Here is a 110,139-nt window from a genome sequence, read left to right as displayed (position 1 = left end):
CCAGGGAACGCTGCGTTCGCAGACTGTTGGGAGAACCGTCCCTGCAAAGACGATGGCCGTCCAAGACAAATCCGGCATGGATCGATGCCGAAATTGGATCGGTCCCGCGTTAAGGCTCCTCCCCGAGGATGATCGCGAGGGCCCGCGCGGAGGCCGGATTCTCGTTGTCGCGCCGCCAGACGGCGCCGAGTTCGGCGGTCTCGCCGGCCTGTGCGATCTCGCGATAGGCCACGCCCTCGAAATGGAGCTGGCGCGCCGCCTCCGGCACAAGCGCGACCCCGAGCCCGATCCTGACCAGCGCCAGCACCGAATGGATCTGGCTGACATGCTGGGCGATCGTCGGCTGGGCGCCTGCGGCCGAGAACAGCCTGAGCGTGAGGTCGTGGAAGTAGCGCGCCTCGAAGGGCGAATAGCTGATCAGCGGATCGCCGCCGAGTTCGGCGAGGTCGACGGCGTCGCGGTCCGCCAGCCGATGGTCCGGCGGCAGCGCCACGATCATCGGCTCGCGCAGAACGATGCGGAACTCGAGCCCGGCATGGCGCACCGGCGGGCGCACCAGCCCGATGTCGATGCGGCCGTTCGCCAATGCGTCCAGCTGGGCCGAGGTGACGGCCTCCCTGAGCGCCACGTCGACGCCGGGCAGGCGCCGCTTCAGCCGCTGGAACACGTCCGGCAGGAATCCGTAGCCGGAGGCCGCGGTGAAGCCGATCGTCACCGCGCCGGCGTCGCCCTCCGAGACGCGCCGGATCGACATGGCCGCGCCCTCGGCGAGCGACAGCAGACGGCGCGCTTCGGGAAGGAAGGTGCGCCCCGACGACGTCAGGGCCACGCGGCGGTGGGAGCGCTCGAACAGCCGCGCCTCGAGCAGATGCTCGAGCAGTTGGATCTGCCGGCTCAGCGGCGGCTGCGTCATGTTCAGCCGACGAGCCGCGCGGCCGAAATGCAGCTCCTCGGCCACCGCCACGAAGCAGCGCAGGTGGGTGAATTCGAACATGCGCCCGCTCGATACCCAATGAGCATCGATCGATGCCTCTTATAGCTTAGACCGGAATGACGACGCCGACTAGCGTCGCTCGCGTGAGGCCGATGCGGCGTGAAGACCGTGCGGCCCATGAGGAAACCGCGCCCGGGAGAGGCACATCATGATGCGCATCATCAGGTTACTGGCGGTGGCGGCGTCCGCGCTCGCCCTCGTCGCGCCGCACGTCGCGGCGGCGACCGACTACCCGATACGGAACATCACGATGATCGTGCCGTTCCCGCCCGGCGGCGCGTCCGACACGGCGGCGCGCATCGTCAGCCAGCAGCTCGAGAAGCAGTTGGGCAAGAACATCATCGTGGAGAACAAGCCCGGCGCGACCGGCAACACCGGCGCCCGGCTCGCCGCGAGCGCCGCGCCGGATGGCTACACGCTGCTGTGCGCCGCGCTGTCGGTCTGGTCGATCAACGCGGCGCTGTTCCGGGACCTGCCCTACGATCCGGCCAAGGATTTCGACCACCTCACAGTCGCGGTGCGCACGCCGAACGTGCTCGTGGTGCGCAAGGAGTTCCCGGCGAAGGACTACAAGGAGTTCGTCGAATACCTGAAGGCGCATCCGGGCGAAGTGACGTTCGCGAGCTCCGGCAGCGGTTCGTCGGACCATCTGACCGCCGAACTCTGGTGGCAGAAGACCGATACGAAGGCGGTGCACGTGCCCTACAAGGGCGGCGGACCGGCCATCGCCGACCTGATCGGCGGCCACGCCGACGCCTCGTTCGCGAATCTCGGCAACATCTATCCGCAGGTGAACCTCGGCAAGGTCCGCGCGCTCGCCATCACCTCGGAGAAGCGCGATCCGCTGCTGCCGGACGTCCCGACGCTCGCCGAGCTCGGCCTCCAAGGCGGCGAGGTCTACTCCTGGCAGGCCTTCGGCGGCCCCAAGGGCATGCCCGAAGACGTGCGGACGAAGCTCGCGACCGAGATGATCAAGGCGCTGCACGAGCCGCACGTCAAGGAAGCCTTCGCCAAGACCGGCTTCGAGATCGTGGCCAACACGCCGGAGGAGTTCCGCGACTTCCAGGCCGGCGAGATCGCCCGCTGGAAGGAGGTCGTGGCCAAGGGGAACATCCCGTCGCCGTAAGACCAGACGCGACGCTTCACCTCGCCCGGCCGGGAGAGGTGAAGACCTCCGCCCTTCGCCGTCCTTCCGGAGCCCCTCCCGTGACCACCCTCGCAGACGACGTCCAGCGGCAATCCTCGGTCCGCGCCGCGACCCCCGTGGTGACCGACCTCAAGGTCGTCCCCGTCGCCGGCCACGACTCCATGCTGATGAACCTGAGCGGCGCCCACGGCCCGTTCTTCACCCGCAACCTCGTGATCCTGACCGACAGCGCCGGCCACGTCGGCCTCGGCGAGGTGCCGGGCGGCGAGAAGATTCGCCAGACGCTGGAGGACGCCCGGGAGCTGATCGTCGGCCGACCGATCGGCGCCTGGAACGCGGTCCTGAACGAGATGCGCTCCGCCTTCGCCGACCGCGACAGCGGCGGGCGCGGTCTCCAGACCTTCGATCTGCGCATTACCATCCATGCGGTGACGGCGGTCGAGAGCGCCTTCCTCGACCTGCTCGGCCAGCACCTCGACGTCCCCGTCGCGGCCCTTCTCGGCGAAGGCGTGCAGCGGCCGGCGGTCGAGATGCTCGGCTACCTGTTCTATGTCGGCCCGCGCACTAAGACCGACCTGCCCTACCGCGCCCCGATGGCCGCGGACGGCTGGCTCAGGCTTCGCGACGAGGAGGCGATGACGCCCGAGACCGTCGCGCGGCTCGCCGAAGCCGCGAAGGAGCGCTACGGCTTCAACGACTTCAAGCTCAAGGGCGGCGTGCTCCGGGGCGAAGAGGAGATCGCGGCCGTCACCGCGATCAAGGACCGCTTTCCGGACGCCCGCGTCACGCTCGACCCGAACGGCGCCTGGTCGCTCGACGAGGCGATCCGGCTCTGCAAGGGCCAGGGCCACGTGCTCGCCTACGCCGAAGACCCGTGCGGCGCCGAGCAGGGTTTTTCCGGCCGCGAGATCATGGCGGAGTTCCGCCGCGCGACGGGCCTTCCGACCGCCACCAACATGATCGCGACCGACTGGCGCCAGATGCGCCATGCGATCCAGCTCGGCTCGGTCGACATCCCGCTCGCCGATCCGCATTTCTGGACGCTCGCAGGCGCCGTCCGGGTCGCTCAGCTCACACGCGACCACGGCCTCACCTGGGGTTCGCATTCGAACAACCACTTCGACGTCTCGCTCGCCATGTTCACCCACGCGGCGGCGGCGGCGCCGGGCAAGGTGACCGCGATCGACACCCACTGGATCTGGCAGGACGGCGAGCGCCTGATCAAGGAGCCGCTTCAGATCAAGGGCGGACTCGTCGCGCTGCCCGAGCGGCCGGGCCTCGGCGTCGAGATCGACTGGGCGCACGTCGAGAAGGCCCACGAGCTTTACAAGCGCCATGGCCTCGGGGCGCGCGACGACGCGGCCGCCATGCAGTTCCTGATTCCGAACTGGACCTTCGACAACAAGCGCCCGGCGATGGTGCGCTGAGACGAGACGACGCCCCCTCCGTCATACCCGCCTTCGCCGGGCATGACGCCGATTGACGGCCCGACCAAGAGAAGAGCGACGCGCCATGGACATGCCGAAAAACACCTTCAAGGCCGCGATCTCGTCCGGCCGCCAGCAGATCGGCCTGTGGTCGAGCCTCGCGAGCAACATCTCCACCGAGGTGATCGCGGGCTCAGGCTTCGACTGGATCCTGCTCGACATGGAGCATTCGCCGAACGACCTTGGCGACATCTACGTCCAGCTCCAGGCCATGATGGAGAACGCGACGCAGGCGGTGATCCGCATGCCGAGCGACGATCCGATCGCGATCAAGCGCATCCTCGACGCCGGCGCGCAGTCGCTGATGATCCCGAACGTCGAGGACGCCGGACAGGCGGCCCGCGTGGTGGCGGCGACGCGCTATGCGCCCCGCGGCGTGCGCGGCTTCAGCCAGGCGCCCCGCGCCGCCCGCTTCGGGCGCGTGCCGAACTACCACGCCACCTGCGAGGCCGAGATCTGCGTGATCGTGCAGATCGAGAGCCAGAAGGCGCTCGACAACATCGAGGAGATCGCGGGCGTGGAGGGCGTCGACGCCCTGTTCGTCGGCCCGGGCGACCTGTCGACCAGCCTCGGCTACATCGGCCGCCAAGGCCACGCCGACGTCGTCGCCGCGATCGAGAAGACCATCGCACGCATCACGGCGACGGGACGCGCCTGCGGGATCCTCACCGGCGACGAGACGCTCGCGCGCCGTTACATGGCCGCCGGCACGATCTTCACCGCGGTCGGCTCCGATATGACGCTGCTCGCCCGGACGACCGAAGCGCTCGCGGCCCGGTTCAAAGGCTGACGGGGGAGTACGGCTTCCCTCGCCCACCGTCTCTCAACAGCTTTTCCACAGCCTTACCCACAGACGGGAGACCATCATGAACGTCGGTTTCGTCGGCCTCGGCATCATGGGCAAGCCCATGGCGGGCCATCTCATCGCGGGCGGCCACACGCTCTTCCTCAAGACCCGCCGCGAGGTTCCGGCCGAGCTGGTCGCCGCCGGAGGGACGGCCTGCGCGACCGCGAAAGAGGTCGCCGAAAAGTCCGACGTCGTCATCACCATGGTGCCGGACACGCCGGACGTCGAAGCCGTGCTGTTCGGCGAGGACGGAATCGCCGAGGGTCTGTCGGCCGGCAAGACCGTCGTCGACATGAGCTCGATCTCGCCGATCGCCACCAAGGCCTTCGCCGAGAAGATCGCGGCCAGGGGGGCCGCCTATCTCGACGCGCCGGTCTCCGGCGGCGAGGTCGGCGCGAAGAACGCCTCGCTCACCATCATGGTCGGCGGCGACGAGGCGACCTTCGACAAGGTGAAGCCGCTGTTCGAGCTGATGGGCAAGAACGTCACGCTCGTCGGCCCCACCGGCGCGGGCCAGTCCACCAAGGTCGCGAACCAGATCATCGTGGCGCTCACCATCGGGGCGGTCGCCGAAGGGCTGCTGTTCGCGTCCAAGGCAGGCGCCGATCCGGCCAAGGTCCGGCAGGCTCTGACCGGCGGGCTCGCGACCTCGCGCATCCTCGAGCTTCACGGCGAGCGGATGATCAGGCGCACCTTCGATCCGGGCTTCCGGATCGAGCTTCACCAGAAGGACCTGAACCTCGCGCTCGAAGGCGCGAAGTCGCTCGGCCTCGCGCTGCCCGCGACCGCGGTCGCGCAGCAGCTGTTCTCGGTCTGCGTCGCGAACGGCGGCAAGGCCTGGGACCATTCGGGCCTCGCCCGCGCGCTCGAGATCATGTCGAACCACGAGATCGCCGACGCCTCGTGACCTGAGGGCCCGCGACGGGGCGCGCGACGTCGCGCGTCCCGCCCGCCTTCGGCGCGGACCAAGGCCCGGCGCCGCGCGTGTGATTCGACAGTTCGCCGCATTTACGCCACATATGTGTCAAGCCCCCGCCAGGGCGGCATGTACAGGGCGTAGATCATGATATCGAACAGGATCATGGGCCTGCTGGCCCTCGGTTTCGGGCTCGCCTTCGCGGCGCCCGCGCAGGCCACCGTGGTGGCGCAGATCAGCCTCTCGCAGCAGCGCATGGACGTGATGGTGGACGGCGTCCGGGCCTATTCCTGGCCGGTTTCCACCGCGCGTCGCGGCTACGTCACGCCGACCGGCAGCTACCGGCCGTTCCGCACGGAAAAGATGTGGCGTTCCCGGAAATACGACATGTCGCCGATGCCCTATTCGGTGTTCTTCCGCGGCGGCTACGCCGTGCACGGCACCACCTATGTGCGCTCGCTCGGACGGCCCGCGAGCCACGGCTGCGTGCGCCTGCAGACCGCGAACGCGGCGACGCTCTACGCGCTGGTGCAGAAGAAGGGCATGGCGCGCTCGCGCATCGTCATCACGCGCTGAACGCCATGCTTCGCGCGGCGCTCAGGCCGCGACGGGCGTCGCCCGCGTGACGATGCGCTCGCCCTCCACCTCGGCCTCGATCGTCACCTCCATGTTCGCGGCCTTGGCCACGAGGCCGGCGTAGAACGGCTGGATGACGTGGGCGTCGACGCGGTCTTCCGGCGCGCGGCCGGCGATCAGATCGACCACGTTTGCGGGCACGCGCGCGGTCGGTCCGGTCGCGACGATGCGGAAGGCGGTCGCGTCGCCCTCGCCCTCGGCGGAGACGGCGATGACGCCGCCGCGCGGGATGGTCGTGGTCGCGACCAGCACGAGGTTGAGCAGCAGCTTGACCTTGTTCTTCAGCAGAAGCTGGCGGTTCGCCTCCCAGACCAGCTTGGTCTTCTGGTCCTCGATGAAGCCGCGCGCCACCTGCTCGGCGTCGCCGAGGTCGAGCACGGCCGCGGCCGATCCCGCCGCGCCGAAGGCGATGCGGCAGAACTGCAGGCGCGCGGAGGCCTGCGCCGCGCTCTTCTTGATCAGGTCGAAGGCGAAGCCGCGCATGCCCTCGTCCTTCTCGTCCTCGAGGATCTCGAGGCCGTTGACGATGGCGCCGACCGGGCTGATCACGTCATGGCAGACGCGGCTCGCGATCAGCGCCGCGAGGTCGAGGCCGTCGAGCGTGATGATCTGCGAGGGCGGCGAGGCGTCGGAGGTTGACATGGGAGCTCCTGCCGAGGCTTGGAGAGGACCTGAACGCCGAGCCGACTCAAAGCTGTCCACGAACGGCTTGGAGCCTGATACACGCTACGTTGCGCGCCCTCAAGGCGACGCCGTCCCCTCCCCCCCGGAGCCCGATCGATGTCCCAGCCCGCCTTCGACGCGCGCCTGCTCGCGGCCCTGTCCGGACTGTGCTCCGAGGCCGGCCGCGCGATCCTCGACGTCTATGACGCCGAGGCGGTGGCCGTGCGCGAGAAGGACGACCGCAGCCCCGTCACCGACGCAGACGAGAAGGCGGAGGCCATCCTGCATGCCGGCCTCGCCAGGCTGCTGCCGGGCGTCGCCGTCATCGCCGAGGAGGCCGCGTCGCGCGACGGCGTGCCGGCCGCGGCCCCCGACTCCTTCCTGCTGGTCGATCCGCTCGACGGCACCCGCGAGTTCCTGTCGCGCAACGGGGAGTTCACCGTGAATGTCGGGCTGGTGGTCGACGGCCGGCCGGTCGGCGGCTGCGTGCACGCGCCCGCGCTCGGCGCGACCTGGATCGGCGCCGAGGGGCTCGGCGCCCGCAAAGCGGTCGCCGCGATCCGCGAAACGCCCGCCGAGGCCGAGTTCTACGACGTCTCGGTCCGGCAGGCGGCGACCGGCGCGCTCTGCGCGGTGGCGAGCCGCAGCCATTCCGACGCCGAGACGGAAGCGTTCCTCGAACGGCTCGGCGTCACCGAGCGCCGCTCGGCCGGCTCATCGCTGAAGTTCTGCCTGGTGGCGGAGGGCGCGGCCGACGTCTATCCCCGCTTCGGCCCGACCATGGAATGGGACACCGCCGCGGGCCACGCCGTGCTCGCGGCCGCGGGCGGCGCCGTGACGGCCCCCGACGGCTCGCCGTTCCGCTACGGCAAGTCCGAGGCCGGCTTCCGCAACGGCGGCTTCGTCGCCTGGGGACGCCGGGGCTGAGCGCTCAGCGCGCGAGCTGGGCCTCGACGCGCGGCCAGGCCTTCTCGGCGGGGCGCGGATCGCGGAAGGCGTCGCGCTCGTCGGGCGTGCGGAACAGATAGAGCCGCTCGCCGCGCACGGCGAAGATCAGCGGATGGCCGGCCGCGGGCGCGCCGTTCGCGACCGCCGCAGGATCGTAGCCGCCGAAGCGCGGGGCGTAGACCTCGGGAGCGGACAGGAAGGCCGCCATGTTCGCGGCGCTCGCGAAGCGCCACGCGGCGCCGTTCCACTCGGCCTCGTGCTCGCGCTGTCCCGGCACGGCGCGGCCGTCGGTGAAGTAGGCGACCGGATCGTAGCCGTAGAGCGCGATGCCATTCGCGGGGTCGGACACGTAGCGCTCGTCGACGCCGGGCGTCGCCGCGGCGGGAACGATCCCGCCGAGACCTGCGATCGCCAAGGCTGCGAGAACGCTGCGCACGTCGCCGGACCTCCCCCGCCGCGCCGTCGCGGCCTCCCCGTCTCCGCTCCTTCTACATCCGCGCCGTTCACCTTTGAGTAAACCCGATCGCTCAAATTCGACGCATCGGCGCGTCTTCCGTGATTCGCACGGCATCGAGCGCGCCCACGGACGAGAAGGATGAACGCGATGTCGTGGAACGCGATCGTCGCCGCCGCAGCGCTCGTGGCCGGCATGACCCTCCCGCACGCCGCCTCGGCGCAGTACGCCGGACCCGAGCCCACCCGCGCCGCCTATTCCGACGGCGAGTACGGCGGGGCGCGACCGACCTATTCGAGCCAGGAGATCCTGGACAAGGGCCACGCCTTCTTCGGCTCGATGTCGCGCGGCCTCGCGGGCATCGTCGAGAAGGCCACCAGCCAGTGGGGCGAGCCCAACGGCTACATCCTCGGCGAGGAAGCCGCCGGCGCCTTCGTCGGCGGCCTGCGCTACGGCGAGGGCAAGCTGTTCACCCGCGACGGCCAGGAGCAGCGCGTCTACTGGCAGGGCCCCTCGCTCGGCTTCGACTTCGGCGGCGACGGCGCCCGGACCATGATCCTGGTCTACAACCTGCCGGCGAACGAGGCGATCTTCAGCCGCTTCGCCGGCGTCAACGGCTCGGCCTATCTGGTCGGCGGCCTCGGCATGACGGCGCTGAAGGACTACAACACCGTGCTGGTGCCGATCCGCACCGGCCTCGGCGTCCGGCTTGGCGTCAACGTCGGCTACCTCAAGGTCACGCCGCACTCGACCTGGAACCCATTCTGATCCGCGCCCGGCGCTCCCCCGGCTTGGCCTCGGGGGGCGCCTGTGCCATGCTCCAGCGACGAACGCCACCGGCGCTCGCCGGGGCGGCGGCGCTCGCGCGGAGGCCCCGCATCGCATTCCGCGAGCACGCCTGAATGGTCGAGCCAGCCCTGTACGCCGCCTTCGGCGCCTGCGTCGCGACGCTGATCCTGCTGCTGTTCCTGCCGCTGTTCTGGAACCGCGCGGTGCGCCTCACCACGCGCCGGCTCGCGGGCCGGCTGCCCGTCTCCGTCTCCGAGATCGTCGCCGCGCAGGACCGGCTGCGCGCCGAGCACGCCGTCTCCCTGCGCGCGACCGAGCGGCGGGCGGAGACGATGCTGGCGGAGGCGGCGCGCGAGCGGGTGGAGGCCGGCGCGCTGCGCGCCGGGCAGCTCGCGCTCAAGGCCGAGGCGGCGGACCTGCGCGAGACGGTGAAGCGGCTCGAGACTCAGAACGCGCTGCATCGCGGCGATCTCGACCGCACCAGCGCCGAGTTCGCCGACGCCCTCAAGGCGCTCGACGCCGCCAAATCGGACGCGCGCGCCGCGAACCGCGGCCGCGACGTGGCCCGCAAGGAGGCGCTCGCGGCCCAGACCGCGGCGGAGGGGCTGCGCGTCGACCTCGCCGCCGCCGAAGCCGCGCTCGTCTCGGCCCGCGCAAGCCTCGCCGAGACCGAGGCGCGGCTCGCCCGCACCCAGAACGCGCTGACGCTGATCGAAGCCGAGGCCGCCTCGAAAACCGCGCTGCTCGCGGAAGCGCAGGCACAGCGGCTCGCGGCGGAGAAGCGCCTCGTCGAGGAGACCGCGGCGCTGGTCGCGGCCCGGGCGACAAGCGCGCGCGGCGCGGCCCCGTCGCCCGCCTCCGACGACGACCTCATGCTCGAACTGCGCACAAAGCTCGACGAACTCGCCGACGCGATCGTGCGGGCCGAAGACGGCCGGCCGGTCGAGCCTGCGCGCGCGAAGCCCCAGCCGCCGGCGGCGGCTTCCGGCGTAACCGGGCTGCTGCCGAGCCACGCCTGAGGCGGGCCGTCAGCGTGGCGCGCGAACCCCGCCGAAGCCCAGCCCCAGCGCGAGGCAGGCCGCCAGCGAGGCGGCCGCCACGACCCCGAAGCCGGCGGTGAAGCCGAAGGCGTCGCCGAGCGCGCTGACGAGCCACCAGCCGACCACCGCCACGATGGCGTCCATGCTCTGGAACAGGGTGAAGTCCACGCCGGCCTGATCGGGCGAGGCGCGTCCCATCAGCTCCGAATAGACCGCGACGAAGCCGAGCGAGAGCGTGCCCGCCGAGACGAAGGCGATGGCTGAGAGCAGCGCCGGGGAATGGATCTCGGCGTAGGCGCACAGCGCGAAACCCACGGTCGCCGCGGCCTGGGCCGCGAGCGCGGCGGCCATGACGCCGAAGGCGCCGTAGCGGCGCACCAGCGCGCCGCCGCCGGCCGCGCCGGCGAGCCCGACGACCGTGACGCCGACGCCCTGGAGAACGCCGAGCAGCGTCAGGCTCAGGCCGGCGTCGATCAGGAACGGGCCGATCAGCACCGAGGCCCATTTCTGGCCGAGCGCGTAGAACGCGATCAGCGCGAGGCCGGACCGCATCTCCGGGCGCTTCAGCGCCGCCATGATCGATTGCGGCGGCCGGTCCGGCCGGGCCGCGCGCGCCCCATCGGGCGCCAGCAGGAACGGCAGCGCGAGCCCGACCAGGATCGCGACCATGACCAGCGTCGACGGCGTCCAGCCGAGATGGTCGATCAGCACGAGGAACAGGCCGCCGCCGATCGCCGCACCGAGATAGGCGCCGCCGACCTGGACCGCGTTGCCCCAGCCGCGGTCCTTCTCCGCGAGGCTTTCGACCGCATGGCCGTCGCAGGCGATGTCGACGGTCGCCGAGCAGAACGAGGCGATCACCATCGCGACCATCAGCGGCAGCAGCGCCGAGGTTCCGATCAGCGCGCAGGCGGCGATCGCGCCGGCGCCGAAGGCGCCGACCACGCCCACGACCAGCCGCGACCGCCGCGGCCCCACATGCGGCGAGCGGAACCGCTCTACCGCCGGCGACCAGAGGAACTTGAACGACCACGGCAGCACCGTGATCAGCACGAGCGCGATGTCGTTCAGCGACCCCCCGCTCTGGCGCATCACGGCGGGGAGGCCCGTGAAGATCACCCCGCCGATCACGCTCTGCGCGGTGTAGAGCCCGCCGAGCCCGACCAGAAGCCGGACCGGCGATGCGCTCCCGCTCCGCGGGCCGTTCGCCAGATTCACCAGCGGTACTTCAGGCTGGCGATGACCTTGCGGCCCTCATCGAAGTAGCAGTAGTTCGACGAGCAGACCTGTTCGACCTTGTCGAGCAGGTTGGTGGCGTTCACCTGCAGCTTCAGCCCTTTCAGCTTGGGATTCAGGTTCTCGAGCTCGTAAGACGCCTTGGCGTCGACGAAGGCGCGGGCCTTGTTGGCGATGACCGAGCGGTTCGCGTTGTCGCCGAAGTTGCGCCCCGTGTAGCGGACGCCGGCGCCGAGGCTCAGCCCCTTCGCCGCGCCGTCCGGCACGTCATAGCCGCCCCAGAGCGAGAACGAGTGCTTGGGAATGCTGGTGAGGTTCTTGCCCTTGATGCTGTCAGGCTTGCCGATCTTGGTGTCGACATAGGCGTAGGAGGCCAGCAGGTTGACGCCGTTCACGAGCGTCGCCGCAGCCTCGATCTCGAAGCCGCGCGACCGGAAGTCGAGCTGGGTCTGCCGGTTGCTTGAGCCGGACGAGTCCGTGACCACCGCGTAGACGATGCCGTCGTCCTGCTTCAGGTTAAAGACGGAGGCGTTGATGGTCGCGTTGACGTCCGGGAATTTGTACTTGACGCCCGCCTCGACCTGCTCGCCCACGGTCGGCTTCGTCACGGTCCCGTCGATGACGGTGCCCGGATTCGGGACGAAGGACGTGCCGTAGCCGACATAAGGCGTGAGACCGAACTCTGTGACGTAGCTCAGGCCGACGCGGCCGGTGAACTTGCCGTCGTTCTGCTTCTGCGTTCCCCTCGTCGTCGCATAACCCGTAAGATTACCGAGTTCGTCGTAGACGCCAGCCACTTGACTGGACTTGTACGTGCTGTCGAACCAGTCGTAGCGGCCGTTGAGCGTCAGACGCCAGGCGTCCATCTTCAGCTCGTCTTGCGCATAGACGCCGACCAAGCTCTGATCCTGCTTGGACCTGAACGGCGTCGCCGCATCCGATCCGAAATCCGGGACTTGGATGTCGTCGGGATCGGAATAGTAACTCAACGCATATTTCGACGAGTACTTCAGCAGGCTGACGTCCACGCCTGTCAGCAGCGTGTGCGAGACCGGACCCGTCTGAAGCTCGGTCTTCAGATAGGTGTCCGCCGCCAGAGCGACGAACTGCTCCTTGACCAGACCGGCGCCGCCCGCCTCCGAGAGTTCGCTGTACCGGCCATTGTATTCCTCGCGCTGGGTCAGCGCCGACCCGCGAACGTTCTGGTGGAGGCTGACCGTGTCGCTGAAGCTGTGCTTGAACTCGTAGCCGACCCGGCCCTGATCCTGCGTGAAGTTGTTGAACTTGCCGTTGGCGAGCTGCGTCTTCACCGCACCGATCGAGTTAAAGTCGGCGTCGTAATGGTTCACATAGGCGGCCGATCCGCCGGTCCGGCCATGCATGAACTCGGTCAGGATGGTGAGCTCGGTGTCGTCGCTCGGCCGGAAGGTGACGGCCGGCGCGATGAAGTAGCGGTCGTCCGGCACGTATCTCATCTCTGTGTTCGCGTCCCGCGCGAGGCCGGTCAGCCGGTAGAGCACCGTGCCCTGCTCGTTCAGCGGCCCGCCGATGTCGAAGCTGACCTGCTTGCGCGCGTGAGAGCCCGTCTGGACCTCGACCTCGCCGAACTTGTAGTCGGTCGGACGCTTCGAGATCAGGTCGATGACGCCGACAGAGGCTCCGGCGCCGTACAGGGCGGAGGACGGCCCCTTGAGCACCGTGACCGACTCGAGTCCGTAGGGCTCCAGCCGGAAGAGGCCGCTTGGGCTGCTGAACTGGCGCAGGCCGTCGCGGAACACGCCGGTGTAGGTGACGTCAACCCCGCGGATGAAGAAGCTGTCGAAGCGCGGGTCGGCGCCGTAGGCGCCCGTGCGAACGCCAGGCGTGTAGTTCAGGGCTTCCTGAAGATTCTGCGGCCGGCGGTCGTCGAGCTGCTTCTGGGTGACGGTGTTGATCGTCGCCGGGACCTCGTTCACCGGCGTGTCGGTCTTGGTGGCCGAGCGCGTGGTCTTGGCGACGTAGCCGTCATTGGTGGCGACGCCCGGCGCGCCGTCGACGCGAGCGCCCGCCGCCTGCCCCTCGACCGAGATCTCCTCGAGCACCGTCGTCCCGCCGGCCGCGCCTTGAGCCTGCGCGCCCTGCGGCAGCGACAGAACGGCGAGCGAGGCGCTCGCAAGCAGAGCGTGCGACATACGGGACATGAAACGGAACTCCGGCGTGAAACGAATGCCGCCCGTACAGGAGACTCCGCAGCACACTCAAGAGCTCGCGAAAATATTCGAATTCGAACAATTCAAATCTATGGCGAATTCATCCGCCATCCATGGAAATATGCCGGGCATATCAGGGATTAGGAGGTTATTTTATTGTCTTCCCGTGGCGACGCGACAAGATCATCGCCGCCTCGCCGAATGATGTCGCCGCGCGACATCACGGAGCCGTGATTCGCGAACGGCCTGCGCGAAAGACGAGGCCGCGGCGACGACCGGGCCGAGGCGTCGCGCGCCGCCGATGGCATTTGGCATAACTTGGAGACCTGCCCATGAACCCCGAGTCACTTTTCGGCCACAGAGCGGCGGCGATCGTCCGCGGCGGCGCCGGCGCGCTCGCCGCGGCGGCCGTCGTCGCGCTCTCGCCCGCCCCGGTGGCCGCGGGCGAGGCCGTGGTGCGCGTCGCCCGCCAGCCCGGCGTCGACACGCTGGCGTTCCGCTCCGCGCGCGAGCGGGACGCGGCGTTCGCCGCGCTGTCGCGGCATCTCGCCCGGCTGGCCGAAACCCGGCTACCCGCGGGCCAGTCGGTCACGATCGAGCTGATCGATCTGCGGCCCGCCGGCCAGTTCGAGCCGTGGCGGACGAACTTCCAGGACGTGCGGGTGCTGCGCGACGTCACGCCGCCGCGGGTGACGCTGTCCTACGTCCTCAAGGAGCGCGGCCGCACGCTCGCCCGCGGGCGAGAGACCCTGAGCGACATGAACTATCTCGCGAACCCGTCGGCGCGCTCGTCGCTGTCGAGCTGGCCTTACGAGAAGGAGCTGCTGTCCGACTGGTTCCGGTCGCGGCTGGTGCTGCGCCGCCCGGCGCCCTGACCGTCTGCGGCCTTACGCCGTTCGGAGGGCGTTTCCAGCGGCCGCGGATGCGTGTAAGGCGATATTGCAGTGCGGTCACATCATCAGCGGACGGGCGGGCGATGGCGCTTTCCAATTCCACGGCGACAGCGGTTCAGGCCCCCCTCAAGGCGCTCTGGACGCGCATGGAGGCGCGGCGCGTCTACGCGCAGCCGTTCATGGACCTGATCCTGCAGGCGCAGACCGTGCATCGCCGCCATTTCCCGGCGAACGAAGTGCAGATGAGCCAGCTTCTGTCGATCAAGACCGGCGGCTGCCCGGAGGACTGCGGCTATTGCAGCCAGTCCGCCCGCATGCCGGGCGAGAAGCTGTCCGCCTCCAAGCTGATGGAGGTCGAGCGGGTGCTCGCCGAGGCGCGGAAGGCGAAGGACGGCGGCGCCACGCGCTACTGCATGGGCGCCGCGTGGCGCTCGCCGAAGGAGCGCGACATGGAGATGGTCGTCGCCATGGTCGAGGGCGTGAAGGCGCTTGGGCTGGAGACCTGCATGACGCTCGGCATGCTGTCGCCGGCGCAGGCGATCCGTCTCAAGGACGCAGGCCTCGACTACTACAACCACAACATCGACACCTCGGAGCGCTACTATTCCGAGATCATCACCACCCGCTCCTTCGCCGACCGGCTCGAGACGCTCGACAACGTCCGCCAGGCCGGCATGAAGGTCTGCGCCGGCGGCATCCTCGGCATGGGCGAGACCGAGGACGACCGCATCGACATGCTGGTGACGCTCGCGAACCTGCCCGAGGCGCCGGAGAGCGTGCCGATCAACATGCTGATCCCGATCCCCGGCACGAAGCTCGAGAACGCCGCGCCGATCGACCCGATCGACTTCGTCCGCACAATCGCGCTCGCTCGCGTCATGATGCCGACGAGCCATGTGCGGCTCTCCGCCGGCCGCACCGAGATGTCGGACGAGACCCAGGCGCTGTGCTTCCTCGCCGGCGCCAACTCGATCTTCGTCGGCGAGACCCTGCTCACCGCCGACAACCCCGGCGAGGACCACGACGCGGGCCTGTTCCGCCGCCTCGGGATCAAGCCGGAGGCTCCGGGCGCCGCGGGATGACCGCCGCGGGCCTGGCGCGCTACGCCTCCGCGCTCGACGGGCTGGAGCGCCGCAGCCGCCGCCGCGCGCTGATCCCGCGCGCAGGCGTCGACTTCGCCTCGAACGACTATCTCGGCCTGAGCGCGTCGCCGCGCCTCGCCAACGCCGTGCGCGACGCGCTCGCGCGCGGGGTCGCCGTCGGCGCGGCCGGCTCGCGCCTGCTGCGCGGCAACGATCCCGAACACGAGGCGCTGGAGGCCGAGGCGGCGGTCTTCTTCGGGGCCGAGCGCGCGCTGTTCCTCGGCTCGGGCTACGCCGCCAACGTCGCGCTGGTCGCGGCGCTGCCGCAGCGCGGCGACCTCGTGGTCCACGACGCGCTGGTCCACGCCAGCGTGCATGACGGCCTCAGGCAGACCAAGGCCGACGTCGCGAGCGCGCCCCACAACGACGCGCAAGGCTTCGACGACGCGATCCGCGCCTGGCGCGCGACCGGTGGGCGCGGGACCCCGTTCATCGCGGCCGAAAGCATCTATTCCATGGAGGGCGACGCGGCCCCGGTCGCGGACCTGCTCGCCGTGGCCGAAGCCCATGACGGCTTCCTGCTGCTGGACGAGGCCCACGCCACCGGCGTGTTCGGCGCGGGCGGGCGCGGCCTCGGCGAGGCGTTCGAGGGCCGCTCCTCGCTGATCGCGGTCCACACCTGCGGCAAGGCGCTCTGCGCCTCGGGCGCGCTCGTCACCGGGCCTGCGCCGATCGTCGACTTCCTCGTCAACCGCGCCCGGCCCTTCATCTACGCCACCGCGCCCTCCCCGCTGATGGCGGCGGCGGTGCGCGAAGCGCTGAGGATCGTCGCCGACGAGCCCGAACGGCGCGCGGCGCTGACGCGGCTGGTCGAACTCGCCGGCCGCAGGCTGGGCGTTCTCGGCGTGACGCCGACGGGCACGCAGATCCAGCCCGTGATCCTCGGCCTCAACGCCCGCGCCACGTCGATCGCGCGGCGGCTGCAGGCCGCGGGCTACGACTGCCGCGCCATCCGCCCGCCGACCGTGCCCGAGGGCACGGCCCGGCTCCGGATCTCGCTCACGCTGAACGCGGACGAGGCGGCCGTGACCGGCTTGACCGACGCCATCGCGGAGGCCCTGACGGCGGCCGCGGCATGACCCCGATCGTGGTGACAGGCACCGACACCGGCGTCGGCAAGACGGTGGTCGCGGCGGCGCTCGCGGCGGCGCTCGGCGCGCATTACTGGAAGCCGGTGCAGGCCGGTCTCGACGAGGCCACCGACAGCGAGGCCGCCGCGGCGCTCGCCGGTCTCGCGCCCGAACGCGTTTTGCCCGAGGCCTACCGGCTCAGGACACCGGCCTCGCCGCACCTCGCGGCCGAGCTCAACGGCGTCGCGATCGACGTCGATCGCCTCGAACCGCCTGCCGTCGACGGCCCACTCGTGATCGAGGGCGCCGGCGGGCTGCTCGTCCCGTTGACGCGCGACGTCCTCACCATCGACCTGTTCGCGCGCTGGGGTTTTCCGGTGGTCCTCGTCGCCCGCACCGCGCTCGGCGGCATCAACCACGCGCTGCTGTCGCTGGAGGCCCTGAAGGCGCGCCGCATCCCGATCGCCGGCCTCGCCTTCGTGGGCGACGACAATCCCGACACGATCGCGACCATCGCCGCCTTCTCCGGCGTCAAGGTCCTGGGACGCCTGCAGCGGCTCGACCCGCTGACGCCCGAAACGCTGAAGGCGGCCTTCGCGGCGGCGTTCGACATCCGTCCGCTCCGATGACGTCCCCCTCCCCCGTCTGGCGTCCCTTCTTCCAGCACGCGCTCGAACCGGACCCGCCGACCGTCGTCCGCGCGCAGGGCGCGTATCTGCACACCTCGGACGGGCGTGCGCTGCTCGACGCCATTTCGTCGTGGTGGGTCACGACCCACGGCCACGGCCATCCCCGCATCGTCGCGGCGATCCGGGAGGCGGCGGAGAGCCTCGACCAGGTGATCTTCGCGAGCGTGACCCACGAGCCGGCCGAGCGGCTGGCGCGCGAGCTCGTGGCTCTCGCGCCGGCCGGCCTGACGCATGTGTTCTATTCCGACTCCGGCTCGACCGCGGTCGAGGTCGCGCTCAAGATGGCGCTCGGAGCGTTCTCCAACCGCGGGGTAGCGCGGACCAAGATCGTCGCGATGGAAGGCGCCTATCACGGCGACACGATCGGGACGATGAGCGTGGGCGAGCGCGGCGTGTTCAACGCGCCCTACGCCCCGCTGCTGTTCGAGGTCGGCCGCATCCCCTTCCCCGCCGCGGGCCGGGAGCAGGCGACGCTCGACGCCTTCGAGGCGCTGGCGCGCGCGGGCGACGTCGCGGCGCTGATCGTAGAGCCGCTGGTGCTGGGCGCGGGCGGAATGCGTATCTACACGCCTCAGGTTCTGGCGGAGCTGAAACGCATCGCCGAAAAGCACGGCGCGTGCTTCATCGCCGACGAGGTGATGACGGGATGGGGCCGGACCGGAACGCTGTTCGCCTGCGAGCAGGCCGGCGTCGCGCCGGACATCCTGTGCGCGTCGAAGGGGCTCACCGGCGGCGCCGTCCCGCTCGCCGCGACGCTCGCGAGCGGGGAAATCTTCGCCGCGCACCATTCGAGCGACCGCGCCAAGACCTTTTTCCACTCCTCCTCCTACACCGCGAACCCGATCGCCTGCGCCGCGGCGGTCGCCAATCTGGAGATCTGGCGCGATGAGCCGATCGCCGAGCGGATCGCGGCGCTGGCGCGGGCGCAAGCCGCGCGCGTCCGCCGCTTCGAGAGCGATCCACGCTTCCGCGACCCGCGCGCCTGCGGCACGATCGCGGCCGTCGACCTCGCGGTGCCCGATCCCGGCTATCTCGCGGAGGTCGGGCTGAAGCTGCGCCGGTTCTTCCTCGAGCGCGGCCTGCTGCTGCGGCCGCTCGGGGACACGCTCTACGCCATGCCGCCCTATTGCGTCACCGAAGCCGAGCTCGACCGCGTGTTCGACGCCTTCGAGGAGGCCGCGGACGTGGCGGGGCTTGCGCGATGAGATCGCCCGGCGTCCGGCTCGCGGGGCTCGGCTGGGCCGCGCCCGAGCGGCGCGTGACGAGCGCGGAGATCGAGGCCGATCTCGGGCTGGAGCCCGGCTGGATCGAGCGCCGCACCGGCATACGCGAGCGGCGCTGGGCCTCCGACGGCGACACGCTGTCGGGCCTCGCCGCGGTCGCCGGCGAGCGCGCGCTGGCGAGCGCCCGGATCGACCGCGGCGCGATCGGCCTCACCCTGCTCGCGACCTCGACCCCCGATCACCTGCTGCCGCCGAGCGGCCCGCTGGTCGCCCATCGCCTCGGACTCGAACGCTCCGGCGCGGTCGATCTCGCGGGCGCCTGCGCGGGCTTCCTCTACGCGCTCAGCCTCGCCGACGCCCATGTCCGGGCGCGCGGCCAGGCGGTTCTGGTGATCGCGGCGAACCTGCTCAGCCGCCGCATCAATCCGGCCGAACGCGGCAGTTCGGTGCTGTTCGCGGACGCCGCCGGCGCGGCCGTGCTCGCGCCCGACGCCGACCCGACCCGCGGCGCGGTCGCGGTCTCGCTCGCCTCCGACGGCGCGGGCTACGGCCTCGTCGGCATACCGGCCGGCGGCAGCGCGCGCCCGTTCGTGGCGGACACGCCGATCGAGGACACCCGCATGACCATCGCCGACGGCCGCGGCCTGTTCGCGGACGCGGTGAAGCTGATGACCGCCTGCTCGCGCGAGGTTCTCGACGAGGCCGGCGTCGCGGCGGAGGCGGTCGACCGCTTCGTCCCCCACCAGGCCAACGCCCGCATCTTCTCGGCCGTCGGCGCGAGGCTCGGCGTGCGCGACGAGGCCATGGTCTCGTCGATCGCCGAGTTCGGCAACTCCTCCGCCGCCACCATCCCGCTCTCGCTCGCGCTCAGCGCCGAGGCGCGGCCGATCGCGCCGGGCGAGAGGCTGCTGCTCGCCGCCGCCGGCGCGGGGCTGACCGGCGGAGCCATGCTGCTCAGGGCGTGAGAGGTGGGGATGACGGCGGGTAAGCGCCGGCCTGCGCCTCGTCCTGCGCCTTCGCGCCATGGTAGGGATCGGCGTCCGCCATCCGGCTCGAAGAAGGCTCCATGACCGAAGTCCGCGATACCGCCCCCGCGCGCGTGACGCCGATGATGGAGCAGTACGTCGAGATCAAGACCGCCAATCCCGACAGCCTGCTGTTCTACCGGATGGGCGACTTCTACGAGCTGTTCTTCGAGGACGCGGAAATCGCGAGCCGCACGCTCGGCATCACGCTGACGAAGCGCGGCAAGCATCTCGGCGAGGACATTCCGATGTGCGGCGTGCCGGTGGAGCGCGCCGACGACTACCTGCAGCGCCTGATCGCGGCCGGCCACCGCGTCGCGGTCTGCGAGCAGACCGAGGACCCTAAGGAGGCGAAGAAGCGCGGCGGAAAGTCGGTCGTGCGACGCGACGTGGTCCGCCTCGTGACCCCCGGCACGCTGACCGAGGACGCGCTGCTGGAGCCCCGACGCGCCAACCTGCTGGTCGCGGTGGCGCGCGCCCGCGCCGAGACCGGCGGCTTCGCCTTCGGGCTCGCGCATGTGGACGTCTCGACCGGAGCCTTCGCGGTCGGCGAGACGGCGGCGGAGACGCTCGGCGCGGCGCTCGCCCGGCTCGATCCGGCGGAGATCCTGGTTCCCGAGGCGCTTCTCGCCGAGCTTCAGCCCGCGACGGCCGAGACCCGCGCGGCGGTGACGCCGGTCGCCCGCGACCTGACGGACCCCGCCCGCGCCGACGCCCGGCTCGCCGGCCATTTCGGCGTCGCGACGGCGGACGCCTTCGGCGCGCTCACCCGCGCGGAGCTCGCCGCCGCCGCGACCGTCGTCGGCTATCTCGAACGCACCCAGCTCGCGAGCCGGCCGCCGCTCGCGCGGCCCGTGCGGGAGGGGCGCGGCGCGACCATGGAGATCGACGCCGCCACCCGCGCCAATCTGGAGCTCACCCGCACGCTCGGCGGCGATCGCGAGGGCAGCCTGCTCAGCGTGATCGACGCCTGCGTCACCGCCGGCGGCTCGCGGCTGCTGGCGAGCCGCCTCGCAGGACCGCTCACCGACGTCGCGGCCATCGCCCGCCGGCACGACGCGGTCGAAGCCTTCGTGGAGGCGCCGGACCGTCGCCGCGCGGTGCGGGCCGCCTTGCGCGCCGCGCCCGATCTCGCGCGCGCCGCCCAGCGCATCGCCTTCGGGCGCGGCGGCCCCCGCGACCTCGCCGCCATCCGCGACGCGCTGAAAGCGGCGGAACAGCTCGCCGCCCGCATCGACGGCCTCGCCGAGGAAGGCGCGGAGATCGCAGGCGTCGCCTCCACGCTCGCCCGCGCCGACCATGCGCTGGCGCGCGATCTCGAGGCCGCGCTCGCCGACGACCTGCCGCTGCTGAAGCGCGACGGCGGCTTCGTGCGGCCGGGCGCCTCGCGGGAGCTGGACGAAGCCCGGAGCTTGCGGGACGAGAGCCGCAAGGTGATCGCCCAGCTTCAGGCCGGATACGCCGACGCGACCGACGTCCGCACGCTCCGCATCAAGCACAACAACGTGCTGGGCTATTTCATCGAGGTCCCCCAGCAGCATGGCGAGCGCCTGCTCAAAGCCCCCCATGCCGAGACCTTCGTGCACCGCCAGACCATGGCCGGGGCCATGCGCTTCACCACCACCGAGCTCGGCGATCTCGAACGCCGGATCGGCGAGGCCGGCGACACCGCGCTGAAGCTGGAGCTCGAGCTGTTCGAGACGCTCGCCGCGCGCGTCTCCGCCGGCTGGGACGGGCTCGCCGCCTGCGCCGGGGCGCTCGCCGTGCTGGACGTCACCGCAGGCCTCGCCGAGGTCGCGGTCGACTGCGGCCATGCGCGCCCGCATATGGACGCCTCGCTCGATTTCCGGCTCGAAAGCGCGCGCCATCCCGTCGTCGAGCGGGCCTTGAAGAGCGCCGGCAAGCCGTTCGTGCCAAACGACGTCGCGCTGTCGGAGCCGGAGGCGGACGCCGGCCTCGTCCAGCTCGTCACCGGACCGAACATGGGCGGCAAGTCGACCTATCTCCGGCAGGCGGCGTTGTGCGCGGTGCTGGCGCAGGCCGGCGCCTTCGTCCCGGCGAAGGCCGCCCATATCGGGGTGGTGGACCGGCTCTACAGCCGCGTCGGCGCGGCCGACGATCTCGCCCGCGGCCGCTCCACCTTCATGGTTGAGATGGTCGAGACCGCCGCCATCCTGAACACCGCAGGTCCCCGCTCGCTGGTGATCCTCGACGAGATCGGCCGCGGCACCGCCACCTTCGACGGCCTGTCGATCGCCTGGGCCGCGATCGAGCACCTGCACGAGGTCAACCGCTGCCGCTCGCTGTTCGCGACCCACTTCCACGAGCTGACGGCGCTCGCCCGCCGCCTGAGCCGGCTGCGCAACGCGACCGTGCGGGTGAAGGAGTGGAAGGGCGAGGTGGTGTTCCTGCACGAGGTCGCCCCCGGCGTCGCCGACCGCTCCTACGGCATCCAGGTGGCGAAGCTCGCCGGCCTGCCGCCTTCCGTCGTGCGCCGCGCCAAGGCGGTGCTGGACGAGCTGGAGGCCGCCGACCGCGCCTCGCCGGTGGAACGCATGATCGACGACCTGCCGCTGTTCGCCGCGACCCGGCCGAAGCCCGAGGCCGGCCCCGACCCGCTCGCAGAAGCGCTCGACGCCATCGACCCCGACGAGCTGACCCCGAAGGGCGCGCTGGAGGCGCTCTACAGGCTGAAGGCGCTGCGGAAGGAATGATGGGCGCGGCGCAGTTTCGGAAACCGCCGCGATGAAGATCGGCGATCTGATGAAGGTCTCGATCCTCCCCGCAATACTGCCCGCGGACAGCCGCGCGATCTTTCACCTCTGCGTCGGCCGGGTGTTTCCGATCGTCGGCAGGCAGGGCGACCTCTACGAACTCGAGGTCGGCGAAGTCGTCGGGCTCGCTCCTGCGATGCACTCGATCTGGCTGGAGCCGGAGCATCTCGTTCCGCAAGATTCGGCTGCGTCCTGATCAGCCGGGTTTGGGGCTTTCTTCGCGTTCAACCCTCGCTGGAGGTCCCACGCATGGCGCTTTAACGCCTGTCCCCTTATGTTCCGCGCCCGAACCGACCGATCGTCCGCTTCGACGCCTGCGAGTCCTCCGATGTCCACCGTCCGTCAACGCCTGCGCGCCGCGCGCGACGCCCGCGAGCTCTGCGACGCCAAGGCGCTCGCGGCCGATTTCGCGGCGATCGCCGCGAAACGGAAGGGCGACGGCCAGACGCGCCACAACGAGGTCGTGGCCCGGGTGAAGGAAGCGCTCGCGAGCGGGCGCGCCACCGCGCGCAAATGGCTCGAGGAGGACGCAGCCGGCATGCTGTGCGCCCAGCGCCTGTCCGGCCTGATGGACGCGGTGTTGCGCGCCCTGTTCCAACACGCGACCGAGGACCTCTATCCCCGCCAGAACCCCTCCTCCGGCGAGCGGCTCTGCGTCGCGGCCGTCGGCGGCTACGGCCGCGGCGCGATGGCGCCGGGCTCCGACGTCGACCTGCTGTTCCTGCTGCCCTACAAGCAGACCGCCTGGGGCGAGAGCGTGGTCGAGGCCATGCTCTACGTGCTGTGGGACGCCGGCCTCAAGGTCGGCCACGCCACCCGCTCGATCGACGAATGCGTGCGGCTGTCGCGCGCCGACATGACGATCCGCACCGCGGTGCTCGAGGCCCGCTACCTCTGCGGCGACGAGGAGATCTTCGCCGAGAAGATGCGCCGCTTCGACGCCGAGGTGGTGGAGGGCACCGGCGCCGAGTTCGCCGCCGCCAAGCTCGCCGAGCGCGACGACCGGCTCGGCAAGTCCGGCGGCTCGCGCTACCTCGTGGAGCCGAACGTCAAGGAGGGCAAGGGCGGCCTCCGCGACCTCAACACGCTGTTCTGGATCGCGAAATACGTCTACCGCGTCCACGACGTGGAGGAGCTTGTCGGCGTCGGGCTGTTCTCGGCCGCCGAGCTGAAGCTGTTCCACAAGTGCGAGGACTTCCTCTGGGCGGTGCGCTGCCACCTGCACTTCATCACGGGGCGGCCCGAGGACCGGCTGTCGTTCGACCTGCAGCGCGAGATCGCGATCGCGCTCGGCTACACCGAGCATCCCGGCCTGCGTGACGTCGAGCGCTTCATGAAGCACTACTTCCTCGTGGCGAAGGACGTCGGCGACCTGACCGCGATCCTCTGCTACGCGCTGGAGGAGCGCGAGGCCAAGCCCAAGGCCAGGCTCGACCGCTTCCTGACCCGGCTGAAGCCGCGCCGCAAGCTGAAGCCGCTCGGCGACTTCGTCGTGGAGCACGAGCGGCTGAACGTGGCCGACGACCAGGCCTTCGCGCGCGATCCCGTCAACCTGATCCGCTTCTTCCAGCTCGCCGACGCCCACGGTCTCGCGCTGCATCCGGCGGCGGTCCGGCTCGTCACCCGCTCGCTCAAGCTGATCGACGGCGGCTTGCGCGACGACGCCGAGGCCAACCGGCTGTTCCTGGAGATCCTGACGTCGCGGCGCTCGCCGGAGGTGACGCTCAGGCGGATGAACGAGGCCGGCGTGCTCGGCCGCTTCATCCCCGACTTCGGCAAGATCGTCGCGATGATGCAGTTCAACATGTACCACCACTACACGGTGGACGAGCATCTGCTGCGCTCGATCGGCATCCTGTCGGAGATCGAGCGCGGCGAGGCCGGCGACCAGCACCCGCTGGCGAACGAGCTGATCGCTCTGGTGCGCGACCGCGTCGTGCTGCATGTCGCGCTGTTCCTGCACGACATCGCCAAGGGCCGGCCGGAGGACCACTCCGTCGCCGGAGCGCGCATCGCCCGCAGGCTGTGCCCGCGGCTCGGCCTCACCGCGGCGCAGACCGAGACGGTCGCCTGGCTGATCGAGCAGCATCTCACCATGTCGATCGTGGCGCAGTCGCGCGACCTGTCGGACCGGCGCACCATCGCCGACTTCGCCAAGATCGTGCAGAGCCCGGAGCGGCTGAAGCTGCTGCTGATCCTGACGATCTGCGACATCAAGGCGGTCGGGCCGGGCGTGTGGAACGGCTGGAAGGGCCAGCTGCTGCGCACGCTCTACTGGGAGACCGAGAACGCGCTCACCGGCGGCCGCGAGATCGGCGACCGCAACAGCCAGGTCGAGCAGGCGCGCCGCGAGCTCCGGGCCGCCCTGCCGGACTGGACCGACAAGGCCTTCGCGGCCTACGCGCTGCGGCACTACCCGCCCTACTGGCTCAAGGTGGAGCCCCAGCGCGCCGTCGCCCACGCCCGCTTCCTGAAGGAGGCCTGCGCCGACGGCTGCAAGCTCGCGACCGAGGTGAAGACCGACGCCTTCCGCGGCGTGACCGAGCTGACCGTGCTCGCGCCCGACCATCCGCGCCTGCTGTCGATCATCGCCGGCGCCTGCGCGGCCGGCGGCGCGAACATCATGGACGCGCACATCCACACCACCACCGACGGCTTCGCGCTCGACTCGATCTTCATCGGCCGCGCCTTCCCGCAGGACGAGGACGAGCTGCGCCGCGCCCGCCGCATCGCCGAGAGCGTGGAGCAGGCGCTGACCGGCGACATCTGGCTGTTCGACATCGTCGAGCAGAAGGTGAAGGGCCACAAGGGGCGCCCGCGCGCCTTCCAGGTCACGCCCGAGGTCAACGTCACCAACGCCTGGTCCGACCGCCACACCGTGATCGAGGCGGTCGGGCTCGACCGGCCCGGCCTGCTCTACGAGCTCACCACCGCGATCTCGAAGCTCAACCTCAACATCGCCTCCGCCCATGTGGCGACCTTCGGCGAACGCGCGGTCGACGTGTTCTACGTCACCGACCTCACCGGCGCGAAGGTGAGCTCAACCGCCCGGCAGAACACCATCCGCCGCCACATGACGGCCGCGCTCGAGGCCGGCGACCGGGACCGCCACAAGCCGAAGGAACGCGCCTGACGCTCAGGCCGCGTCCGGGCCGCCGGTTCGAACCTGCGCGAAAATGCGCGTTCCAAGCCCGGCCGCCCGGTCCGCGCATGACAGCCTCCGCGTGGGATGGGCGCCGCGGCGGCGACGAAGCGCCGACGAAATGCTAAGGTGCGCCCGAAGCGCCGCCGTCAGGCGGCGCAAAGCCCCCGACGCGAGCGCGCAACCCCTTGTCCGCACCCGACCAGAACCTCGTCGCCTCCGCCCACAAGCTCTGCGCCGACCTCGCGGCCGCGCGGCCGGCGGTCTACTGGACCGACCTGATCCTGACGGCCGCCGTCGCCTACGCGAGCTTCGCCGGCGTCGTGCTGGCGCCCGGCCTCGGCCTCAAGGCGGCGTTCTTCGTCGTCGCCACCCTCGCCTTCTACCGCGGCGTCAGCTTCATCCACGAGGTCAGCCACCTCCGGCCGCAGGACGTGCCGGGCTTCCGCGCCGGCTACGACGCCCTGATCGGCGTTCCGTTCCTCACGCCCTCGCTGATGTACGAGGGCGTGCACAACCAGCATCACGCCAAGTCGCGCTACGGCACGAAGCTCGATCCGGAATACCTGCCGCTTGCGAACGGCGCGCTGGCGCAGGTCGCCGTGTTCCTGGCTGTCTCGGCGCTCGCGCCGCTCGGCCTGCTGATCCGTTTCGCCGTGCTCGCGCCGCTGTCCTGGGCCTCGCCGAAGCTCCGGACCTTCGTGATCGAGCGCTGCTCGGCGCTTGCGATCAACCCGGAGTTCAAGCGCGACACGCCAGCAGGCGAGCAGGCCCGCCGCTTCCGGCTGCTGGAGACGCTCTGCGCTCTCTGGGCGCTCGCCTTCCTGGCGCTCACCGCCGCGGGCGTGATCGCGCTTCCGGTGTTCCTGACCGCGCTCGCGCTCGGCTCGGCGGTCGCGGTGGTCAACCAGTTCCGCACCCTCGTCGCCCATCACTGGGAGAACGAGCACGGCGCCGAGATGACTGCGACCGAGCAGTTCCTCGACAGCGTGAACGTGCCGCCGCCGGCGACCCTGCCGATGCTGTGGGCGCCGGTCGGCCTGCGCTACCACGGCCTGCACCACCTGCTGCCGCGCCTGCCCTACCACGCGCTAGGCGCGGCCCACGCCCGCCTCTGCGCGACGCTGCCGCCCGACAGCCCCTATCACAAGGGCAGCCACCGCGGCTTCTGGCACGTCACCGGCCGCCTGCTCGGCGCGATCCGCTCGCGAAAGAACGCGGTCGCGGAGGTGGTTCTGGGCGAGTAAGGCGTGCCGTGGCCTGTCACACCCGCACGCGTTTCAGGATCTCGTAATAGGCGTTCAGGTCCAGCCATTCGATTCCTGAGACGACCTTCCCGTCCTTGATCGTCATGATGTACATGTAGCCGTTCCTGTAGGGCTCGCCGTCGATGGCCCGGCTCGAACTGTCGATCTGCGCGAACACCTTGTCCCCGTCGGCCCAGACGCCACGGGTCGTGATCTTCAGCGGTTCCGCGAAGCGCGCGAAGAGCGCTTCCTCGGCGTTGTCGAAGAGATCCTTCAGGCCATGATAGGTGCGCGCGACCGGGCCATGTCCGGCGATCGTCCATTCGACGTCGGGCGCAAAAATCGTTTCGAAGAACCGAGTGAAATCCTGGGACGCGTCCTTCAGCGCTTCGGTCACGAGGCGGCGGTTCGCGTTTTCCTGATCGGAGTAAGACATATCGAGTTCCTTTTGAGTCCGGGTCGAACGACCTTGACCGGCGGCGCGCGCCAGCTAAACTGATCGTTCCAGAATTAGAGCTATACCGATCGTTCCAAAAGTCAACCGGGATGATGGCGGGGCGGCGGGTGTGTGGTCATGAGCGAACGGGATGCGACGCCGGCGACGACGGGAGGCTCAGCGGCGCGGGGGCGTCCCCGTCAGTTCGACAGCGACGCCGCCTTGGCGGCTGCGATGCGCGTGTTCTGGCGCCACGGATATGCGGGATCGAGCGTCGGCACGTTGATCGAAGCGATGGGGATCAGCCGCGCCACGCTGTACGCGTCCTTCGGCGACAAGGAGAACCTGTTCCGGAAGGTCATGGATCTCTATGAGCGGGAAAAGACCGCGTACATGCTTGAGGCGCTGGACCAGCCCGATGCGCATGGCGTCGCCGAACATCTGCTTCACGGCACGATCGCCCTTCAAACCGGCGCGGCGGATCCCAAGGGCAGCATGGGCATCGTCCACTCGCTCAGCCACGCGCCAGGGGACGAAAGCATCCGGGAGTTCGTCACCCAACGCGGCCGCTACTGGCGCGACAGGCTGATCGCGCGCATCGAGCAGGCGGCCCGCGATGGCGACTTTCCCCCCTCCTACGAACCGCGCAGTCTGGCGCTGACCCTCAAGGCCGCGACGGACGGCCTGCTGGTCGCCGCCGGCAGCGGGGCGAGCGAAAGCGAGTTGCGGGCGATCGCCGAGACATTTTTGGACATGTGGCCCGGCCGGCGGACCTAAGCGATCGCAGGCCTGACGGGCGTGGGCACTCCGGTCGCGCAGCGCCTTGATGACCCGGTCAAGGAATATAATCCTCGACATTCGCCCCTCCTCAGCCACTCTTTTCCTGCCTCCTCCCAACCATGGAGGCGTCGGCGGGCCGTCCGCCGGCGCGGGAGGGGGGCGGAGCCTGCGCCAGGGGGGACCGGCTTCCCTGTCCCGGGAACCTGTTCGAGGGACGGATCGCGAATGGTCCGTCGGCAACACGTCAAACCCCCGGCACTACGACCGGGGCGTGGCCAGAGCGTCTCGACTTGCAGAAAACCGTGCGCGGGGCGCCGCAGCGTCCCTCACTCAATCCAAAGCATCGACGTTGCGGCGTTCCCGCGTCTCCATCCGTCCGATCCCAAGCCCGTCCCGACCACAAGCCCCGAGAGACACGCTTCCGCGCCCTCGCGGAACGCGTTTCCGCGCGGGGGAGCCGCGTCGGGCGGCCACGCGATCATGCCGCAAGAGGGACCGGATTTTTTGGCGTCACATGCGGGCGCGGGCATGACGGCATAAATGGCTCCGCCGGCGGGAGCCGCGCGGCGTTCGGAAGACCTCAATCGTCGTTGGCGTTTATGGTGCCCAGTTCGCCATGCGCCTGATCGTCCGCAAGCGCGCGGTCGATCGCCTCGATCGCGTTCTGGATCTGTGTGAGCCGTTCCGCGTTCGAAGCCGTCGCGCCCGACCGCCCGGCTTTCGCGCACCGTCGGACATGGCGAACGCGTTGCTCGACGAGCGTGGCGCGGAACCCGGCGAGATCCTGGCTGGCCGTGCTCATGACGCGACTGGGGCCGCAAGGCGCAGGGCGTTCGCCTGCACCACGCCGCGGTAGTCGTCGATCATCCGGTCGAACGATCCGCCGGCGAGCAGTGCCGGACCGCAACGAAACGCCGACGCCGTCTTTTCGGACATCATCAGCTGAATCTCTTCGCCGACCTCGGCGCCGCCACGGGCGACCATCGCCATCCGCAGGCCGATCACCTGCTGGCATTCGATCGTCAGCATCGCGAGTTTCCACATTGTCTCGAACATCAGGCGGCGTCTCCGGTGCGCGGCGCGACCACTCACGCCGCCTTGACCAACGGTATCCAGGCGCCGTCGTTCCATGTCCTGCGGTCGGGACGGACGAGCCCCGGCGGCGGGCGTCGGCGCCACGACCGTCGCGGCGCGGAACGAACCGCCGCGCGCCTTGGTTCTGACCGAGCCCCCGCCAACCGCACCGGAGCGCCGCGCATGATTTTTCCCGCCCTCACCGCCTTCTACGGCGCGCTGCTTGCGCTGATCTTCGTCGGGCTGTCGGGCTGGGTGGTCGCGGGCCGGGTCGGCGACCGGACCCTGCACGGCGACGGCGGCCACAAGGGGCTTTCAAAGCGCATCCGCTCACACGGCAATTTTGCGGAGTACGTGCCGTTCGCGCTGCTGCTGATCGGGCTCTACGAGGCCGGCGGCGGATCGGCGGGGCTGACGCGCGCCCTGCTGCTGGCGCTGGTCGTCGCCCGGCTGCTGCATCCGATCGGCATGTTCGCAGCCCCCAACACGCCGCTCCAGTTCGTGTGCCGCGGCGGCGGCATCCTGACGACCTTCGCCGTGATCGCGGCGGCGGCGGTCGCCCTGCTGCTGCGCTGACGGCCAAGGCCGCCGCACGCGCCGCGGGCGCTGCTGCGCAAGGGCAACCAACCGACTGGCAGACAAGAGCTTTCGCCGGCGGGGTGGCGCCGCCCTTGCCTTGTCTTTCCCGCCGGCGTTCCGGGCCGGCGGGATGAGCAAGGACGACACGCCATGTGCCGCGGCGACGACGCGAACTGCCCACAATTCGAGCTGCACTACCGCGCCTTCCGCGAGGATCTCGACCACGAGCGCCGCGGCTTCCTGAAAAGCTCCTTCGTCGCCGCCGGCGGGCTCGCGACCCTCGGCGCGGCGGGCGCCTCGCTGGTGACGCCGGCGCTCGCCCAGGCGACCGCTGCGAAGTCGCCCGCGGTCCCGAAGTCGCACTACCTGCCGGCCAACGCCGACACCGTGCACTGGGGCTATTTCTCGAAGTCGCTGAAGCCGCGGGTCGAGGTGGACTCGGGCGACATCGTCACCATCGAGACGCTGACCCACCACGCCAACGACGACGCCGAGCGTATGGTCGAGGGCGATCCGGGCGCCGAGAGCGTGTTTCTCTGGACCAAGGACAAGAAGGGCGTCGACCGCCGCGGCGCCGGCCCGACCGACCCGAAGGTCTACAAGAAGGGCTCCGGCGAGGGCCAGGGCGTGCACGTCATGACCGGGCCGGTCTATGTGCGCGGGGCCGAGCCCGGCGACGTGCTGGAGGTGCGCATCCTCGACTGCGTCCCCCGCCCCTCAGCCAACCCCAAGTTCAAGGGCAAGGCCTTCGGCTCCAACGCCGCCGCCTGGTGGGGCTACCACTACAACGACATGCTGAGCGAAAAGCGCGAGGTGGTGACGATCTACGAGGTCGACGCCGCGGGCGCCAAGAGCTGGGCGCAGGCGGTCTACAACTTCAAATGGGTCCCGCAGACCGACCCCTTCGGCGTCGTCCACGAGACCATCGACTATCCCGGCGTGCCGGTCGACCACGCCAAGACGAGCCGGAACTTCGACGTGCTGAAGGGCGTGCGGGTGCCGATCCGTCCGCATTTCGGCACGCTCGGCCTCGCGCCGGCGGAGGTCGAGTTCGTCGACACGATCCCGCCGAACTATGTCGGCGGCAACATCGACAACTGGCGCATCGGCAAGGGCGCGACGATGTACTATCCGGTCGCGGTCGAGGGCGGCCTGCTGTCGGTCGGCGATCCCCATGCGAGCCAGGGCGACAGCGAGCTCTGCGGCACGGCGATCGAGTGCTCGCTCACCGGCGTGTTCCAGCTCGTCCTGCACAAGAAGGCGGATCTTGCCGGCACGCCGCTCGAGGAGCTGAACTACCCGATGCTGGAGACGAAGGACGAGTGGCTCGTCCACGGCTTCTCGTTCGCGAACTACCTGAAGGAGCTCGGCGCGGAGGCGCAGTCCGCGATCTACGGCAAGTCGTCGGTCGACCTCGCCATGCGCGACGCCTTCCGCAAGATGCGCCACTTCCTCATGACCACGCAGAAGCTGACCGAGGACGAGGCGACGTCGCTGATGTCGATCGGCGTCGACTTCGGCGTGACGCAGGTGGTGGACGGCAACTGGGGCGTCCACGCCGTGGTGAAGAAGGCGATCTTCTCCGGCCGCGCCTGAACGGAGGGCGGGGAGCGCGGCGGCGGCCGCCGCGCTCCCCAAGAACAGACCGACAAGCGGCCTCAGGAACGCGTCGTCCCGATGGCGCCCCGCCGACAGATCAACGCCCCTGAAAAACCTTTACGATCTCAGCGTCCAGCTTTTTCGCTTGGATCTTTTTATATGCTTCATAATCTATACGGCCGCTAACGATACCATTTATCGACCGTTCGCAAATGACATCCGCGAATTTCTCGACCGGAATATTCAATAGCGTCGCCGCCGCTTGACGGAGTTCAGGGGTGAGGCGCTTTTGCTCGTTGAGGCACTTCGCCATCTCCTGCGCTCGGAAGGCTGGGCTGCCGACCAGGCCCTGCCGATAGGCCGAATAGGCTTCGGGCGTCGTCATCGCGGCGCATCCGCCCAGAGCGGCCGCGATCGAAAGGGGGACCAAAAATCGAAAATCTCTCACGACGATGCTTCCCGCTGGTTTCACGTACAACCTAAAAGAGAAGTGACCTGACCAGGAGGAGGACGACAAGGGTTGGCGAAGCCGGCGACGGCGGTGATCCACAGGCTCGTATCCTCCTGATCTCCTTGCCGACTCCGCCCGTCCCTGCTATCCGCGCGGCCATGGCTTCCGCACCGCAAGACAACATCCGCAACTTCTCGATCGTCGCCCACATCGACCACGGGAAGTCGACACTCGCCGACCGCCTGATCCAGCAGACGGGGGGGCTTCAGGCGCGTGAGATGACGGAGCAGGTCCTCGACTCCATGGAGATCGAGAAGGAGCGCGGCATCACCATCAAGGCGCAGACCGTGCGCCTGACCTATCCGGCGCAGGACGGCAAGACCTACATCCTCAATCTGATGGACACGCCGGGCCACGTGGACTTCGCCTACGAGGTGTCGCGCTCGCTCGCCGCCTGCGAAGGCTCGCTGCTGGTCGTCGACGCGAGCCAGGGCGTGGAGGCGCAGACGCTCGCCAACGTCTATCAGGCGCTCGACAACAATCACGAGATCGTGCCCGTCCTGAACAAGATCGACCTGCCTGCGGCCGAGCCCGACCGCGTGAAGGAGCAGATCGAGGAGGTGATCGGCCTCGACGCCTCCGACGCGGTGCCGATCTCGGCCAAGTCCGGCCTCGGCATCGACCTCGTTCTCGAGGCCATCGTGAAGCGTCTGCCGCCGCCGAAGGGCAACCGGGAGGCGCCGCTGAAGGCCATGCTGGTCGACAGCTGGTACGACGTCTATCTCGGCGTCGTCGTGCTGGTGCGGATCGTCGACGGAACCCTGAAGAAAGGCATGAAGATCCGCCTGATGGGCACCGGCGCGGTCTACGACGTGGACAAGGTCGGCGTGTTCACGCCGAAGATGACGGATGTCGAGAGCCTCGGGGTCGGCGAGATCGGCTTCCTCACCGGCTCGATCAAGGAGGTGGCGGACACCCGCGTCGGCGACACCATCACCGAGGACAAGCGCCAGACCAAAGAGATGTTGCCGGGCTTCCGGCCCGCGCAGCCGGTGGTGTTCTGCGGACTGTTTCCGGTGGACGCCGCCGACTTCGACGACCTGCGCGCCGCCATGGGCAAGCTGCGCCTCAACGACGCCAGCTTCTCGTTCGAGATGGAGAGCAGCGCGGCGCTTGGCTTCGGCTTCCGCTGCGGCTTCCTTGGCCTGCTGCACCTGGAGATCATCCAGGAACGGCTGGAGCGCGAGTTCAACCTCGACCTGATCGCGACCGCGCCCTCGGTCGTCTACAAGATCAGGCTGACGGACGGCGAGGAGATCGAGCTGCACAACCCGGCCGACCTGCCGGACGTGATGAAGATCGAGGAGATCGCGGAGCCGTGGATCCGGGCGACGATCCTCACGCCCGACGACTATCTCGGCTCGGTGCTGAAGCTCTGCCAGGACCGGCGCGGCCTGCAGATCGACCTGTCCTACGTCGGCAAGCGCGCCATGGTGGTCTACGACCTGCCGCTGAACGAAGTGGTGTTCGACTTCTACGACCGGCTGAAGTCGATCTCGAAGGGCTACGCCTCGTTCGACTACAACATCACCGACTATCGCGTCGGCGACCTCGTGAAGATGTCGATCCTGGTCAACGCCGAACCCGTGGACGCGCTCTCCATGCTGGTGCACCGCACCCGCGCCGAGGCCCGCGGCCGGGTCATGTGCGAGAAGCTGAAGGAGTTGATCCCGCCGCACCTGTTCGTCATCCCGGTGCAGGCCGCGATCGGCGGTAAGATCATCGCCCGCGAGACCATCCGGGCGCTGCGCAAGGACGTGACGGCCAAGTGCTACGGCGGCGACGCCAGCCGCAAGCGTAAGCTGTTGGACAAGCAGAAGGCCGGCAAGAAGAAGCTGCGCCAATTCGGCCGCGTGGAGATTCCGCAGGAGGCGTTCATCGCCGCCCTGAAGATGGACGAGTGAGCCGCGGAAAAACGCCCGCGCCGAGGCGCGGACCTGCTGTCAGCCAAGGAAGACGGCGAGGCGATCCGCAAGATCGCGCTTAAGTTCGCACTCCCAGATCGTCAGCGTCTCCCAGCCGAGCGCCGCAAGCTCCGCCTTCACCCGCTCGTCCCGCGCCATGTTGCGGGCGATCTTCGCGCGCCAGTAGTCGGCGTTGGTCTTCGGCGTCCGCGCCCCGCGGGCGCAATCGTGCCCGTGCCAAAAGCAGCCGTGCACGAAGATCGCTTTCCTCCGCGAGGGAAAAACCAGATCGGGACGGCCGGGAAGGTCCTTCCGGTGCAGGCGGAAGCGATAGCCGAGCGCGTGGGCGGCGCGGCGCACCGCCATTTCGGGCCCGGTGTCGCGTCCCTTGACGGCGCGCATGACGGCCGACCGGCGCTCCGGCGTCTCGACGCTCGCCAATCCGGTCCTCCTTCGCTCCAGCTTGGTCACTCGCTCCCAACCTATCCGCGACGCCGCGCCGGGACGAGCCCGTCACGGGTTGAAAAGAACAAAATAAGAACATACGGTAAGAGAGACGTCGCCGGAGATCTGTTCCCGTGAACCTTGCCGCCAAGCTCGCCATTCTCGCCGACGCCGCGAAATACGACGCCTCCTGCGCGTCGAGCGGCACGGACAAGCGCCATTCGGCGGGCGCGGCGGGCAAACCTGCGCGCGGGCTCGGCTCGACCGAAGGCGCCGGCATCTGCCACTCCTACGCGCCGGACGGCCGCTGTATCTCGCTGCTGAAGATCCTGCTCACCAACGCCTGCGCCTTCGACTGCCTCTATTGCGTCAACCGGGCGAGCAGCAATGTCGCGCGCGCCCGCTTCAGCGTGGACGAGGCGGTGAAGCTGACGCTCGACTTCTATCGCCGCAACTACATCGAGGGGCTTTTCCTGTCTTCAGGGATCATCCGCAGCCCCGACTACACCATGGAGCAGGTGGTGCGGGTCGCGAAGGCGCTCCGGGTCGATCATGGCTTCCGCGGCTACATCCATCTCAAGACGATCCCGGACGCGTCGCCGGAACTGATCGCGGAGGCCGGGCTCTACGCCGACCGATTGTCGATCAACGTGGAGCTTCCGAGCGAGACCAGCCTGAAGCGGCTCGCACCCGAGAAGGACCTGCGCGCCGTGCGCCGCTCGATGGGCGGGCTCCGCAGCCGGATCGAAGAGGCGAAGGCGGACAAGCGCGCGCCTCGCTTCGCGCCCGCGGGCCAGAGCACGCAGATGATCATAGGGGCCGACGGGTCGGACGATCGCGCCATCCTCGGAACGAGCGCGAACCTCTATGGGTCGTACCGCCTGAAGCGGGTGTACTATTCGGCCTTCAGCCCCATTCCGGACGCCAGCGCGCGGCTGCCGCTCGCGGCCCCTCCCCTGATGCGCGAGCATCGGCTGTACCAGGCCGACTGGCTCATGCGGTTCTACGGCTTCTCCGTCGGCGAGATCACGGAAGCCGGCGGCATGCTCGACCTCGCCGTCGATCCGAAGCTCGCCTGGGCGCTGAGACGCCGCGACCGCTTCCCGCTCGACGTGCAGCGCGCCTCCCGCGAGGATCTGCTGCGCGTGCCGGGGCTCGGCAAGACGGTGGTCGACCGCATCCTGTCCGCCCGCCGCTTCCGCGCGCTGCGGGTGGAGGATCTCCGGCGCATGCGGGCGCCGGTCGAAAAGGCGCTTCCCTTCATCGCGCTGGCGGACCACCGTCCCTCGATCAGCTTGCTGGACGGCGCCGGTCTGCGCGAGCGCCTCGCGCCGCGACCGCGCCAGATGGCGCTGGCGCTGTGACGCCGCGCCGGGTCGCGCTAGACGGACCCGCGGACGTCGCGGGCTGGCGGTCCGCGGCGCGACGCCTGCTCGCAGCCGACGTGCCGCCGGAGGCGGTCGTCTGGAACACGGACGACGGCGTCGGCGACCTGTTCGCGCAGGACGAGCCCTTGCCGGCCGCCGCGCCGGCAAGCGGCTCCGCTCATGTGCCCCGCGCGTTTCTCGATCTTGCCGAAACCGCGCTGCTTCATTCGGACCCGAGCCGGTTCGACCTCGGCTATCGGCTCCTGACGCGCGTTGTCGCCCGCCGCGACCTGATCGAGGACGAGGCCGACCCGGACGTGGCGCGCCTGCGCGGGCTCGCGAAGGCCGTGCGGCGCGACAAGCACAAGATGACCGCCTTCGTGCGTTTCCGCGAGGTCGCGACCGACGACGGCTCCTGGTTCGCGGCGTGGTTCGAGCCAGAGCATCACATCGTCGAGGCGACCGCGCCGTTCTTCGTCCGCCGCTTCGCCGCCATGCGCTGGACGATCCTCACGCCGGAGCGTTCGGCGCATTGGGACGGTCGGGAGCTGACCTTCTCGGCCGGCGCGTCCCGGAGCGAGGCCCCGGCCGAGGACGCGCTGGAGGACGTGTGGCGCACCTATTACGCCAGCATCTTCAACCCGGCGCGGCTCAAGGTCGCCGCCATGCGCGCCGAGATGCCGAAGAAGTATTGGCGCAACCTTCCGGAGGCCTCGCTCATTCGTCCCCTGATCGCGTCCGCGGCGCGCGTGACGGCGGAGATGGTGGACGCCCCGCCCCCTGAACCCAAGAAAGGGCAGCGCCTCATGGCTTCCCACGCCCCGACCGTCGACCACGACACGGACGCGCTCGGCCAGCTGCGCGACGCCGTCGACGGCTGCCGCGCCTGCCCGCTCTGGGAGCCCGCGACGCAGGCGGTGTTCGGCGAAGGTCCCGCCGACGCGGCCGTGGTGGTCGTCGGCGAGCAGCCCGGCGACAAGGAGGACGTCGCGGGCCGCCCGTTCGTCGGTCCGGCGGGCGCGCTGTTCGACCGCGCCGCCGTCGAGGCGGGCCTCGAGCGACGCAAGGTCTACGTCACCAATGCGGTGAAGCACTTCAAGTTCGAACCGCGGGGCAAGTTCAGGCTGCACAAGACGCCGGCGCCGGGCGAGATCGCCGCCTGCAGCCGATGGCTCGATCAGGAGATCTCTACGATCCGTCCGAAGCTGGTGGTCGCCATGGGCGCGACCGCCGCGCGCGCGGTGTTGGGCAAGGCGGTGAAGGTCGGGGAGGCCCGCGGCCGCGTCCTGCGGCGCGCCGACGGCGCGGAGGTGCTGGTGACCGTCCACCCGTCCTACCTGCTGCGCCTGCCGGACGAGGCCCGCAAACGGCAGGAATATGCGCGGTTCGTCGACGATCTGAGAAGCGCCCTGCCCTATCTGGACGCGGCGTGAGGCCGGGCTGGCGCTCAGGCGGCCCGCAGCGCCCGCTTCTCGCGCGCCTCGAGCCAGAACGACAGCAGCGCGATGGCCAGGCCGCCGACGGCGAGCAGCGCGCCGACCCATCCCGGCGAGGTCCAGCCGAGGCCGGCCGCCACCGCCACGCCGCCGAGCCATGCGCCGAGCGCGTTGGCGAGGTTGAAAGCGGAGTGGTTGAGCGCCGCCGCGAGCGTCTGCGCGTCGCCCGCGACGTCCATCAGCCGCGTCTGCAGCGCGGGCCCGATCGCGATGCAGGCCCCGATCAGGAACAGGTTGACGGCCGCGAGCCACACCGAGGACGACGTCACCACGAAAAGCGCGAGCACCGCGCCGTTCCACACCAGCGCGCCGAGTATGGCGGCCTTGAGCGCCCGGTCGGCGAAATAGCCGCCCGCGATGTTGCCCGCGATCATGCCGAGCCCCAGCACGCCGAGCATGAACGGCACCGCGCCGACGTTGAGGCCGGTCACTTCGGTCAGGGTCGGAGAAATGTAGCTGTAGACCGCGAACATACCGCCGAAGCCGATCGCCGCCACGCCGAGGGTCAGCCAGACCTGCGGCCTGAGGAACGCGCCGAGTTCGCGCCGGGCGCTCGCGCCGGCGGCCGCCGGAACCGCGGGAATGAACGCGCGGACCAGCCCCGCGGTCAGAAGCCCAAGGCCCGCGACCGCGATGAACGTCGCCCGCCAGCCGAACTCCTGTCCAAGCCAGGTCGCCGCCGGCACGCCGACGACGTTCGCGATCGACAGGCCGAGCAGGACGTTGCCGGCCGCCTGCGCGCGGCGGTTCGGCGGCACGAGCGAAGCGGCCACCAGCATGGCCACGCCGAAATAGGCGCCATGCGGGAGACCGGACAGAAAGCGCGCGGCGTTGAGCGACAGATAGCCTGGGGCGAGCGCGCTCGCGAGATTGGCGAGGGCGAACAGCAGCATCAGGCCGACCAGCAGCGCGCGCCGTGCCGTACGGGCGAACAGGATCGCAAGGACGGGCGCCCCGACCACGACGCCGAGCGCATAGGCGCTGATGGTGTGGCCGGCCGCGGGAATGGACACGCCGACGTCGCGCGCCACGCCGGGCAGCACGCCCATCGCGGCGAACTCGCCGGTGCCGAGCGCCAATCCTCCGACCGCAAGCGCGAACTGGCCTGCTGCAGCGCCGAAAGGGGCGGTCTCGGCCGGGCGCCCGGAGCCGGGCTCGACGAAGGCGTCCGCGCAGATATGGTTGGGGCTTGCCATAAGCGCCTCCAAGAAAAAAAGGCCGGCTTGCGCCGGCCCAAGTCTAGGGAGGAAACGCCCAAGGAGGGCTGCGCCCGACAACCGTCGGGCACATTGAGACGGTATCCCACCCGCGATCTTTATTGCAACGCAGCACGACGCATCGCTGGCATGCGTTTGCGCCGTCCGACATGTTGTCGCGGGATCATCGCAGCCGTCCGGCGAGGCCGGGCGACCCCGTGGAACGTCGGGAAGCCTAAAAAAAGCCGCCGGGGTCCGCCTGTTTTGGCGTCGATGGGCGTTTTAGCTCGAGGGCGCGGCGGTCCGGAGGGTTCAGACGTGGCAGGAAGCGAAGCACCGAAGGTCGATCCGCTCGCCGCGCGCATGGCGTCCGGCGGCGGAAGCGCCGCGCGGCCGATCGGCGCCGCCGCGTTCGTGGAGCGCGAGCGCCGTCGGCGCGAGCGCGGACACGGTCCTGCGCGCGCCTTGTTCGGAGCCGGAATCGTGGCGCTGGCCGTCGGAGGCTGGATCGCGTTCGCCTGGGCGCCCGCCCCGACCGCGGCGGGATCGGCCGAAACCGCGACGCCGCAGGCGGCCGCGCCTCGGGCGGAGCTCGACGAGGACGTCCGGCGGCTGTCGCGCGAGCGCGAAGCGCAGGCGGAGCAGATCGCCGAACAGGAGAAGCGCATCGCCGAGCTCGTGGAGCGGCGGAAGACGCTCGAGAAGCAGGTGGCGGACCTTGCTGCGCCGCTGGAGGACCACGAGGACGACCAGCGCGCGGAGGCCGCGGCGAGAGGCGACGCGCCGGCGGGCGAGAGGTCGAACGTCGCCGACGAGCCCGCGACTGGCATGACGTCGTCCGACACGCCGGAACGGTCCGGAGCGCCCCCGCCTGTGGAGGAAACCGCGACCGCGGAGCCGGGCGCCGAAACAATCGCGACCGCGGCGACGGGCCCGGTGCGGGTGTTCATTCATGTCCGCGCCGGCGATCCCACGGCCCGCGCCCGCGCCGACGCCATCGCGCGCGCCCTGCAGAACGACGGCGTCGAGGTCGCCGGCATCCGCGGCGTGCCGCACGCCGTGCGGCAGGACATGGTCCGCTTCTTCTACGACGACGACCAGATCGCGGTCGGGACGCTCGAACGCGCGATGCGCGGAGCGTCCGGTCGGAGCGCCGCGCCGCTGACGCAGGACTTCCGGAACCGCCGGATCGCTCCCCGGAAGGGAACGCTGGAAATATGGCTGTCATAGCCAGACGCATGAACGGGCGAGGCGTCGAAACGCCCCGCCCGTTCATGTTCAACTAAAGCATCAAGAAATGATGTCGTTCCGCCGCGATATCAGCGACGAAGCGCTTCCGTCCAAAACGCCATAGCCGTCATCCAAAATGCGATGGGCGTTCCAGAAAGAGGATGCATCACGCGAACTCCTGATAACGTTTCGATCCGAGGGCCTGATCGGCGTCTCGTCTCCTGTGTCGTCAAAACAACTCCCGTTCAACTCGGAAGTTCCGGTTTGCGACGAAAGCACGACGTCTCTCACGACGCATGATGACCGCCGCCCCACGGCCCGCTATGAAGCCTTAGATCGGCTATCGAGGAGGGTCGGATGATCTGGGAAATCGCGGAGATCGACGTGAAGCCGGGCTCGGAGGCGGCGTTCGAGGCCGCGGCGGCGGAAGCCGCGCCGCTGTTCAAGCGCTCGAAGGGCTGCCACGGCATGCAGATCCAGCGCTCGATCGAGAACCCCAGCCGCTACCGGCTGATCGTGGACTGGGAGACGGTCGAGGATCACACCGTCGGGTTCCGCGGTTCGGAGGAGTTTCAGGAGTGGCGCCGGCTGGTGGGGCCGCATTTCGCCGAACCGCCGCGCGTGGAGCACACCGAGAAGCTCGACCTCGGCTTCTGACGCCGCCTCAGGCGGCGCGCGCTTCGCTCAGGCGTTCGGCCAGCGCGGCGACGTTGCCGTCGAGGTTGCCAAGCGAATAGGCGAGGCTGAGCGCCGCCATGGCGCGGGCCGGATCGCGCCCCGCTTCGGGGCCAGCGACCCGCAACGCCTGGACCGCCTCGTCGAGCCGCCTGCGAATCTCGGGCGCGGGGCGCGGAACGGCGGCGTCCGGCCCCTTCGCCGCCGCCATGAGACGCTGCGACGCGTCGGCGAGCGCGGCCTCCGCGGCCGCCTTGACGTCGGGCATGTCGGCGCTCGCGATCGCCGAGCAGGCCCGCCCGATGGCTGCGCTGTCGTTGCGGACGCGCCAGAGCGCCCGCACCAGAGCGCCGCGCTGTTGGCCGAGCGCGCTCGACCCCGGCGCCTTGCGCGCATCGAGAACCGCGCGCTCGAAGGCCGAAAGCCGACGACGGATGCGGTCATGGGCGCCGAGCAGCTTGTGGGCGTCGTTCGGGTTCGACGCCCAGTTCATCAGGTCGCCGAGCAGTCCCGCGATCTCGCGGGCGATCTCCTCGGCCTCGCCGGTCAGTTCGTGGTGCAGCTTGGTCGGGAAGATCGCGAAGGTGACGGCGATGCCGATCACGCAGCCCAGCAGAATCTCGGCGATCCGCTCGTAAACGAGATCGAACGAGCCGCCGGGACTTGCCGTCGCGACGATGAGGATCGCCGCCGTGACGGGCGCGACCTTGAGCGCCGGACGGCCGGCGGCGAGAAAAGCGAGAGCGGCGACGCTGAGCGACAGCGCGAGCGACGTGGAGAGCACCGTCTGCGGATGCAGCAGCGCGACGGCTCCTCCGAAAAGGGCGCCCACCACCGTGCCGGCCGCCCGCTCCCGCGCGGCGACGATCGTGCCCGCCACGCTGCCCTGGACAACGAGCACCGCCGTGATCACGCTCCAGTAGCCTTGCGGCAGTTGGGCCAGAGTGGCGAGCACGAAGGCGAGGCCCGCCGCTACGGCCACCTTCAGCGCGAGGCGCATGTCGCGGGTTCGGCTTGCGAAGATCGACGGCGGCCGGATCATGACGGGGGCCTTCGCGGGAGCCGCCGGGCGGCTTCGAACGGGACTCGGGCGCATCGTGGCGGCGAAACCGCGGCCGAGGGTTGCGGAGCGACGCCGCTCGGCTCAAAACCACAGCGACTTTCGAGTTGAGAAGCTGTGTCACACGCCGAACACCAACGCGCCACCCGCCGGCTGGGTCCGGACGAGACCATTGAGGCTGGCAGGCTGCTCGCGGCGGGCCGCCTCGTGGCGTTTCCGACCGAGACCGTCTACGGCCTCGGCGCGGACGCCACGGATGGGCTCGCGATCGCGGCGCTTTACGCCGCCAAGGGACGCCCGTCGTTCAACCCCCTGATCGCACATGCGGCGTCGGCGGACGACGCCCTGAAGCTCGGCCTGTTCAACGCCAACGCGCGGCGGCTGGCGGAGGCGTTCTGGCCCGGACCGCTGACGATCGTGGTGCCGACGAGCCCGGATGGCTCCGTCAGCGACATCGCGCGGTCTGGATTGCCGTCGCTCGCGCTGCGGGTGCCGGACCACGCCCTCGCCCGCGCGGTGCTCGCCGCCGCCGGCCGGCCGATCGCCGCCCCGTCGGCCAATCTTTCGGGCCGCGTCAGCCCTACGACGGCGTCCCACGTTCTGGACGACCTCGACGGCCGGATCGACGCGGTCATCGACGGCGGGCCGACCGCCGTCGGCGTCGAATCCACCATCGTCGCGTGCCTCGGCGAGGAGGTCCGGCTGCTGCGGCCCGGCGGCCTGGCGCGCGACGCGATCGAGGCCGTGCTCGGAAGACCGCTTGTGACCGTGGAAGAGAACGAGCGCCCGATCGCGCCCGGCCTGCTGGCGTCGCATTACGCGCCAAACGCAGCGGTCAGGCTCGACGCCCGAAGCGTCGGCCCCGGCGAAGCCCTGCTGGCCTTCGGGCCGCTTCCGGGCGGCGCGGATCAGGCGGCCGCGATCGAGAACCTCAGCCCGTCGGGCGATCTCGCCGAAGCGGCCGCCCGGCTGTTCGCGGCGCTGCGCGCCCTCGACGCGAGCGGCGCGCCTACGATCGCCGTGGCCCCGATCCCGTCGACCGGTCTCGGTGAAGCTATCCGCGACCGGCTGGTCCGAGCCTCAGCGCCCAGAACCACGCCGTAGACAACAAGAAACGAGAGAGCCTTAGGAGAACGCGATGCCCGAGACCATGCCGCCCGACATCGCCGCGCGCTTCAGGACGCTGGTGGCGGAACGCGACCAGCTCGACGCCGAAGCCGCCGCGCCGAAGCTCGTGGAGCCGCGCGGGCTCTACCAGGGCCGCGCGGCCTTCGTGCTGACCCCGCGCAGCGTCGACGAGGTCGCGGCCATCGTCCGGCTTGCGCATGAGACGGGGACGATCGTGGTGCCCCAGGGCGGCAACACTGGCCTCGTCGGCGGACAGACGCCGGACGAGAGCGGCCGCGCCATCCTGCTCTCCACCGCCAGGCTCGACCGCATCCGCGAGGTCGACGCCGAAGGCAATCTGATGGTGGTCGAAGCCGGCGTCACACTGCAGCGCGCGCAGGAGGCGGCGGAGGCCGCAGGGCGGCTGTTCCCGCTCAGCCTCGGCTCGGAGGGCACCTGCACGATCGGCGGCAACATCGCGACCAACGCCGGCGGCACAGCGGTGCTCGCCTACGGCAACACCCGCGACCTCGTGCTCGGCGTCGAGGCGGTGCTGCCGGACGGGCGCGTCTGGAACGGCCTGCGGCGTCTCCGCAAGGACAACACCGGCTACGACCTGAAGCACCTCTTCATCGGATCCGAAGGCACGCTCGGGATCGTCACCGCCGCGGTGCTCAAGCTGTTCCCGGCGCCGCGGGAAACGGCGACGGCCTTCGTCGGCCTCTCGTCGCCCCAGGCGGCTCTCGCCCTGTTCCAGATCGCTCGCCACCACGCCGGTCCGGCGCTCACCGGCTGCGAGATCATGCCCCGCATCGGCATCGACTTCACGCTGCGCCACATGGCCGGCGCGCGCGACCCGCTCGAGGCGGTTCACCCCTGGTACATTCTGCTGGAATTGTCCTCGCCGCTCGCCATGGGCCTCGGCGAAACGCTGGAGGCGATCCTCGCGGAGGCGTTCGAGGCGGGCGTCGTCGACGACGCGGCGATCGCGGCGTCCGGCGAGCAGAGCGCGTCGTTCTGGCGGCTGCGGCTCGGCCTGTCGGAGGTGCAGGGGCACGAAGGCGGCTCGATCAAGCACGACGTCTCGGCGCCGGTCGCCCGCGTCGCCGCCTTCATCGAGGAAGCTACGGCGGCGGTCGAGGCCCATCTGCCGGGGGCGCGCGTGGTCGCCTTCGGGCACATCGGCGACGGCAACATCCACTTCAACGTCTCGCAGCCGATCGGCGCCGACAAGGCGCAGTACCTCGCCGGCTGGGACGCGATGAACCGCGTGGTGCATGCGGTCGTCGCCGCCCATGGCGGCTCGGTTGCGGCCGAACACGGCGTGGGACGCCTGAAGCGCGGCCTGCTGGAGGACGTCAAGTCGGACGTCGAGCTCGACCTCATGAGGGCCGTGAAGCGCGCGCTCGACCCCAAGGGCGTCTTCAATCCGGGAGTCGTGCTGGCGGAAACGCGCTCTTAACGGCGAAAGGCCACTATCGGGCGCGTTTGTGTACAGGAGTAGCCCGATGAGCCGTCTCGCCGGACGTATGATGATCGCGATCGTGCTTCAGCTGATCGTGACGGGAGGCGCGAAGGCCGGCTCGCTCCACGAAGGCGACTGCGCGCCGGCGCAGATCGTCACCGCGCCCTACAAGGAGCAGATCTGCTACGCCGGCGCGCATGGCTACGCGGCGTGCCGCTGGGTGAAGCGCGAATACGCCGTGCGCGTTCCGGCGGAATGCGTCCGCCCCGGCGAGATCGAGGACGCTTACAAGATCCGCTGGCGCGACCGGACCGGGGTCGCCGCCAAGGGCTAACGGCGCGTCAGATCAGGCGCGGCTGCGCCAGCTCCAGCGGCTCGGCGGGCTCCTGGACCGGCTCCTGAACCTGCGGATCGTCGTTGGACGTCTGGTTCACCCGCGCGCCGATCGCGACCATCTCGAAATCGCCGACCGGCGCCGGATGCAGACCGCGCAAGGCGAGGCTGCGCCCGTCGACGCGGGTGTCGAGCCAGGCGTCCCACGCCTCGGGCGGCAGCACCGCCGGCATACGCTCGTGGATCGCGGCGAGGTCCTGGTTCGCGGTTACGGTGACGATGGTCATCGACCGGAGCTGCGCGCCCTCTGGGCTCGTCCAGCTTTCCCAAAGCCCCGCGAACATGAAGGGCGCCCGGTCACGCCGCCGCACGAGGTAGGGCTGCTTGAAGCGGCCGACCGACCGCCACTCGTACCACCCGTCCGCCGGCGCGAGGCAGCGGCGGCGCTGCAGCGCGGAGCGGAACGCCGGCTTCTGCGCCAGCGTTTCGGCGCGCGCGTTGAACAGCAGCGGCGTCGAGCGCTCGTCGCTCGCATAGCCCGGCACCAGCCCCCATCGGTGCAGCGCGATGCGGCGCTCGCCATCTTCGATCAGCACCACGGCCGCAGGCTGCGTCGGCGCGATGTTGAAGCGCGGCGCGATGTCGGCGACCGCGACCGCGCCCAGCAGAGCCTCCAGCGCCTTCACGTCCGTCGTCTGGGCGTAGCGACCACACATACGAAATTTCCCCTACGTCACTGCGCGCCAAGGTTAACCGCCGCGAAAGCGGATGCCCATGATCATCGCAATCCGTCCACGTCGACCGTATCGCGACGCCCATCTTCCATGACAGCCGCGCCATTTCCATACGCCGCCGCGCCCGAAGGGCTCGCGCTTTCGCCGGACGCGCTCAAGGCCGCGAACGTCGATCCCGTCACGGGTCTCGCGACGGACTATCTCAACCATTTCAACGAAGTGGTGATGCTGCTCGACATGCTCGCGGACATGCCGGAGATGCGCGAGGACGTGCTCGCATGGGCGCCGGCGTCCTATCAGGAGCATTTCGAGCGTTCGGGCTTCAGCGGCCGGGCCGTCGCCATCGCCGCCTACGCCGCGGCTCCGCTTCCGATTCGGACGGCGTTCGAGAGAACCGTCGCGGCCATCGACGCCCGCCTCGTCGCGGCGCAGGAGGCGCTTGCGGATGCGGACGAAGCGGCCGTCGCCCTGATCGCGTCGGCGCGCGCGGCGGAGGTCCGGCCGCTGCTCGCCCGCGCCGACGCGCTGATCCACGGCGCGACCTACGAGGCCGCGCTTGCGGCCGGGCCGGCATGACCAGCTCCGACGACCGCCTTCACCCCACGCGTCCCCTGCTCGCAGCCAGCATCGCCTGCTTCCGCGACGGCAAGGTGCTGGTCGCCCGCCGCGGCAAACCGCCGTCGGACCGGCTGTGGTCGCTCCCCGGCGGCATGGTCGAACTCGGCGAGACGCTGGCGGCCGCCGCCCTGCGCGAGCTCGAGGAGGAAACCGGCGTGACGGCGGAGATCGTGGGACTCGCGGACGCCGTGGACGTGATCGCGCTCGACGGCTCCGGCGCCGTCGAGCGGCACGTGGCGGTGATCGCCTTCGCAGGGCGCTGGCGTTCGGGAGACGGCGAGATCGGACCCGAAGCCGCCGAGATCGCCTGGGTCGCGCCCGACGGGCTCGCCGCCATGGACACGACGCCCGGGCTCGCGGCAGTGGTCGCGCGCGCCGCCCGACTGGTTTCGTGAGGCCCGGCTTGCGCGCTCTCCGTCGGCGGGCGAAAATCGGCGGCATGTCGGCGGCGCGGCTCTGCTTTCTCCTCCTGGTCGCGCTCGCCGTTCCGGCCGCGGCGCAGCCCGCGGCCGACCGCAAGGCCCCGCCCCGCCCTGCCCAGGCGGAGCCCGCGCCTCCGCCTCCTCAACAGCCCCAGGCCGCGCCGCCCTATGAGCGGCAGTTGCTGCGGCTGTCCGAAATGCTCGGGGCGCTGCATCATCTCAGATCGGTGTGCTCGGCCACCGACGCCAACACCTGGCGCGACCGCATGGCGGCGCTGATCGAGGCCGAAGCTCCGGCGCCGGACCGCCGCGACCGGCTGGCGGGCGCCTTCAACGACAGCTACAGGGCCTGGGCTCGCAGCTACCGCGCGTGCACCCCCGCCGCGGAGTTGGCGGTCAGGCGCTTCCTGGACGAGACCTCGCAGCTCGTGGCCGACGTCAACGAGCGGTACGGACAGTAGGAATTTCGCTTAAACTGTCGCCGGGACATTAACCCTTTCTTCGAGAATCGACCGCATGCGGCGCGCGATTCCGCTAGTGTCCGTTCCGGGACAGGGAAGGACCCTTGATGGGACACGATGATTCGACGATGCATGAGGACGCGGTCGACGGCCGGCGCGCCGCTCTCGCCTATCTCGACGAGGCCTGGGAAGAGGCGCTGCTGGACGGCATAGCGCCGGACTGCGTCGCGCACGCCGCGCTGTTCGCGGCGCTCAAGGAGTTGGTGCTGGCCTTCGGCGAGGAGGCGACCGCGAGCTTCGTCGAGCGGCTGCCGGAGCGCATCCGCACGGGCGGCTACACGCTGCCGAGCCTGCCGCACTGACCCCGGCTCAGTAGCCGAGAGCCACTCCGAGAAGCACGATCAGGCCGAACAGGGCCAGCCCGCCGCCCGAGATCGCGTTGATCCGGCTGAGCCAGCGTTCGGCGATCCGTTCCCGCAGGCGGCTCGCGCCGGTGGACAGGGCGAGCCACCAAGCCGCGCTTCCGATCGCGACGCCGAGCGTCAGCAGCGCCGCGGTGCCGAAGTCGCCCGGCTTCTCGCCGATGCCGGCGAGGCCGCCGAAAATGGCGAAGAATCCCAGCAGCACGGCGGGATTGGTCACCGTCAGCGCAAACGAGGTGAACGCCGCCTTGAAGAGGGACAGCCGGGTGTCGTTGGCGGGCGCGGCCGCGCTGGAACGCGGCGCGTAAAGCAGCTTCACGCCGAAGGCGAGCAGGATGGCGCCGCCGAGCACCTTGATGACCGCCAGATGCCCCTCGACGAAGGTCGAGATCGCCGTCACGCCGAAGGCGGCCATGCCGGCGAACAGGACGTCCGCCACGAAGGCTCCCGCGCCGGCCGCCATCGCGGACGCAGCGCCGTTGCGCACCGCGCGATGTATGCACATGACGTTGACCGGCCCGACGGGAGCGTTGACCCCGATCCCGATCAGGATTCCCGTCGCGATCAGCGATACCTCGTCGATCACGCGGGGGTCTCCGTTCTGGCGCGAGGCGTTCCGTCGAATGCGGCGTCTTAGAACGCGGCGCCGATGCAGGGCAACATGGGGCCGAACCGCTAACGAACAACCAAACGCGAGCGCCGACAGCGCTTTTCCGGCTGGTCAATAGCCCCGGACGAGATCCACCACCGCCGGAATCGCGCCCGTCTCCCGGTAGGCGCGGACGTTCGCGGCGACGATCGCCGCCGCGCTGTCACGATCGGTCGGGCCCGACACATGCGGCAGCACCGTGACGCGGTCATGACCCCAGAGCGGGGATGACGCCGGCAGCGGCTCGATCTCGAACACGTCGAGCACCGCATGCGACAGCCGCCCCTGATCCAGCGCGGCGAGCAGATCGTCCACGACGACGATCGGGCCGCGCGCGAAGTTCACCAGCGCCGCCCCCGGCTTCATCGCCGAGAACCGTTCGGCGTTCATCAGGCCTCGGGTGTCCGTCGTCAGGGGCATGAGGCAGATGACGATGTCGGCGCCGGCGAGACACTCGTCCAGTCCGCGCTCTCCGGAGAACGTCTCGACGCCTGCGAGGGCCTTCGGCGAACGGCTCCAGCCGCGGACGACGAAGCCCGCCGCGCCGAGCCGGGCGGCGGCGGCCTGCCCAAGAGCGCCAAGCCCGAGCAGCGCGACCGTGACGCGCGACGGCGGACGATAGTCCAGCGGACGCCAGACGCCCTGGCGCTGCTGCGCGGCGTAGGCCGGCATGTCGCGCTGGAGATAATAGGTCCAGGCCAGCGCCGCCTCGGCCATGGTCCGAGCCATCTCCGGATCGACCAGCCGCACGATCGGCGGCGCGCCCGCTCCGAGTTCGGCGACGAGGCGCTCGACGCCGGCCCACAGGCTGTGCACCCAGCGCAGGCCCGTCAGCCCGGCGAGATCGGCGGGATCGGGATCGGCCACGATGGCGATCTCCACCGCAGCCCGGCGTTCCGGTTCGATCGCGCGGAGCGGGACGACGCTCTCGCTGGCCAGCGCCTTCGACAGCGTCGCGAGCCAGGACTCTTCCGCCGCGGCGTCGAGCCGTGTCAGCAGGGCGATCGGGGCTGGGCTCAACGGACGGACACGATGTCGAGGGCGAGCGCGGCGCAGTCGCGGCCGGCGGCGTTCGGATCAGAGATGAGACGATCGGGTCGGTTCAGCGAACGCATACGGGCCTCTCGGGAAGCCCCGACTTCCTAGACGAAAGTCGTCTTGGTCGCCAGTTCGGCGCTCAGACCGTGACGCTCCAGGCGAACTCGGCGCTTTCGCCGGGCGGCAGCAGGACGACGCCGGGTTTCTCGGCGAAATCGCCGTCCCAGCCGACCGGACTCGCCATGCCGCGCCAGGGCTCGATGCACAGAAACGGAGCGCCGGACGGCTTCGACCACACGCCGAGATCGCGGTAGCCGCGCCACGCGACAATGATCTGGCGCAAGGCGGCGCCGTCCGCCCCCAGCGCCACGTAGCGCACGGAGCGGCTCGCCACATTGGGCAGGACGAGCGCGTCGGCGGCGAACAGCTCCGGGCTCAACGGCAGGGTCTCGCCGTCGAACGGCAGCGGGGCGTCGGGACCGAGCAGCCCGCCGTCGATCGCGCGGGCCGTCCCGGTCTCGCGCGTCTCGAAAATGAGCGCGTGGCTCTCCTTGGCGGCTCCGTCCACGAGCGGCCAGCGGAAGGCCGGATGCGCGCCGACGCAGAAGGGCAGCGTGGTCTCGCCGGGGTTCGAGACGCGCGCGGTCTGCGTCACGGTCGCGCCTTCGACCGCGTAGGCGAGGTCGAGCACGAAGCCGAAGGGATAGATGGCGCGGGTTTTGGCGTCGTCGGTCAGCCGCAGCGTCATGCGGTCCGCCGCGCGCTCGATCCAGGCGAAGGTCCGGTCGCGCGCGAAGCCGTGCTGGGTCATGCGGCGGGCGGCGCCTCCGCTCCGGAGCGTATCGCCGGCCAGCTTGCCGACGATGGGGAACAGCACGGGCGCGCGCCGCGGCCATTCCGGGCCCGCCTGCCACAGCAGCTCCACGCCGGCCGCGTCCCGGATGCTGGCGAGCTCGGCGCCCGCGGCGGACACGACCACCTCGACGGCGTCGGTCGCGATCCTGTGGACGTCGCTCAAAGCCCGCCCCTTCTCACGCCGCAGCGGCGGACAGGCCGCCGGCGCGCGCGATGAAGTCCACGATCGCGTCGAGGCCCTCGCCGGTCTTCATGTTGGCGAACACGAACGGACGGCCCCTCCGCTGCGCGGTCGCGTCGCGGTCCATCACCTCGAGGCTCGCGCCGACGTAAGGCGCGAGATCGATCTTGTTGATCACCAGCAGGTCCGAGCGCGTGACGCCGGGACCGCCCTTGCGGGGGATCTTGTCGCCCGCCGAGACGTCGATGACGTAGATCGTCAGGTCCGCGAGCTCCGGCGAGAAGGTCGCGGCGAGGTTGTCGCCGCCGCTCTCCACCAGCACGAGCTCGAGATCGGGAAAGCGCGACGTCAGGTCGTCGATCGCCGCGAGATTGATCGAGGCGTCCTCGCGGATCGCGGTGTGCGGGCAGCCGCCGGTCTCGACGCCGAGGATGCGGTCGGGCTCCAGCGCGCCCGAGCGGGTCAGGAACTCCGCGTCCTCCTTGGTGTAGATGTCGTTGGTGATGGCGGCGAGCCGCACCCGGTCGCGCAAGCGCTTGCAAAGCGCGTCCATCAGGGCGGTCTTGCCGGAGCCGACCGGCCCGCCGACGCCGACGCGAAGCGGGCCATGGGGCGATAGGGTCATGTTCGGAACAGCCTCGTGCGTTGGGTTTCGTGGCGCATGGACGCGATGTCCGATCGGAGCGCGGCGCCCGACAGCCGCTCGAGCGCCGTGGCCTCGCCGCGCGTGACGGCGCCAAGCGTCGCCTGCTCGAGCGCGGCGATCGCGCGGAGCCCGTCGGTCTGGCCGAGCGGAACGAGCCGCACCGCGGCGGAGACCAGATTGGCGACGCCGGCGGTGAGAAAGGCGGCCAGCGCCGGCCGGCGCGGCAGGCCATGGCCCGCGGCCGCGACGGCGACCGCGACGGGGTAGGCGACCGGCCCGCTCCAGCAGGCGCCGAGCCGGTCGACGGCGGCGCAGGGCGCGGTGGCCCGGATCGCCGCGAGAAACGCCCCGCCCTGGCCGAAGCTCTCGGTCCGCCGCTCCCGCGACGGCTGGAACGCCGCCGCAAGCTCCGCGACCTCGCGCAGGGCGTCGTCATCCTGCTCTTCGGCCGCGTCGTGGGCGCGCGCGAACAGAACGGCGTCGGAGCCGAGCCCGCCCATCTCCAGCAGCGCGTCGATCCAGTCCACGAGCGCGGCGCGATCGGAGACGTCGCCCTGCTCGATCGCCCATTCCAACCCGTGGCTGTAGGAGAACGCGCCGACGGGAAAGGCCGGCGACAGCCACGTCATGAGCTTGAGCAGCGCGGCGTCGTCCGCAGCGCCGGTCGTTCGGTCGAGCATCAGCCGTGGCCGTGCGCGTGATAGGCGCCGCGCTCCGGCGCGAACGGCCTTTCGACCTCGCGCACGGCGCCGCCGAGGCCCCGCACCATCTCGGCGAGAACGTGGTCCGGCTCGATCAGGATGGCGTCTTCGCCGATCTCGGCCGGCGTGTGCCGGTTTCCGATGTGCCAAGCGAGGCGCGCGAGGCGCAGCCGGCTGCCTGCCGTGATCTCCATCAGGCGCTGAGGCGCCGCCCGCACGAGCACCAGCCGGCCGTCCTCCAGCCGCAGGGCGTCTCCGTCCTGGATGTCGGCCGGGCGTTCGAGATCGAGCAGCACGTCGAGCCCGCCCTCGCAGGCCAGCGCCAGACGACGGCGCTGGCGGCCGTCGTGATCGAGCGTGACGCTGTCGACGGTCTGGTCGGGACGCACGGCGGCGCGGCGGAGGACGGAGACGGCGCGGATCATGGAACGGCGGCATGCGGATTGCGGGAGGCCGGAACTATGGGCGGCGGGCGCGCGCCTGTCCACGCGCGCCGCAGCCGCGATGACGGGCGCCTGCCTTGCGAGGCGCCCAAGCGATAGGCGCCGGCGCAGATCCACGGTCCGGCGCGCGCCGCAGGCTCAGCTTGCGACGCGCTGGCATGGCGCTTGCTCCCAGCGTGGCGTGCAGAGCGTCTAGGGTTCCGGCCGCACAGGCGGCGCTGGTCCAAGAGACGCACTTTCCGCTGCCTCTCATGCGGAAAGACACGGCGGGGCAAAATCCCGGGAGGTCACTGCACGGGTTCGTCGCCGCGGACCGACCTCCGATTCCGTGCGCGCGAACTCCTTGACGACGACACCGGCCGCCCCGGCCGACCGACCGAGGAGTGCTCATGCTGCGCAGTCTTATCGCCGCTCTCGCCCTGTCCGCCGCCGCGCTCGTCGCGCCGGCCGAAGCGGCGCCCAAGAAGAACTTCGAGATCGCCTGGACGATCTATGTCGGCTGGATGCCCTGGCCCTACGCTGCCGACGCCGGCATCGTGAAGAAATGGGCCGACAAGTACGGCATCGACATCAAGGTCACGCAGATCAACGACTACGTGGAGTCGATCAATCAGTACACCGCCGGCAAGTTCGACGGCGTGACGCTGACCAACATGGACGCGCTCACCATCCCGGCCGCGGGCGGCGTCGACACCACGGCGCTGATCGTCGGCGACTTCTCGAACGGCAACGACGGCATCGTCTCCAAATCGGCTAAGTCCGTCGCCGACCTCAAGGGCGAGAGCATCAACCTCGTCGAGCTGTCGGTCTCGCACTACCTCCTCGCCCGCGCGCTCGAAGGCGCCGGCCTCGCGGAGAAGGACATTAAGGTCGTCAACACCTCCGACGCCGACATGGTCGCGGCCTTCAAGGCGCCCGACACCAAGACGGTCGTCACCTGGAATCCGCTGCTCGCGGAAGTGAAGACCGAGCCAGGCTCGACCGCGCTGTTCGACAGCTCCAAGATTCCGGGCGAGATCATCGACCTGCTCGGCGTCAACACCGAGACGCTCAAGGACAATCCGGACTTCGGCAAGGCGCTCGCCGGCATCTGGTACGAGACGCTGGCGCTGGTCGTAGATCCGGGCGAGAAGGGCAAGGAGGCGCGCGCGGCGATGGGCAAGCAGTCCGGCACCGACCTTGCGGGCTTCGACGCCCAGCTCGCGGCGACCAAGCTGTTCGCAAAGCCCGCCGAGGCCGTCGCCTTCGTCGAGAGCGCCGATATCGTCAAGACCATGGACCTGGTGCGCACGTTCTCGTTCGACCACGGCCTTCTGGGCGACGGCGCCAAGTCGAAGGACGCCGTCGGCATCGGCTTCGCCGGCGGAAAGACGCTGGGCGACGCGGCGAACGTGAAGCTGCGGTTCGACCCGACCTTCATGAAGCTCGCGGCGGACGGCAAGCTTTGATGCGCCGCCGGCACGCTGCCGGCGCATCGTAGCGGCGTCCTCCCGGATCGGACTCGGACCGATCCGGGATCGTCGTCCGCACAGGGCGCGGTTCGCGCGCCTTCTCCTGAAAAACCATCTTGGCTCTTCGCTGCGCTTCGGCCGGGATGACGATGGCTGCACGAGGTAGTTTCATGCGTCGCGCAATGAACGTCCGGCCCGCCGCCGGCGCCCGGATTCTGCTTGCGATCATCCCCTTTCTGCTGATCGCGGTCGTCTACGTGCTCGGCTCCGCCGAACGTCGCGCCGCGAATCCGAACGACAAGCTGCTGCCGCCCGTGTCCGAAATGGTCCAGACGACGACGCGGATGGCGACGGAGCCCGACCGGCGCACCGGCGAGATCACCATGGTTGCGGACACCGTCTCGAGCCTGCAGCGGCTAGCGCTCGGTCTCGGGATCGCCACCCTGACCGGGCTGACGCTCGGCGTCGCGCTCGGCATCCTGCCCGCGTTCAACGCCGCCGGCGGCTCGCTGGTCGCAGTCATCTCCATGGTGCCGCCCATGGCGATCCTGCCGATCCTGTTCATCATCTTCGGGCTCGGCGAGCTGTCCAAGGTCGCGCTGATCGTGATCGGGGTCGCGCCCCCGATCGTGCGCGACATCGCGATGACGGTTCAGGCGATCCCGGTCGAGCAACTTGTCAAAGCCCAGACGCTTGGCGCCTCCACCTGGCAGACGGTTCTGCGCGTCGCCCTGCCCCAGGCGCTACCGCGGCTGATCGAGGTGGTCCGGCTCCAGATCGGCCCGGCCTTCCTGTTCCTGATCGCGGCGGAGGCGATCGCGGCCGACAGCGGCCTCGGCTACCGCATCTTCCTCGTGCGGCGCTATCTCGCGATGGACGTCATCCTACCCTACGTGGCGTGGATCACTCTGCTGGCCTTTCTCATGGACTGGGCGCTCGCGAAACTCGCCCGTTCCGCCTTCCCCTGGGCCTATGCGGGAGAGCGGCGATGAGCGCGATCTCGGTCCGAAACGTTTGGGTCGAGTTCGGCGACCAAGTCGTCATCGAGAACCTGAACCTCGAGATCGCCTCCGGCTCGTTCGTATCTGTGGTCGGACCGTCCGGCTGCGGCAAGAGCACCTTCCTGCGCATGGTTCTGGGCCAGGATCGGCCGACCCGCGGCGCGCTGCTGCTCGACGGGCGACCGCTGCGCGACGAGCCCGACGCCGACCGCGGCGTCGTGTTCCAGCGCTATTCGGTGTTCCCGCACATGACGGTGCTCGCCAACGTCGTCGCGGGCTACGAATTCGCGCAGTCGCCGCTGCTCGGCAAGCTGTTCGGGCGCGCCAAACGGCAGGCCGTCGAGAAGGCGGAGGAGCTGATCGAGGCCGTCGGCCTCGCCGCCCACCGCCACAAATACCCGCTGGCGCTTTCGGGCGGCATGCAGCAGCGGCTCGCGATCGCGCAGGCGCTCGCCAAGGACCCGAAGATCCTGCTGCTCGACGAGCCGTTCGGCGCGCTCGACCCGGGCACCCGCGCGCAGATGCACGCCCTGCTGAAGCCGCTCTGGGCGCGCCTCGGCATGACGGTCATCATGGTCACGCACGACCTGCGCGAGGCGTTCGGGCTCGGCACCCGGGTGGTGGCCTTCGACAAGGTGCGGCACGATCCGCAGGCGCCGGGGCGTTTCGGCGCGCGCGTCACCTACGATCTCGAGCTCACCCGCGAGGGGCCGGTGCCGGTGCTCGGCTTCCAGAAGCCGCCGCCGCAGCCTCTCGTCGCAGCGGATTAATCTCCCGGGCTTGATCCGGGCGCGGTAGCATCCCGCCCGGACCCCAACCGAATCCCGGCCAGTCCCGCCGTTCAAGGAGACGCATATGCGCAGCCACCTCCTTCGCCTCGCCGTCGCGACCGCGGCGACGCTCGCTCCCGCCCTCGCCTTCGCGCATGCCGGCGCCGGCGCGCTTGGAGGCTTCGCCCACGGCTTCGAGCACCCGCTCGGCGGTCTCGACCATGTGCTGGCGATGGTCATGGTCGGCGTGTTCGCCTACCAGCTCGGCGGCCGCGCGGTCTGGGCCGTGCCCGCGACCTTCGTGCTGATGATGGCGGGCGGCGGCGCGCTTGGCGCGGCCGGGTTCGACATGCCCTTCGTCGAGACCGGCATAGCGCTCTCGATCGTCGTGCTCGGCGCGGTCGTGGCGTTCGGCGTCCGGGCCCCGGTCGCGGCCGCCATGGGCCTCGTGGGCCTGTTCGCCATCTTCCACGGCTACGCCCACGGCGCCGAGATGCCGGCGTCGGCCGGCGCCGCCGCCTATGCGGCGGGCTTCATGCTGGCCACCGCGCTGCTGCACGCGGCCGGCGCCGGCTTCGGCTTCGCGATCGGCCGGATCGCCGAGCGCCGTGGCGATCTCGTGACCCGCGCCGCCGGCGGGGCGGCCGCGCTCACGGGCGTCGCGATCCTCGTCGGCGCGGTCTGACCGAACGCCGTATCCCGGACGGCGCGAAGGCGCCGAGCCGGGATACGGCCGGCGGATCACACCGCGACGCGGCGGCGGAGCTCTTCTTCGGAAATCTCGGACTTCGGCCCGTGGAGCACGATCTCGCCGCGCTCCATCACCGCGATCTCGTCGGCGAGTTCATGGGCGAACTCGACATACTGCTCGACCAGCAGGATCGCCATGTCGCCGCGCGACCGCAGCAGGTTGATGGCGCGGCCGATGTCCTTGATGATCGACGGCTGGATGCCCTCGGTCGGCTCGTCGAGGATCAGCAGCTTCGGCCGCGTCGTCAGCGCCCGACCGATCGCGAGCTGCTGCTGCTGGCCGCCCGACAGGTCGCCGCCGCGCCGGCCGAGCATCGACTTCAGCACCGGGAACAGGTCGAAGATCTCGCTCGGGACGGTACGGTCCTTGCGCTTCAGCGGCGCGAACCCGGTCTCGAGATTCTCCTTCACGGTCAGCAGCGGGAAGATCTCGCGCCCCTGCGGCACGAAGGCGACGCCGCGGCGCGCCCGCTCGTGCGGCGCGAGCCGGTCGATCGCCTCGCCGTTCAGCGTGATCGAGCCGGCCTTGATCGGCCGGACGCCAGCGACCGCCCGCATCAGCGACGTCTTGCCGACGCCGTTGCGGCCGAGCACGCAGGTGACCTTGCCGAGGGCCGCGGTGAGGGAGACCTTCTTCAGCGCCTGCGCCGCGCCGTAATAGAGGTCGAGATCGGATACGGTGAGAGCGCTCATCGGCCCAGGTAAACCTCGATCACGCGTTCGTTCGACGAGACATGGTCGAGGCTGCCCTCGGCCAGCACCGAGCCCTCGTGCAGCACGGTGACCTTCACGCCGAGATCGCGCACGAAGATCATGTCGTGCTCGACGACGACGACGGAGCGGGTTTCCGCAATCTCCCGCAGCAGCACGGCGGTGTCGGCGGTCTCGGCGTCGGTCATGCCGGCGGCGGGCTCGTCGACCAGCAGCAGCTTCGGCTCCTGCGCCAGCAGCATGCCGATCTCGAGCCACTGCTTCTGGCCGTGGCTGAGGTCGCCGGCCCGGCGGTGGCGCGCGTTCTTGAGCCGCACCCGCTCGAGGATCTCGTCGATCCGCTCCTGCACCTGCGGCGTGCGGCGCGAGAACAGCTTGGCGAACGGCCCCTTGTCGGCCTTGAGCGCCAGCTCGACGTTGGTCTCGACGTCGTGGTTCTCGATCACCGTGGGCGTCTGGAACTTGCGGCCGATGCCGAGGCCCGCGATCGTGGCCTCGTCGAGCTTGGTGAGATCGTGGACGCCGCCGTCGAACAGCGCCGTGCCGACGGTCGGCCGCGTCTTGCCGGTGATGACGTCCATCATCGTGGTCTTGCCGGCGCCGTTCGGACCGATGATCGCCCGCATCTCCTTCTCGCCGATGGTGAGCGAGAGGCTGTTCAACGCGCGGAAGCCGTCGAACACCACCGAGACGTCGTTGAGATAGAGCAGCTCCGGCGAGATCTTCTGGTCCATCGGCCTCACTCCGCCGGTTTCGCGACGGCGCGGCGTCGGGCCGTCCACGCCTTGACGCTGTCCATGGAGCCGATGAGCCCCATGATGCCCTTGGGCAGGAACAGCGTGACGACCACGAACAGGCCGCCGAGCGCGAACAGCCAGAGCTCCGGAAAGGCGCCCGTCAGCCAGGTCTTGGCGAAATTGACGAGAACGGCGCCGAGGGCCGCGCCCACCAGCGTGCCGCGGCCGCCGACCGCGACCCAGATCACCGCCTCGATCGAGTTCGCAGGCGAGAACTCGCCGGGATTGATGATGCCGACCTGCGGCACGTAGAGCGCGCCGGCGACGCCCGCCATCATGGCCGAGATGACCCAGACCACGAGCTTGTAGTTCTCGACCTTGTAGCCGAGGAACCGGGTGCGGCTCTCCTGGTCGCGGACGGCGACGAGAACCTTGCCGAAGTTCGAGGTCACGATGTAGCGGCAGAGCAGGTAGCCGAGCCCGAGCGCGAGCGCGGAGAGCGCGAACAGGCTGGCGCGCATTCCCTGCGTCTGCAGTGGAATGCCGAAAATATCCTTGAAATCGGTCAGGCCGTTATTGCCGCCCATGATCATGTCGTTGCGGAAGAACGCGAGCAGCAGCGCGAAGGTCAGGGCCTGGGTGATGATCGACAGATAGACGCCCGTGACGCGCGAGCGGAACGCGAACCAGCCGAAGACGAAGGCGAGCGCGCCGGGGACGAGCAGAACCATCAGCGCGGCGTAGGGGAAGAAATCGAAGCCCCACCACCAGACCGGAAGCTCCTTGAGATTGAGGAACACCATGAAGTCCGGCAGCTCGGGATTGGCGTAGACGCCGCGCGGGCCGATCTCGCGCATCAGATGCATGCCGATGGCGTAGCCGCCGAGCGCGAAGAACGCGCCGTGGCCAAGCGAGAGGATGCCGCAATAGCCCCAGACCAGGTCGACGGCGAGCGCCAGCAGCGCGTAGGTCAGGTACTTTCCGAGCAGCGGAACGAGGTAGTTCGGGATGTGAAACGGGTTATCCGCGGGCAACAGCAGGTTAAGTCCGGGGACAATGACCACCGCCGCCACCAGCACGGCGAGGAACACATAGCCCTTGAAGTCGATCAGGCGCGTCGACGTCATGCGCGGGCTCCGCGAACGGCGGCGCGGAGGCCGGGGATCGGACGAGGCGCGGTCGTGGCGAGCATCGGACGGGTCCTCATGCGTCGACGAACCGGCCCTTGAGCGCGAACAGGCCGCGCGGCCGCTTCTGGATGAACAGGATGATCAGCACCAGCAGGATGATCTTGCCGAGCACGGCGCCGGCGAAAGGCTCCAGCAGCTTGTTGGCGACGCCGATGGTGAGCGCGCCGACGAGCGTGCCCCAGAGGTTCCCGACGCCGCCGAACACCACCACCATGAAGCTGTCGATGATGTAGCCTTGGCCGAGGTTCGGGCTGACGTTGTCGATCTGGCTCAGCGCCACGCCCGCCATGCCGGCGACGCCGGAGCCGAGGCCGAAGGTCAGCGCGTCGATGCGGTCGGTGCGGATGCCCATGGACGAGGCCATGCGGCGGTTCTGCGTCACCGCGCGCACCTGCAGGCCGAGCGTCGTCTTCTTCAACACCAGTTGGAGCGCGAAGAACACCGCGAGCGCGAACAGCACGATCGCGACGCGGTTCCAGGTCAGCGTCAGCCCGAACAGGTCGAGCGAGCCCGACAGCCAGTCCGGCGTCGAGACCTCGCGGTTCGACGGCCCGAAGATCGAGCGCACCGCCTGCTGCAGCATCAGCGAGATGCCGAAGGTCGCGAGCAGCGTCTCGAGCGGGCGGCCGTAGAGATGGCGGATGACGAGGCGCTCGATCGCGACGCCGACGGCGCCCGCGACCAGGAAGGCGGCGGGCACGGCGATCGCGAGCGAGCCCTCCATCAGGCCCGGCGCGAAGGTCCGCAGCAGGTCCTGCACGAGATAGGTCGTGTAGGCGCCGAGCATGACCATCTCGCCATGGGCCATGTTGATGACCCCCATGACGCCGAAGGTGATGGCGAGGCCCACCGCCGCGAGCAGCAGCACCGAGCCGAGGCTGACGCCGTAGGCCACGTCCTGAACGCGCGCCAGCATCGCCTGCCGGGTCTCGATCGCCTGGATCGCGCTCGCGGCGGCGGACTTCACCGCCTCCGGCGCCGTCTCGGAGAGGCCGCGCAGCAGGACGAGCCCGTCCTGGTCGCCGCGTTCGGCGACGAGCGCGACGGCCGCGACCTTGTCGGCCTCGGGCGCGTCCGTGGTCAGCGTGATCGCGGCTTTCGCGCGCCGCATCGCGGCGAGGACGCGCTCGTCCTTCTCGGCGGCGAGCGCCTTGTCGAGCGCGGGAAGCGTCTCGGGGTCGCGGCCGCGGAACACGCTTTCGGCGGCGCGGAGCCGCGCGCTGGCGTCCGGCGACATCAGCGTCAGCGTGCCGATCGCCGTCGCGACCGCGCGGCGGATGCGGTTGTTGACGCGGACGGGCTTCAGCCCGGCGTCGGCCCCGGCCGCGGCGGGCGCGTTGGTGGCGACGTCGATGGTGGTGCCCATCGGCGTCTTGAACAAAGCCGGCTTTCCGGGCGCGACCAGCAGGCGCCCGTCGAGCGCCGCGGACAGCGCGTCGGCCGCGGCCGGCAGGCCGCTTGTCGCGAGGTCGCCCACGCCCGCTTCGATGTCGTCGTACTTCGTGCTCGCGAGCCTGTCGAAGATCGCCTGCGGCTCGGCCGCGCGGGCGACGCCTGCGAGCGCCACGAGACAGAGAAGGATTCGGAGAAGGGTCATGTGCGGTCCGGCGCCAGACAGACGGGCGAGCGAGGCCTTCGCTCGGATCCCGGCGTCGGGCCGGGACAGCCAAGCCGCCGCGGGCCTATGCGGAGGCCCGCGACGGGTCGTTCGGAGAGCGCGGCCGGCGTCAGGCCGGCCGAGCGCGGCTTACTGCGAGGCCTTGGCCCCGCCGCCGCACTTGCCGGTCTTCACGTTGAAGTTTCCGCACGAGAGCGGCTTGCGCCAGTCCGCGATCAGGTCCTTGGAGCCCTCGAGATACGGCGACCACTCGTTGGCGACGAGCAGGCCAGGCGTCTCGAACACGGTGTCGAACTGACCGTCTTCCTTGATCTCGCCGATCAGCACCGGCTTGGTGATGTGGTGGTTCGGCATCATCGTGGAGTAGCCGCCGGTCAGGTTCGGCACCGAGACGCCGATCAGCGCGTCGATCACCGCGTCAGGCTCGGTCGTGCCGGCCTTCTCCACCGCCTTCACCCACATGTTGAAGCCGATGTAGTGCGCCTCCATCGGGTCGTTGGTGACGCGCTTGTCGTTCTTGATGAACGCCTGCCACTTCTCGATGAACGCCTTGTTCGCCTCATTGTCGACGCTCATGAAGTAGTTCCACGCCGCGAGGTGGCCGACGAGCGGCTTGGTGTCGAGGCCGGCGAGCTCTTCCTCGCCCACGGAGAAGGCCACCACCGGGATGTCGGTCGCCTTCACGCCCTGGTTGCCGAGCTCCTTGTAGAACGGCACGTTGGCGTCGCCGTTGATCGTCGAGACCACCGCGGTCTTCTTGCCCGAGGAGCCGAACTTCTTGATCTCGGAGACGATGGTCTGCCAGTCGGAATGGCCGAACGGCGTGTAGTTGATCAGGATGTCTTCCTGAGCGACGCCCTTCGACTTGAGATAGGCCTCGAGGATCTTGTTGGTCGTGCGCGGGTAGACGTAGTCGGTGCCGGCCAGCACCCAGCGCTGCACGCCTTCCTCGTTCATGAGGTAGTCGACCGCCGGGATCGCCTGCTGATTGGGCGCCGCGCCGGTGTAGAACACGTTCTTCGAGCTTTCCTCGCCCTCGTACTGGACGGGGTAGAACAGGATGCCGTTGGCCTCCTCGAACACCGGCAGCACCGACTTGCGCGACACCGAGGTCCAGCAGCCGAAGGTGGCCGCGACCTTTTCCTTGGTCAGCAGCTCGCGCGCCTTCTCGGCGAACAGCGGCCAGTTCGACGCAGGGTCGACGACCACCGGCTGCAGCTTCTTGCCGAGCACGCCGCCCTTCTTGTTCTGCTCCTCGATGAGCATGAGCATGACGTCCTTCAGCGTGGTCTCGCTGATCGCCATGGTGCCCGAGAGCGAGTGCAGGATGCCGATCTTGATCGTCTCCTCAGCCGAGGCCTGGGCCGGCGCGAAGGCCGCCCATCCGAGCGCGGCGGCCGCAGCTATGGCCCGCCCGAACTTTCCGAAAGTCATTGTTCAACTCCCCGAGTCGCGGCGCGCGCCATCCCGGCTCACGCGCCCGTTCGCGGGGTGAAAGGCATCATCCGTGCCACCGCAGGACGAGCACCGCGCCTTCGGATCAGGCGCCCCGAGCGCAAACTGTTGGCAGACTTAAACTGCCTAGTTTTTGATCATTCGCGCCCGCTGGCGGGCGCCGGCCTGACGATGGCGGCGCTTTTAGGCGCAGTCCGTCGCAGACGTCGTGGGCAGGCTACGCCGCACGTGACGACGTGAGGCGCGCCCGAGACGCTCGCGCCTCAAGCGAGGGACGACCGGGGTCAGGCCCGGCCCCATTCGAGGAAAAAGGAGCGCCCGCCTCAGCCGCCGGAGGACGACAGGACCTGCAGCAGCTCGACGCTGGGATAGCCGTCGGCGGGAAGGTTGTGCTTGAGCTGGGCCTTGCGGGAGGCGCGGCGGGTGTCGCCGCCGAGCTTGCCGTCGACCTCGCCGACGGGGAAGCCGTCGCGGGCGAGCAGGGTCTGAAGCTGCTTCAGCTCGGCCGCGTCGAGCACGCGCACCGGCGCGTTGCCGTTCGAGACCGCGGGCGCGCCCTCGTAGCGGGTCGCGAGATAGGCCGCCGTCATCGCGTAGATGAAGGACTGGTTCCACTTCCGGTAGATGTCGAAATTGTCGTAGGCGAGGAAGGCGGGGCCGTTGCGGCCCATGGGCAGCAGAAGCGCCGCGTTCGCCTCGGCGGGCGCTAAAGAGCCCGTACGGGCCTTCACGCCCCATTCCGTCCAGCGCGCGACCGGATGCTTGACGTCGATGTCGGCCTCGACCCACGGCATCTCCGCCGGGACGACGACCTCCTGCAGCCAGGGCTGGCCGCGCCGCCATCCGAGGTCGGACAGGTACTTGCCGGCGGACATCATGGCGTCGGGCACGCTGCGCATCAGGTCGCGCCGGCCGTCGCCGTCGCCGTCGACGCCGTCGCGGACATAGTCCACCGGCATCATCTGGGTGTGGCCGAGCTCGCCCGCCCAGGCGCCGCGCATGTCGCCGGGCGCGAGGTCGCCGCGGTCGACGATCTTAAGCGCGGCGATGAGCTGCGGCCGGAAGAAGGCCGGGCGGCGGCAGTCGTGGCTGAGCGTCGCGAGCGCATTGCGGGTGTCGAACTTGCCAAGATTGGCGCCGAAGTCGGTCTCGAGGCCCCAGAACGCGGCGATCACCGACGCCGGCACGCCGTACTCCGCCTCGACCCGCTCGAACAGCGCCGCGTTCTGCTTGATGACCTGCGGCCCCTTCGTCACGCGGGCCCCGGCGACCATGCGGCCGGCGAACTGCAGGAAGCTCTGCTGGAACACCGACTGGCCGCGGTCGAGCTGGAGCACCTTCGGGTCGATCGCGACGCCGTCGAGGCCCGCCGTGATCGCCTTCTCCGACACGCCGGCCTCGCGAGCCTCGGCGCGCACGCCGTCAAGGAAGGCGGCGAAGTCGCCGCCGCAGGGAACGGCGGCAGCCGGCGCGGCGGGCGCCTGCGCAAACGCGGGGAAGGCTGCAAGGACGAACGCGGATGCGAGACGCACGACCAGGGACATTGCGACTGCGGGCCTGTTGGAGCGGAGGCGCATGCTTCGACCGGAACGCCTTGCGGGTCAACCCTTCAGGGCGCGCGCTTCAGCCGGCGGACGAGCCGCGCGAGCGCCGCCTCGGCGCGGCGCAGGCCCGGACGGCCGCGCGCGTCGTCATAGGCGCGGCGCAGCGCGCCGGCGCCGAAGGCGTCGACCACCAGCGCGTGGACATAGGACTTGCGCACCACCGCCGGCGTGTTGGCGAGCCGCTCCGAGATCGCGCGCATCACGCCCGCGAGCTGCCGCCGCCGCGCGGTCTCGCTGGTGGCGGGTTCGAGGTCGGCGAGATGCTCGGCGGCGTTCGCGCTCGCGCCCAGCATGCGCAGGTCCTTGGCGGTGACGGGCAGCCCGGTCGCCTCGCGGATGTAGGCGTTGACGTCGACCGCCGTGATGCGGCGCACCGCTCCGTCGTCGCCGCGGTACTGGAACAGCCGGCGGCCCGGCAGCCCGCTGAGCCGGCCGAGCGCACGGGCGAGCCGTCCCGAGCGCATCGAGCAGGCGATGTCCTTGCCGCCCTTGCCGCGGAACGACAGCCGCACGGTCTCGCCAGAGATCTCCACGTGGCGCTTCAGCAGCGTCGACGCGCCATGGGCTTTGTTGGAGCGCAGATAGGTCTCGGAGCCGACGCGGATATGGGTCTCGTCGATCAGGGCGACGGCCGCGGCCAGCGCCTTGGCGCGGCTGAGCTTCGGGCTCGCGAGGTCGCGCGCCACCCGACGGCGGAGCTTCGGCAGCGCCTCGATGACGCGGTCGAGGCGCTCCACCTTCCGGGTCTCGCGCACCACGTTCCAGTCCGGGTGGTAGCGGTGCTGGACCCGCCCGGCCTCGTCGCGGCCGATCGCCTGCAGGTGGCAGCGCGGGTCGGCCGCGATCCGCACGTCCTCGTAGGCCGGCGGAATCGCGAGCGCCTTGATGCGCGCCACCGCCTCGGCGTCGGTGATGCGCTTTCCCCGGCGGTCGAGATAGACGAAGCCCTTGCCCGCACGCCGGCGCGTGATCTCGAGATCGCGGGCGCCGGAGAGCCGCAGCCCCGCCTGCCGCGCGATCTCCTCGATCGTGAGATCGGTGTCCTCGGCCATCAATGCGACCGCAGCGCGTGGATGAGGTCGCTCTTCGTGGCCCGGGACACGCCCTTCAGGCCGATCTCGCGCGCCTTGGCGTAGAGGTCGTCGCGCCGCCAGTCCTCGTAAGGCGGCGACTTGCCCCCTTTGGAGGACGGCGCGTTCGCGCCGCGGTCGCCGTATTTCGCTTGCGCATTGGAGATGCGCGCGGCCTTCTCGGCGCTCGCGCCCTGGTCCCGCAGGGCCTCGTAGACCTCCGGGTTCTTGATCGAAGGGTTTTTGGACGTGGCCTTCTTCGACGACGTCGCGCGCTTCGCAGCCATTGCCGTTCTCCCTGACCTTTGCGCCGCCGCGGATCAAACACGCGGCGCGGCCTGCGGGTTCCGGCCGTGAGCGCGGGCGAGATCCTGGTCGAGGTCACGCGCGGGATCGCGGTCGAGAGCCGGCACGCGGGCTCCGTCGCGGTCTCGGACGCCGCCGGCCGGCTCGTGTTCGCGCTCGGCGACGTCGAACGTCCGACCTTTCCCCGCTCGGCCGTCAAGGCGCTGCAGGCGCTGCCGCTGGTCGAGAGCGGCGCGGCGGCGCGGTTCGGGTTCAGCGACGAGGAGCTCGCGCTCGCCTGCGCCTCCCACAGCGGCGAGCCGGAGCACGTGGCGACCGCAGCCGGCGCGCTCGCCCGCATCGGCCTCGGGGCCGAAGCGCTCGAATGCGGCGCGCATTGGCCGACCAGCGACGCGGCCGCGCGCGCGCTCGCCGCGAGCGGCGTCGGCCCCACCGCGCTCCACAACAACTGCTCCGGCAAGCACGCCGGCTTCCTGTGCCTCGCCTGCGCGATGGAGGTGGAGCCGGCCGGCTACATCCAGCCTGAGCATCCCGTCCAGCGAGAGGTCACCGCGGCGCTCGAGGGCGCGTTTGGCGTGAGCCTCGCGCAGGCGGCCGTCGGCGTCGACGGCTGCGGCATCCCGACCTACGCCGCGCCGCTCGCGTCCGTCGCCCGCGCCTTCGCCCGGTTCGCGACCGGCGAGGGCTTCGGCCCCGCCCGCGCCGCCGCGGCGAAGACGCTGATGCGGGCGGTCTGGTCGGCGCCGTTCCAGGTCGCCGGCACGGGCCGCTTCGACACCGAGGCCATGCAGGCGCTGAAGGACCGCGCCTTCGTGAAGATGGGCGCCGAGGGCGTCCACATCGCCGCCCTGCCGGAACTGGGCTTAGGGGTCGCGATCAAGATCGAGGACGGCGCGACCCGCGCCGCGGAGGTCGCGATGGCGGCCGTGCTCGCCCGGCTGCTGCGCCCCGAGGGCGAGCAGGCCGCATGGCTCGCGAGCCGCATGCGCCGCCGGCTGACCAACTGGGAAGGCGTCGAAGTCGGCGAACTGCGGCCGGCGCCAGCGCTCGGCGCCGCCTGACGCCTGCCGCAAGCTTCGGGCTTCCTCGACGCTCGAAGCCGCCGGTAGGGACCCGGGCGCCTTCCGCTCCGGCGCTTCGCCCGCTCAAAACGAAAACGGGGAGCGCCATGGGCGCTCCCCGTTCCGTCAGTCTCGAGATCAGGTCTCCGAGGCTGTCCGTTCGTCTCAGTACTTGGTGACGAGCGGCGCCAGCGGCTTCTCGGGCGACCACAGCGGGATCACGATGCGCGACCAGAAGCGGGTGTCGTCAGCCGAGTTCTTCGAGTAGATGCTGGTGGTCAGAGCCGCCTGCAGGATCACCGGTCCGAAGTTGTAGCCGATGAGCGGGCCGACCGCGAAGGTCTCGGCCTTGCCGGGGCCGCCGTTGCTACGCTTCTGCGCTTCCGGCAGGTCGTACTCGGTCGAGCCGAAGCCGATCGCGCCGATTTCCCACTTGCCGAAGGTCTTGGTGGCCGTCAGGTCGAGGTTGAAGCCGTTCGAGGTCTTGCCGCCGACGGCGCGGTCGGTGTCGAACGTGTTGCCCCAGATCAGGTTCGCCGTCAGGTTCCAGCCGTCGTTGGTGTAGCTGACCGCGAAGTCCTGACGCCAGGTGGTGGCGCGGACGGACACGTCGTTGTCGCCGACGTTGAAGTAGATGCCCGACAGGTAGCTGACGCCGAGGCCGCCGCCCAGGTCGAACGCGATGCGGCCGGCCAGGAAGGGGTTGTAGAAGCCGGCGTCGTCCAGCGCGCCGCCCGGAGCGTCGCGGTGGATCAGCGGGGTCGCGGCCAGGACCTGGACGTTACCGCCGAAGATCTGCCACGGGGTCGACCAGGCGATCAGCGGGATGTCGACGAGGAGCTTGGTGTCCTTGCCCGGGGTGTCGATCGAACCCCAGCTGAAGGTGTTCACGAAGTACAGGCCTTCCGGCAGCGGGGCGCCGGCGGCGAGGCCGGCCGTCTCGCCCGGCTGCGCAGTCGCGCCGGCGAAGGCCGCCGTCGTCATGGCGCCGAGGGCGAACGCGCCCGCCGTCGCAATCTTCATCACATGCTTCATTTCTTTTCCTCCGATCGGCGCCTCGAAGAGCCGCCGCCTACCCGAGCTGATTTTCGATTACGCCTTCGGTTCGTTTCTTTCGCGATTTAAATCGAAAGTCTTATGTCCACGAACTTCAGACGCAACAAGCGCCCCCGACTCGGCGCCGCCACGTGAAGAGGACAGTTTTTGGACGGCGATTGCTATAGGAATGATCTCATTCTGACCTCATTCCCGCCCGAGTGTCGCGGAAATGTCGCAGCGTGGCCATGCACATGGCGACGTTAACTTTGTTAACTTTCGCGTTGTTTGCTGCACCGCCACATTGGGGGGTTTCTAAGAACTTCAACGGGTTGTAAGGAGCCCGTGAACGCTCCGGATCACGCCGGCGTTAACGAACGGCCCTCGGCGGCCTACCGGACGGTGTTCTGTGCCACCGTCAGCCCCGGCAGCCCGCCCGACCCCGCCGCCCCGAGATCGGGGGTCGCGGCCTCCGCCCAGCGGTATCCGACCACCGCGCCCTTGCGCGAACCTGTCACGGTGTTGCCGACGATCGTCGCCGGGCCGACGCCCTCGACCACCGACACGCCGATTCCCACCTCGCAATTGCGGACGATGTTTCCGCTGATCGCGACGTCGCGCATGTACGGGCCCCAGCCGGCGTGGACGCCGAACGAAGCGGCGTTTTCGATCACGTTGCCGGTCACCGCCACGTCGGCCTCGACCCCGATCCCCTGCCCATAGCCTTCGCCCGGCTGGTCGAGCTTCCGGCGCCGGAACAGGTTGCGGACCACGTTGCCGGTGACGGCGGCGAGCCGGCCGCCCTCGTTGAAGTTGGCGATCGACACGCCGTTGGCGGCGCCGTCGACGAGGTTCCCCGAGACGACGGCGCCGGAGAAGCCGTATTCGACGTAGAGGCCGGTCTCGCCGCAGTCGAGGCACAGATTGTCGGCGATGACGACGTCGCTCGATTCGTGCGCGCGCACGGCGGTGAAGGCCGAGCGGCGGATGGCGTTGCCGGAGACCACGACCCCGGACGCCTTCGACACGTTCACCGCGTTGCCGTTCCAGCCGAGCCCGCCGTCGAGCGCGCCGGTGTCCTCGATGCGGTTGCGCGAGACCACGGCGCCGTCGTCGCCCTTGGCGGTGCGGCGGATCACGACGCCGTTGTTGCGGCAGCCGGTGATGACGTTGTCGGCGACGGTGATCCCGCGGCCGTCCATGGCGAACAGGCCGGACTGGCGCGCGTTGGCGATGCGGGATCCGCGCAGCGCGCCGCCGGAGCGGAACAGCGCGAGGCCGGAGCCGCCGGCGTCCTCGATCGCGAGGTCGTCGAAGGCGAAGGCGGCGACGTCCTCGAACTGGATCAGGCCCGCCTGCAGGCCGCCCGGAAGGTTGGAGCCGTCGAGCAGCAACCCGCGCAGTGCGACGCGGCGCAGGCCCTTGCCCGTGAACAGCGGGCCGGGCTCGGACAGCTCGATCCGCGTCAACTCGGGAACGCCGACGATGGCCGCGCCCTCGGGCAGGGCGACGCGGGCGGCGCGGTAGACGCCGGGCGCGAGCGTCAGCGGCCGCCCTTCCCGCGCCGCCCGCTCCAGCGCGCGGGCGAAGGCGCGGCTCTGGTCGCCGCCGGCGCCCGGCTTCAGCCCCGCGGCCTCGGCCCCGAGTCCTCCGGGCGCGGCGTCCGCCAGCCGCGGCGCCGCGGTCGTGACAAGGCCCGCCGCGAGGCCGAGCGCGAGCCGGCGCCGGGCCTGATCCACCGTATCGCGGAGCCTCTCCGCCGCGCGCTCGCGCTTCATGCCCTGATCGCCCGCTGGTCGTCGTTTCTCCCTGAGCCTAACCGCCGAACCTTTAAGGCCAGGCGCCGCCCGCGCCGGTGGGGGGAACCGGCGGCGCATCTTTCCGTGAGGCCCGAGGTTCGCGCATCCCGCGCTTCATGCCTATAGAAGCGTTCCGTTCCTCAATCCGCTCATCGCCGCGCCGCCCGTGACCGCTTCGTCCCCCTCCCCGCGTCGCCGGGCCGACCTGCTGCTGGTCGAGCGCGGCCTGTTCGACAGCCGCGCTCGGGCGCAGGCGGCGATCGCGGCCGGCGGCGTGCGGGCGAACGGCGTGGCCGTCGCGCGCGCCTCCGACATGGTGCCGCTCGACGCCGAGATCAGCGCCGAGCCGGCGCACCCTTGGGTCTCGCGCGCCGGCGTGAAGCTCGCGCACGCGCTCGACGCCTTCGGCCTCGATGTGACCGGCTGCGAGGCGCTCGACGTCGGCGCCTCGACCGGCGGCTTCACGCAGGTGCTGCTCGCCCGCGGCGCGGCCCATGTGACCGCCGTCGACGTCGGCCGCGGCCAGCTTCACGCGCTGCTCGCCCACGATCCGCGGGTGACGAGCCTAGAGGCGACCGACATCCGCGATCTCGCCGCGTCCGCGCTGCCGCGCGCGCCCGACGTCGTCACAGTCGACGTCAGCTTCGCGCCGCTCGGCGTGGTGCTGCCGGCGGCCGTCGCGCTCGCGGCGCGGTCCGCCGCGCTGGTCGTTCTGGTGAAGCCGCAGTTCGAGGTCGGCCGCAAGGAGATTGGCAAGGGCGGCGTCGTCCGCAGCGCCGAGGCGCGCGCCCGCGCTGTCGCCGACGCCCGGGCGCTCGTCGAGCGCCTCGGCTTCGCGATCGCCGGCGAGCTGCCCTCCCCGATCCCCGGCGGCGACGGCAACATCGAGCACCTGATCGGAGCGCGGCGTCATGGCTGAACGGCTCGCCATCGCCCGGCTCACGACTGCTAAGATCGCTGTGCGCCGATGACGAGGGATGATTTTGCGGCGCAGTTGAACCAGTTGCTCGAATTCACGAGCGATCCGACGGAAATCGCGAGCTGGGCGCACGAACTTTATCTCTCGGAGCAGCACGAGCCTGGCGTCGACGATTTTTTGCTGGGGCTGATAGCCATGAGTATGGGAGAGCAGTTTCTGATCCCGATCGAAGAAATAAGAATGATGATAAGCAGCATTTCAAAATAGAATTTGCTTCTATAGAATTAAATATTAACTTCAGCAGAATTCATTAAAAAATACTCATACGAATGCATCTAATGACGCTCGCGGGCTCCGCTTGCAGCCGGCCGTAGGTCGTCCCAAACAAGGCGGCGATGATCGATGGGCCTATGCGAAGGACATACGCCTGACGGCGCGTCGAAGCCGTTGAGCCTCGATTTGATCCAGCAGCACTGGGCCGCGCAGTAGCGCCCGTCATGCTATAGCCGCCGGCATGACGCTGACGGTGAGGATTGATCGGCTCGGCCATCGCGGGGACGGGGTCGCGGACACCGCGGACGGGCCCGTGTTCGTGGCGCGGGCGCTGCCGGGGGAGTTGGTGGAGGCGGAGCGCGCGGGCGGGCGCGCCACGCTGCTGCGCGTGGTCGAGCCCTCCGCCCACCGGCGCGAGGCCTATTGCCCGGAGGTCGGCGCCTGCGGCGGCTGCGCCACGCAGGAGCTGGCGCAGGACGCGGCGCTCGCCTGGAAGCGCGCGTTGCTGATCGAGGCCTTCGCCCGCGAGCGGCTGGACGTCGCCGGGCTGGTCGGCCCGTGCGTCGACGCCCACGGCGCCGGCCGCCGGCGCGCCACGTTCCACGCCCGCGCCGGCGCGGACGGCCGGGTCGCCGTCGGCTTCGCCGCCGCCCGCAGCCGCGCCATCACGCCGATCGCCGCCTGTCCGCTGCTGGCGCCGGAGATGGCGGGCGCGCTCCCCGCCGCGCGCGCGGTCGCCGCCGCGCTCGGGAAGATGCGCAAGCCGCTCGACCTCGCGGTGACGGCGACCGCTGGCGGGCTCGACATGGACGTGCGCGGCTCCGGGCCGCCGCCCGAGGCGCTCAGGCTGAGGCTGGTGACGCTCGCGGGCGAACTCGACCTCGCCCGGCTCGCGATCCACGGCGACGTGGTGGTGGAGCGGCGCAAGCCGGTCGTCGCCATGGGCCGCGCCCAGGTGGTCCCGCCGCCCGGCGGCTTCCTGCAGGCGACGGCCGCGGGCGAGGCGGCGATCACCGCGCTCGCGAGCCAAGCGGTCGGCCGGGCGAAGCGGGTCGCGGACCTGTTCTCGGGCGTCGGCGCCTTCGCGCTCCGGCTCGCCGAACGCGCGGAAGTCTACGCCGCGGAGGCCGACCGGCCGGCGGTCGCGGCGCTCGCCGCCGCGGCCCGCGCCACGCCCGGCCTCAAGCGGGTGACGGCGGAGGCGCGCGACCTGTTCCTCCGCCCGCTCGCCGGCGCCGAGCTCAAGCCGTTCGACGCGGCGGTGTTCGATCCGCCGCGCGCAGGCGCCGAGGCGCAGGCGCGGATGCTGGCGGAATCGCGGATCGCAACGGTGGTCGCGGTGTCCTGCAACGTCGCGACGCTCGCCCGCGACGCCGCCATCCTGATCCGCGGCGGCTACCGGCTCGAGCGCGTGACGCCGGTCGACCAGTTCCGCCACTCCGCCCATGTGGAGGCGGTGGCGACGTTCCGGCGGGACTGACGGCCGCCGCGCCTACCGCGTCTTCTGGCGTTCGCGGGCCTGGGCGACGGCGTCCTTGAAGCCTTCGTAGTCGAGCGGGGCCGCCACCAGCTTCGGGCCGACTAGATAGACCGGCGTGCCCGGAAACCCCATGCCCCGGGCCTGCGCGTCGTTGCGCTTCAGGAGCGTCACGATCTCGGCCTCGGAGGCCTTGGCGTCCGCCAGCAGGCGGGGCATGTCGACGCCCGCCGCGGCGACCGCGGCGTCGAGGTCGGCGTGCGGGCGGGAGGCGCCCTTCAGCGCCATGAGCGCGCGGTGAGCCTCCTCGTACTTGCCCTGCCGCTTGGCCGCGAGCGCGAGCTTCGCGCCGTAGACCGAGCTCTCCGACAGGATCGGCCAGTCCTTGTAGACGAGGCGAATGCGGCCGTCGGCGCGCACCAGCTTCTCGAGCGCGGGCGCGGAGCTTTTGCAGTAGGGGCAGTTGTAGTCGAGGAAGGCGACGATGGTGACGTCGCCCTTCGGGTTGCCGGCGACCGGGGCCGCGGGGTCGGCGACGATCATCTCGCGGCTGAGGTCGTGGTCTTGGGCCCGCGCGGCGGGGACCGCCGCGAGAAGCGCGAGCGCGGCGGCGAGAGCGCGGACGACGGCCATGGCTTTCCTATTCCCTGACGTGACGACGGCGCGCCGAGGGATGTCCTCGCGCGCGCCGCCTGTCGTATCGCGGATCGGGGCCGTCCCGAACGCAAAAAAGCGCGGGCTCCCCGATCGGCCGGGTAAGCCCGCAGTCGGCCTCGTCCCGAGGGGTGACGAGGCAGGGGTAGGACATCGACCCGCGGCGCGTCCGTCGGGGGCGCGCCGCGGGAAGCTTCGTATCAGCGTCAGGCGTTGGCGAGGGCGGCCTTCGGCTTGCCGTCGGGGCCGTCGAGCGTCGACGGGTTCGCAGCGCCGGAGATCCGGACGTGCTGGGCGAGAACCGGGCGCAGCGCCACGATCGCGAGGAAGGCGGCGAGCAGATCCATGCAGGCGACCGTGTAGAGCACGGTGGCCCAGGTGCCGGTCCACTCCATCAGCAGGTTGCCGACCGGCACGAACAGCGCGCCGATGCCCTTGGCGCAGTAGAGCACGCCGTAGATCTTGCCGATGTGCTTGGTGCCGAAGGCGTCGCCGGCGAGAGCCGAGAACAGCGAGTAGACTTCGCCCCAGGCGAGGAACACCACGCCGGACAGGATCAGGAACGCGTAGGGGTTATGGCCCCAGTAGCCGAGCGCGATGATGCCGAAGCCTTCGAGGGTGAAGGCGATAACCATCGTCTTCTCACGGCCGATGTTGTCCGAGATCCAGCCGAACAGCGGACGGGAGATGCCGTTCATGATGCGGTCGAGCATCAGGGCGAGCGGCAGGGCGGCCATGGTGAAGAAGTAGAGGTTGACGCTGTAGTTCTTGACGCCGAGGTCCTGAGCGATGACGCCGAGCTGCGCGACAGCCATCATGCCGCCGGTGACGACGCAGATGAACATGAAGAACATCAGCCAGAACAGCTTGGTGCGCAGGGCTTCCGTGAGCGTGTAGTCACGGCGCGACTGGGCCAGCTTGTCGGAGACCTTGACCTCGTCCTTGCTCGGAGCGCGCAGGAACATGGCGGCGATGAAGGCGAGCGTGCCCTGCAGGATGCCGAAGAACAGGAAGGTGGACTGGAAGCCGCTCGTGCCGATCATCGAGGCGATCGGAAGGATGGTCGCGGCGGAGCCCATGCCGTAGCCGCCGGCGGTCAGGCCGACCGCGAGGCCGCGACGGTCCGGGAACCACTTCAGCGCGTTGTTGATGCAGGTCGCGTAGATGCAGCCCACGCCGATGCCGCCGACGGCCGCGCCGACATAGAAGCCCGTGAGCGACGTCGCCTGCGAGTTGATGACCCACGACAGGCCCATGAAGATCGCGCCGAAGGCGACCATGGCGCGCGGGCCGTACTTGTCGATGAAGTAGCCTTCGATCGGCGTCAGCCAGGTCTGCACCAGCACGAAGATCGTGAAGGCGATCTGGATCGAAGCGCGGTCCCAGCCGAAGGTCGACTGAATCTCGGGCACGAACAGCGTCCAGGCGTACTGGATGTTCGCGGTCGCGACCATGCAGACGACGCCGACGACGATCTGCGTCCAGCGTTTCCGCTCTGAGACGTTTGGCCTTAGAGCGGGATTGGAAGCATGGCTCATTGGACTTTCCTCTCTCGGTGCACGGCCTCAAGGCCGTTTATGTCATTGTTGTTCTGGTCTCTGCCCGACTTCCGGATGAGCCTCCCCTTCAGGGAAGCTTTCGGACCCAGGCCCGGCCTTGACATTCTTCTGAAAACCCCCGCCGCCTTCGCCCCCGGGAAAGGGCGACCGCGCGGCCGGTGCGACGAATGGCGGAGAAAAATGCCCTCCGCCGCGACTTGCGGGCGCCCTCCAACGCGCCGAAAGTCTGATCCGCCCTCTTTGCGTCGGCCGCCGCGTCGCTTGGTGCGACAGTTTGGCTTACCTAATGACGCATATCTGGCATGCAAAATATGGCATGCCACTTTTGAACTGATAAAGATGGCCTTAGGTCTGGATCGGCTCACATTCGCGTGAGAATCCTCGCCGCAGCGCACACACCGTCGCCCTCACGTTTCGTTTTCTGTTTTTGAAACAGGGACTTAGACTGGTGCGGCAGCGCGTCGCAGACGGTTGCGCGACCTTCAAAGTTTTCTATGGAGCGATCGGCTCCGCCGTCGCCGGACGCCCCTGAGGCATGCCAGCAGGCGCGAAAACCGGCCCGACTCTGCGCTTTCGCGGCCGATCTACCGCCGGCTCAGGTCGTGGCCGGAGGGTCCTATCGGACGCGCACGGCCCCCGGCGCGGAGGGCGCTGGGGAAGCGTGGGGAGGTCAGATCCAGCGCCAGCCGCCGTCGCCGAAGACCAGCGCGCGGCCCTGCCGGATCGGGATGTCCGACACCTTGTCCCGCGCGACGCCGCCGAGCGTCGCCAGCAGCACGCGCGCGACGCCGCCATGGGCGACGAGCACGGCCGGGCCGGTCAGCGCAGCGAGGGCCTCGCCGACTCGGGCTTCGAGGTCGGCGTAGCTCTCGCCCTCCTCCGGGCGGAACGACCACTTGTCGGCGTCGCGGGCGCGCATGGCCTTGGAGTCGCGGAGGCGCGCCTCGGCGAGCGTGGACCCCTCCCATCGGCCGAAGGACAGCTCCTTCAGGCGGGCGTCGGTCGTGAAGCCGTCCGCGTCGAGCCCCATGGCGACGCGCATCCGGCGCATGGTCTCGGTCGCGCGCGACAGCGGGCTCGCGACGAAGACGCGCCCGGCGGCGTCCGGCGAAGCGGCGCGCAGGGCGCGTCCGACCGCGTCGGCCTGATCGCGGCCGCGCGGGTTCAGGGGAATGTCGGTCTGCCCCTGCAGCCGGCCGCAGGCGTTCCAGTCGGTCTCGCCATGGCGGACGAAGATGACGTCCGGCGTCACGCCGGCGTCCGCGAGACCGCGACGACGCTGCGCGTCGCTTGCGCGGCGGCGCCGGGCGTCACGAGCGCGATGACGCTCCGCGTCACGCGGGGGACATGTCCGGCGCGTCGGGGTTCTTCATGCCGACGATGTGGTAGCCGGCGTCCACATGGTGGACCTCGCCGGTGACGCCGCGGCCGAGGTCCGACAGCAGGTAGAGCGCCGAGTCGCCGACCTCCTCGATCGAGACCGTGCGCCGGAGCGGCGCGTTGTACTCGTTCCACTTCAGGATGTAGCGGAAGTCGCCGATGCCGGAGGCCGCCAGCGTCTTGATCGGGCCGGCGGAGATGGCGTTCACCCGGATGGCGTTGGGGCCGAGATCGGCCGCGAGATAGCGCACGCTCGCCTCGAGCGCGGCTTTGGCGACGCCCATGACGTTGTAGTGCGGCATCCACTTCTCGGCGCCGTAATAGGTCAGCGTCAGGATCGAGCCGCCGTTCGTCATCAGCTTCTCGGCCCGCTGCGCGACCGCGGTCAGCGAGTAGCAGGAGATGAACATGGTCTTGTTGAAGTTGTCGGCCGTGGTCTCGACGTAGCGGCCGTCGAGCTGGTCCTTGTCCGAGAAGGCGATGGCGTGGACCACGAAGTCCAGCCCGCCCAGCAGTTCGCCGGTCTTCTCGAACACCGCGTCGATGGTGGCCGCGTCGGTGACGTCGCAATGGCCGACCACTTCGGCGCCGAGTTCGGCCGCGAGCGGCTCCACGCGCTTCTTCAGCGCGTCGCCCTGATAGGTGAAGGCGAGCTTGGCGCCAGCGGTGGCGGCGGCTTTCGCGATGCCCCAGGCGATCGATCGGTTGTTGGCGACGCCCATCACAAGGCCCCGCTTTCCGGCCATCAATCCCTGAAAGGCAGTCATGAAACACCTCTTTACGACGCGCTGCGCGGCGAGTGGCGCCCGCTATGGCATAGGGTCCGGGGCCCTTCAAGCCAACGTGGGCGGCGCAGCATCACAGCGCGTTTCAGTGCGCGACAGGGCCGGCCGACCGGCGGCCCCGTCCGCCGTCACGAGCGCGGGTCGTAGGCGCCCTCGTCGCGCATCTTGCGGGCGAAGGCCTCCAGCTCGCGGTCGCCGCCCTTGGGAAGCGCGATGCGCAGCTCCACCAGCAGGTCCCCGGCGGCGCCCTCCGCCCCGACGCCCTTGCCGCGCAGGCGCAGCGTGCGCGTCCCGTCGGAGCCGGGCGGGACCGTCAGTTCGACCGTGCCGTCGAGCGTGGGAATGCGGACCTTGGCGCCCAGCACCGCCTCGTAGAGCGTGATCGGCGCGGTCACGCGCACGTCGCGGCCTTCGGCGCGGAACTGCGGATCGGGCAGCACGCGCACGGCGACGAGCGCGTCGCCCGGACGGCCGCCGAGGCCGCTCGGGCGGCCCTGCCCCTTCAGGCGGATGGTCTTGCCGCTCTCGATACCGGCCGGGACGGAGATTTCCAGCTCCTTGCCGGTCGGCAGCCGGACGCGCCGCTTCGCGCCCCGCGCCCACTCCCGGAACGGGACCGCGATCTCGGCCGTGACGTCCTCGCCGCGCGGCGGCTCTCCGCCGAAGCCGGCCCCGCCGCGGGGCGGACGCCGGCCGCCGAAGGCGCCGAGAATGTCCTCGAAGATGTCTTCCGTTCCGGCCCGGCCGCGCGCGCCGCCGAAGGGCGACCCGCCTCCGAACTCGAAGTCGAAATGGGCGCCGCGCGCCCCCGCCCCGCGGGCGCCGGCGCCGGCGCTTTCGAAGCCGTGGAAGCGCGGCTTGCCCTCGGCGTCGATCTCGCCGCGGTCGAACTGGCCGCGCTTGTCCTTGTCGGACAGGAGCTCGTAGGCCGCGCCGATCTCGGCGAAGCGCTCCTTCGCCTTGGGGTCGTCCGGCTTCTGGTCCGGGTGCCAGGTCTTGGCCAGACGGCGGAAGGCTTTCTTGATCTCGGCGTCGCTCGCCTGGCGCGTCACGCCGAGCACGTCGTAGGGATCGCGCATCGCGTCGTCACAGTCCGTCGTTCGCATGAATCGGGCGTCGCCGGCTCGCGGCGCCGTCGCTAAACGGCAATGTGGGACGGCTGTGGCCGCAACGCAACAGTGCGGGACTGCGCCTAAGACGCGCGGCCGCCGGACGCCCGGATCGACACCGCCTCCCAGTGCCCCGCCGCGGTGCGGCAGGCGGTGCCTTCGAGCCGCTGCTCGCGGCCGCCGGCGCTGTGGCTGGCGGCGAAGGGACGGCAGGTGGCGCCGTTCTCGATCACCGGGGCGGACGAGGCCGTGAACGACCCGTAGGCGCCGCTGTCGGGATTGGCCCAGGGCACGGAAGCGTTGGCGGCCTCGGCGCCCATGGCGAGCCCGAGCGCGCCGCGCGCGTAGCTCCAGTCGTCGGGCGTCAGCGTGGGCGGCGCCGCGGACGTGGCGCCGGCGGGCTGGGGCGCCGCATAGGCCGACGGGTTGGCGGCGCCCGGCGCGGCCGCCGACGCGGCGCCCTCGATCGGGGCGAGCGGCGCGCGGCTGACCTTGTCGGCCGGAGCCGGCTGCGGGGCCGCGGCGTCGGAGCGCGCGATGCTGCCGGTCGGAATGTCGTCGTCCTTGCCGAACAGCGGATAGGACACGCTGCAGCCCGCGCAGGCGAAGGCCGCGGCGATCGCAAGCGCCGCCGCCGCGTTGCGGCGCAGCGTCGCTCGCGGCCCGAGGCCTGCTCGTGTAGATATCGGGACGGCGCGCTGACGCTGATCGAGGCTACGCATCTCTACTCGGGAACTCCTTGATCATGCGCGGAATGGAACGGCAGGAGCGGTTAATGTCGAGTGACTTCCACGCAACGGACGATCCCTTCGCGACGTTCGCCGCCTGGATGGAGGAGGCCAAAGCCTCCGAACCGAACGATCCGAACGCCATGGCGCTCGCGACGGTGGACGCCGATGGCCTGCCGGATGTGCGCATGGTGTTGCTCAACGGCCTCGACCATCGCGGGCTGGTGTTCTTCACCAACGCCGAGAGCGCCAAGGGCGTCGAGCTCGCCGGCCAGCCGAAGGCCGCGGTCGTGTTCCACTGGAAGTCGCTGCGGCGCCAGATCCGGGCGCGCGGGCCGGTCGAGCCGACCTCGGCGGAGGAGGCCGACGCCTATTTCGCGACGCGTCCGCGCGTCAGCCGCCTCGGCGCCTGGGCGTCCCGGCAGTCGCGCCCCCTCGGCTCGCGCGCCGAGCTCGAGCAGGCGGTCGCCGCGCGCGACGCCGAGTTCGGCGAGACCGAGCCGCCGCGTCCGCCCTACTGGAAGGGCTACCGCATCGTCCCCACCTCGTTCGAGTTCTGGCAGGACATGCCGTTCCGCCTGCACGACCGCGCGGTCTTCGACCGCGCTCCCGACGGGTCCTGGACCCGCACCCGGCTCTATCCCTGATCGGCCCCCGCGTCATGAGCACCAGCGACCCCAAGCCCGACGACGCCCCGGCGACCTGCCCCTTCACCGGGGCCCGCGCCGGCGAGGCCGCGGCGGCCGAGCCCTCGACCGCCGGATCGACGGCCAAGGCGCCCCAGGCCGCGCCGAGGCCGCGCCCGTCGCCGTCCAACGAGCCGCGCAAGACGCTGCTGCTGACCGGCGCGAGCCGCGGCATCGGCCACGCAACGGTGAAGCGCTTCTCCGCGGCGGGCTGGCGCGTGATCACCTGCTCGCGCCACGCCTTCCCAGAAGAATGCCCGTGGGGCGCCGGTCCCGAGGACCACGTGCAGGTCGACCTCTCCGACGTCGAGGACACCGTCCGCGCCATCGCCGAGATCCGCGGCCGTCTCGACGGCGGCCTGATCCACGCCCTCGTCAACAACGCCGGCATCTCGCCCAAGGCGCCCGGCGGCGGCCGCCTGAACGCGCTCGCGACCGATCTCGACGACTGGAAGACCGTGTTCCAGGTCAACTTCTTCGCGCCGATCATGCTGGCGCGCGGACTGTCCGCGGAACTGACGGCCGCGAAGGGCTCGATCGTGAACGTGACCTCGATCGCGGGCGGCCGGGTGCACCCATTCGCCGGCGCCGCCTACGCCACCTCGAAGGCCGCGCTCGCCTCGCTCACCCGCGAGATGGCGGCGGATTTCGGCCCGCTCGGCGTGCGCGTCAACGCCATCGCCCCCGGCGAGATCGACACCGCGATCCTTTCGCCCGGCACGGAGAAGCTGGTGAGCCAGATCCCGCTACGCCGGCTCGGCACGCCGGACGAGGTGGCTAAGACGATCTACTTCCTCTGCACCGAGGCGTCGTCCTACGTCACCGGCTCGGAGATCCACATCAACGGCGGCCAGCACGTCTGAGGCCGGCCGAGCGCGGCGCCCCTTCCTCCGGCGACGGCCAGCGTCGCCGGGAGAAAGCAAGCGTCGCCACCAGACCGTCCTGCCTTGGCCAGCGCCGCGCAGGATGATCCAGCAATCGTCGCCCCAGCCGCAGGGGTGCCCCGCGCCGCTGCCCCGCGCCCACGCTGGTCTCCCAGCCGCCGGTCGTCCGCAGAGCCGGGTTGATTTGGAGCCATTAATATGCATGATGCATGCATATTAATGGCTGTGACTCGTCCGAGACAACGAGGCGCGCGAACGGAGCGAAACGGATATGATCGGCTTCGCCATGCTGTCGCTGTTCATCGACGCCGCGGCCGTCGTCGCCCGCCTGCTCGGCCGCCGGAAGCGATCGCGCGGGCCGGAGGACGAACCCGGACGCCGCTGAACCTCGCTCCCGCCATCCGCACCCCATGCCCGACGACGCCCGCGCCGCCAACATCCTCGCCGCCTTCGCGCTCGCCCTCACCGACAAGGTCGGCGACGCCATGCGGGAGACAGCCGAAGGCCGCAGCCCCGCCGCCATGGCCGCGCTGATCCAGATCGGCTTCGAGCCGGGCCTCTCGATCGAGCGTTTGCGCGCCTGCATCGCCCTCTCCCACTCCGCGACCGTGCGGGTGGCGGACCAGCTCGAGGCGGCGGGGCTGATCGAACGACGACGCGGCGCGGCCAAGGACGCGCGCGTCGCGGCGCTCGCGCTCACGCCGGCGGGCGAAGCGGCGATGCGCCAGAGCCTAGCCGCGCGTCAGGAGGTGTCCGCGCGGCTGCTCGGCCTGCTCACCCCCCGCGAGGTCGAGACATTCCTGGGACTCGTCGAGAGGATGCTTCCCGCCGCGGTCGGCCCGGGCGCGGACTCCGACGTGGTGTGCCGGCTCTGCGATCTCGAGGCCTGCCCGCAGGACCGGTGTCCCGCGGCGCACCGCCACGGCGCCTGATCGGCCGCGCGCCGCCCCTAACCCGCGACGCGGGCCCGCCCCGGGCGCTCGAACGGCGAGTCGAACGAGACCAGCGGCGTCGGACGCCCGACGAGATAGCCCTGGATCTCGTCGCAGCGCAGTTCGGCCAGGAAGCTGCGCTGCTCGTGGGTCTCGACGCCTTCGGCGGTGATCGGCATGTCGAGGCTCGCCCCGAGCGCGACCACCGCGCGCACGATCGCCTTGGCCTGCGGGCTGGAGCCGAGCGTGCGGATGAACGAGGCGTCGATCTTGATGCGGTCGAACGGGAACGCCTGCAGGTAGGACAGCGACGAATAGCCGGTGCCGAAGTCGTCCATCGCGATCTGCACCCCGAGCGCCTTCAGGCGGCGCAGCGTGCTGAGCGCGCCGGGGAGGTCATGGAGCAGCACGCCTTCGGTGATCTCCAGCTCCAGCCGGCCGGCGGGCAGTCCGGTCTCCAGAAGGATGCCGTGCACGAGCCCGACGATGTCGCCGTGCTGGAACTGGACCGGCGACAGGTTGACCGCGACCTTGCCCGGCCGCATCCAGCGCACGGCTTCGGCGCAGGCCGTCCTGAGCACCCACTCGCCGATCGGCACGATCGCGGCGGTCTCCTCGGCGGCCGGGATGAACACGCCGGGCGGCACCACGCCGCGCGTCGGGTGCTTCCAGCGCAGCAGCGCCTCGAAGCCGCGGATCTCGCCGCTGACGGTGTCCGCCTGCGGCATCCAGTGCAGGAACATCTCGTTGCGCGAGATCGCGGTGGCGAGGTCCTGCTGGAGCACGCGGCGCTCGCGCAGCGCGAGGTCCATGTCGGGTTCGAAGCCGCGCGCGAATCCGCGGCCGTCGGCCTTGGCGCGGTAGAGCGCGGCGTCGGCGTTGGCGAAGAGCGCGTCGATCGTCGCGCCGTGATGCGGGTACACGGCGAAGCCGACGCTCGCGCCGCAGCGGATCATCGTGCCGCCGACCACGGTCTCGACGTTCAGGCGCTCGGTCAGCCGGCGCGCGAGCTTGTCGGCGTCGCCGGCGTCGGGCCCGGTGCCTATGGCGACGAACTCGTCGCCGCCGAGCCGGAACACCATCGCGTCCGGCGCCGCGGCCACGATGCGGCGCGCGGCGGTCTTCAGGATCTCGTCGCCGGTGGAATGCCCGAAGACGTCGTTGACCTCCTTGAAGCGGTCGAGATCGATGCAGAACAGCGCGACCTCGCCCACCCGCTTGAGCGCGCCGGCGAGCGCCTCGTTGAAGGCGGCGCGGTTGGCGAGCCCGGTCAGCGGATCGTGGTAGGCGAGATGGCGGATCTGAGTCTCGCTGCGCCGCTGCTCGGAGACGTCGCGCAGCGTGAAGACGCGCCGGGTGCGGCCGAGCACCTGCAGGTCGCGGCTCGCGATCTCCACGGGCTGCGGCTCGCCGCCCGTGGAGCGCAGCAGCGCGTTCTGCGGCTTGGCGAGGCTCGCCGACAGCACGCGGTCGGGGTCGGGCGCGTCGATGAAGTCGCGGAAGGCGCGCCGGCGCAGCACCGTGGGATCGAGCCCCATGAGGCGCGCGGCGGCCACGTTGACGTCGACGATCTTGAGATCGTCGCAGACGACGAGGCCTTCGGAGGACAGATCGGACAGGGCCTGCAGGCGGTCCACCTCGCTGCCGCCGCGGTTCTCGAGCCGCCAGTCCAGCACGATCGCGAACAGCGCGAACAGCAGCAGGCCGCTCGCGGCCGCCGCCGCCGCGGCCAGCGCCTGGATGTGGTCGACGGCGACGTCGGGGATCGCGATCCTTGGGTCGAGCGTCGCGTCGACCGCGACCGCGCCGAGAGCGTGAAACGCGAACGCGCCGACCGCGAAAACGGCGCTGGCCGCCATGCGCCCGTACAGGCCCCGGAACGTCGCGGCGAGCGCGAACGCCGCCGCCGAGGTCGCGATCGCCAGGCCCCCGCCGAACAGGAACAGGCCTCCGAACACGTCGATGCGCCCGGGAAAGCGGACGGCGTTGACGCCGACATAGTGGGTCAGCAGCAGCGCCGCGCCGACCGCGGCGCCGCCGGCGGCCGCGTTCAGCACGCCGTTCTCGGACAGCTTCGGCGCCGCGATCGCCACGCCGCAGCCGACCATCGCCACGGTGACGACGAGCGCCGCGCCGGCGATCCGCAAGTCGAAGCCGGCGTCGAAGCCCGCGCCGACCGCGAGCATGCCGCCCACATGCGCGGCCCAGAGCAGCAGGCCGACCGAACTCGCCGTGACGCCGACCCACAGGGACTTGCGCCCTGCGTCTTCCACCAGCTCGACGCGCCGCATCAGGGAGAACAGCAGGATGGCCGCGGCCACGCTGGACGCCAGCGCGAACGCCAGCGTTGTCGGGTCGAGCGGATCCGAGGTCAGTTGGGACAACGCCATGTTCTGCGGCCAGTGCGAGCCAGAATGATTGCGATCACATTCTGTCGTCCGACCATAAAAATGCGGTAAAGACCGCCGCCCGAACGAGGCTCCGCGCCCTTTTACGGCCTCAAAACTGCGGATGTCCGAGAGCGCGGGCCTAAAGCCAGCGCCGCCACTTGAAGAAGAGGTAGGGCACGATGGCGCTGACCAGCATCAGGCCCAGCGCGTAAGGGTAGCCGAACGTCCAATTCAGCTCGGGCATCGCCTGGAAATTCATGCCGTAGATCGAGGCGACCAGCGTCGGCGGCAGGAAGACAACCGCCATGACCGAGAACAGCTTCACGATGTCGTTCTGCGCGAGCCCGACGAGGCCCAGCATGGCGTCGAGCAGGAAGGTGATCTTGTTCGAGAGGAAGTCGGCGTGCTCGGTGAGCGAGACCACGTCGCGCTGCAGCGGCCGGAGCTGCGCCTTGGTCTCCTTCGCCGGCTTCACGCCCTCGATCTCGGCGACGAGATAGTTTGCGACCCGCTGCAGCGTGACGAGGCTCTCGCGCGTCTTCGAGACGAGATCGCCCTTGCGGCCGATCATCTTGAGAAGCTCCTGGTAGGGCTTGCGGTAAGCCTGCGCCCCGGCGCGCTCGAACACGATCGCGGACAGCTCGTCCACGTCGGCGCCCACGTGCTCCAAGATGTCGGCGAGCCGGTCGACGATGGCGTCGAACAGCCCGAGCATCACCCCCTCAGGCGTCTTCGGCGGCGTCACCCCGTTGGCCTTGCAGGCGCGGGCCGAGAACATCGAGAACGGGGTCGGATCGTCGTAGCGCACGGTGACGAGCGTCGAGCGCGTGAGGATGAAGGTGACCGCGGACAGCTTCGGCTGGCCCGCCACCACGTTGCAGAGCACTGACGCCGTCATGTAGCGCGCGCCGTCCTCGAGATAGAGCCGGCTCGAAGGCTCGATCTCCACCATCTCCTCGCGCGTCGGCACGGAGGCCCGCACGGTCGCCTCGACGAGCGCGTCCTCCTCGGGCGTCGGCGCGAACAGGTCGATCCAGAGCGCGTCGGCGGGCGGCGGCGCGCCGGGCGCCGGCTCGTTCCTCTGAAGCGCGCCGTCGCGCAGGACATACGCGTAGAGCATGGGCGACGGCTCCGGCGGCGGGGAAACGGCTCAGGCGGCGGACGCGGCCGCCGCTCAGCCCGGATCGAGCGGGGCCACGCCCTTCGGCGCGCCGTCCGCGCCGGTGGCGATGGTCTCGACGCGCGCCTCTGCGCGCTTCAGCAGTTCGTCGCAACGCGCCTTCAACGCCTCGCCGCGGCGATAGTTCTCGATCGATTCCTCGAGCGGCACCTGGCCCTGCTCCAGGCGGCCGACGATCCGCTCCAGCTCCTGGAGCGCGGCTTCGAAGGTCAGGTTCGAGACGTCGTCGTTCGGCGCGTCCGTCACGGCGGGCCTCCCCTGTTCGCGGCCAAGGCGGGCCTTCTTAGGCGCGCTTCAGCCCCGCATCAAGGCGCGGACATGGGCCGCGGCCGACTGGGCGAGGCCGGTCAGGTCGTAGCCGCCCTCGAGGATCGAGACCACGCGGCCGCCGGCGGTCTCGTCGGCGACGCCCATCAGCTCCTGCGTCATCCAGGCGTAGTCCGTGTCCCGGAGCATCAGACCGCCGAGCGGATCGCGCGCATGGGCGTCGAAGCCGGCGGAGATGACGATCAGGTCCGGCGAGAAGGTCCGGAGCGACGGCAGGATCGCGTCGTCGAAGGCCTCGCGGAACTTGTCGCCGCCGTCGCCGCCGCGCATGGGGCAGTTCACGATGTTGCCGACGCCGGTCTCGCTGCGCGCGCCGGTGCCGGGAAACAGCGGCATCTGGTGCGTCGAGGCATACATAATCGACGGGTCGTCCCACACGATCGCCTGCGTGCCGTTGCCGTGGTGGACGTCGAAATCGACGATGGCGACCTTCTCGACCCCGTGCGCCTTCTGGGCGTGGCGGGCGGCGACGACCGCGAAGTTGAAGAAGCAGAAGCCCATGGCCGTAGTCTGCTCGGCGTGGTGGCCGGGCGGCCGCATGGCGCAGAAGGCGTTGCGGGCGCGGCCGCCGACCACCTCGTCGACCGCGAGCGTCGAGGCGCCGAGCGCGCGCAGCAGCGCCTCCCAGGTGCCGGGGCTCATGGTGGTGTCGCCGTCGATGCGGACCATGCCCTCGCGCGGGCGGACGCGGTCGAGCGCCTCCACAAAGGCTTCCGGATGGGCGAGCGTCGCCACCGCGGCCTCCGCCAGCGGGGCCTCGACGCGGGCAAGCGCCTGGAACGCCTCGGCCTCCATCGCCTGCTCGACCGCGCGCATCCGCTCCGGCCGTTCGGGGTGGCCGGGGGTGACAAGGTGGTCTCGGAAGGCGGGATGCGTGACGTAGAGGGTGCTCATGATGCTCTCAGATGCGTGCGTCGCCGAGGTCAGTATGGCGCTGGCGCCTGGGATGCCAAGCGCCAGATCCGTCAGGAGGCAAGCGCGGCCTCCGCCGCGGCGCCGTCGAGCGCCCCCGCCCCCTCGGTGACCGACCGCGCGAGGCCCGAGGCCCCGGTCGCGATGTTTTCCGCAAAGAACCGCGCCAGCGCGACGCGGCCGAGCGCGCCCTCGCCGGCCCTCAGCTCCGCGAGCGCGTCCTCGACCAGCGCCGCGCCGCCGGCCGCAAGCGCGAACAATCGGAGATAAGGCGTCGCGCCGGCCAGCGCCTCGGCGGGGCTGCGGCTCGCGGCGGCGATCCAGGCGGTGGCGTGGTCGAGCGCGTCGATCGCCTCGGCGAGCCTCGGCGCCGCGGCGCCGAGCTCCGGCGCATTGGCCTCGGCTGCGCGGCGCACGACGTCGCGCAGCGACGCGATCTCGATCCGCACGGTCTCGCCGTCGGCGAGCGGCAGCTTGCGGGTGACGAGGTCGATCGCCTGGATGCCGTTGGTGCCTTCGTAGATCGGGGTGATGCGGGCGTCGCGCATGTGCTGGGCGACGCCGGTCTCCTCGATGTAGCCCATGCCGCCATGCACCTGCACGCCGAGCGAGGCCACCTCGCAGCCGACGTCGGTGGAGAACGCCTTGGCGATCGGGATCAGCAGGCTCGCCCGCTCGTGCGCCGCCCTGGCGGCGGCGGGGTCGGCGGTCGCGCGCGAACGGTCGATCTCCACCGCGGCGCGGTAGCAGATCCCGCGGGCGGCGGCCGTCATGGCGCGCATCGTCAGCAGCATGCGCCGCACGTCGGGATGGGCGATGATCGGAGCCGCGCCGTCGCTTCCGTTCGCACGGCCCTGCCGGCGCTCGCGGGCGTAGGCCAGCGCGTCCTGGGTCGCGCGCTCGGCGATCGCGACGCCCTCGAGCCCGACGCCGAGCCGGGCGTTGTTCATCATGGTGAACATGCAGGCGAGGCCGCGGTTCTCCTCGCCCACGAGCCAGCCGACGGCGCCGCCCTTCTCGCCGTAGACCATGGTGCAGGTCGGGCTCGCATGGATGCCGAGCTTGTGCTCGACGCCGGCGCAGACGACGTCGTTTCGGCTCCCGTCCGGCAGCACCTTCGGCGCCAGGAACAGCGAGATGCCGCGCGTGCCGGCCGGCGCGTCCGGCAGGCGCGCCAGCACGAGGTGGACGATGTTGTCCGTGAAGTCGTGCTCGCCGTAGGTGATGAAGATCTTCTGGCCGGAGATGCGGTAGGAGCCGTCGCCCGCGCGCTCGGCCTTCGCGCGCAGCAGCGCGAGGTCGGAGCCGGCCTGCGGCTCGGTCAGGTTCATGGTCGCGGTCCATTCGCCGCTGACGAGCTTCGGCAGATAGCGCTCCTTGAGCTCCTCCGAGGCGTGGGCCTCGATCGCCTCGATCGCGCCATGGGTCAGCATCGGGCACAGGCCGAAGGCGAGCGAGCCGGACGCCCAGAGCTCCGTCGTCGCGGCCCACACCGCCACCGGCAGCCCCTGCCCGCCATGGGCCTCGTCCGCCAGCACGCCGTTCCAGCCGGCCGCCGTCCAGCGGCGGTAGGCGTCGGCGAAGCCCGGCGGCGTCGTGACCGCGCCGTCGGCGAAGCGCGCGCCGTGGCGGTCGCCCTCGCGCGACAGCGGCGCGACGACGTCGGTCGCGAAGGCGCCGGCCTCGTCGATCACCGCCGAGAGCGTGTCCCCGTCGAGGTCGGGATAGACGCCCTCCTCCCGCGCGCGGCCGAGCCCTGCGGCGTGCTCAAGCGTGAAAAGGATGTCCGTCACCGGCGCGCGGTAGGTCATGGGGCGTCGTCTCCTGCCTGCTGCGGTCTTTTAGGGCGCAAGACGGATCAGCGCCCCTCGCCGAAAGGTGAAGGCGTCGGCGGGCTGTCCGTAAACGCCGCAGCTTGGCGTCCTCGGTCTTCGATCGTAAGCGTTCCAAAGCGGCCGCGTCGAGGCGCACCGGGGGGCGGAGGCCGCCGGCGGTCCCGGAGAGCGCCCATGTCCGCCGTCGGCCACTCCTACTATACGCTCGACGTCGGCGATCCCGCCCCGTGGTTCACCCAGCGCGCGAGCAGCAACCCGCGCTACGTGTTCGACACCGCTGCCGGCCGCTACGTGGTGCTGTGCTTCCATGGCTCGACCGGACTGCCCGGCGCGCGCGACGCGCTCGACGCCGTGATCGCGCGCCGCGGGCTGTTCGACGACGCGCGCGCCTGCTTCTTCGGCGTCACCGTCGATCCCGCCGACGAGACCGGAAACAAGGTGGAGGCGATGATGCCCGGCATCCGCCACATCTACGATTTCGACGGCTCGGTCTCCCGGCGCTACGGCGTGCTGCCGGTGGAGGCGAAGCCCGGCGAGCCCGCGCCGCTGCGGCGGGCCTGGGTGGTGCTCGACCCGACGCTCCGCGTGCTGAAGATCACGCCGCTCACCGCGGACGGCGCGGAGGCGGCCGAGGTGCTGGACTTCATAGCCGCGCTGCCGCCGCCCGCCCGCTTCGCCGGCGTCGAGCTTCAGGCGCCGGTCCTGCTGCTGCCGAACGTGTTCGAGCCGGAGCTTTGCCGGCGGCTGATCGCCGACTACGAGCGCGACGGCGGGCAGGAGTCCGGCTTCATGCGGCAGATCGACGGCCGCACCGTGCTGATGCAGGACGCCTCCCACAAGAAGCGCAAGGATTTCGAGATCGTCGACCCGGAGCTGATCCGGACCATCCAGACCCGCTTCCGCCGCCGCGTCGCGCCCGAGATCCAGAAGGTCCACCAGTTCCACGCCACCCGGATGGAGCGCTACATCGTCGGCTGCTACGCCGCCGAGGACGCCGCGCATTTCCGCGCCCACCGCGACAACACCACGGCGGGCACCGCCCACCGGCGCTTCGCGGTCTCCGTGAACCTCAACGAGGATTTCGACGGCGGCGAGGTCTCGTTCCCGGAATACGGCCCACGCTCGTTCAAGGCCCCCGCCGGCGGCGCGGTGGTGTTCTCCTGCTCGCTGCTGCACGCCGTCTCTCGGGTGACGCGCGGCCGGCGCTACGTTTTCCTGCCGTTCCTCTACGACGACGCGGCCGCGAAGGTGCGCGAGGCGAACGCGCAGTATCTCGATCTAGGCCAGAGAACGCCGGCCGCGCCGACGACGGGTTGAGATCGGCGCAGGAAGCTCCGCCTCAGCCCTTGCGAATCTGGAACGGCGCCATGCCGTCGCGGGCGAGTTGGTCGGCGCGCTCGTTCTCCGGGTGGCCGGCGTGGCCCTTGACCCAGCGCCAGTCGATGCGGTGCACCTTCAGCGCCGCGTCGAGGCGTTCCCAGAGGTCCTGGTTTTTCACCGGCTTCTTGTCCGCGGTGCGCCAGCCGTTCTTCTTCCAGCCGTGAATCCACTTGGTGACGCCGTCGCGCAGGTACTGGCTGTCGGTGTGCAGCACGACTTCGCAGGGCCGCGTCAGCGCCTCGAGCGACGCGATCGCGGCCATCAGCTCCATGCGGTTGTTCGTGGTCGGGCTCTCGCCGCCCTTGAGCTCCTTCTCCACCGCGCCCTTGCGCAGGATGGCGCCCCAGCCGCCGGGGCCGGGATTTCCCGAGCAGGCGCCGTCGGTGAAGATCTCGACCACGTCCGCCCCGACCGGAGCCGCCGGCTCCGGCGCGGAGGCCTTCGGCAGCGCGGGCTTCGCGCGTCGGGGGCGGGAGACCGGGCTCACGGCCGCCACCCGTAGTCGGCGACGCCGCGCGCGCGCTGGTGGAACTTGAGCTTCTTCAGATATTCGAGCGGATCGAGCTTCTTCACCAGCGCGCCGGGCGGGGTGTCGAGCCAGTCCACCAGCCGCGTCAGCATGAAGCGCAGCGCGGCCCCGCGGGCGAGGATCGGCAGCGCGGCGATCTCGGCTTCCGACAGCGGCCGCGCGGCGTGGTAGGCCGCGAGCAGCGCGCCGCCCTTGGTGACGTTGAATTCTCCGTTCGGCTCGAAGCACCAGGCGTTGAGGCAGATCGCGACGTCGTAGGCGAAGGCGTCGTCGCAGGCGAAGTAGAAGTCGATCAGCCCCGACAGCCGGTCGCCGAGAAAGAACACGTTGTTGGGAAACAGGTCGGCGTGGATGACGCCCGTCGGCAGGTCGAGCGCCGCGAAGGCCGGTTCGAGCGCGTCGAGCTCCTCCGCGATCAGCGCGTCGAGGCCGCCCGCGACAGCGTCGCCGCGCCCCCGCGCGCTCCGCTCCAGCGTCCGCCAGCCCGCGACCGACAGCGCGTTCGGCCGGGTGAGCCCGAACCCTTTGCCCGCCTCGTGAAGCTCCGCCAGCGCGCGCCCGAGCTCGGCGCAGTGCGCCGCCGTCGGCCGCCGCACCGAGACGCCGTCGAGGAAGGTGACCAGCGCCGCCGGCCGGCCGCAGAGCTCGCCCAGCACGGCGCCGTCGCGCGCCTTCACCGGCTGCGGGCAGTTGAGCCCCTTCGCCGACAGGTGCTCCAGCAGCCCGAGGAAGAACGGCAGGTCGGAGCGCTCAACCCGCTTCTCATAAAGCGTGAGGATGAAGCGCGCCTTGGTGGTGACGAGCAGGTAGTTCGAGTTCTCGACGCCCTCGGCGATGCCCTTGAACGAGACCGCCTCGCCGATGTCGTAGGCCTTCAGGAAAACGGCGAGGTCCTCGTCGGGGACTTCGGTGTAGACGGCCATGCGAGGTCTCGGGGAGGTAAGGGAACGGCCCCTCCTAAGGCGTCGCCCGCGTCGTCGCAACGTTTAGGTTCCGCCTCAGGTCGCCGTCCGCGCTGGATGACGCGAGGTGATGATGGGCAGATCGGGCGAGACCACGTCGATCACGTGGGTGAGACACACGATCTGCATATGAGTCAGCGGACCGGGATAGGTCTCGCTGGCGAACGTCGCCCGCGAGACAAAGCGAAGGAACGACGATGCTTTCAGAATCCGAAACAGCCGGCCTGACGCGGCCGGGTCGCCCTCCAGCGCGCTAACGTAGGATTCGTCCCGCACGAAATACGCGACGTACCGGTTCCAGACGATCTCAAACGTTCGGCTTTCTTTCGTCAGCTTGACGAGACGAGAACCCTCGAATGGGGAGCGGCGTCGGCGGCCGCAGCGTCTTCCGGCGACAGGACGTGCGGCTCTCCGACCACGATCGTCAGGGCTTCCGTCGATGTCTCCGAGACGCTCTGAAGGATCAGGCTTCGGCAGGAACCGATCTGAGGACTAAAGCCCGGAGAGCTCATCGTCTTCGCCTCTGCGGGAACTCAATTGACCGACAGGCGCCAGCCCGAACCAGAGGGGTCGCCAGTCGCGACGACCCGATCAGGCGCTCTCTCGTCCATACAACCTGCGCTGCGCTGCGTTTATCGCCCGCGGGTCCCAATCACGCTCGCGCTTGGTCTTTGGGAAACGTTTGCGCTTCGACCTGAAGTCGTAGAACAGGGTGCCGTGGATGCCGTTGGCCTCGGTCTTCAGGATCGGGCGCTCCCACAGGCCGTCCAGAGCGCGGGGGTGCGTCTTGCGGATGCGCTTCCACAAATCTTCGGCGAACTCGATGTCCTGTCCCGGGTCTGGGAAGATGAGCGCGAACTCGTCATCGGTCGCCTGAAAGATCGGAAACGTGCAGTTCTCCGCGCCGTCGATGATTTGAATGTTCTTCACCTCACTCCGCCGCCGCGTCCCTGAGCTCGCGCGGCAGCGGGAAGAACACGCTTTCGTCCGCCGTCGTCACCGTCTCGACGGTCACGGCGTAGCGCTCGGCGAAGGCGTCGATGATCTCCTCCACCAGAATCTCCGGAGCCGAGGCGCCGGCGGTGACGCCGAGCGTGCGGAGGCCCGAGAACTCGTCCCAGTCGATGTCGCTCGCGCGCTGCACCAGCCGCGCCACCCGGCAGCCGGCGCGCTCCGCCACCTCGCGCAGCCGCTGCGAGTTCGACGAGTTCGGCGCGCCGACGACCACCAGCCCGTCGCAGGCGGGCGCGACGCGTTTCACCGCCTCCTGGCGGTTGGTGGTGGCGTAGCAGATGTCTTCCTTGTGTGGGCCGTGGATCGCGGGGAAGCGCGCCTTCAGAGCCGCCACCACGCCCGCGGTGTCGTCCACCGACAGCGTCGTCTGGGTGACGTAGGCGAGCTCCTCGCCCTCGGCCACGGCCAGGGCCGGCACGTCGGCCTCGGTCTCGACCAGCGTCACCGCGCCCTCGGGCAGTTGGCCCATGGTGCCGACCACCTCCGGATGGCCGGCATGGCCGATCAGCAGCACACGGCGGCCGCGCTTGTGGTGGATCTCCGCCTCGCGGTGCACCTTGGTGACGAGCGGACAGGTGGCGTCGATCGCGAAAAGGTTGCGCGCCTTCGCCGCCGCCGGCACCGACTTCGCCACGCCGTGGGCCGAAAACACCACCGGCGCATCGCCGTCCGGCGCCTCGTCGAGCTCGTCGATGAACACCGCGCCCTTCCGCTTCAGGGCGTCGACCACGTAGCGGTTGTGCACGATCTCGTGACGGACGTAGACCGGCGGCCCGAAGCGCTTCAGCGCCGCCTCGACCACGTCGATCGCCCGCACCACGCCGGCGCAGAAGCCGCGCGGCGCGCAGAGCAGGATCGTCAAGGGCGGCTTGTCGGACATGCGCGGGCTCTAAGGCGTGCTCACGGGCGCTCGGGCGCGCTCAGGCCCCGGCGTCTCCGGTGATGCGGCCGCGCGGCGGGGGGTGTCAAGGCGGCGTCCTTCCGCGCCGGCTCCCGCCTTGCTATAAACCGGCCAGCGTCGCGGGCGGGGCCGCGGCGCCGCGGGCGAAGGATGGTGGCGTGATGCGTTCCGGCGGTCTCAAGGGGCTCGGCCTCGTTTCGGGCCTTCTCGCAGGCGCGCTCGCGCTCTCCGCCTGCAGCACGGTCGGCGGCGACCAGCCGCAGCAGGTCGGGCAGGACGGCGGCCAGAACGCCAGCCTCGCGACCAAGCTGATCATGGGCACCCCCAACCCGCCTCCCTTAAGCGAGCCGGTCGACACCCAGATCAAGCGCGACTGTCCGCCGGTCGACGTGCTGGACGGCGCGGCCTCGTTCCGCGCCTACGCCACGCCCGGCTCCGCCGACCCGTTCGACATCCGCTACCAAGCCAGCATCGCCGACACCGCGCGCGAATGCTCGAGCCTCGGCGTCGAGGCCGCGATCCGCGTCGGCGTCACTGGCCGCGTCATCCTCGGCCCGAAGGGGTCGCCGGGCAGCTTCCGCCTGCCCCTGCGAATCGCGGTCGTCGACGAGAAGGGCGTGCCCGTCTATTCGCGCATGCACCCGATCGACGTGACGGTGCCCGCTGGCCAGACGCAGGCCGACTTCCCCCACATCGAGGACGGCGTGGTGGTGCCGATCCCGGCCAACCGCTTCCGCGGCTGGAAGATCATGGTGGGCTACGACCCCTCCGGCGCGACCCAGACCCGCGCCTCGCGCGCCCGCTGACGGCCTGCGGCGGCCTCGTCGGGCCTTAGGTCGCGAGCGGACGACGCGGCGACGTTTTCGACGGATCCCGGCCCGAAGCGCCGCGCTCCTGTAGCGCCGGGAACGAGACCATCCCCGGCCGATCGGCGGCCCGGCCGCGGTCGTATCGCGGCGCCGCGGCTCCAGTTCGGGAGGGCCCGCCCTCGGCCTCGATCGCTGGGCCGTGCGGCCTCGTCGCCGCCTGGCCGCAGCGCGCCGGCGCCCTCGCCGGGACGCGGCGACGCCTGCGCGTCGCGCGGCTTGACTTGGCCCCCGCCGCTTTCTTATATCCGCCCGCGCCGCGCGCCCGTCTTCACGGGCCCCGCCGGGGCGGAGTAGCTCAGCTGGTTAGAGCAGCGGAATCATAATCCGCGTGTCGGGGGTTCGAGTCCCTCCTCCGCTACCATCCCCCCCCCCCCCCGACGATGCGGGTCGACGGGAACAGATCGTGGCCCATCAGGGCGGCGCGACGTCCCGCAAACCGGGCGGACGGTGACCCGCCGTGACAACGGCAACGAGACCGTTTCGATATGAACCGCCATCCATACCGATTCCGGCAATCTGGCGCATCATCAACACGGGGCCTAATCCTGGGGATCAAGTCGCGTAGTGTAGTCGGCGTTGCTCGCCGAATAGACCACATCAGCCATCGTATCGTCGGCATAGGCACGTGAGTTGGTCGGATGGCCGTCAAAGCCGCCAGCCTTGTTCAACACCTTGCCATCACGCCATACCAGCAAGAGGCCGTGTTCTGCTTCCCAGGCGCAGTTGGCTTCTACGAAAATATAGGTGTGCTTGTCCTCGCCACGACCTTTCCAGACGCCGACTTCGTTGGGAGTCACGTGATCCCAGATATCTTCCGGCTTTTCAGGAACGCCCATCTCGGCGTCGAGCCAATCTTCGCCACCCACCGCCTCGTGGAAATCGCGGTAATAGGCGAACACGTGCCGGCTGTCTTTCAGGCGATCGGCAGGCGTCAGCGTCAAAAACGCCGCGAGCGCCTCTGCCGCTTGTACATCGCTCTCGTCAAAATCGTCAAAAAGCTCGACTTCGGCATTGTCGAAATAAGGAACGTGCACCATCGGAGTCTCCTTTGTCCTCCATTGGATAGAGGCGCCTTGCGATTGATTTAGACGTTCCCTCCGAGACATAACAGATACTGGGACGCCATCGACGCCAGCTGTCGACGCCGGTTTAGGCTTGCCGCCAATTCTCCCCCCAAGCGTCGGGCCCGTTCGCGCTCGGGTTCAGGGAAAGCCCTTCCTCGGCGTCCTGCTTCCTGATCTTGTCCCTGACCAAGCTCCCAGAGCTCGAGCTCTGGGTCGGAGCGCTTTTCGCGTTCCAGGATCAGGCTCATGTCCGCGGCATCCCGGCGGCGGCGCCGTCCTTGTCGCTCTCGGACGTCGGCCTAGATGCGCGGACATGCTCGAGTTGGGGCCAGGTTCTGCGGGGGCGCTATGAAATTCAATGTTGGTTGCCAGCTCGACTACACAATCGAGAGCGACACCGTTTTCATATTCAATTTCGAGGTCGCGCGGATCCCCAATCACGCCGATCTTGTCGAACGCCTGACGCTCAGCCCGGACGTGGCGCGGGTGACGCATGAATCGCCTGAAAACCTGAACCGCTATCTGCGGGCGGTGGCGACGCCGGGCGAATTTTCGGCGAGCTATGAGGCGACCGTCGATCTGAACGTCTACAGAGCCGATCCGAAAACGATCGCCGAGACGCCGATCAAGGACCTGCCGCTCGACGTCTTGCCCTACCTGCTGCCCAGCCGTTTCGTGCCGTCGGATCGGCTGGCGGATTTCGCGCTTCGGGAGTTCAGCGCGTTCCCGCCCGGCCATATGCGGGTCAGCAACATCTGCAGCTGGATCTACCAGAACATCGACTACGTCCGCGGGAGCAGCGACGCCGAGACGACGGCGACCGAGATCCTGATCCAGCGCGCCGGCGTTTGCCGCGACTTCGCGCATCTCGGCATCGCCTTCTGCCGCGCGCTCGGCATCCCGGCGCGTCTCACGAGCTGCTACGCCTTCGGTCTGAGCCCGGCTGATTTCCACGCCGTATTCGAGGCCTATCTCGACGGACGCTGGTGGTATTTCGACGCCACGAGGCAGGCGGCGCTCGACGGTCTGGTGCGGATCGGCGTCGGAAGGGACGCCGCCGAGATCGCGTTCTCGACGCCCTTCGGCGCCATGACGCCCAAGGGGCCGCCAAGGATCTGGATCGACCGCGCCGACGGCCAACCGGAGCCGTCGCCCCGGACGACCGATGCGATCAGCACGGACGAACCGCATCTGGGCTGACGGCCGAGATGGGGAGACTCCCTTCGCGCTGATGACCCGCGCCCCGCGAGGTGGCCTCCGCTAATCGTCGTCGTGCTGACCGCGGGCCGCGAAGGGAGGCGTGTCCACCAGCGTGGCGATCAGTCGAAGAAGGGCCTGATGCTCCGGCCCCTGGGGGTCGTGGTTGAGAAACGCGCCCAGTCCGATGTGAGAGAGGCGCCCGCCGGAAGGCCCGTTCGGCTGGTGAATGACGAATGCGGCGCCGTTTGTCGGTTCGCGACCCAAGAACCAGGAATCGCCGTTCGGGCTTCGATACAGCTCTCGCCTATCCGTCATGGTCGGTGCGCCTCCTTGGCCGTTTCGACCATACAGGAGGTCGCAGGACTGCGAAGGCGCATGATCATCCCCGCACGGCGATCGAGCGCGCGGGCCTATCCCTCCAGCTGCTTCGCCCGCCTGTATTCCGCGACGGTCTCTCGCAGGCTTTCGATCGTCTCAGCCGATCGCGCCGCCGTCACGACCTGGGCGGCCTTGTCCGTGCGAAGCTTCTCGATCGCTTCGGCCGCGTCGAAAAGGAGGGCCTTGAAATCCTCGGGTCGCAGCTCGCCGGGGATCACGGCCGCCGCCCGCAGCACGGTCACGATGTCAGGCGCTTTGCTTTTCATGCGTGATTCTCCGGCGGCTCGCCGCCTTGTTCAATATCTGAGCCCGTCGCGATACAGCCCTTCTTCGGCATCAGCGGTCGAAGCGCGCGAGCGCGAACGGGCGCAGGGGCTCCCAGCTTCCGGTCGTGACCGCGGCCGCCACCGCCTCGCCGATGCCGGCGGAATGCTTGAAGCCATGGCCGGAGCAGGCCGAGATCGCGACGACGCGGTCCATGGCCGGATGGCGGTCGATGATGAAGCCGTTGTCGGGCGTCACGGTGTAGAGGCAGGCGGCCGCCTTCGCGACGGTGGTCGAGGCCCCCGCAAGACGGCCCGCGACGTGGACGCGATGCATTTCGGCCGATTCCTCGGCCGACACCTCGCGCGACATCGCGTCGGCGGTGGTGGCGTCCGAATATTGCTCGGTCGCGACCTTGACGCGCGGATCGCCGGGCAGCGGCGGAAAGCCGTAGAGGTAATCGACGTCGGTCGGTCCGTGCATCCAGATGAAGACGGGCGCGTCGGCGGCGTAAGCGCTCATGTCGTCGAGCGCGAACCAGTGCAGAACCTGCCGGTTGACGGTCAGCAGCCGGTCGAACGGCGCGCCGAGCAGGTCCGCGGCCCAGCCGCCGGCCGAGACGATCACGTGTCCGGCGACGACCTCGCCCTGCGACGTCGTGACGATCGCGCGATCGGCCTCCTGACGCACCGACAGGACTTGCCTGTCGCTCTGGAGCTCCGCGCCGAGCGCCGCGGCGCGCGCGAGCTGCGCCTCGATGCAGCGCTCGGGGAACACGTAGCCGCCGCCAGGCTCGTAATAGACCTTCTCGTCGCCCTCGAGATTGGTGAACTGCGGGAAGCGCCGCGCCACGTCGGCGCCCGTCATCGTTTCGTGCGGGACGCCGAACGCGCGCGCCGCCGCGGTCGAGCGCGCGACGAAATCCGGCTTGCCGTGGTGGGAGCTTTCTCCCTTGCCCGGCGCCATCACCAGCACGCCGCAGGCCTCGAACAGCTTTTGCCCGGTCTCCGCCTCGAGCTCGCGCCAGATGCGGTGCGATGCCGTGACCAGCGGCACGTAGTCCGCGCCTTCGCCGACCGCCTGCCGGGTGATGCGGGTCTCGCCGTGGCTCGACCCCAGCGCGTGGGGCGGCGCGAACCGGTCGAAGCCGATCACCTTCGCCCCTCTCCGGGCGAATTGATACGCGCAGGCCGCGCCCATCGCGCCGAGCCCCACCACAACCACGTCGGCATGCATGCTCACGAAACGTCTCTCCTCGCAGGAACGCGCCGCGACATTGGCGCAGCAGGCGGGCCGGAAAAATGGGGAACGTCCGATTTCCAGCGCTTATTCATTCAAAATCACGGATTTGAGCGGGGCGCGGCCGTGGAGTCTGGCGCTCCGTGGATCGCCGCCGTTCGACAATTTCGAAATCGGCTCCTTGCACGGACGCCCGTGATCGCGCCGCCCGGAACCTCCATATACGGCGCGGGCGCCCAAGACGCGCCGCGCGGACCTGAGGTGACGGCTTTGCTCAAGATCGGATTTCTGTCTTTCGGCCACTGGTCGCCGTCGCCGCAGTCGCAGACGCGCTCGGCCGGCGACGTGCTGCTGCAGTCGATCGATCTCGCGGTCGCGGCCGAGGAGATCGGCGCCGACGGCGCCTATTTCCGCGTGCACCATTTCGCGCGCCAGCTCGCCTCGCCCTTTCCCCTGCTCGCGGCCGTCGGCGCGAAAACGAAGCGGATCGAGATCGGCACCGGCGTGATCGACATGCGCTACGAGAACCCGCTCTACATGGCGGAGGACGCAGGCGCCGCCGACCTGATCGCCGGCGGGCGGCTGCAGCTCGGCATCAGCCGCGGCTCGCCCGAGCAGGTGATCGAGGGCTGGCGCCATTTCGGTTATGCGCCGGCGGAGGGCGAGAGCGACGCGGACATGGGCCGGCGCCACGCCGAGAGGTTCCTCGAGGCGCTGAAGGGCGAGGGCTTCGCCCAGCCGCACCCGCGGCCGATGTTCCCGAACCCGCCGGGCCTGCTCAGGATCGAGCCGCATTCGGAAGGCTTGCGCGACCGCGTCTGGTGGGGCTCGGCCTCCAACGCGACCGCCGTCTGGGCCGCGAAGCAGGGCATGAACCTGCAGAGCTCGACGCTGAAGAAGGATGAGAGCGGCGAGCCGTTCCACGTGCAGCAGGCGCGCCAGATCCGGGCCTATCGCGAGGCTTGGGCGGCGGCCGGCCATGCGCGCAAGCCCCGTGTCTCGGTCTCGCGCTCGATCTTCGCGATCGTCAACGACCAGGACCGCGCCTATTTCGGCCGCGGGCAGGACAGCGACCAGGTCGGGATCATCGACGACATGCGGGCCGTGTTCGGCCGCTCCTACGCGGCGGAGCCGGACCGGCTCGTGGACGAGCTCAAGGCCGACGAGGCGATCGCCGAGGCCGACACGCTGCTGCTCACCGTGCCGAACCAGCTCGGCGTCGCCTACAACGTCCATGTGCTCGACGCGATCCTCAGGCACGTCGCCCCGGCGCTCGGCTGGCGCTGACGCCCTGACTCCGCCGGGACGATGCGGGATCGGTCAGGAGCCGACCCGGAGCGGCGCGCCGAGCTTGCGCAGATAGGCGATCACCGAGAGCGCGGTGATCCGGCCGGTCTTGGGATTGTCGGTCGGCACGTTCTCGATGGTCATGCGGAACGTCGCGGAATCCGCCTCGACCTCCACATGGTGGGTGTTGAGCGTCAGCGCCGGATCGGCCCAGATCTCGAGCGTCGTCCGGTCGGGGCCGACGCCGGCGAGCGAAAGCGCCGCCGCGACGTTGAGGTTGGCCGGAAAGCCGACCGCCGCCTCGCGGGGCGTGCCCTTGAAGATACGAAGCGGCTCGGCGATGTCGTCGATGGCGATGCCGTTCTCGACGAGGTAGGGCGCGCCGGCGAGGCCCCTGACGGGCTTGCGCGTGACCATCCGCACCGACCGGATCTCGCCTTCCGCCGCGGCGGTCACGGCGTCGAGGCCGAGCAGCGCCCCGGTCGGCACGACGATCTGGCCGCCATGGGCCCGGGCGAGGTCCACGAGCGCCTCGTTGGCCAGCAGCGCGCCGGAGCTCAGCACCACGACCGTCTTGCCGGCCCTCAGGAACGGCTCGGCGATCGCGGGCAGCAGGGAGGCCGGGGCGCATTCGACGACGATGTCGGCCAGCGGCTCCAACTCCTCGATTGGCACGACCGGGACCGGCGTCCGCAGACGGCCAAGCCTGGCGCGGGCCCGGGTCAGGTCGTTCGCCGAAACCGCAGCGAGCGCGCAGCCGGGCAGGCCCTCGTCCAGCGCCTCGGCGACGCGCAGGCCCACGGCGCCCAGCCCCGCGACCGCGACGCGGCGCGCACCGCCCGCAGTTTCGTTGAGAGCGTCGCTCATAGGGATTGGGCCTCCAGAACGTTTCGGTTACCGGCTACGCGATGCAGGCGTTGGCCTTCGGAATAGTCTTTTGGCGAACCTCGGAAGTTCCGCTCCAGACGCAGCAGGCCAGTCGCGCTGCGCTCGGAACGTCGGAATGGCCCGATGGAGGCCGAGGTCCGACTCTACCCCCTGTCGACGCCTTCGATCGCGAGGATGCGCGGCGCGGCGAAATCGGCGAAGGCGCGCACCGCTGGCCTCAGGAAACGTCTCGAGAGGTAGGACATGCGGATGTCGGTGGGCGTCACCCGATGCTCGGGCATGACCCTGACGAGCCGGCCGTCCGCCAGTTCGTCCGACACAAGCAACACCTGAGCGGTCGCGATCGCGCGGCCGGACAGCGCCGCGCCCATCAGAATCTGTACGCTGTTCGTACGTAGAACCGGATCGAGCGTCACGGTCTCGGGTCCGTTCGGCCCGATCATCGAGAGTCCGCCGTCCGCGGAGAGCGAGGCGTCGGTCACCGCGACGTCGTGGGCTGTCAGCTCCGCGGGCGTTCCGGGCGCGCCCCTCCGCGCGAGATAGTCGGGCGACGCCACGAGAACGCGCCGGGCGATCCCGATCCGGCGCTCCTGGACGTCGGCTTGCGTCGCGCGCCTGAGCCCGAAGGCGAGGTCGATCCGCTCGTCCGCGAGATCGACGCCGGCGTTTCCCAGGATCAAGTCGACCGAGACCGTGCGGTGCCGGTCGCGGAAACTCTCCGCGATACGGTGAAGATGACGCTCTCCGAGGCAGGCGGGGCTGTGGATCCGGACGTTTCCGGAAATCTCGTCGCCCTCGGCCCGAACGGTCGCGAGCGCTTCGTCGATCGTTGCCAGAGCGTCGCCGCAGAGCGCGTGCAGACGGCGGCCGGCCGCCGTGGGGGCCATGCCGCGTCGCGAGCGGTGGAACAGGCTCGCCCCGCAATGCTCCTCCATCTTCCGCAGGAGCTTGCTCGCCGCCGGCTGCGCGAGGCCGAGATCACGGGCGGCCTGCGAGAGCGAGCCCGTCTCGACGGTCCGAACGAAGACCCGGAGAGAGTTCGCGACGTCCATCCATTCTCCTCGGTCATGACGATCATGGCGATCCCCGCACTATCGCGCCGGGGTCCGCTTCGCAATCATCCACGCCGTTGACGCCGGAGACCTGATGGATGACGCCCCGCCGCCGCGACCTTCTTCTATGGTCCGCCGCCGCCTCGACGATCGGCCTGCGGGCCGCGGCGCAGGCCGCGCCCGGGCCATCGAATGCGGCGGGCCTCGAGAGCCGATATCTCGATCTCGACGACGTGCGGCTGCGCTACGTCGTGGCGGGCGAGGGACCGACCGTGGTCCTGCTCCACGGATGGCCCGAGACGTCGTCGGCCTGGTCCGGCGTCATCCGCCGCCTCGCCGGCCGCTTCAGGCTGATCGCCCCGGATCTGCGCGGCGTCGGCGGATCGAGCATCCCGACGACCGGCTATTCGAAGCAGCGGATCGCGGCCGACGTGGCGACGCTGATCGAGCGGGAAGCCGGCGGGGCCGCCGCGGTGGTCGGCCATGACATGGGCGGCAAAGCGGCCTATGTGCTCGCGCTTACGCAGCCGGGCCGCGTCTCGCGGCTCGTGCTGGTCGACTGTCTGCTGCCGGGCACAGAGAACGGCGACGCCCTGCGCGGAGGAGCCTGGCACTACGGGTTCCACATGGCCGAAGGCTTCGCGGAACTGCTGACCCAAGGGCGCGAGCGAGACTATATCGCGGCCCAGATTCGCGCCTGGTCTCACGTCAAGGACGCGATCCCGGAAGCCGACATCGCCGCATACGCGCAAGCCTACGCCCGGCCCGGCAGGATGACCGCCGGCTTCGGGCTCTATCGCGCGCTTCCTGAGGACGCCGCGTTCGCGGCCGGATTGCGGTCCCGGACGCTCGCCATGCCGGTGATGACGGTCGCGGGCCGCAGCAGCGCGGGGACCGCGCTCTCGAAAGCCGTCGAGCCCCAGGCTCCGAACCACGCCGCGGTCGTGATCGAGAATTGCGGGCATTTCGTCGCCGCGGAAGCGACCGACGTCCTTTGCGACAGCCTCGCGTCGTTCTTGGACGCATGAGCCGGCGCCCGGCCGGCCAGCCGGACGCCTCGAAGGACGCCGCGCGCGCCTCCGCCGACGACCCCCGCCTTCAGATGACGCCGTGGCGCTGGAGGAAGTCGCGGATGCGCGCGGCGATCTCGGCGGCGTGCGTCTCCAGCGCGAAGTGGCCGGCGTCGAGCAGATGGATCTCGGCCTTCGGCAGGTCGCGCTTGTACGCCTCGGCGCCGGGCGGGATGAAGAAGGCGTCGTTCCTGCCCCACACCGCGAGCAGCGGCGGCTGATGCTTGCGGAAGTAGGCCTGAAAGTCCGGGTAGCGCTCGACATTGGTGCGGTAGCTCAGGATCAGGTCGAGCTGGATCTCCTCGGCCTCCGGGCGCCGCATGTAATGCATGTCGAGCGTCATGCCGTCGGGCGAGACCCGGCCCTCGGGCGCGCCGTGGGTCCACTGGAAGCGGATCGCCTCGTCGGTCAGCGCGGCGCGGCAGGCCTCGCGGTTCTCCGGGGTCGGGTCCCGCCAGTAGGCCTCCCACGGGCCCCACTCCTTGCTGAACCCCTCCACATAAGCGTTGCCGTTCTGGCTGATGATCGCCGTCACCCGCTCGGGATGCGACATGGCGAGGCGGAACCCGGTCGGCGCGCCGTAGTCGAAGACGTAGAGCGCGTAGCGGGTGAGCCCCATGGCCTCGACGAAGCCCTCCGTCACCTCGGCCAGCTTGTCGAAGCTGTACGCGAACGAGGCGCGCGGTGGCGCGATCGTATTGCCGAAGCCGGCGAGGTCCGGCGCGATGACGCGGTACCGGTCGGCCAGCAGCGGGATGAGGTCGCGGAACATGTGGCCCGCGGTCGGGAAGCCGTGCAGCAGCAGCAGCACGGGCGCGTCGGGCCGGCCGGCCTCGCGGTAGAACACCGTGACGTCGCCGACCTTTTTCGTCCCGAAACGCAGGCGGACGTCGTCCGCCGCGACGGGGCCCGGGGACGGCGCCGCCGCGGCCGGCGCGGCCGCTCCCGCCGCGGCGAGGCCGCCCAGGCCGATCGCGGCCATCACCGACCGCCGTTCCCAGCTCTTCTGCAGCATCTCCATGATGTGCGCTCCTGTCTCGATCATGTCTGTCGAACCGGAAGCTATGACTTGCAAGTTCATGCTATAAGACGCCGAATTCGCACTCTTCGATTTCAGGAAATGAAATCATGGACCGGCTCGACGCCATGGCGATGTTCGTCGCGACCGTGGATCAGGGGTCGCTCGCCGGCGCCGCGCGCGTCTTCGCCTGCTCGCCCGCCAAGGTCACGCGCGCGCTGCAGATGCTGGAGGAGCGGCTCGGCGAGCGGCTGGTCCACCGCAACGCCCGCCGCCTGCGTCTGACGGACGCCGGCGAGCGGCGGCTCGCGGTCTACCGCCGGGTGCTGGCGGAGCTCGACGCGGCGGAGGGCGGCTCCGGCGGCGCGATCGACGGCCTGATCGGCGTGACCGCGCCGGAGCTGTTCGGCCGGCTGCACGTCGTGCCGGTGATCGAGACGTTTCTCGCCGAGCATCCGGCCGCGCGGGCGCGGGCGCTGCTGCTCAACCGGATGGTCGACCTGGTGGAGGAAGGCATGGACGTCGCGGTCCGCCTCGCGCCGCTGCCCGATTCCGGGATCGTGGCGACGCGGCTGGGCGAGGTTCGCAAGCTCGTCTGCGCCGCGCCGTCCTATGTGGAGCGCGCCGGCGCTCCAGCGAACCCGATCGAGCTGCAAAAGCACGCCTGCGTGGGCGAGGAGGAAGGCGACGCCGGCGCGCTGTGGCGCTTCGCGGAGCCCGGGCCGCGACGGCGCAAGACCTTCGCGGTCGCGATCCGGCCGCGCATGGCGCTGAACTCCGCCGGCGCCGCGATCGACGCCGCCGTCCGCGGCCACGGCGTCTGCCGCGCGCTGTCCTACCAGGTCGCCGAGCATGTCGCCGCCGGGCGGCTGGTGACGCTCCTCGACGCATTCGAGCCGGAGCCGACGCCCGTCAGCCTCGTGTTCCATCCCGTTCCGCGCCGCAACGAGACGCTGCGCGCTTTCATCGACCACGCGGCGCCGCGCCTGCGCGAGACCCTCGCTGGGGTCGCGCGGCAGATCGGCGAGACCCGTAGGTGAGTTCCCGACGCCGGTCAGGCCGCCGGAGAACTGCCCCCCGCGCCGCCGCGCCGGAACGCCGCCGCGACCCCGCCGGCGACGTCGATCGCCCGCGTGATCCCCTCCGCGTCCACGTCGAGATGGGTGGTGGCGCGGACCTCGTGCGCGCCGGTCGCGCGGAAACGCACGCCCCGCCGCTCGCAGGCCTCCACGAAGGCGGCGGCCGTCGCGTTCAAGCCCTCGACCGTGAAGCGCAGGATGTTGGACTGGGTCGCCGCCTCGAAGGCGATCCCGTCGATCGCCCGCAGGCCACGGTCGAGCGTGGCGGCGTTGTCGTTGTCGACTCCGAGCTGCGCGACGTGGTGGTCGAGCGCGTAGAGCCCGGCGGCGGCGAGCACGCCGGACTGGCGCATCGCGCCGCCCAGCCGGTACTTCCAGCGCCAGGCCTCGACGATGAACTCGCGCGTTCCGCACAGCACCGCCCCGACCGGGCAGCCGAGCCCCTTCGACAGGTCGATCCAGGCGCTGTCGAAGCCGGCCGCATAGTCCGCGGCGGAGATGCCGGTCGCCGCGACCGCGTTCAGCAGCCGCGCCCCGTCCATGTGCGCCTTCAGGCCGTGGCGGCGGGCGACGTCGCGCACCTCCCGGACGGTATCGAGCGGCCAGATCGAGCCGCCGGAGAAGGCCGTCGTGTTCTCGATCGAGATCAGGGCCGGGCGCGGCGCGGTGCGGGCGGCGGGCCGGATCGCGGCCTCGGCCTGCGCGGCCGAGAACACGCCGTCGCGGGTCGCGAGCGGCAGGGTCGCGACCCCCGCGATCGCGGCGGCGCCCGCGGCCTCGGTGTTGAAGATGTGGGAGGTCCCGTCGACCACAATCTCGTCGCCCGGCCGCGTCTGCACGAGGATCGCGACCAGATTGCACATGGTGCCGGAGGGCATGAACACCGCGTCCTCCATGCCGAGCAGATCGGCCACGCGGGCGCAGAGCGCGTTGGTCGCGGGGTCGGAGCCCGCCTGCTCGTCGCCGACCTCGGCGCGCGCCATGGCTTCGCGCATGCCCGCGGAGGGGCGCGACTGGGTGTCGGAGAACAGGTCGACAAGATCAGGCAAGGGCGGCTCCCGCTTCGGCTCCGGACCGGCGTGATAGCGGGAAACGCGTCCGCGCGCACGGCCCCCCGCCCTTACTCCGGACGCCGCATAAAAAAACGGCGGGCCACAAGGGAGCCCGCCGTGTCCATAAGTCCTGCGCCCGGCCGAGGGAGGAGATAGCCGGGCGCGTCTGCGCTATGGAAAGTTTCGTCGGGGGGCCCGGGTAGGACAGCCCCAGACCTCGTCAATTCGGAAGTTTGAACACCGTGAGCTGGCCGCCGAGAGCGGTGTAGCTGGCGAGAGCCGCGTAGCCGCCGACCGCGCCGAGACCCTCGTTGCCGCCGGTCAGACCGGCCGCGAGGCCGATGCCGGCCCAGCCGCCGACGCCCGAGAGCACGGCGACGTACTGCTGGCCCTTGTGCTCGTAGGTGGAGACGTTGCCGATGATGCCGGACGGGGTCTTGAACTTGTAGAGCTCCTTGCCCGTCTTGGCGTCGACCGCCTTCAGGTAGCCTTCCAGCGTGCCGTAGAACACCACGCCGCCGGCCGTCGCCAGAGCGCCCGACCACACGGAGAACATCTCCTTGTTCGACCAGACGATCTTACCCTTGACGTTGTCCCAGGCGATGAAGTTGCCCATGCCGCCGTGGCTGTTCGGCGCGGCGTACATCGAGAGGGTCGCGCCCACATAGGGCTGGCCGGCGGTATAGGACACCTGGAACGGCTCGTAGTCCATGCAGACGTGGTTGGTCGGCACGTAGAACAGGTTCGTCTTCGGCGAATAGGCCGCCGGCTGCTGGTCCTTGGTGCCGAGAGCGGCCGGGCAGATGCCCTGGCTGTTCACGTCCTCGCCGTTCTGCTCGGTCGAATACTTGGCGACGACGAGCGGACGGCCGTAGGTCTTGGACGACTTGTCGAGGTCGACTTTGGTGGCCCAGTTCACGACCGGATCGTACTTCTCGGCGACCAGGACTTCGCCGGTCTCCCGGTTCAGCGTGTAGGCGAAGCCGTTGCGGTCGAAGTGCGTGAGAAGCGGGACGTCCTTGCCGTCGATCTTCTGATCCGTGAGGATCATCTCGTTGACGCCATCGAAGTCCCACTCGTCGTGGGGCGTCATCTGGTAGACCCACTTGGCGACGCCGGTGTCGGCGTCACGGGCCCACACCGTCATCGACCACTTGTTGTCGCCGGGGCGCTGCTTCGGGTTCCAGGTCGAGGGGTTGCCCGAGCCGTAGTAGACGAGGTTCAGCTTCGGGTCGAAGGCGAACCAGCCCCAGGTCGTCCCGCCGCCGATCTTCCACTGGTCGCCTTCCCAGGTCTTCAGCGACGAGTCCTTGCCGACCGGCTTGCCGTGCTCGGTGGTCTTCGCTGGATCGACGAGGATCTCCTCGTCCGGACCCATCGAGTAGCCGCGCCAGGCCAGCTTGCCGTCCTTCAGGTTGTAAGCCGTGACGTGGCCGCGCACGCCGAACTCGCCGCCGGAGATGCCGACCAGCAGCTTGTCCTTGAAGGGCATGACGGTGGTGGTGTTGGATTCGCCCTTCTTCGGGTCGCCGTTCACCACCGACCACTTCTTCTGGCCGGTCTTGGCGTCGAGCGCCACCACCGTGGTGTCGGCCTGCTGCAGGAAGATCATGCCGTCGGCGTAGGCGACGCCGCGGTGAACCGTGTCGCAGCACATCACCGGCACGACGCCGGCGTCCTGCTTCGGCTCGTACTTCCAGATGATGCGGCCTTCCTGGTTCAGGTCGAGCGCGAACACGTTGTTCGGGAACGGCGTGTGCACGTACATCACGTCGCCGACGATGAGCGGGCCGCCCTCATGGCCGCGCAGAACGCCGGTCGAGAACGTCCAGGCCACCTGGAGCTTGTCGACGTTCTTCGCCGTGATCTGGTCGAGCTTGGAGTAGCGGGTGTTGGCGTAGTCGCCGGTCTGGATGCCCCACTGCTTGGGGTCCTTGATGATCGCCTCGACGCTGTCGTTGGCGAGCGCGGGCGAGGCGGCCATGGCGGCCGTCAGGCCGAAGCCGAGAAGGAATGCGCGGTTCAAATGGTCGTCCTCCGACTGCGCGGACAGTGGCGCCGGCGGCGCTCTCTTCTGGTTTCGCCCTTGCGGGGCGTCCGTCCGCTGATCGCGAGAGACTCCCGAATGGCGCGCGGATGCGTAGAGACCCGCTCCCAAGTTCGATTGGGAAATCTTCCCGATCTCGATCGGGACCCTTGCATTCGGCACGTCGGTCCCGGACACCGGAGCGTCGAGACGGAAAGCGGACGCGAACCCATGTCGCTCATGACCGGGCTTGTTCTGCGCATCTTCGCGGTCGTCGCGCTGTGCCTCGCCGGCGCCGGGGCGTGGACGATCACGGAATCCCACGACGTCATCCGGCGCGAGGTCGCCGCGACCGCAGAGCGGGTCGAGCGCGAGGCCAAGAACCTCGCCTGGCGCGAGGTGATGTTCCGCGGCAACGAGGGCCCCAACGCCCGGCTCGCCTTCCCCGAATGGCGCACCGCCGACACGCTGCGGATCATCAGTCCGGGCTACTGCGTGACGCTCGCCTGGACCGGCGAGCCGCCGACGCGGTTCTGCGGCGGGCCGGAGAACGCGCGCGACGCGGCGCCGGACTGGTTCGCGGCCCTGCATCACGCGCTCTTCGGGGCGCTCCCGCCGGTGCGGAAGACCATCGCCACCGGCCGCCATGTGGTCGGCATGGTCGAGGCTTCGGCCGACGACGCCGCCGCGGCCTTGCGGGTGTGGCGGCAGGTCAGCGTGGTGCTCGGCGTCGCCGGCGCCATGGCGATCGCGATCGCCGTGCTGGCGACCGTCGCGATCGGCCAGGCGCTGCGGCCGGCCGACGTCATCGTCCGCGGCCTGAAGCGGCTGGAGGACGGCGACCACGAGGTCCGCCTGCCCGATTTCGCGGCGCGCGAGTTCGCCCATGTGGCGCGGGCGTTCAACGACCTCACCGAGCGTCTCGCCCTCACCACCGCGCAGCGCGCGGCCGTCACCCGCCGGCTGTTCCAGGTGCAGGAGGAGGAGCGCCGGGCGCTGGCACGCGATCTCCACGACGAGTTCGGCCAGTGCCTCACGGCCACCCGCGCGCTCGCCGCGGCGGTGGCCGGCGCGAGCGCCAAGGACCGGCCGGACATCGCCGGCAGCGCGCGGGAGATCGGCGCGATCAGCGAAGGCATGGCGATGACGCTCCGGAGCGCGCTGGCGCGGCTGCGGCCGCCGGAGATCGACGAGATCGGGCTGGAGCAGAGCCTCGAACAGCTCGTGGGAACTTGGAACGCCCGCACCGCCACGGCGGCCCGCCGGCCGACCTTCCGGCTGGAGGTCGCCGGAAACCTCGACGACGTCCCGACCCAGACGGCGCTCACCATCTACCGCGTCGCGCAGGAGGGGCTGACCAACGCCGCGCGGCACGGCGCGCCGCAGGAGGTGCGGATCGCCGTCGCGCGGTCGGAGAAGGCCGCGGCGGCGGTCACCGTCACGGTCGAGGACGACGGCGGCGGCGACGCGCACGGCCTCGAATCCGGCGCCGGGCACGGCCTGCTCGGCATCCGCGAGCGGGTCGACGCGCTCGGCGGCGCGTTCACGGCGGAAGCGACCCGGCGGGGCGTGCGGATCTCGGCGCGGATACCGCTCGCGGAGCGGCCCGACGCCCGCGCCGCCGCGCGGGAGGCCGCCTGACCGATGGAGGGCCTGACCATCCTGCTGGTCGACGACCATCCCGTCGTGCGCGCCGGCTACCGCAAGCTGATCGAGCTGCAGCCGGGCTACCGCGTCGCGGCCGAGGCCGACAGCACCTCCGCGGCCTATCTCGCCTACCGCCGCGCGCCGACCGACATCGTGATCATCGACCTCAGCATGCCGGGTTCGAGCGGACTCGAGGCCATCCGCCTGATCAAGGCGGTGGACCGCAACGCCCGCATCCTCGTCTTCACGATGCACGAGGGCCTGTCCCACGCCCTGAAGGCGTTCGAGGCCGGCGCCTCCGGCTACGTCACCAAGAGCAGCCCGCCCGAGGCGCTGATCGCCGCGATGGGCGCGATCGCCGAAGGCCGCAAGGCGGTGAGCGACGACATCGCCCGCGAGATCGCGGTCGAGCGGCTGTCCGGCCGGCGATCCCCGCTCGACGCGCTCGGCCCGCGCGAGGTCGAGATCCTGCAGCTCATCGCCTCCGGCCGGACCACCGACGAGATCGCCGACGCGCTCTCGCTCAGCCAGAAGACGATCCAGAACTACCATTCCGGCATCAAGGCGAAGCTCAACGCCCGGACCGACGCCAGTCTCGTCTGGGTCGCGATCGAGGCCGGCCTGATCGAAATGCGCTCGGTCGGGGTCGGCGCGGACTGAAGGCGGGAGACGTCCGGCCGGCTGCTGCGCGGACGACGCTCGCAGCCCTTGCGAGAACCCGCGCGACTCCGCCAGGAATCGGAGATAAGTCGTCGCCCATGACCACGCGCCCAGACCTCGACCAGATCGTCCAGGACATCGCCGGCGAGATGCTGCGGCGGCCCGACCGCGGCGAGGTCGCGCGCTACATCCCCGAGCTCGCGCGCGTCAGCCCCGAGCAGTTCGGCATCGCCGTGATCGACGCCGACGGCGCCGTCAGCGCGGCCGGCGACTGCGACGCGCCGTTCTCGATCCAGAGCGTCTCAAAGGTGTTCACCCTGACGCTCGCGCTCGGAAAGGTCGGCGACAGACTATGGAAGCGGGTCGGCCGCGAGCCCTCGGGCAGCCCGTTCAACTCGATCGTCCAGCTCGAGCGTGAACAGGGCGTTCCGCGCAACCCCTTCATCAACGCCGGCGCGATCGCCGTGACCGACGTCATCCTCTCCGGCCACAAGCCGCGCGAGGCGCTGGGCGAGATCCTGCGCTTCATGCGCTTCCTCGCCGACGACGACGCCATCTCGATCGACGAGGCGGTGGCGGCCTCCGAGCAGCGCACCGGCTTCCGCAACGCGGCGCTCGCCAACTACATGAAGTCGTTCGGGGTGATCGAGAACCCGGTCGAGTTCACGCTCGGCGTCTACTACCACCACTGCGCCATCGCAATGTCGTGCCGGCAGCTCGCCATGGCGGCGCGCTTCCTCGCCCATTCCGGCGTCCAGCCCACCACGGGGCGCTCGGTCGTCACCCCCGAGCGCGCCCGGCGCATCAACGCCATAATGCTGACCTGCGGCCATTACGACGGCTCGGGCGACTTCGCCTACCGCGTCGGCCTGCCGGGCAAGAGCGGCGTCGGCGGCGGCATCATCGCGGTAGCGCCGGGCAAGGCCTCGATCGCGGTCTGGTCGCCGGGCCTCGACGCCGCTGGCAACTCCCATCTCGGCCGCATCGCGCTGGAGATGCTGGTGAAGCGCACCGGCTGGTCGATCTTCGGCGCCTGATGTCGCGCGGGCGGAGAAAAGCCCGCGGCCGCCGGAGCGGACGCGGGGTCGAAACGTTTAAAGTCTTTGGCGTCAGGCGGCTTCGCGCAGCGAGGCCATGTCGATGACGAAGCGGTACTTCACGTCGCTCTTCAGCATCCGCGAATAGGCCTTCTCGATGTCCTGGATCGGGATCAGCTCGATGTCGGAGGTGATGCCGTGCTGGCCGCAGAAGTCGAGCATCTCCTGCGTCTCGGCGATGCCGCCGATCAGCGAGCCCGCGAAGTTGCGCCGCGCGAGGATCAGGCTGAACACGGCGACGGCCAGCGGGTCCTCCGGCGCGCCGACCTGACAGAGCGTCGCGTCCCGCTTCAGCAGCCCGATGTACTCGTTGATGTCGTGGTTGGCGGCCACGCAGTCGAGAATGAAGTCGAAGCTGGAGGCGTGCGCCGCCATCTGGTCCTTGTCCTTCGAGATCACGACCTCGTCGGCGCCGAGCTTCTTGGCGTCCTCGACCTTGTTCGGCGAGGTGGTGAACAGCACCACATGCGCGCCCATGGCGTGGGCGAGCTTGACGGCCATATGGCCGAGGCCGCCGAGGCCGACGATGCCGACCTTCTGGCCCGGGCCGACCTTCCAGTGGCGCAGCGGCGAATAGGTGGTGATGCCGGCGCAGAGGAGCGGAGCCGCCGCCGCGAGATCGAGGTTCTCCGGCAGGCGCAGCACGAAGTCCTGGTCGCAGACGATCTGGTCGCTGTAGCCGCCATAGGTGGTCTCGCCGGTCTGCTTGTCGGCGCCGTTGTAGGTGCCGACGAACATGTTCTCGCAGTACTGCTCCAGGCCGTCCTTGCAGCTCGCGCAGCTGCGGCACGAATCCACCATGCAGCCGATCGCGGCGTGCTGGCCGACCTTGAACTTGCTGACTTCGGGGCCGACCTCGACCACCGTGCCGACGATCTCGTGGCCCGGGACGCAGGGGTAGACCGTGTTCCTCCACTCGTTGCGGGCCTGATGCAGGTCCGAATGGCAGACGCCGCAATAGGCGATCTCGATCCTGACGTCCTTCGGCCGCAGGGCGCGGCGCTCGAACGAGAACGGCGCCAACGGCGCGTCGGCGGCGGAGGCGGCGTATCCGGTGCAGGCGAACATGGAGTATCCCTTCTGATCGCAGGCAGGGGGTTCGGCGCGGGATCGAGCGATCCGGCGCGCCAATGCTATGGCGCGCCATATACCGCGTCGCCCCGTCACAGCCGCTGCAAGCGCGCATTCCGGCCTTGCGGCCGCGCAACCCGGCGTCGGCTCAAGGCGCGACGCGGTAGGCCCTGAGGCGGGCGTCCGGGCCGAGATCGACCGGCCGGAGCCATGTCGGCGTCTCGCCGGCGAGCAGGGCCGCCGCGAAACCGTCGGGATAACGCGTTGCGAAGCCGGCGACGTCGCCCTGCCCCGGGCAGATCACCACGTAGGCCGCCCGGCGCGACAGCGCCACGGCGCGCGCCTCCTCGGCGCTGCCGGTCAGCGCGTCGACCTGCGCCGTCAGGCCGTCCACGCCGCGATGGTACGGCGCGGCGACCACCGCGTGGGGCGTGAAAGCCAGCACGAACGGCCCGGCGTCCGAATTGTTGAGCGCGAGCCCCGGCGCCAGCCGCGCCAGCGCCGCGTAGTCCGAGCGCGGGCAGGCGGCGAGCGGCGCGACCGGCGCCGGCGTTCCCCTCAGGCTCGCGGCGTGGGCGAGGCCGAGCCCCGCTACGCCCGCGGTCACCGGATTGAGCGCGATCAGGGCGAGCGCGGCCCGCGCCGCGTGAGGCTCGCCGTTCCGGGCGAAGCGCACGGCCACGGCGCCGAGGACCGGCGTCACGAAGGCGAGCGCCAGCGAGATGCCGCGGATCTGCCAGGCCGCGACCAGACAGGCGACCGCGACCGCGGCCGCGGCCGTCCAGGCCCGCCAGCGGTCGTCGCCGCGGCTGGTCGCGCAGAGCGCC

At 70.3% G+C, this 110,139-nt stretch carries 107 protein-coding genes, 1 tRNA gene, 1 pseudogene and 1 riboswitch; of the genes and pseudogenes, 54 read left to right on the top strand and 55 right to left on the bottom strand.

Features of this window, described 5'->3' with window-relative positions:
* Nucleotides 1-109: 109 nt before the first annotated feature.
* Entirely contained in the window at nt 110-994 is an 885-nt protein-coding gene (locus ACFSCV_RS07655) for a LysR family transcriptional regulator (protein ID WP_378798566.1), read from the bottom strand.
* Nucleotides 995-1,142: 148 nt separating this feature from the next.
* Between ACFSCV_RS07655 and ACFSCV_RS07650 the strand changes: the two genes are divergently transcribed.
* The 5 genes from ACFSCV_RS07650 (at nt 1,143) to ACFSCV_RS07630 (ending at nt 5,967) form a co-directional block, all read left to right on the top strand.
* Nucleotides 1,143-2,120 carry a Bug family tripartite tricarboxylate transporter substrate binding protein gene (locus ACFSCV_RS07650; protein ID WP_378798564.1) on the top strand — a complete coding sequence of 326 codons (978 nt, stop codon included), beginning with the start codon at nt 1,143-1,145 and terminating at the stop codon, nt 2,118-2,120.
* A gap of 80 nt (nt 2,121-2,200) precedes the next feature.
* Nucleotides 2,201-3,568, top strand: a complete 1,368-nt coding sequence (gene gudD / locus ACFSCV_RS07645; RefSeq protein ID WP_378798562.1) for a glucarate dehydratase — start codon at nt 2,201-2,203, stop codon at nt 3,566-3,568.
* 85 nt (nt 3,569-3,653) lie between these two features.
* Nucleotides 3,654-4,418, top strand: coding sequence for an HpcH/HpaI aldolase family protein (locus ACFSCV_RS07640; RefSeq protein WP_378798560.1), 765 nt, complete (start codon nt 3,654-3,656; stop codon nt 4,416-4,418).
* Nucleotides 4,419-4,494: 76 nt separating this feature from the next.
* Nucleotides 4,495-5,382: a 2-hydroxy-3-oxopropionate reductase gene (locus ACFSCV_RS07635; RefSeq protein WP_378798558.1), complete on the top strand. Its 888-nt coding sequence runs from the start codon at nt 4,495-4,497 to the stop codon at nt 5,380-5,382.
* 156 nt (nt 5,383-5,538) lie between these two features.
* Nucleotides 5,539-5,967, top strand: coding sequence for a L,D-transpeptidase (locus tag ACFSCV_RS07630; RefSeq protein ID WP_378798556.1), 429 nt, complete (start codon nt 5,539-5,541; stop codon nt 5,965-5,967).
* A 21-nt stretch (nt 5,968-5,988) separates the two neighbouring features.
* On the opposite strand, the gene chpT is transcribed toward ACFSCV_RS07630, so the two are convergent.
* Nucleotides 5,989-6,669, bottom strand: a complete 681-nt coding sequence (gene chpT / locus ACFSCV_RS07625) for a histidine phosphotransferase ChpT (protein ID WP_378798554.1) — start codon at nt 6,667-6,669, stop codon at nt 5,989-5,991.
* Between the two features lie 138 nt (nt 6,670-6,807).
* Between chpT and cysQ the strand changes: the two genes are divergently transcribed.
* Nucleotides 6,808-7,617, top strand: a complete 810-nt coding sequence (gene cysQ, locus ACFSCV_RS07620) for a 3'(2'),5'-bisphosphate nucleotidase CysQ (protein WP_378798552.1) — start codon at nt 6,808-6,810, stop codon at nt 7,615-7,617.
* Nucleotides 7,618-7,621: 4 nt separating this feature from the next.
* On the opposite strand, the gene ACFSCV_RS07615 is transcribed toward cysQ, so the two are convergent.
* On the bottom strand, nt 7,622-8,074 hold the full coding sequence (locus tag ACFSCV_RS07615) for a YHS domain-containing (seleno)protein (RefSeq protein ID WP_378798550.1): 453 nt from the start codon (nt 8,072-8,074) through the stop codon (nt 7,622-7,624).
* Nucleotides 8,075-8,242: 168 nt separating this feature from the next.
* Between ACFSCV_RS07615 and ACFSCV_RS07610 the strand changes: the two genes are divergently transcribed.
* Nucleotides 8,243-8,860, top strand: a complete 618-nt coding sequence (locus ACFSCV_RS07610; protein WP_378798830.1) for a DUF1134 domain-containing protein — start codon at nt 8,243-8,245, stop codon at nt 8,858-8,860.
* A 134-nt stretch (nt 8,861-8,994) separates the two neighbouring features.
* A complete protein-coding gene (locus ACFSCV_RS07605; RefSeq protein ID WP_378798548.1) occupies nt 8,995-9,900 on the top strand; it encodes a hypothetical protein in 906 nt (301 codons plus the stop codon).
* Between the two features lie 9 nt (nt 9,901-9,909).
* Here the strand turns inward: ACFSCV_RS07605 and ACFSCV_RS07600 are convergent, their stop codons facing one another.
* Nucleotides 9,910-11,139, bottom strand: a complete 1,230-nt coding sequence (locus ACFSCV_RS07600; RefSeq protein WP_378798546.1) for an MFS transporter — start codon at nt 11,137-11,139, stop codon at nt 9,910-9,912.
* The gene (locus tag ACFSCV_RS07595; RefSeq protein WP_378798544.1) at nt 11,136-13,337 is read right to left on the bottom strand and encodes a TonB-dependent siderophore receptor; all 2,202 of its coding nucleotides are present in this window, start codon (nt 13,335-13,337) and stop codon (nt 11,136-11,138) included. The genes ACFSCV_RS07600 and ACFSCV_RS07595 overlap by 4 nt, the downstream gene beginning before the upstream one ends.
* A 341-nt stretch (nt 13,338-13,678) precedes the next feature.
* Between ACFSCV_RS07595 and ACFSCV_RS07590 the strand changes: the two genes are divergently transcribed.
* The 10 genes from ACFSCV_RS07590 to ACFSCV_RS07545 all read left to right on the top strand — a co-directional run bounded on the left by ACFSCV_RS07590 (nt 13,679) and on the right by ACFSCV_RS07545 (nt 26,551).
* Entirely contained in the window at nt 13,679-14,221 is a 543-nt protein-coding gene (locus ACFSCV_RS07590; RefSeq protein ID WP_378798542.1) for a DUF3016 domain-containing protein, read from the top strand.
* A 164-nt stretch (nt 14,222-14,385) separates the two neighbouring features.
* Nucleotides 14,386-15,321 (top strand): biotin synthase BioB, encoded by a 936-nt coding sequence (gene bioB, locus ACFSCV_RS07585; protein ID WP_378798828.1) that lies wholly within the window; start codon nt 14,386-14,388, stop codon nt 15,319-15,321.
* On the top strand, nt 15,318-16,460 hold the full coding sequence (locus tag ACFSCV_RS07580) for an 8-amino-7-oxononanoate synthase (protein WP_378798540.1): 1,143 nt from the start codon (nt 15,318-15,320) through the stop codon (nt 16,458-16,460). Before bioB ends, ACFSCV_RS07580 begins: the two co-directional genes overlap by 4 nt.
* Nucleotides 16,457-17,080, top strand: a complete 624-nt coding sequence (bioD, locus tag ACFSCV_RS07575; RefSeq protein ID WP_378798538.1) for a dethiobiotin synthase — start codon at nt 16,457-16,459, stop codon at nt 17,078-17,080. The genes ACFSCV_RS07580 and bioD overlap by 4 nt, the downstream gene beginning before the upstream one ends.
* The gene (locus ACFSCV_RS07570; RefSeq protein WP_378798536.1) at nt 17,077-18,345 is read left to right on the top strand and encodes an adenosylmethionine--8-amino-7-oxononanoate transaminase; all 1,269 of its coding nucleotides are present in this window, start codon (nt 17,077-17,079) and stop codon (nt 18,343-18,345) included. The genes bioD and ACFSCV_RS07570 overlap by 4 nt, the downstream gene beginning before the upstream one ends.
* Nucleotides 18,342-19,328, top strand: coding sequence for a beta-ketoacyl-ACP synthase III (locus tag ACFSCV_RS07565; RefSeq protein WP_378798534.1), 987 nt, complete (start codon nt 18,342-18,344; stop codon nt 19,326-19,328). Before ACFSCV_RS07570 ends, ACFSCV_RS07565 begins: the two co-directional genes overlap by 4 nt.
* Nucleotides 19,329-19,429: 101 nt before the next feature.
* Nucleotides 19,430-22,102 (top strand): DNA mismatch repair protein MutS, encoded by a 2,673-nt coding sequence (gene mutS, locus ACFSCV_RS07560; protein ID WP_378798532.1) that lies wholly within the window; start codon nt 19,430-19,432, stop codon nt 22,100-22,102.
* Nucleotides 22,103-22,133: 31 nt separating this feature from the next.
* Complete coding sequence (locus ACFSCV_RS07555; RefSeq protein WP_378798530.1) at nt 22,134-22,358, top strand: hypothetical protein; 225 nt, start codon at nt 22,134-22,136, stop codon at nt 22,356-22,358.
* Nucleotides 22,359-22,490: 132 nt separating this feature from the next.
* Nucleotides 22,491-25,295, top strand: a complete 2,805-nt coding sequence (locus ACFSCV_RS07550; RefSeq protein ID WP_378798528.1) for a [protein-PII] uridylyltransferase — start codon at nt 22,491-22,493, stop codon at nt 25,293-25,295.
* 197 nt (nt 25,296-25,492) lie between these two features.
* Complete coding sequence (locus ACFSCV_RS07545; protein ID WP_378798526.1) at nt 25,493-26,551, top strand: fatty acid desaturase family protein; 1,059 nt, start codon at nt 25,493-25,495, stop codon at nt 26,549-26,551.
* A 16-nt stretch (nt 26,552-26,567) separates the two neighbouring features.
* Here ACFSCV_RS07545 and ACFSCV_RS07540 read toward each other — a convergent pair whose 3' ends face one another.
* Complete coding sequence (locus tag ACFSCV_RS07540) at nt 26,568-26,987, bottom strand: nuclear transport factor 2 family protein (RefSeq protein ID WP_378798524.1); 420 nt, start codon at nt 26,985-26,987, stop codon at nt 26,568-26,570.
* A gap of 138 nt (nt 26,988-27,125) precedes the next feature.
* On the opposite strand from ACFSCV_RS07540, the gene ACFSCV_RS07535 reads away from it, so the two are divergent.
* Nucleotides 27,126-27,764: a TetR/AcrR family transcriptional regulator gene (locus ACFSCV_RS07535; RefSeq protein WP_378798522.1), complete on the top strand. Its 639-nt coding sequence runs from the start codon at nt 27,126-27,128 to the stop codon at nt 27,762-27,764.
* A gap of 583 nt (nt 27,765-28,347) precedes the next feature.
* On the opposite strand, the gene ACFSCV_RS07530 is transcribed toward ACFSCV_RS07535, so the two are convergent.
* Together ACFSCV_RS07530 and ACFSCV_RS07525 are read right to left on the bottom strand one after the other, a co-directional pair.
* Nucleotides 28,348-28,569, bottom strand: coding sequence for a hypothetical protein (locus tag ACFSCV_RS07530; protein WP_378798520.1), 222 nt, complete (start codon nt 28,567-28,569; stop codon nt 28,348-28,350).
* A complete protein-coding gene (locus ACFSCV_RS07525; RefSeq protein ID WP_378798518.1) occupies nt 28,566-28,823 on the bottom strand; it encodes a hypothetical protein in 258 nt (85 codons plus the stop codon). Before ACFSCV_RS07525 ends, ACFSCV_RS07530 begins: the two co-directional genes overlap by 4 nt.
* 201 nt (nt 28,824-29,024) lie before the next feature.
* Between ACFSCV_RS07525 and ACFSCV_RS07520 the strand changes: the two genes are divergently transcribed.
* Together ACFSCV_RS07520 and ACFSCV_RS07515 are read left to right on the top strand one after the other, a co-directional pair.
* Nucleotides 29,025-29,417, top strand: coding sequence for an MAPEG family protein (locus ACFSCV_RS07520; RefSeq protein ID WP_378798516.1), 393 nt, complete (start codon nt 29,025-29,027; stop codon nt 29,415-29,417).
* Nucleotides 29,418-29,570: 153 nt separating this feature from the next.
* Nucleotides 29,571-31,016 carry an acetamidase/formamidase family protein gene (locus ACFSCV_RS07515; protein WP_378798514.1) on the top strand — a complete coding sequence of 482 codons (1,446 nt, stop codon included), beginning with the start codon at nt 29,571-29,573 and terminating at the stop codon, nt 31,014-31,016.
* Nucleotides 31,017-31,116: 100 nt separating this feature from the next.
* On the opposite strand, the gene ACFSCV_RS07510 is transcribed toward ACFSCV_RS07515, so the two are convergent.
* A complete protein-coding gene (locus tag ACFSCV_RS07510; RefSeq protein ID WP_378798512.1) occupies nt 31,117-31,404 on the bottom strand; it encodes a hypothetical protein in 288 nt (95 codons plus the stop codon).
* Nucleotides 31,405-31,628: 224 nt separating this feature from the next.
* On the opposite strand from ACFSCV_RS07510, the gene lepA reads away from it, so the two are divergent.
* Nucleotides 31,629-33,434, top strand: a complete 1,806-nt coding sequence (gene lepA / locus ACFSCV_RS07505) for a translation elongation factor 4 (protein WP_378798510.1) — start codon at nt 31,629-31,631, stop codon at nt 33,432-33,434.
* A gap of 39 nt (nt 33,435-33,473) precedes the next feature.
* Here lepA and ACFSCV_RS07500 read toward each other — a convergent pair whose 3' ends face one another.
* A complete protein-coding gene (locus tag ACFSCV_RS07500; RefSeq protein WP_378798508.1) occupies nt 33,474-33,875 on the bottom strand; it encodes a very short patch repair endonuclease in 402 nt (133 codons plus the stop codon).
* Nucleotides 33,876-34,012: 137 nt separating this feature from the next.
* Here ACFSCV_RS07500 and ACFSCV_RS07495 point away from each other — a divergent pair, with 137 nt between their 5' ends.
* Entirely contained in the window at nt 34,013-35,242 is a 1,230-nt protein-coding gene (locus ACFSCV_RS07495; protein WP_378798506.1) for a putative DNA modification/repair radical SAM protein, read from the top strand.
* Complete coding sequence (locus tag ACFSCV_RS07490) at nt 35,239-36,678, top strand: UdgX family uracil-DNA binding protein (RefSeq protein WP_378798504.1); 1,440 nt, start codon at nt 35,239-35,241, stop codon at nt 36,676-36,678. Before ACFSCV_RS07495 ends, ACFSCV_RS07490 begins: the two co-directional genes overlap by 4 nt.
* Nucleotides 36,679-36,692: 14 nt before the next feature.
* Here ACFSCV_RS07490 and ACFSCV_RS07485 read toward each other — a convergent pair whose 3' ends face one another.
* Nucleotides 36,693-37,937 carry an MFS transporter gene (locus tag ACFSCV_RS07485; RefSeq protein ID WP_378798502.1) on the bottom strand — a complete coding sequence of 415 codons (1,245 nt, stop codon included), beginning with the start codon at nt 37,935-37,937 and terminating at the stop codon, nt 36,693-36,695.
* 318 nt (nt 37,938-38,255) lie between these two features.
* Here ACFSCV_RS07485 and ACFSCV_RS07480 point away from each other — a divergent pair, with 318 nt between their 5' ends.
* Nucleotides 38,256-39,167 carry a hypothetical protein gene (locus ACFSCV_RS07480; RefSeq protein WP_378798500.1) on the top strand — a complete coding sequence of 304 codons (912 nt, stop codon included), beginning with the start codon at nt 38,256-38,258 and terminating at the stop codon, nt 39,165-39,167.
* 357 nt (nt 39,168-39,524) lie between these two features.
* Nucleotides 39,525-39,824, top strand: coding sequence for an antibiotic biosynthesis monooxygenase family protein (locus ACFSCV_RS07475; RefSeq protein WP_378798498.1), 300 nt, complete (start codon nt 39,525-39,527; stop codon nt 39,822-39,824).
* 7 nt (nt 39,825-39,831) lie between these two features.
* On the opposite strand, the gene ACFSCV_RS07470 is transcribed toward ACFSCV_RS07475, so the two are convergent.
* Complete coding sequence (locus ACFSCV_RS07470) at nt 39,832-40,884, bottom strand: FUSC family protein (RefSeq protein ID WP_378798496.1); 1,053 nt, start codon at nt 40,882-40,884, stop codon at nt 39,832-39,834.
* Nucleotides 40,885-41,019: 135 nt separating this feature from the next.
* Here ACFSCV_RS07470 and ACFSCV_RS07465 point away from each other — a divergent pair, with 135 nt between their 5' ends.
* From ACFSCV_RS07465 to ACFSCV_RS07455, 3 genes are read left to right on the top strand one after another with little or no spacing between them, the layout of a single operon-like run.
* A complete protein-coding gene (locus ACFSCV_RS07465; protein WP_378798494.1) occupies nt 41,020-42,006 on the top strand; it encodes an L-threonylcarbamoyladenylate synthase in 987 nt (328 codons plus the stop codon).
* A 34-nt stretch (nt 42,007-42,040) separates the two neighbouring features.
* Nucleotides 42,041-43,471 (top strand): FAD-binding oxidoreductase, encoded by a 1,431-nt coding sequence (locus tag ACFSCV_RS07460; protein WP_378798492.1) that lies wholly within the window; start codon nt 42,041-42,043, stop codon nt 43,469-43,471.
* Nucleotides 43,472-43,517: 46 nt separating this feature from the next.
* A complete protein-coding gene (locus ACFSCV_RS07455; RefSeq protein WP_378798490.1) occupies nt 43,518-43,808 on the top strand; it encodes a hypothetical protein in 291 nt (96 codons plus the stop codon).
* A gap of 7 nt (nt 43,809-43,815) precedes the next feature.
* Here the strand turns inward: ACFSCV_RS07455 and ACFSCV_RS07450 are convergent, their stop codons facing one another.
* On the bottom strand, nt 43,816-44,523 hold the full coding sequence (locus ACFSCV_RS07450; protein WP_378798488.1) for an SOS response-associated peptidase: 708 nt from the start codon (nt 44,521-44,523) through the stop codon (nt 43,816-43,818).
* Between the two features lie 108 nt (nt 44,524-44,631).
* Here ACFSCV_RS07450 and ACFSCV_RS07445 point away from each other — a divergent pair, with 108 nt between their 5' ends.
* The 4 genes from ACFSCV_RS07445 (at nt 44,632) to ACFSCV_RS07430 (ending at nt 46,404) form a co-directional block, all read left to right on the top strand.
* Nucleotides 44,632-45,117, top strand: a complete 486-nt coding sequence (locus ACFSCV_RS07445; protein WP_378798486.1) for a hypothetical protein — start codon at nt 44,632-44,634, stop codon at nt 45,115-45,117.
* On the top strand, nt 45,114-45,554 hold the full coding sequence (locus ACFSCV_RS07440; RefSeq protein WP_378798484.1) for an NUDIX hydrolase: 441 nt from the start codon (nt 45,114-45,116) through the stop codon (nt 45,552-45,554). The genes ACFSCV_RS07445 and ACFSCV_RS07440 overlap by 4 nt, the downstream gene beginning before the upstream one ends.
* An 8-nt stretch (nt 45,555-45,562) precedes the next feature.
* Nucleotides 45,563-46,042 (top strand): TIGR02301 family protein, encoded by a 480-nt coding sequence (locus ACFSCV_RS07435; RefSeq protein ID WP_378798482.1) that lies wholly within the window; start codon nt 45,563-45,565, stop codon nt 46,040-46,042.
* Nucleotides 46,043-46,149: 107 nt separating this feature from the next.
* Complete coding sequence (locus ACFSCV_RS07430) at nt 46,150-46,404, top strand: hypothetical protein (protein ID WP_271200303.1); 255 nt, start codon at nt 46,150-46,152, stop codon at nt 46,402-46,404.
* A gap of 7 nt (nt 46,405-46,411) precedes the next feature.
* Here the strand turns inward: ACFSCV_RS07430 and ACFSCV_RS07425 are convergent, their stop codons facing one another.
* From ACFSCV_RS07425 to ACFSCV_RS07400, 6 genes are all read right to left on the bottom strand, one after another.
* Nucleotides 46,412-47,050: a LysE family transporter gene (locus ACFSCV_RS07425; RefSeq protein ID WP_378798480.1), complete on the bottom strand. Its 639-nt coding sequence runs from the start codon at nt 47,048-47,050 to the stop codon at nt 46,412-46,414.
* A 135-nt stretch (nt 47,051-47,185) separates the two neighbouring features.
* Nucleotides 47,186-48,133 carry a 2-hydroxyacid dehydrogenase gene (locus tag ACFSCV_RS07420; protein WP_378798478.1) on the bottom strand — a complete coding sequence of 316 codons (948 nt, stop codon included), beginning with the start codon at nt 48,131-48,133 and terminating at the stop codon, nt 47,186-47,188.
* 157 nt (nt 48,134-48,290) lie between these two features.
* Nucleotides 48,291-49,169 (bottom strand): aldose 1-epimerase family protein, encoded by an 879-nt coding sequence (locus ACFSCV_RS07415; RefSeq protein ID WP_378798476.1) that lies wholly within the window; start codon nt 49,167-49,169, stop codon nt 48,291-48,293.
* Between the two features lie 13 nt (nt 49,170-49,182).
* Nucleotides 49,183-49,812: an urease accessory protein UreG gene (ureG, locus tag ACFSCV_RS07410; RefSeq protein WP_378798474.1), complete on the bottom strand. Its 630-nt coding sequence runs from the start codon at nt 49,810-49,812 to the stop codon at nt 49,183-49,185.
* Nucleotides 49,809-50,513, bottom strand: a complete 705-nt coding sequence (locus tag ACFSCV_RS07405) for an urease accessory protein UreF (RefSeq protein ID WP_378798472.1) — start codon at nt 50,511-50,513, stop codon at nt 49,809-49,811. The genes ureG and ACFSCV_RS07405 overlap by 4 nt, the downstream gene beginning before the upstream one ends.
* Complete coding sequence (locus tag ACFSCV_RS07400; RefSeq protein WP_378798470.1) at nt 50,513-50,959, bottom strand: urease accessory protein UreE; 447 nt, start codon at nt 50,957-50,959, stop codon at nt 50,513-50,515. The genes ACFSCV_RS07405 and ACFSCV_RS07400 overlap by 1 nt, the downstream gene beginning before the upstream one ends.
* Nucleotides 50,960-51,158: 199 nt before the next feature.
* Nucleotides 51,159-51,265: riboswitch (guanidine-I (ykkC/yxkD leader) on the top strand.
* A 101-nt stretch (nt 51,266-51,366) separates the two neighbouring features.
* Here ACFSCV_RS07400 and ACFSCV_RS07395 point away from each other — a divergent pair.
* The 4 genes from ACFSCV_RS07395 to ACFSCV_RS07380 all read left to right on the top strand — a co-directional run bounded on the left by ACFSCV_RS07395 (nt 51,367) and on the right by ACFSCV_RS07380 (nt 54,884).
* Complete coding sequence (locus ACFSCV_RS07395; protein ID WP_378798469.1) at nt 51,367-52,425, top strand: putative urea ABC transporter substrate-binding protein; 1,059 nt, start codon at nt 51,367-51,369, stop codon at nt 52,423-52,425.
* A 173-nt stretch (nt 52,426-52,598) separates the two neighbouring features.
* Nucleotides 52,599-53,420, top strand: a complete 822-nt coding sequence (locus tag ACFSCV_RS07390) for an ABC transporter permease (RefSeq protein ID WP_378798467.1) — start codon at nt 52,599-52,601, stop codon at nt 53,418-53,420.
* Nucleotides 53,417-54,199, top strand: coding sequence for an ABC transporter ATP-binding protein (locus ACFSCV_RS07385; RefSeq protein WP_378798465.1), 783 nt, complete (start codon nt 53,417-53,419; stop codon nt 54,197-54,199). The genes ACFSCV_RS07390 and ACFSCV_RS07385 overlap by 4 nt, the downstream gene beginning before the upstream one ends.
* Before the next feature lie 85 nt (nt 54,200-54,284).
* A complete protein-coding gene (locus ACFSCV_RS07380; RefSeq protein ID WP_378798463.1) occupies nt 54,285-54,884 on the top strand; it encodes a HupE/UreJ family protein in 600 nt (199 codons plus the stop codon).
* Nucleotides 54,885-54,940: 56 nt separating this feature from the next.
* On the opposite strand, the gene urtE is transcribed toward ACFSCV_RS07380, so the two are convergent.
* From urtE to ACFSCV_RS07340, 8 genes are all read right to left on the bottom strand, one after another.
* A complete protein-coding gene (gene urtE / locus ACFSCV_RS07375; RefSeq protein WP_378798461.1) occupies nt 54,941-55,642 on the bottom strand; it encodes an urea ABC transporter ATP-binding subunit UrtE in 702 nt (233 codons plus the stop codon).
* Entirely contained in the window at nt 55,639-56,394 is a 756-nt protein-coding gene (urtD, locus tag ACFSCV_RS07370; protein WP_378798459.1) for an urea ABC transporter ATP-binding protein UrtD, read from the bottom strand. The genes urtE and urtD overlap by 4 nt, the downstream gene beginning before the upstream one ends.
* A gap of 5 nt (nt 56,395-56,399) precedes the next feature.
* Nucleotides 56,400-57,524 carry an urea ABC transporter permease subunit UrtC gene (urtC, locus tag ACFSCV_RS07365; RefSeq protein ID WP_378798457.1) on the bottom strand — a complete coding sequence of 375 codons (1,125 nt, stop codon included), beginning with the start codon at nt 57,522-57,524 and terminating at the stop codon, nt 56,400-56,402.
* Nucleotides 57,525-57,600: 76 nt separating this feature from the next.
* A complete protein-coding gene (urtB, locus tag ACFSCV_RS07360; protein ID WP_378798455.1) occupies nt 57,601-59,184 on the bottom strand; it encodes an urea ABC transporter permease subunit UrtB in 1,584 nt (527 codons plus the stop codon).
* A 150-nt stretch (nt 59,185-59,334) separates the two neighbouring features.
* Nucleotides 59,335-60,639: an urea ABC transporter substrate-binding protein gene (gene urtA, locus ACFSCV_RS07355; protein ID WP_378798453.1), complete on the bottom strand. Its 1,305-nt coding sequence runs from the start codon at nt 60,637-60,639 to the stop codon at nt 59,335-59,337.
* Nucleotides 60,640-60,983: 344 nt separating this feature from the next.
* Nucleotides 60,984-62,204: a lytic murein transglycosylase gene (locus tag ACFSCV_RS07350; protein ID WP_378798451.1), complete on the bottom strand. Its 1,221-nt coding sequence runs from the start codon at nt 62,202-62,204 to the stop codon at nt 60,984-60,986.
* 65 nt (nt 62,205-62,269) lie between these two features.
* Nucleotides 62,270-63,316: a DNA topoisomerase IB gene (locus tag ACFSCV_RS07345; protein WP_378798449.1), complete on the bottom strand. Its 1,047-nt coding sequence runs from the start codon at nt 63,314-63,316 to the stop codon at nt 62,270-62,272.
* On the bottom strand, nt 63,316-63,621 hold the full coding sequence (locus ACFSCV_RS07340) for a DUF7218 family protein (RefSeq protein ID WP_378798447.1): 306 nt from the start codon (nt 63,619-63,621) through the stop codon (nt 63,316-63,318). Before ACFSCV_RS07340 ends, ACFSCV_RS07345 begins: the two co-directional genes overlap by 1 nt.
* 66 nt (nt 63,622-63,687) lie before the next feature.
* Between ACFSCV_RS07340 and ACFSCV_RS07335 the strand changes: the two genes are divergently transcribed.
* Entirely contained in the window at nt 63,688-64,701 is a 1,014-nt protein-coding gene (locus ACFSCV_RS07335; RefSeq protein WP_378798445.1) for an asparaginase, read from the top strand.
* A gap of 165 nt (nt 64,702-64,866) precedes the next feature.
* Here ACFSCV_RS07335 and ACFSCV_RS07330 read toward each other — a convergent pair whose 3' ends face one another.
* Both ACFSCV_RS07330 and ACFSCV_RS07325 read right to left on the bottom strand, forming a co-directional pair.
* Nucleotides 64,867-65,724: a transporter family protein gene (locus ACFSCV_RS07330; protein ID WP_378798443.1), complete on the bottom strand. Its 858-nt coding sequence runs from the start codon at nt 65,722-65,724 to the stop codon at nt 64,867-64,869.
* 404 nt (nt 65,725-66,128) lie between these two features.
* Nucleotides 66,129-67,514, bottom strand: a complete 1,386-nt coding sequence (locus ACFSCV_RS07325; protein ID WP_378798441.1) for a TIGR03808 family TAT-translocated repetitive protein — start codon at nt 67,512-67,514, stop codon at nt 66,129-66,131.
* 187 nt (nt 67,515-67,701) lie between these two features.
* On the opposite strand from ACFSCV_RS07325, the gene ACFSCV_RS07320 reads away from it, so the two are divergent.
* From ACFSCV_RS07320 to ACFSCV_RS07310, 3 genes are all read left to right on the top strand, one after another.
* Entirely contained in the window at nt 67,702-68,454 is a 753-nt protein-coding gene (locus tag ACFSCV_RS07320) for a TlyA family RNA methyltransferase (RefSeq protein WP_378798439.1), read from the top strand.
* 48 nt (nt 68,455-68,502) lie between these two features.
* Nucleotides 68,503-68,721, top strand: coding sequence for a hypothetical protein (locus ACFSCV_RS07315; RefSeq protein WP_378798437.1), 219 nt, complete (start codon nt 68,503-68,505; stop codon nt 68,719-68,721).
* A 247-nt stretch (nt 68,722-68,968) separates the two neighbouring features.
* Complete coding sequence (locus tag ACFSCV_RS07310; RefSeq protein ID WP_378798435.1) at nt 68,969-70,207, top strand: class I SAM-dependent RNA methyltransferase; 1,239 nt, start codon at nt 68,969-68,971, stop codon at nt 70,205-70,207.
* Between the two features lie 12 nt (nt 70,208-70,219).
* Here ACFSCV_RS07310 and ACFSCV_RS07305 read toward each other — a convergent pair whose 3' ends face one another.
* From ACFSCV_RS07305 to ACFSCV_RS07280, 6 genes are all read right to left on the bottom strand, one after another.
* A complete protein-coding gene (locus ACFSCV_RS07305; RefSeq protein WP_378798433.1) occupies nt 70,220-70,837 on the bottom strand; it encodes a DsbA family protein in 618 nt (205 codons plus the stop codon).
* A gap of 227 nt (nt 70,838-71,064) precedes the next feature.
* On the bottom strand, nt 71,065-72,396 hold the full coding sequence (gene oxlT, locus ACFSCV_RS07300; protein ID WP_378798431.1) for an oxalate/formate MFS antiporter: 1,332 nt from the start codon (nt 72,394-72,396) through the stop codon (nt 71,065-71,067).
* A gap of 691 nt (nt 72,397-73,087) precedes the next feature.
* Nucleotides 73,088-73,669 carry a histidine phosphatase family protein gene (locus tag ACFSCV_RS07295; RefSeq protein WP_378798429.1) on the bottom strand — a complete coding sequence of 194 codons (582 nt, stop codon included), beginning with the start codon at nt 73,667-73,669 and terminating at the stop codon, nt 73,088-73,090.
* An 82-nt stretch (nt 73,670-73,751) separates the two neighbouring features.
* Nucleotides 73,752-74,564 carry an enoyl-ACP reductase FabI gene (gene fabI / locus ACFSCV_RS07290; RefSeq protein WP_378798427.1) on the bottom strand — a complete coding sequence of 271 codons (813 nt, stop codon included), beginning with the start codon at nt 74,562-74,564 and terminating at the stop codon, nt 73,752-73,754.
* A gap of 146 nt (nt 74,565-74,710) precedes the next feature.
* Entirely contained in the window at nt 74,711-75,661 is a 951-nt protein-coding gene (locus ACFSCV_RS07285) for a DnaJ C-terminal domain-containing protein (RefSeq protein WP_378798425.1), read from the bottom strand.
* A 113-nt stretch (nt 75,662-75,774) separates the two neighbouring features.
* Nucleotides 75,775-76,413: an RT0821/Lpp0805 family surface protein gene (locus ACFSCV_RS07280; protein WP_378798423.1), complete on the bottom strand. Its 639-nt coding sequence runs from the start codon at nt 76,411-76,413 to the stop codon at nt 75,775-75,777.
* 53 nt (nt 76,414-76,466) lie between these two features.
* On the opposite strand from ACFSCV_RS07280, the gene pdxH reads away from it, so the two are divergent.
* The 3 genes from pdxH (at nt 76,467) to ACFSCV_RS07265 (ending at nt 78,921) form a co-directional block, all read left to right on the top strand.
* Nucleotides 76,467-77,066, top strand: coding sequence for a pyridoxamine 5'-phosphate oxidase (gene pdxH / locus ACFSCV_RS07275; protein WP_378798421.1), 600 nt, complete (start codon nt 76,467-76,469; stop codon nt 77,064-77,066).
* 14 nt (nt 77,067-77,080) lie between these two features.
* Nucleotides 77,081-77,968 (top strand): SDR family NAD(P)-dependent oxidoreductase, encoded by an 888-nt coding sequence (locus ACFSCV_RS07270; RefSeq protein ID WP_378798419.1) that lies wholly within the window; start codon nt 77,081-77,083, stop codon nt 77,966-77,968.
* A 431-nt stretch (nt 77,969-78,399) separates the two neighbouring features.
* Nucleotides 78,400-78,921 carry a MarR family winged helix-turn-helix transcriptional regulator gene (locus ACFSCV_RS07265; protein ID WP_378798417.1) on the top strand — a complete coding sequence of 174 codons (522 nt, stop codon included), beginning with the start codon at nt 78,400-78,402 and terminating at the stop codon, nt 78,919-78,921.
* A gap of 17 nt (nt 78,922-78,938) precedes the next feature.
* On the opposite strand, the gene ACFSCV_RS07260 is transcribed toward ACFSCV_RS07265, so the two are convergent.
* The 5 genes from ACFSCV_RS07260 to ACFSCV_RS07240 form a co-directional block, all read right to left on the bottom strand.
* On the bottom strand, nt 78,939-81,311 hold the full coding sequence (locus tag ACFSCV_RS07260) for a putative bifunctional diguanylate cyclase/phosphodiesterase (RefSeq protein ID WP_378798415.1): 2,373 nt from the start codon (nt 81,309-81,311) through the stop codon (nt 78,939-78,941).
* Nucleotides 81,312-81,450: 139 nt separating this feature from the next.
* A complete protein-coding gene (locus ACFSCV_RS07255; protein WP_378798413.1) occupies nt 81,451-82,431 on the bottom strand; it encodes a magnesium transporter CorA family protein in 981 nt (326 codons plus the stop codon).
* A 54-nt stretch (nt 82,432-82,485) separates the two neighbouring features.
* Nucleotides 82,486-82,737: an exodeoxyribonuclease VII small subunit gene (locus ACFSCV_RS07250; RefSeq protein ID WP_378798411.1), complete on the bottom strand. Its 252-nt coding sequence runs from the start codon at nt 82,735-82,737 to the stop codon at nt 82,486-82,488.
* 48 nt (nt 82,738-82,785) lie between these two features.
* Nucleotides 82,786-83,712: a histone deacetylase family protein gene (locus ACFSCV_RS07245; protein ID WP_378798409.1), complete on the bottom strand. Its 927-nt coding sequence runs from the start codon at nt 83,710-83,712 to the stop codon at nt 82,786-82,788.
* 71 nt (nt 83,713-83,783) lie between these two features.
* Entirely contained in the window at nt 83,784-85,541 is a 1,758-nt protein-coding gene (locus ACFSCV_RS07240; protein ID WP_378798407.1) for an acyl-CoA dehydrogenase, read from the bottom strand.
* Nucleotides 85,542-85,739: 198 nt separating this feature from the next.
* Between ACFSCV_RS07240 and ACFSCV_RS07235 the strand changes: the two genes are divergently transcribed.
* On the top strand, nt 85,740-86,882 hold the full coding sequence (locus tag ACFSCV_RS07235; protein WP_378798405.1) for a 2OG-Fe(II) oxygenase: 1,143 nt from the start codon (nt 85,740-85,742) through the stop codon (nt 86,880-86,882).
* 22 nt (nt 86,883-86,904) lie between these two features.
* Here the strand turns inward: ACFSCV_RS07235 and rnhA are convergent, their stop codons facing one another.
* The 5 genes from rnhA to ispH form a co-directional block, all read right to left on the bottom strand.
* Nucleotides 86,905-87,345, bottom strand: a complete 441-nt coding sequence (gene rnhA, locus ACFSCV_RS07230; protein ID WP_378798826.1) for a ribonuclease HI — start codon at nt 87,343-87,345, stop codon at nt 86,905-86,907.
* 83 nt (nt 87,346-87,428) lie between these two features.
* Nucleotides 87,429-88,397: a homoserine kinase gene (locus ACFSCV_RS07225; protein ID WP_378798403.1), complete on the bottom strand. Its 969-nt coding sequence runs from the start codon at nt 88,395-88,397 to the stop codon at nt 87,429-87,431.
* Nucleotides 88,398-88,472: 75 nt separating this feature from the next.
* The gene (locus tag ACFSCV_RS07220) at nt 88,473-88,712 is read right to left on the bottom strand and encodes a hypothetical protein (RefSeq protein WP_378798401.1); all 240 of its coding nucleotides are present in this window, start codon (nt 88,710-88,712) and stop codon (nt 88,473-88,475) included.
* Nucleotides 88,713-89,027: 315 nt separating this feature from the next.
* Nucleotides 89,028-89,366, bottom strand: coding sequence for a hypothetical protein (locus ACFSCV_RS07215; protein WP_378798399.1), 339 nt, complete (start codon nt 89,364-89,366; stop codon nt 89,028-89,030).
* Nucleotide 89,367: 1 nt separating this feature from the next.
* Entirely contained in the window at nt 89,368-90,330 is a 963-nt protein-coding gene (ispH, locus tag ACFSCV_RS07210) for a 4-hydroxy-3-methylbut-2-enyl diphosphate reductase (RefSeq protein ID WP_378798397.1), read from the bottom strand.
* Nucleotides 90,331-90,512: 182 nt separating this feature from the next.
* Here ispH and ACFSCV_RS07205 point away from each other — a divergent pair, with 182 nt between their 5' ends.
* Both ACFSCV_RS07205 and ACFSCV_RS07200 read left to right on the top strand, forming a co-directional pair.
* Complete coding sequence (locus ACFSCV_RS07205; protein ID WP_378798395.1) at nt 90,513-91,157, top strand: hypothetical protein; 645 nt, start codon at nt 90,513-90,515, stop codon at nt 91,155-91,157.
* Between the two features lie 347 nt (nt 91,158-91,504).
* Nucleotides 91,505-91,581: transfer RNA gene (locus ACFSCV_RS07200), tRNA-Met, on the top strand.
* 178 nt (nt 91,582-91,759) lie between these two features.
* On the opposite strand, the gene ACFSCV_RS07195 is transcribed toward ACFSCV_RS07200, so the two are convergent.
* On the bottom strand, nt 91,760-92,326 hold the full coding sequence (locus tag ACFSCV_RS07195) for a DUF6985 domain-containing protein (RefSeq protein WP_378798393.1): 567 nt from the start codon (nt 92,324-92,326) through the stop codon (nt 91,760-91,762).
* Between the two features lie 306 nt (nt 92,327-92,632).
* On the opposite strand from ACFSCV_RS07195, the gene ACFSCV_RS07190 reads away from it, so the two are divergent.
* Nucleotides 92,633-93,484 (top strand): transglutaminase-like domain-containing protein, encoded by an 852-nt coding sequence (locus ACFSCV_RS07190; RefSeq protein WP_378798391.1) that lies wholly within the window; start codon nt 92,633-92,635, stop codon nt 93,482-93,484.
* A gap of 410 nt (nt 93,485-93,894) precedes the next feature.
* Here the strand turns inward: ACFSCV_RS07190 and ACFSCV_RS07185 are convergent, their stop codons facing one another.
* Together ACFSCV_RS07185 and solA are read right to left on the bottom strand one after the other, a co-directional pair.
* Entirely contained in the window at nt 93,895-94,104 is a 210-nt protein-coding gene (locus ACFSCV_RS07185) for a hypothetical protein (RefSeq protein WP_378798389.1), read from the bottom strand.
* 94 nt (nt 94,105-94,198) lie between these two features.
* Complete coding sequence (gene solA / locus ACFSCV_RS07180; protein ID WP_378798387.1) at nt 94,199-95,368, bottom strand: N-methyl-L-tryptophan oxidase; 1,170 nt, start codon at nt 95,366-95,368, stop codon at nt 94,199-94,201.
* Nucleotides 95,369-95,635: 267 nt separating this feature from the next.
* Here solA and ACFSCV_RS07175 point away from each other — a divergent pair, with 267 nt between their 5' ends.
* Nucleotides 95,636-96,652, top strand: a complete 1,017-nt coding sequence (locus ACFSCV_RS07175; RefSeq protein ID WP_378798824.1) for an LLM class flavin-dependent oxidoreductase — start codon at nt 95,636-95,638, stop codon at nt 96,650-96,652.
* A 33-nt stretch (nt 96,653-96,685) separates the two neighbouring features.
* Here ACFSCV_RS07175 and ACFSCV_RS07170 read toward each other — a convergent pair whose 3' ends face one another.
* Nucleotides 96,686-97,519, bottom strand: coding sequence for an aspartate dehydrogenase (locus tag ACFSCV_RS07170; RefSeq protein WP_378798385.1), 834 nt, complete (start codon nt 97,517-97,519; stop codon nt 96,686-96,688).
* Nucleotides 97,520-97,683: 164 nt separating this feature from the next.
* On the bottom strand, nt 97,684-98,592 hold the full coding sequence (locus ACFSCV_RS07165; protein WP_378798383.1) for a LysR family transcriptional regulator: 909 nt from the start codon (nt 98,590-98,592) through the stop codon (nt 97,684-97,686).
* A 98-nt stretch (nt 98,593-98,690) separates the two neighbouring features.
* On the opposite strand from ACFSCV_RS07165, the gene ACFSCV_RS07160 reads away from it, so the two are divergent.
* Complete coding sequence (locus tag ACFSCV_RS07160) at nt 98,691-99,620, top strand: alpha/beta fold hydrolase (RefSeq protein ID WP_378798381.1); 930 nt, start codon at nt 98,691-98,693, stop codon at nt 99,618-99,620.
* A gap of 70 nt (nt 99,621-99,690) precedes the next feature.
* Here ACFSCV_RS07160 and ACFSCV_RS07155 read toward each other — a convergent pair whose 3' ends face one another.
* Nucleotides 99,691-100,707: an alpha/beta fold hydrolase gene (locus ACFSCV_RS07155; RefSeq protein ID WP_378798379.1), complete on the bottom strand. Its 1,017-nt coding sequence runs from the start codon at nt 100,705-100,707 to the stop codon at nt 99,691-99,693.
* Nucleotides 100,708-100,790: 83 nt separating this feature from the next.
* On the opposite strand from ACFSCV_RS07155, the gene ACFSCV_RS07150 reads away from it, so the two are divergent.
* Nucleotides 100,791-101,720 carry a LysR family transcriptional regulator gene (locus ACFSCV_RS07150; protein ID WP_378798377.1) on the top strand — a complete coding sequence of 310 codons (930 nt, stop codon included), beginning with the start codon at nt 100,791-100,793 and terminating at the stop codon, nt 101,718-101,720.
* 14 nt (nt 101,721-101,734) lie between these two features.
* Here ACFSCV_RS07150 and ACFSCV_RS07145 read toward each other — a convergent pair whose 3' ends face one another.
* Nucleotides 101,735-102,808 (bottom strand): threonine aldolase family protein, encoded by a 1,074-nt coding sequence (locus ACFSCV_RS07145; RefSeq protein ID WP_378798375.1) that lies wholly within the window; start codon nt 102,806-102,808, stop codon nt 101,735-101,737.
* Between the two features lie 223 nt (nt 102,809-103,031).
* Nucleotides 103,032-104,795, bottom strand: a complete 1,764-nt coding sequence (gene xoxF5, locus ACFSCV_RS07140; protein WP_378798822.1) for a lanthanide-dependent methanol dehydrogenase XoxF5 — start codon at nt 104,793-104,795, stop codon at nt 103,032-103,034.
* Between the two features lie 273 nt (nt 104,796-105,068).
* Between xoxF5 and ACFSCV_RS07135 the strand changes: the two genes are divergently transcribed.
* The 3 genes from ACFSCV_RS07135 to ACFSCV_RS07125 all read left to right on the top strand — a co-directional run bounded on the left by ACFSCV_RS07135 (nt 105,069) and on the right by ACFSCV_RS07125 (nt 108,181).
* Nucleotides 105,069-106,478, top strand: coding sequence for a histidine kinase (locus ACFSCV_RS07135; RefSeq protein ID WP_378798374.1), 1,410 nt, complete (start codon nt 105,069-105,071; stop codon nt 106,476-106,478).
* A gap of 3 nt (nt 106,479-106,481) precedes the next feature.
* Nucleotides 106,482-107,144, top strand: a complete 663-nt coding sequence (locus ACFSCV_RS07130) for a response regulator (protein ID WP_378798373.1) — start codon at nt 106,482-106,484, stop codon at nt 107,142-107,144.
* 98 nt (nt 107,145-107,242) lie between these two features.
* Complete coding sequence (locus tag ACFSCV_RS07125; protein WP_378798372.1) at nt 107,243-108,181, top strand: glutaminase; 939 nt, start codon at nt 107,243-107,245, stop codon at nt 108,179-108,181.
* A 72-nt stretch (nt 108,182-108,253) separates the two neighbouring features.
* Here ACFSCV_RS07125 and ACFSCV_RS07120 read toward each other — a convergent pair whose 3' ends face one another.
* Both ACFSCV_RS07120 and ACFSCV_RS07115 read right to left on the bottom strand, forming a co-directional pair.
* Nucleotides 108,254-109,309: an NAD(P)-dependent alcohol dehydrogenase gene (locus tag ACFSCV_RS07120; RefSeq protein ID WP_378798371.1), complete on the bottom strand. Its 1,056-nt coding sequence runs from the start codon at nt 109,307-109,309 to the stop codon at nt 108,254-108,256.
* Nucleotides 109,310-109,460: 151 nt separating this feature from the next.
* Nucleotides 109,461-110,139: pseudogene (locus ACFSCV_RS07115) on the bottom strand (hypothetical protein); the annotation flags it as partial.

It is taken from the genome of Methylopila henanensis (assembly GCF_042681025.1).
Taxonomy (GTDB): Bacteria; Pseudomonadota; Alphaproteobacteria; order Rhizobiales; family Methylopilaceae; genus Methylopila; species Methylopila henanensis.
This window is presented reverse-complemented; position numbering and strand designations above follow the sequence as displayed.

Excerpts from the sequence above, each read along its gene's own strand:
- ACFSCV_RS07450 (WP_378798488.1), bottom strand. The coding sequence starts at position 44,523 with ATGTGTGGTCGCTACGCCCAGACGACGGACGTGAAGGCGCTGGAGGCT.
- ACFSCV_RS07455 (WP_378798490.1), top strand. The coding sequence starts at position 43,518 with ATGAGCCGTCTCGCCGGACGTATGATGATCGCGATCGTGCTTCAGCTG.
- ACFSCV_RS07395 (WP_378798469.1), top strand. The coding sequence starts at position 51,367 with ATGCTGCGCAGTCTTATCGCCGCTCTCGCCCTGTCCGCCGCCGCGCTC.
- lepA (WP_378798510.1), top strand. The coding sequence starts at position 31,629 with ATGGCTTCCGCACCGCAAGACAACATCCGCAACTTCTCGATCGTCGCC.
- ACFSCV_RS07590 (WP_378798542.1), top strand. The coding sequence starts at position 13,679 with ATGAACCCCGAGTCACTTTTCGGCCACAGAGCGGCGGCGATCGTCCGC.
- bioD (WP_378798538.1), top strand. The coding sequence starts at position 16,457 with ATGACCCCGATCGTGGTGACAGGCACCGACACCGGCGTCGGCAAGACG.
- ACFSCV_RS07165 (WP_378798383.1), bottom strand. The coding sequence starts at position 98,592 with ATGGACGTCGCGAACTCTCTCCGGGTCTTCGTTCGGACCGTCGAGACG.
- ACFSCV_RS07430 (WP_271200303.1), top strand. The coding sequence starts at position 46,150 with ATGGGACACGATGATTCGACGATGCATGAGGACGCGGTCGACGGCCGG.
- ACFSCV_RS07650 (WP_378798564.1), top strand. The coding sequence starts at position 1,143 with ATGATGCGCATCATCAGGTTACTGGCGGTGGCGGCGTCCGCGCTCGCC.
- ACFSCV_RS07340 (WP_378798447.1), bottom strand. The coding sequence starts at position 63,621 with ATGGCTGCGAAGCGCGCGACGTCGTCGAAGAAGGCCACGTCCAAAAAC.
- ACFSCV_RS07170 (WP_378798385.1), bottom strand. The coding sequence starts at position 97,519 with ATGAGCGACGCTCTCAACGAAACTGCGGGCGGTGCGCGCCGCGTCGCG.
- ACFSCV_RS07265 (WP_378798417.1), top strand. The coding sequence starts at position 78,400 with ATGCCCGACGACGCCCGCGCCGCCAACATCCTCGCCGCCTTCGCGCTC.
- xoxF5 (WP_378798822.1), bottom strand. The coding sequence starts at position 104,795 with ATGGCCGCCTCGCCCGCGCTCGCCAACGACAGCGTCGAGGCGATCATC.
- ACFSCV_RS07310 (WP_378798435.1), top strand. The coding sequence starts at position 68,969 with ATGACGCTGACGGTGAGGATTGATCGGCTCGGCCATCGCGGGGACGGG.
- ACFSCV_RS07610 (WP_378798830.1), top strand. The coding sequence starts at position 8,243 with ATGTCGTGGAACGCGATCGTCGCCGCCGCAGCGCTCGTGGCCGGCATG.
- ACFSCV_RS07530 (WP_378798520.1), bottom strand. The coding sequence starts at position 28,569 with ATGAGCACGGCCAGCCAGGATCTCGCCGGGTTCCGCGCCACGCTCGTC.
- oxlT (WP_378798431.1), bottom strand. The coding sequence starts at position 72,396 with ATGAGCCATGCTTCCAATCCCGCTCTAAGGCCAAACGTCTCAGAGCGG.
- ACFSCV_RS07120 (WP_378798371.1), bottom strand. The coding sequence starts at position 109,309 with ATGTTCGCCTGCACCGGATACGCCGCCTCCGCCGCCGACGCGCCGTTG.
- ACFSCV_RS07240 (WP_378798407.1), bottom strand. The coding sequence starts at position 85,541 with ATGACCTACCGCGCGCCGGTGACGGACATCCTTTTCACGCTTGAGCAC.
- chpT (WP_378798554.1), bottom strand. The coding sequence starts at position 6,669 with ATGTCAACCTCCGACGCCTCGCCGCCCTCGCAGATCATCACGCTCGAC.
- ACFSCV_RS07405 (WP_378798472.1), bottom strand. The coding sequence starts at position 50,513 with ATGCTCGACCGAACGACCGGCGCTGCGGACGACGCCGCGCTGCTCAAG.
- ACFSCV_RS07550 (WP_378798528.1), top strand. The coding sequence starts at position 22,491 with ATGTCCACCGTCCGTCAACGCCTGCGCGCCGCGCGCGACGCCCGCGAG.
- ACFSCV_RS07520 (WP_378798516.1), top strand. The coding sequence starts at position 29,025 with ATGATTTTTCCCGCCCTCACCGCCTTCTACGGCGCGCTGCTTGCGCTG.
- ACFSCV_RS07130 (WP_378798373.1), top strand. The coding sequence starts at position 106,482 with ATGGAGGGCCTGACCATCCTGCTGGTCGACGACCATCCCGTCGTGCGC.
- ispH (WP_378798397.1), bottom strand. The coding sequence starts at position 90,330 with ATGTCCGACAAGCCGCCCTTGACGATCCTGCTCTGCGCGCCGCGCGGC.
- ACFSCV_RS07470 (WP_378798496.1), bottom strand. The coding sequence starts at position 40,884 with ATGATCCGGCCGCCGTCGATCTTCGCAAGCCGAACCCGCGACATGCGC.
- urtC (WP_378798457.1), bottom strand. The coding sequence starts at position 57,524 with ATGACGTCGACGCGCCTGATCGACTTCAAGGGCTATGTGTTCCTCGCC.
- ACFSCV_RS07655 (WP_378798566.1), bottom strand. The coding sequence starts at position 994 with ATGTTCGAATTCACCCACCTGCGCTGCTTCGTGGCGGTGGCCGAGGAG.
- ACFSCV_RS07635 (WP_378798558.1), top strand. The coding sequence starts at position 4,495 with ATGAACGTCGGTTTCGTCGGCCTCGGCATCATGGGCAAGCCCATGGCG.
- ACFSCV_RS07400 (WP_378798470.1), bottom strand. The coding sequence starts at position 50,959 with ATGATCCGCGCCGTCTCCGTCCTCCGCCGCGCCGCCGTGCGTCCCGAC.
- ACFSCV_RS07475 (WP_378798498.1), top strand. The coding sequence starts at position 39,525 with ATGATCTGGGAAATCGCGGAGATCGACGTGAAGCCGGGCTCGGAGGCG.
- fabI (WP_378798427.1), bottom strand. The coding sequence starts at position 74,564 with ATGACTGCCTTTCAGGGATTGATGGCCGGAAAGCGGGGCCTTGTGATG.
- urtB (WP_378798455.1), bottom strand. The coding sequence starts at position 59,184 with ATGACCCTTCTCCGAATCCTTCTCTGTCTCGTGGCGCTCGCAGGCGTC.
- ACFSCV_RS07345 (WP_378798449.1), bottom strand. The coding sequence starts at position 63,316 with ATGGCCGAGGACACCGATCTCACGATCGAGGAGATCGCGCGGCAGGCG.
- ACFSCV_RS07235 (WP_378798405.1), top strand. The coding sequence starts at position 85,740 with ATGTCCGCCGTCGGCCACTCCTACTATACGCTCGACGTCGGCGATCCC.
- ACFSCV_RS07605 (WP_378798548.1), top strand. The coding sequence starts at position 8,995 with ATGGTCGAGCCAGCCCTGTACGCCGCCTTCGGCGCCTGCGTCGCGACG.
- ACFSCV_RS07255 (WP_378798413.1), bottom strand. The coding sequence starts at position 82,431 with ATGCTCTACGCGTATGTCCTGCGCGACGGCGCGCTTCAGAGGAACGAG.
- ACFSCV_RS07205 (WP_378798395.1), top strand. The coding sequence starts at position 90,513 with ATGCGTTCCGGCGGTCTCAAGGGGCTCGGCCTCGTTTCGGGCCTTCTC.
- ACFSCV_RS07555 (WP_378798530.1), top strand. The coding sequence starts at position 22,134 with ATGAAGATCGGCGATCTGATGAAGGTCTCGATCCTCCCCGCAATACTG.
- ACFSCV_RS07270 (WP_378798419.1), top strand. The coding sequence starts at position 77,081 with ATGAGCACCAGCGACCCCAAGCCCGACGACGCCCCGGCGACCTGCCCC.
- ACFSCV_RS07280 (WP_378798423.1), bottom strand. The coding sequence starts at position 76,413 with ATGCGTAGCCTCGATCAGCGTCAGCGCGCCGTCCCGATATCTACACGA.
- ACFSCV_RS07225 (WP_378798403.1), bottom strand. The coding sequence starts at position 88,397 with ATGGCCGTCTACACCGAAGTCCCCGACGAGGACCTCGCCGTTTTCCTG.
- urtE (WP_378798461.1), bottom strand. The coding sequence starts at position 55,642 with ATGAGCGCTCTCACCGTATCCGATCTCGACCTCTATTACGGCGCGGCG.
- urtD (WP_378798459.1), bottom strand. The coding sequence starts at position 56,394 with ATGGACCAGAAGATCTCGCCGGAGCTGCTCTATCTCAACGACGTCTCG.
- ACFSCV_RS07155 (WP_378798379.1), bottom strand. The coding sequence starts at position 100,707 with ATGATCGAGACAGGAGCGCACATCATGGAGATGCTGCAGAAGAGCTGG.
- ACFSCV_RS07330 (WP_378798443.1), bottom strand. The coding sequence starts at position 65,724 with ATGAAGATTGCGACGGCGGGCGCGTTCGCCCTCGGCGCCATGACGACG.
- ACFSCV_RS07390 (WP_378798467.1), top strand. The coding sequence starts at position 52,599 with ATGCGTCGCGCAATGAACGTCCGGCCCGCCGCCGGCGCCCGGATTCTG.
- ACFSCV_RS07260 (WP_378798415.1), bottom strand. The coding sequence starts at position 81,311 with ATGGCGTTGTCCCAACTGACCTCGGATCCGCTCGACCCGACAACGCTG.
- ACFSCV_RS07285 (WP_378798425.1), bottom strand. The coding sequence starts at position 75,661 with ATGCGCGATCCCTACGACGTGCTCGGCGTGACGCGCCAGGCGAGCGAC.
- ACFSCV_RS07515 (WP_378798514.1), top strand. The coding sequence starts at position 29,571 with ATGTGCCGCGGCGACGACGCGAACTGCCCACAATTCGAGCTGCACTAC.
- ACFSCV_RS07460 (WP_378798492.1), top strand. The coding sequence starts at position 42,041 with ATGCCCGAGACCATGCCGCCCGACATCGCCGCGCGCTTCAGGACGCTG.
- ACFSCV_RS07565 (WP_378798534.1), top strand. The coding sequence starts at position 18,342 with ATGAGATCGCCCGGCGTCCGGCTCGCGGGGCTCGGCTGGGCCGCGCCC.
- ACFSCV_RS07160 (WP_378798381.1), top strand. The coding sequence starts at position 98,691 with ATGACGCCCCGCCGCCGCGACCTTCTTCTATGGTCCGCCGCCGCCTCG.
- ACFSCV_RS07510 (WP_378798512.1), bottom strand. The coding sequence starts at position 31,404 with ATGACGACGCCCGAAGCCTATTCGGCCTATCGGCAGGGCCTGGTCGGC.
- ACFSCV_RS07540 (WP_378798524.1), bottom strand. The coding sequence starts at position 26,987 with ATGTCTTACTCCGATCAGGAAAACGCGAACCGCCGCCTCGTGACCGAA.
- ACFSCV_RS07315 (WP_378798437.1), top strand. The coding sequence starts at position 68,503 with ATGACGAGGGATGATTTTGCGGCGCAGTTGAACCAGTTGCTCGAATTC.
- ACFSCV_RS07305 (WP_378798433.1), bottom strand. The coding sequence starts at position 70,837 with ATGGCCGTCGTCCGCGCTCTCGCCGCCGCGCTCGCGCTTCTCGCGGCG.
- ACFSCV_RS07630 (WP_378798556.1), top strand. The coding sequence starts at position 5,539 with ATGATATCGAACAGGATCATGGGCCTGCTGGCCCTCGGTTTCGGGCTC.
- ACFSCV_RS07580 (WP_378798540.1), top strand. The coding sequence starts at position 15,318 with ATGACCGCCGCGGGCCTGGCGCGCTACGCCTCCGCGCTCGACGGGCTG.
- ACFSCV_RS07535 (WP_378798522.1), top strand. The coding sequence starts at position 27,126 with ATGAGCGAACGGGATGCGACGCCGGCGACGACGGGAGGCTCAGCGGCG.
- ACFSCV_RS07245 (WP_378798409.1), bottom strand. The coding sequence starts at position 83,712 with ATGAGCACCCTCTACGTCACGCATCCCGCCTTCCGAGACCACCTTGTC.
- mutS (WP_378798532.1), top strand. The coding sequence starts at position 19,430 with ATGACCGAAGTCCGCGATACCGCCCCCGCGCGCGTGACGCCGATGATG.
- urtA (WP_378798453.1), bottom strand. The coding sequence starts at position 60,639 with ATGACTTTCGGAAAGTTCGGGCGGGCCATAGCTGCGGCCGCCGCGCTC.
- ACFSCV_RS07135 (WP_378798374.1), top strand. The coding sequence starts at position 105,069 with ATGTCGCTCATGACCGGGCTTGTTCTGCGCATCTTCGCGGTCGTCGCG.
- bioB (WP_378798828.1), top strand. The coding sequence starts at position 14,386 with ATGGAGGCGCGGCGCGTCTACGCGCAGCCGTTCATGGACCTGATCCTG.
- ACFSCV_RS07485 (WP_378798502.1), bottom strand. The coding sequence starts at position 37,937 with ATGGCAAGCCCCAACCATATCTGCGCGGACGCCTTCGTCGAGCCCGGC.
- ACFSCV_RS07445 (WP_378798486.1), top strand. The coding sequence starts at position 44,632 with ATGACAGCCGCGCCATTTCCATACGCCGCCGCGCCCGAAGGGCTCGCG.
- ACFSCV_RS07325 (WP_378798441.1), bottom strand. The coding sequence starts at position 67,514 with ATGAAGCGCGAGCGCGCGGCGGAGAGGCTCCGCGATACGGTGGATCAG.
- ACFSCV_RS07190 (WP_378798391.1), top strand. The coding sequence starts at position 92,633 with ATGAAATTCAATGTTGGTTGCCAGCTCGACTACACAATCGAGAGCGAC.
- ureG (WP_378798474.1), bottom strand. The coding sequence starts at position 49,812 with ATGACCCTATCGCCCCATGGCCCGCTTCGCGTCGGCGTCGGCGGGCCG.
- ACFSCV_RS07440 (WP_378798484.1), top strand. The coding sequence starts at position 45,114 with ATGACCAGCTCCGACGACCGCCTTCACCCCACGCGTCCCCTGCTCGCA.
- ACFSCV_RS07195 (WP_378798393.1), bottom strand. The coding sequence starts at position 92,326 with ATGTCTCGGAGGGAACGTCTAAATCAATCGCAAGGCGCCTCTATCCAA.
- ACFSCV_RS07385 (WP_378798465.1), top strand. The coding sequence starts at position 53,417 with ATGAGCGCGATCTCGGTCCGAAACGTTTGGGTCGAGTTCGGCGACCAA.
- ACFSCV_RS07595 (WP_378798544.1), bottom strand. The coding sequence starts at position 13,337 with ATGTCCCGTATGTCGCACGCTCTGCTTGCGAGCGCCTCGCTCGCCGTT.
- ACFSCV_RS07350 (WP_378798451.1), bottom strand. The coding sequence starts at position 62,204 with ATGTCCCTGGTCGTGCGTCTCGCATCCGCGTTCGTCCTTGCAGCCTTC.
- ACFSCV_RS07640 (WP_378798560.1), top strand. The coding sequence starts at position 3,654 with ATGGACATGCCGAAAAACACCTTCAAGGCCGCGATCTCGTCCGGCCGC.
- cysQ (WP_378798552.1), top strand. The coding sequence starts at position 6,808 with ATGTCCCAGCCCGCCTTCGACGCGCGCCTGCTCGCGGCCCTGTCCGGA.
- ACFSCV_RS07380 (WP_378798463.1), top strand. The coding sequence starts at position 54,285 with ATGCGCAGCCACCTCCTTCGCCTCGCCGTCGCGACCGCGGCGACGCTC.
- ACFSCV_RS07150 (WP_378798377.1), top strand. The coding sequence starts at position 100,791 with ATGGACCGGCTCGACGCCATGGCGATGTTCGTCGCGACCGTGGATCAG.
- ACFSCV_RS07570 (WP_378798536.1), top strand. The coding sequence starts at position 17,077 with ATGACGTCCCCCTCCCCCGTCTGGCGTCCCTTCTTCCAGCACGCGCTC.
- pdxH (WP_378798421.1), top strand. The coding sequence starts at position 76,467 with ATGTCGAGTGACTTCCACGCAACGGACGATCCCTTCGCGACGTTCGCC.
- ACFSCV_RS07525 (WP_378798518.1), bottom strand. The coding sequence starts at position 28,823 with ATGTTCGAGACAATGTGGAAACTCGCGATGCTGACGATCGAATGCCAG.
- ACFSCV_RS07125 (WP_378798372.1), top strand. The coding sequence starts at position 107,243 with ATGACCACGCGCCCAGACCTCGACCAGATCGTCCAGGACATCGCCGGC.